The 115,343-nt window shown below is 37.1% G+C and carries 109 protein-coding genes, 1 tRNA gene and 2 pseudogenes (2 of these 112 only partly in view); 52 read left to right on the top strand and 60 right to left on the bottom strand.

Annotated features, from left to right (window positions below; genetic code table 11):
- The 7 genes from J4771_RS12650 to J4771_RS12620 all read right to left on the bottom strand — a co-directional run.
- On the bottom strand, positions 1-95 hold the start of the coding sequence (locus J4771_RS12650) for an aspartate aminotransferase family protein (RefSeq protein WP_224135350.1). 1,078 nt of this gene lie to the left of the window's left edge; the window shows 95 of its 1,173 coding nt (coding positions 1-95); it begins with the start codon at positions 93-95; its stop codon lies beyond the left edge, outside the window.
- Positions 96-820: 725 nt separating this feature from the next.
- Positions 821-2,557 (bottom strand): OstA-like protein, encoded by a 1,737-nt coding sequence (locus J4771_RS12645; protein WP_224135349.1) that lies wholly within the window; start codon positions 2,555-2,557, stop codon positions 821-823.
- Positions 2,557-3,030: a Fur family transcriptional regulator gene (locus J4771_RS12640; RefSeq protein ID WP_224135348.1), complete on the bottom strand. Its 474-nt coding sequence runs from the start codon at positions 3,028-3,030 to the stop codon at positions 2,557-2,559. Before J4771_RS12640 ends, J4771_RS12645 begins: the two co-directional genes overlap by 1 nt.
- Positions 3,031-3,153: 123 nt before the next feature.
- Positions 3,154-5,145, bottom strand: a complete 1,992-nt coding sequence (locus tag J4771_RS12635; protein ID WP_224135347.1) for a KUP/HAK/KT family potassium transporter — start codon at positions 5,143-5,145, stop codon at positions 3,154-3,156.
- Between the two features lie 111 nt (positions 5,146-5,256).
- Entirely contained in the window at positions 5,257-6,237 is a 981-nt protein-coding gene (locus J4771_RS12630) for a pyruvate dehydrogenase complex E1 component subunit beta (protein WP_224135346.1), read from the bottom strand.
- Between the two features lie 113 nt (positions 6,238-6,350).
- Positions 6,351-6,773, bottom strand: a complete 423-nt coding sequence (locus tag J4771_RS12625; protein WP_224135345.1) for a DUF2147 domain-containing protein — start codon at positions 6,771-6,773, stop codon at positions 6,351-6,353.
- A gap of 426 nt (positions 6,774-7,199) precedes the next feature.
- Complete coding sequence (locus J4771_RS12620; protein ID WP_224135344.1) at positions 7,200-9,122, bottom strand: LTA synthase family protein; 1,923 nt, start codon at positions 9,120-9,122, stop codon at positions 7,200-7,202.
- A 195-nt stretch (positions 9,123-9,317) separates the two neighbouring features.
- On the opposite strand from J4771_RS12620, the gene J4771_RS12615 reads away from it, so the two are divergent.
- The 4 genes from J4771_RS12615 to J4771_RS12600 all read left to right on the top strand — a co-directional run bounded on the left by J4771_RS12615 (position 9,318) and on the right by J4771_RS12600 (position 12,138).
- Positions 9,318-10,031 (top strand): CDP-alcohol phosphatidyltransferase family protein, encoded by a 714-nt coding sequence (locus J4771_RS12615; RefSeq protein WP_224137852.1) that lies wholly within the window; start codon positions 9,318-9,320, stop codon positions 10,029-10,031.
- Positions 10,032-10,079: 48 nt separating this feature from the next.
- On the top strand, positions 10,080-10,844 hold the full coding sequence (locus J4771_RS12610) for a 3'-5' exonuclease (RefSeq protein WP_224135343.1): 765 nt from the start codon (positions 10,080-10,082) through the stop codon (positions 10,842-10,844).
- Between the two features lie 100 nt (positions 10,845-10,944).
- On the top strand, positions 10,945-11,553 hold the full coding sequence (locus J4771_RS12605) for a fumarylacetoacetate hydrolase family protein (RefSeq protein WP_224135342.1): 609 nt from the start codon (positions 10,945-10,947) through the stop codon (positions 11,551-11,553).
- Positions 11,554-11,703: 150 nt separating this feature from the next.
- Positions 11,704-12,138 (top strand): universal stress protein, encoded by a 435-nt coding sequence (locus tag J4771_RS12600; RefSeq protein WP_224135341.1) that lies wholly within the window; start codon positions 11,704-11,706, stop codon positions 12,136-12,138.
- 114 nt (positions 12,139-12,252) lie between these two features.
- Here J4771_RS12600 and J4771_RS12595 read toward each other — a convergent pair whose 3' ends face one another.
- Positions 12,253-12,486, bottom strand: a complete 234-nt coding sequence (locus J4771_RS12595) for a hypothetical protein (RefSeq protein ID WP_224135340.1) — start codon at positions 12,484-12,486, stop codon at positions 12,253-12,255.
- A 42-nt stretch (positions 12,487-12,528) separates the two neighbouring features.
- On the opposite strand from J4771_RS12595, the gene J4771_RS12590 reads away from it, so the two are divergent.
- The 3 genes from J4771_RS12590 to J4771_RS12580 all read left to right on the top strand — a co-directional run bounded on the left by J4771_RS12590 (position 12,529) and on the right by J4771_RS12580 (position 14,791).
- Entirely contained in the window at positions 12,529-13,431 is a 903-nt protein-coding gene (locus tag J4771_RS12590) for a DUF6427 family protein (RefSeq protein ID WP_224135339.1), read from the top strand.
- 99 nt (positions 13,432-13,530) lie between these two features.
- Positions 13,531-14,115 carry a DUF3109 family protein gene (locus tag J4771_RS12585; protein WP_224135338.1) on the top strand — a complete coding sequence of 195 codons (585 nt, stop codon included), beginning with the start codon at positions 13,531-13,533 and terminating at the stop codon, positions 14,113-14,115.
- A gap of 28 nt (positions 14,116-14,143) precedes the next feature.
- The gene (locus J4771_RS12580; protein WP_224135337.1) at positions 14,144-14,791 is read left to right on the top strand and encodes an MgtC/SapB family protein; all 648 of its coding nucleotides are present in this window, start codon (positions 14,144-14,146) and stop codon (positions 14,789-14,791) included.
- 175 nt (positions 14,792-14,966) lie between these two features.
- Here the strand turns inward: J4771_RS12580 and J4771_RS12575 are convergent, their stop codons facing one another.
- From J4771_RS12575 to J4771_RS12560, 4 genes are all read right to left on the bottom strand, one after another.
- On the bottom strand, positions 14,967-16,301 hold the full coding sequence (locus tag J4771_RS12575) for a trigger factor (protein ID WP_224135336.1): 1,335 nt from the start codon (positions 16,299-16,301) through the stop codon (positions 14,967-14,969).
- 255 nt (positions 16,302-16,556) lie between these two features.
- On the bottom strand, positions 16,557-17,105 hold the full coding sequence (locus J4771_RS12570; RefSeq protein ID WP_224135335.1) for a hypothetical protein: 549 nt from the start codon (positions 17,103-17,105) through the stop codon (positions 16,557-16,559).
- Positions 17,106-17,210: 105 nt separating this feature from the next.
- Positions 17,211-19,595 carry a TonB-dependent receptor gene (locus J4771_RS12565; protein ID WP_224135334.1) on the bottom strand — a complete coding sequence of 795 codons (2,385 nt, stop codon included), beginning with the start codon at positions 19,593-19,595 and terminating at the stop codon, positions 17,211-17,213.
- Positions 19,596-19,686: 91 nt separating this feature from the next.
- A complete protein-coding gene (locus tag J4771_RS12560; RefSeq protein ID WP_224135333.1) occupies positions 19,687-20,043 on the bottom strand; it encodes a hypothetical protein in 357 nt (118 codons plus the stop codon).
- A gap of 404 nt (positions 20,044-20,447) precedes the next feature.
- Between J4771_RS12560 and pfkA the strand changes: the two genes are divergently transcribed.
- The 3 genes from pfkA (at position 20,448) to J4771_RS12545 (ending at position 24,179) form a co-directional block, all read left to right on the top strand.
- Positions 20,448-21,434, top strand: coding sequence for a 6-phosphofructokinase (pfkA, locus tag J4771_RS12555; protein ID WP_224135332.1), 987 nt, complete (start codon positions 20,448-20,450; stop codon positions 21,432-21,434).
- Positions 21,435-21,595: 161 nt separating this feature from the next.
- Entirely contained in the window at positions 21,596-22,600 is a 1,005-nt protein-coding gene (gap, locus tag J4771_RS12550) for a type I glyceraldehyde-3-phosphate dehydrogenase (RefSeq protein WP_224135331.1), read from the top strand.
- Positions 22,601-22,973: 373 nt separating this feature from the next.
- Positions 22,974-24,179 (top strand): oxygenase MpaB family protein, encoded by a 1,206-nt coding sequence (locus tag J4771_RS12545; protein WP_224135330.1) that lies wholly within the window; start codon positions 22,974-22,976, stop codon positions 24,177-24,179.
- A 49-nt stretch (positions 24,180-24,228) separates the two neighbouring features.
- Here J4771_RS12545 and J4771_RS12540 read toward each other — a convergent pair whose 3' ends face one another.
- Positions 24,229-27,090 carry an alpha-amylase family glycosyl hydrolase gene (locus tag J4771_RS12540; protein WP_317196350.1) on the bottom strand — a complete coding sequence of 954 codons (2,862 nt, stop codon included), beginning with the start codon at positions 27,088-27,090 and terminating at the stop codon, positions 24,229-24,231.
- Between the two features lie 145 nt (positions 27,091-27,235).
- The gene (locus J4771_RS12535) at positions 27,236-27,952 is read right to left on the bottom strand and encodes a DUF4230 domain-containing protein (protein ID WP_224135329.1); all 717 of its coding nucleotides are present in this window, start codon (positions 27,950-27,952) and stop codon (positions 27,236-27,238) included.
- A 154-nt stretch (positions 27,953-28,106) separates the two neighbouring features.
- On the opposite strand from J4771_RS12535, the gene aqpZ reads away from it, so the two are divergent.
- The gene (gene aqpZ, locus J4771_RS12530) at positions 28,107-28,835 is read left to right on the top strand and encodes an aquaporin Z (RefSeq protein WP_224135328.1); all 729 of its coding nucleotides are present in this window, start codon (positions 28,107-28,109) and stop codon (positions 28,833-28,835) included.
- Between the two features lie 45 nt (positions 28,836-28,880).
- On the opposite strand, the gene J4771_RS12525 is transcribed toward aqpZ, so the two are convergent.
- The 6 genes from J4771_RS12525 to aceB all read right to left on the bottom strand — a co-directional run bounded on the left by J4771_RS12525 (position 28,881) and on the right by aceB (position 35,194).
- The gene (locus J4771_RS12525; RefSeq protein ID WP_224135327.1) at positions 28,881-29,420 is read right to left on the bottom strand and encodes a hypothetical protein; all 540 of its coding nucleotides are present in this window, start codon (positions 29,418-29,420) and stop codon (positions 28,881-28,883) included.
- A gap of 12 nt (positions 29,421-29,432) precedes the next feature.
- On the bottom strand, positions 29,433-30,629 hold the full coding sequence (locus J4771_RS12520; RefSeq protein WP_449495030.1) for a LuxE/PaaK family acyltransferase: 1,197 nt from the start codon (positions 30,627-30,629) through the stop codon (positions 29,433-29,435).
- 50 nt (positions 30,630-30,679) lie between these two features.
- Positions 30,680-31,507, bottom strand: a complete 828-nt coding sequence (locus tag J4771_RS12515) for a UDP-2,3-diacylglucosamine diphosphatase (protein WP_224135326.1) — start codon at positions 31,505-31,507, stop codon at positions 30,680-30,682.
- A gap of 50 nt (positions 31,508-31,557) precedes the next feature.
- Entirely contained in the window at positions 31,558-32,001 is a 444-nt protein-coding gene (gene queD / locus J4771_RS12510) for a 6-carboxytetrahydropterin synthase QueD (protein WP_224135325.1), read from the bottom strand.
- 218 nt (positions 32,002-32,219) lie between these two features.
- A complete protein-coding gene (gene aceA, locus J4771_RS12505) occupies positions 32,220-33,506 on the bottom strand; it encodes an isocitrate lyase (protein ID WP_224135324.1) in 1,287 nt (428 codons plus the stop codon).
- A gap of 110 nt (positions 33,507-33,616) precedes the next feature.
- Positions 33,617-35,194 carry a malate synthase A gene (aceB, locus tag J4771_RS12500; RefSeq protein ID WP_224135323.1) on the bottom strand — a complete coding sequence of 526 codons (1,578 nt, stop codon included), beginning with the start codon at positions 35,192-35,194 and terminating at the stop codon, positions 33,617-33,619.
- A gap of 125 nt (positions 35,195-35,319) precedes the next feature.
- Between aceB and J4771_RS12495 the strand changes: the two genes are divergently transcribed.
- Positions 35,320-36,789 carry a helix-turn-helix domain-containing protein gene (locus J4771_RS12495; RefSeq protein WP_224135322.1) on the top strand — a complete coding sequence of 490 codons (1,470 nt, stop codon included), beginning with the start codon at positions 35,320-35,322 and terminating at the stop codon, positions 36,787-36,789.
- 80 nt (positions 36,790-36,869) lie between these two features.
- On the top strand, positions 36,870-37,487 hold the full coding sequence (locus J4771_RS12490) for a ComF family protein (RefSeq protein ID WP_262900175.1): 618 nt from the start codon (positions 36,870-36,872) through the stop codon (positions 37,485-37,487).
- Between the two features lie 61 nt (positions 37,488-37,548).
- Here the strand turns inward: J4771_RS12490 and upp are convergent, their stop codons facing one another.
- The 6 genes from upp to J4771_RS12460 form a co-directional block, all read right to left on the bottom strand.
- The gene (gene upp / locus J4771_RS12485) at positions 37,549-38,199 is read right to left on the bottom strand and encodes a uracil phosphoribosyltransferase (RefSeq protein ID WP_224135320.1); all 651 of its coding nucleotides are present in this window, start codon (positions 38,197-38,199) and stop codon (positions 37,549-37,551) included.
- Between the two features lie 108 nt (positions 38,200-38,307).
- Complete coding sequence (der, locus tag J4771_RS12480) at positions 38,308-39,615, bottom strand: ribosome biogenesis GTPase Der (RefSeq protein ID WP_224135319.1); 1,308 nt, start codon at positions 39,613-39,615, stop codon at positions 38,308-38,310.
- 196 nt (positions 39,616-39,811) lie between these two features.
- Entirely contained in the window at positions 39,812-41,119 is a 1,308-nt protein-coding gene (gene murA, locus J4771_RS12475) for a UDP-N-acetylglucosamine 1-carboxyvinyltransferase (protein WP_224135318.1), read from the bottom strand.
- A 2-nt stretch (positions 41,120-41,121) separates the two neighbouring features.
- A complete protein-coding gene (locus J4771_RS12470; protein WP_224135317.1) occupies positions 41,122-41,763 on the bottom strand; it encodes a DUF4290 domain-containing protein in 642 nt (213 codons plus the stop codon).
- Positions 41,764-41,923: 160 nt separating this feature from the next.
- The gene (locus tag J4771_RS12465; protein ID WP_224135316.1) at positions 41,924-42,331 is read right to left on the bottom strand and encodes a thiol-disulfide oxidoreductase DCC family protein; all 408 of its coding nucleotides are present in this window, start codon (positions 42,329-42,331) and stop codon (positions 41,924-41,926) included.
- Between the two features lie 99 nt (positions 42,332-42,430).
- Positions 42,431-42,913, bottom strand: a complete 483-nt coding sequence (locus tag J4771_RS12460; protein ID WP_224135315.1) for a heme-binding domain-containing protein — start codon at positions 42,911-42,913, stop codon at positions 42,431-42,433.
- A 319-nt stretch (positions 42,914-43,232) separates the two neighbouring features.
- Between J4771_RS12460 and J4771_RS12455 the strand changes: the two genes are divergently transcribed.
- Genes J4771_RS12455 through J4771_RS12445 form a run of 3 tightly spaced genes read left to right on the top strand, consistent with a single transcriptional unit; the run spans position 43,233 to position 44,441 of the window.
- Positions 43,233-43,871, top strand: coding sequence for a peroxiredoxin (locus tag J4771_RS12455; RefSeq protein ID WP_224135314.1), 639 nt, complete (start codon positions 43,233-43,235; stop codon positions 43,869-43,871).
- 10 nt (positions 43,872-43,881) lie between these two features.
- On the top strand, positions 43,882-44,190 hold the full coding sequence (locus J4771_RS12450; protein WP_224135313.1) for a thioredoxin family protein: 309 nt from the start codon (positions 43,882-43,884) through the stop codon (positions 44,188-44,190).
- Complete coding sequence (locus tag J4771_RS12445; protein WP_224135312.1) at positions 44,190-44,441, top strand: DUF6952 family protein; 252 nt, start codon at positions 44,190-44,192, stop codon at positions 44,439-44,441. Before J4771_RS12450 ends, J4771_RS12445 begins: the two co-directional genes overlap by 1 nt.
- 102 nt (positions 44,442-44,543) lie before the next feature.
- Here J4771_RS12445 and J4771_RS12440 read toward each other — a convergent pair whose 3' ends face one another.
- The 4 genes from J4771_RS12440 to uvrA all read right to left on the bottom strand — a co-directional run bounded on the left by J4771_RS12440 (position 44,544) and on the right by uvrA (position 49,171).
- Entirely contained in the window at positions 44,544-45,056 is a 513-nt protein-coding gene (locus tag J4771_RS12440; protein ID WP_224135311.1) for a hypothetical protein, read from the bottom strand.
- 84 nt (positions 45,057-45,140) lie between these two features.
- Complete coding sequence (locus tag J4771_RS12435; RefSeq protein WP_224135310.1) at positions 45,141-45,638, bottom strand: GNAT family N-acetyltransferase; 498 nt, start codon at positions 45,636-45,638, stop codon at positions 45,141-45,143.
- A gap of 22 nt (positions 45,639-45,660) precedes the next feature.
- Positions 45,661-46,326, bottom strand: coding sequence for a DUF1345 domain-containing protein (locus J4771_RS12430; RefSeq protein WP_224135309.1), 666 nt, complete (start codon positions 46,324-46,326; stop codon positions 45,661-45,663).
- 13 nt (positions 46,327-46,339) lie between these two features.
- Positions 46,340-49,171: an excinuclease ABC subunit UvrA gene (gene uvrA / locus J4771_RS12425; protein ID WP_224135308.1), complete on the bottom strand. Its 2,832-nt coding sequence runs from the start codon at positions 49,169-49,171 to the stop codon at positions 46,340-46,342.
- Between the two features lie 309 nt (positions 49,172-49,480).
- Here uvrA and J4771_RS12420 point away from each other — a divergent pair, with 309 nt between their 5' ends.
- The gene (locus J4771_RS12420; protein WP_224135307.1) at positions 49,481-51,157 is read left to right on the top strand and encodes a formate--tetrahydrofolate ligase; all 1,677 of its coding nucleotides are present in this window, start codon (positions 49,481-49,483) and stop codon (positions 51,155-51,157) included.
- A gap of 150 nt (positions 51,158-51,307) precedes the next feature.
- Complete coding sequence (locus J4771_RS12415; RefSeq protein WP_224134934.1) at positions 51,308-52,852, top strand: IS1182 family transposase; 1,545 nt, start codon at positions 51,308-51,310, stop codon at positions 52,850-52,852.
- A gap of 449 nt (positions 52,853-53,301) precedes the next feature.
- On the opposite strand, the gene J4771_RS12410 is transcribed toward J4771_RS12415, so the two are convergent.
- The 8 genes from J4771_RS12410 to J4771_RS12375 all read right to left on the bottom strand — a co-directional run bounded on the left by J4771_RS12410 (position 53,302) and on the right by J4771_RS12375 (position 59,779).
- Positions 53,302-53,375 (bottom strand) — tRNA-Ala (locus J4771_RS12410).
- Between the two features lie 235 nt (positions 53,376-53,610).
- Positions 53,611-54,399 (bottom strand): class I SAM-dependent methyltransferase, encoded by a 789-nt coding sequence (locus tag J4771_RS12405; RefSeq protein ID WP_224135306.1) that lies wholly within the window; start codon positions 54,397-54,399, stop codon positions 53,611-53,613.
- A gap of 45 nt (positions 54,400-54,444) precedes the next feature.
- Positions 54,445-55,158, bottom strand: a complete 714-nt coding sequence (locus tag J4771_RS12400) for a DUF1835 domain-containing protein (RefSeq protein ID WP_224135305.1) — start codon at positions 55,156-55,158, stop codon at positions 54,445-54,447.
- Positions 55,158-55,574: an EamA family transporter gene (locus J4771_RS12395; RefSeq protein WP_224135304.1), complete on the bottom strand. Its 417-nt coding sequence runs from the start codon at positions 55,572-55,574 to the stop codon at positions 55,158-55,160. Before J4771_RS12395 ends, J4771_RS12400 begins: the two co-directional genes overlap by 1 nt.
- Before the next feature lie 88 nt (positions 55,575-55,662).
- Positions 55,663-57,012 carry a histidine--tRNA ligase gene (gene hisS, locus J4771_RS12390; protein ID WP_224135303.1) on the bottom strand — a complete coding sequence of 450 codons (1,350 nt, stop codon included), beginning with the start codon at positions 57,010-57,012 and terminating at the stop codon, positions 55,663-55,665.
- 246 nt (positions 57,013-57,258) lie between these two features.
- On the bottom strand, positions 57,259-58,803 hold the full coding sequence (locus J4771_RS12385) for an IS1182 family transposase (RefSeq protein WP_224134934.1): 1,545 nt from the start codon (positions 58,801-58,803) through the stop codon (positions 57,259-57,261).
- 111 nt (positions 58,804-58,914) lie between these two features.
- Positions 58,915-59,364 (bottom strand): HRDC domain-containing protein, encoded by a 450-nt coding sequence (locus tag J4771_RS12380; protein ID WP_224135302.1) that lies wholly within the window; start codon positions 59,362-59,364, stop codon positions 58,915-58,917.
- Between the two features lie 85 nt (positions 59,365-59,449).
- Positions 59,450-59,779: a single-stranded DNA-binding protein gene (locus J4771_RS12375; RefSeq protein WP_224135301.1), complete on the bottom strand. Its 330-nt coding sequence runs from the start codon at positions 59,777-59,779 to the stop codon at positions 59,450-59,452.
- Between the two features lie 466 nt (positions 59,780-60,245).
- Between J4771_RS12375 and tyrS the strand changes: the two genes are divergently transcribed.
- Positions 60,246-61,541, top strand: coding sequence for a tyrosine--tRNA ligase (gene tyrS, locus J4771_RS12370; RefSeq protein ID WP_224135300.1), 1,296 nt, complete (start codon positions 60,246-60,248; stop codon positions 61,539-61,541).
- 266 nt (positions 61,542-61,807) lie between these two features.
- On the opposite strand, the gene J4771_RS12365 is transcribed toward tyrS, so the two are convergent.
- Positions 61,808-62,560: an acyl-CoA desaturase gene (locus J4771_RS12365; protein WP_224135299.1), complete on the bottom strand. Its 753-nt coding sequence runs from the start codon at positions 62,558-62,560 to the stop codon at positions 61,808-61,810.
- A gap of 706 nt (positions 62,561-63,266) precedes the next feature.
- On the opposite strand from J4771_RS12365, the gene J4771_RS12360 reads away from it, so the two are divergent.
- Positions 63,267-63,905: an alpha/beta hydrolase gene (locus J4771_RS12360; RefSeq protein ID WP_224135298.1), complete on the top strand. Its 639-nt coding sequence runs from the start codon at positions 63,267-63,269 to the stop codon at positions 63,903-63,905.
- 26 nt (positions 63,906-63,931) lie between these two features.
- The gene (locus tag J4771_RS12355) at positions 63,932-65,293 is read left to right on the top strand and encodes an alpha/beta hydrolase-fold protein (protein ID WP_224135297.1); all 1,362 of its coding nucleotides are present in this window, start codon (positions 63,932-63,934) and stop codon (positions 65,291-65,293) included.
- A 56-nt stretch (positions 65,294-65,349) separates the two neighbouring features.
- On the opposite strand, the gene J4771_RS12350 is transcribed toward J4771_RS12355, so the two are convergent.
- The 8 genes from J4771_RS12350 to J4771_RS12315 form a co-directional block, all read right to left on the bottom strand.
- Entirely contained in the window at positions 65,350-67,860 is a 2,511-nt protein-coding gene (locus J4771_RS12350) for a M1 family metallopeptidase (protein WP_224135296.1), read from the bottom strand.
- Positions 67,861-67,989: 129 nt separating this feature from the next.
- Positions 67,990-68,211: a hypothetical protein gene (locus J4771_RS12345; protein WP_224135295.1), complete on the bottom strand. Its 222-nt coding sequence runs from the start codon at positions 68,209-68,211 to the stop codon at positions 67,990-67,992.
- A gap of 176 nt (positions 68,212-68,387) precedes the next feature.
- Positions 68,388-69,182 (bottom strand): thymidylate synthase, encoded by a 795-nt coding sequence (locus J4771_RS12340; RefSeq protein WP_224135294.1) that lies wholly within the window; start codon positions 69,180-69,182, stop codon positions 68,388-68,390.
- 123 nt (positions 69,183-69,305) lie between these two features.
- Entirely contained in the window at positions 69,306-69,746 is a 441-nt protein-coding gene (locus J4771_RS12335; protein WP_224135293.1) for a GreA/GreB family elongation factor, read from the bottom strand.
- A gap of 172 nt (positions 69,747-69,918) precedes the next feature.
- Complete coding sequence (locus J4771_RS12330) at positions 69,919-71,271, bottom strand: alpha-amylase family glycosyl hydrolase (RefSeq protein WP_224135292.1); 1,353 nt, start codon at positions 71,269-71,271, stop codon at positions 69,919-69,921.
- 206 nt (positions 71,272-71,477) lie between these two features.
- On the bottom strand, positions 71,478-72,062 hold the full coding sequence (locus J4771_RS12325; protein WP_224135291.1) for a plasmid pRiA4b ORF-3 family protein: 585 nt from the start codon (positions 72,060-72,062) through the stop codon (positions 71,478-71,480).
- Positions 72,063-72,251: 189 nt separating this feature from the next.
- Positions 72,252-73,286 carry a sensor histidine kinase gene (locus J4771_RS12320; RefSeq protein WP_224135290.1) on the bottom strand — a complete coding sequence of 345 codons (1,035 nt, stop codon included), beginning with the start codon at positions 73,284-73,286 and terminating at the stop codon, positions 72,252-72,254.
- A gap of 35 nt (positions 73,287-73,321) precedes the next feature.
- A complete protein-coding gene (locus J4771_RS12315; RefSeq protein ID WP_224135289.1) occupies positions 73,322-73,999 on the bottom strand; it encodes a response regulator transcription factor in 678 nt (225 codons plus the stop codon).
- A 182-nt stretch (positions 74,000-74,181) separates the two neighbouring features.
- Between J4771_RS12315 and J4771_RS12310 the strand changes: the two genes are divergently transcribed.
- Both J4771_RS12310 and J4771_RS12305 read left to right on the top strand, forming a co-directional pair.
- Positions 74,182-76,974, top strand: coding sequence for a TonB-dependent receptor (locus tag J4771_RS12310; RefSeq protein WP_224135288.1), 2,793 nt, complete (start codon positions 74,182-74,184; stop codon positions 76,972-76,974).
- Positions 76,975-77,014: 40 nt separating this feature from the next.
- Complete coding sequence (locus J4771_RS12305) at positions 77,015-78,439, top strand: hypothetical protein (protein ID WP_224135287.1); 1,425 nt, start codon at positions 77,015-77,017, stop codon at positions 78,437-78,439.
- Between the two features lie 56 nt (positions 78,440-78,495).
- Here the strand turns inward: J4771_RS12305 and J4771_RS12300 are convergent, their stop codons facing one another.
- On the bottom strand, positions 78,496-79,713 hold the full coding sequence (locus J4771_RS12300) for a dicarboxylate/amino acid:cation symporter (protein WP_224135286.1): 1,218 nt from the start codon (positions 79,711-79,713) through the stop codon (positions 78,496-78,498).
- 125 nt (positions 79,714-79,838) lie between these two features.
- Between J4771_RS12300 and J4771_RS12295 the strand changes: the two genes are divergently transcribed.
- The 13 genes from J4771_RS12295 to J4771_RS12235 all read left to right on the top strand — a co-directional run bounded on the left by J4771_RS12295 (position 79,839) and on the right by J4771_RS12235 (position 89,510).
- A complete protein-coding gene (locus tag J4771_RS12295; RefSeq protein ID WP_224135285.1) occupies positions 79,839-80,780 on the top strand; it encodes a DnaJ C-terminal domain-containing protein in 942 nt (313 codons plus the stop codon).
- Positions 80,777-81,067 (top strand): chaperone modulator CbpM, encoded by a 291-nt coding sequence (locus tag J4771_RS12290; RefSeq protein ID WP_224135284.1) that lies wholly within the window; start codon positions 80,777-80,779, stop codon positions 81,065-81,067. The genes J4771_RS12295 and J4771_RS12290 overlap by 4 nt, the downstream gene beginning before the upstream one ends.
- 90 nt (positions 81,068-81,157) lie before the next feature.
- On the top strand, positions 81,158-81,511 hold the full coding sequence (locus J4771_RS12285; protein ID WP_394369789.1) for a T9SS type A sorting domain-containing protein: 354 nt from the start codon (positions 81,158-81,160) through the stop codon (positions 81,509-81,511).
- 211 nt (positions 81,512-81,722) lie between these two features.
- On the top strand, positions 81,723-82,004 hold the full coding sequence (locus J4771_RS12280; protein ID WP_224135282.1) for a PspC domain-containing protein: 282 nt from the start codon (positions 81,723-81,725) through the stop codon (positions 82,002-82,004).
- A 117-nt stretch (positions 82,005-82,121) separates the two neighbouring features.
- Positions 82,122-82,457, top strand: coding sequence for a PadR family transcriptional regulator (locus J4771_RS12275; RefSeq protein WP_224135281.1), 336 nt, complete (start codon positions 82,122-82,124; stop codon positions 82,455-82,457).
- A 5-nt stretch (positions 82,458-82,462) separates the two neighbouring features.
- Positions 82,463-84,124, top strand: coding sequence for a PspC domain-containing protein (locus J4771_RS12270; RefSeq protein WP_224135280.1), 1,662 nt, complete (start codon positions 82,463-82,465; stop codon positions 84,122-84,124).
- Positions 84,125-84,466: 342 nt separating this feature from the next.
- A complete protein-coding gene (locus J4771_RS12265) occupies positions 84,467-85,033 on the top strand; it encodes a 1-acyl-sn-glycerol-3-phosphate acyltransferase (RefSeq protein ID WP_224135279.1) in 567 nt (188 codons plus the stop codon).
- A 116-nt stretch (positions 85,034-85,149) separates the two neighbouring features.
- Complete coding sequence (locus tag J4771_RS12260; RefSeq protein ID WP_224135278.1) at positions 85,150-85,581, top strand: PaaI family thioesterase; 432 nt, start codon at positions 85,150-85,152, stop codon at positions 85,579-85,581.
- A 93-nt stretch (positions 85,582-85,674) separates the two neighbouring features.
- On the top strand, positions 85,675-86,634 hold the full coding sequence (locus J4771_RS12255; RefSeq protein ID WP_224135277.1) for a chorismate-binding protein: 960 nt from the start codon (positions 85,675-85,677) through the stop codon (positions 86,632-86,634).
- A gap of 178 nt (positions 86,635-86,812) precedes the next feature.
- A complete protein-coding gene (gene gloA2, locus J4771_RS12250; RefSeq protein WP_224135276.1) occupies positions 86,813-87,190 on the top strand; it encodes an SMU1112c/YaeR family gloxylase I-like metalloprotein in 378 nt (125 codons plus the stop codon).
- Positions 87,191-87,264: 74 nt separating this feature from the next.
- A complete protein-coding gene (locus J4771_RS12245; RefSeq protein ID WP_224135275.1) occupies positions 87,265-87,807 on the top strand; it encodes a DUF1543 domain-containing protein in 543 nt (180 codons plus the stop codon).
- 90 nt (positions 87,808-87,897) lie between these two features.
- A complete protein-coding gene (locus tag J4771_RS12240; protein ID WP_224137848.1) occupies positions 87,898-89,004 on the top strand; it encodes a 5-(carboxyamino)imidazole ribonucleotide synthase in 1,107 nt (368 codons plus the stop codon).
- 74 nt (positions 89,005-89,078) lie between these two features.
- Positions 89,079-89,510 carry a CBS domain-containing protein gene (locus J4771_RS12235; protein ID WP_224135274.1) on the top strand — a complete coding sequence of 144 codons (432 nt, stop codon included), beginning with the start codon at positions 89,079-89,081 and terminating at the stop codon, positions 89,508-89,510.
- A gap of 262 nt (positions 89,511-89,772) precedes the next feature.
- Here the strand turns inward: J4771_RS12235 and J4771_RS12230 are convergent, their stop codons facing one another.
- Positions 89,773-90,678, bottom strand: coding sequence for a DMT family transporter (locus tag J4771_RS12230; protein WP_224135273.1), 906 nt, complete (start codon positions 90,676-90,678; stop codon positions 89,773-89,775).
- Between the two features lie 136 nt (positions 90,679-90,814).
- Between J4771_RS12230 and purE the strand changes: the two genes are divergently transcribed.
- Entirely contained in the window at positions 90,815-91,321 is a 507-nt protein-coding gene (gene purE / locus J4771_RS12225) for a 5-(carboxyamino)imidazole ribonucleotide mutase (protein ID WP_224135272.1), read from the top strand.
- 64 nt (positions 91,322-91,385) lie between these two features.
- Here the strand turns inward: purE and J4771_RS12220 are convergent, their stop codons facing one another.
- The 4 genes from J4771_RS12220 to J4771_RS12205 all read right to left on the bottom strand — a co-directional run bounded on the left by J4771_RS12220 (position 91,386) and on the right by J4771_RS12205 (position 93,724).
- Entirely contained in the window at positions 91,386-91,670 is a 285-nt protein-coding gene (locus J4771_RS12220) for a barstar family protein (RefSeq protein WP_224135271.1), read from the bottom strand.
- 76 nt (positions 91,671-91,746) lie between these two features.
- Positions 91,747-92,274, bottom strand: coding sequence for a ribonuclease domain-containing protein (locus J4771_RS12215; RefSeq protein ID WP_224135270.1), 528 nt, complete (start codon positions 92,272-92,274; stop codon positions 91,747-91,749).
- Between the two features lie 74 nt (positions 92,275-92,348).
- Positions 92,349-93,140: an NAD(+) synthase gene (gene nadE, locus J4771_RS12210; protein ID WP_224135269.1), complete on the bottom strand. Its 792-nt coding sequence runs from the start codon at positions 93,138-93,140 to the stop codon at positions 92,349-92,351.
- 41 nt (positions 93,141-93,181) lie between these two features.
- Positions 93,182-93,724, bottom strand: a complete 543-nt coding sequence (locus J4771_RS12205) for a GNAT family N-acetyltransferase (RefSeq protein WP_224135268.1) — start codon at positions 93,722-93,724, stop codon at positions 93,182-93,184.
- A gap of 142 nt (positions 93,725-93,866) precedes the next feature.
- On the opposite strand from J4771_RS12205, the gene gldB reads away from it, so the two are divergent.
- The 4 genes from gldB (at position 93,867) to J4771_RS12185 (ending at position 97,073) form a co-directional block, all read left to right on the top strand.
- Positions 93,867-94,844: a gliding motility lipoprotein GldB gene (gene gldB / locus J4771_RS12200; protein WP_224135267.1), complete on the top strand. Its 978-nt coding sequence runs from the start codon at positions 93,867-93,869 to the stop codon at positions 94,842-94,844.
- 73 nt (positions 94,845-94,917) lie between these two features.
- Positions 94,918-95,244, top strand: coding sequence for a gliding motility protein GldC (gene gldC / locus J4771_RS12195; protein ID WP_224135266.1), 327 nt, complete (start codon positions 94,918-94,920; stop codon positions 95,242-95,244).
- An 81-nt stretch (positions 95,245-95,325) separates the two neighbouring features.
- Positions 95,326-96,465 carry a cystathionine gamma-synthase gene (locus J4771_RS12190; RefSeq protein ID WP_224135265.1) on the top strand — a complete coding sequence of 380 codons (1,140 nt, stop codon included), beginning with the start codon at positions 95,326-95,328 and terminating at the stop codon, positions 96,463-96,465.
- A 74-nt stretch (positions 96,466-96,539) separates the two neighbouring features.
- Positions 96,540-97,073, top strand: a complete 534-nt coding sequence (locus tag J4771_RS12185) for a DinB family protein (RefSeq protein ID WP_224135264.1) — start codon at positions 96,540-96,542, stop codon at positions 97,071-97,073.
- Here the strand turns inward: J4771_RS12185 and J4771_RS12180 are convergent.
- Positions 97,053-97,980 (bottom strand): annotated as a pseudogene (locus J4771_RS12180) (IS982 family transposase). The gene J4771_RS12185 and the pseudogene J4771_RS12180 overlap by 21 nt on opposite strands.
- Before the next feature lie 121 nt (positions 97,981-98,101).
- Between J4771_RS12180 and J4771_RS12175 the strand changes: the two are divergent.
- From J4771_RS12175 to J4771_RS12155, 5 genes are all read left to right on the top strand, one after another.
- The gene (locus J4771_RS12175; RefSeq protein WP_224135263.1) at positions 98,102-98,740 is read left to right on the top strand and encodes an HdeD family acid-resistance protein; all 639 of its coding nucleotides are present in this window, start codon (positions 98,102-98,104) and stop codon (positions 98,738-98,740) included.
- 198 nt (positions 98,741-98,938) lie between these two features.
- Positions 98,939-99,688, top strand: a complete 750-nt coding sequence (locus J4771_RS12170) for a (Fe-S)-binding protein (protein WP_076782926.1) — start codon at positions 98,939-98,941, stop codon at positions 99,686-99,688.
- Positions 99,689-99,700: 12 nt separating this feature from the next.
- Positions 99,701-101,086, top strand: a complete 1,386-nt coding sequence (locus J4771_RS12165) for a lactate utilization protein B (protein ID WP_224135262.1) — start codon at positions 99,701-99,703, stop codon at positions 101,084-101,086.
- Positions 101,079-101,672, top strand: a complete 594-nt coding sequence (locus J4771_RS12160; RefSeq protein ID WP_224135261.1) for a LutC/YkgG family protein — start codon at positions 101,079-101,081, stop codon at positions 101,670-101,672. The genes J4771_RS12165 and J4771_RS12160 overlap by 8 nt, the downstream gene beginning before the upstream one ends.
- Position 101,673: 1 nt before the next feature.
- Positions 101,674-102,249 carry a 5'-methylthioadenosine/S-adenosylhomocysteine nucleosidase family protein gene (locus tag J4771_RS12155; RefSeq protein WP_224135260.1) on the top strand — a complete coding sequence of 192 codons (576 nt, stop codon included), beginning with the start codon at positions 101,674-101,676 and terminating at the stop codon, positions 102,247-102,249.
- Between the two features lie 57 nt (positions 102,250-102,306).
- Here J4771_RS12155 and J4771_RS12150 read toward each other — a convergent pair.
- Positions 102,307-103,234: pseudogene (locus J4771_RS12150) on the bottom strand (IS982 family transposase).
- Between the two features lie 202 nt (positions 103,235-103,436).
- Here J4771_RS12150 and tnpA point away from each other — a divergent pair.
- Positions 103,437-103,883, top strand: coding sequence for an IS200/IS605 family transposase (tnpA, locus tag J4771_RS12145; RefSeq protein WP_224137846.1), 447 nt, complete (start codon positions 103,437-103,439; stop codon positions 103,881-103,883).
- A 56-nt stretch (positions 103,884-103,939) separates the two neighbouring features.
- Positions 103,940-104,488: an L-threonylcarbamoyladenylate synthase gene (locus tag J4771_RS12140; RefSeq protein WP_224135259.1), complete on the top strand. Its 549-nt coding sequence runs from the start codon at positions 103,940-103,942 to the stop codon at positions 104,486-104,488.
- 35 nt (positions 104,489-104,523) lie between these two features.
- Here J4771_RS12140 and J4771_RS12135 read toward each other — a convergent pair whose 3' ends face one another.
- Positions 104,524-104,985 (bottom strand): DUF1801 domain-containing protein, encoded by a 462-nt coding sequence (locus J4771_RS12135; RefSeq protein WP_224135258.1) that lies wholly within the window; start codon positions 104,983-104,985, stop codon positions 104,524-104,526.
- Between the two features lie 117 nt (positions 104,986-105,102).
- Between J4771_RS12135 and J4771_RS12130 the strand changes: the two genes are divergently transcribed.
- Positions 105,103-107,766 (top strand): S9 family peptidase, encoded by a 2,664-nt coding sequence (locus tag J4771_RS12130; RefSeq protein WP_224135257.1) that lies wholly within the window; start codon positions 105,103-105,105, stop codon positions 107,764-107,766.
- Positions 107,767-108,081: 315 nt separating this feature from the next.
- On the opposite strand, the gene J4771_RS12125 is transcribed toward J4771_RS12130, so the two are convergent.
- Positions 108,082-110,223 carry a S9 family peptidase gene (locus J4771_RS12125; RefSeq protein WP_224135256.1) on the bottom strand — a complete coding sequence of 714 codons (2,142 nt, stop codon included), beginning with the start codon at positions 110,221-110,223 and terminating at the stop codon, positions 108,082-108,084.
- A gap of 104 nt (positions 110,224-110,327) precedes the next feature.
- Positions 110,328-111,023, bottom strand: coding sequence for a phosphatase PAP2 family protein (locus J4771_RS12120; RefSeq protein ID WP_224135255.1), 696 nt, complete (start codon positions 111,021-111,023; stop codon positions 110,328-110,330).
- 214 nt (positions 111,024-111,237) lie between these two features.
- Between J4771_RS12120 and J4771_RS12115 the strand changes: the two genes are divergently transcribed.
- Positions 111,238-111,747, top strand: coding sequence for a YceI family protein (locus tag J4771_RS12115; protein ID WP_224135254.1), 510 nt, complete (start codon positions 111,238-111,240; stop codon positions 111,745-111,747).
- Between the two features lie 81 nt (positions 111,748-111,828).
- A complete protein-coding gene (gene ygiD, locus J4771_RS12110; RefSeq protein ID WP_224135253.1) occupies positions 111,829-112,656 on the top strand; it encodes a 4,5-DOPA-extradiol-dioxygenase in 828 nt (275 codons plus the stop codon).
- A 64-nt stretch (positions 112,657-112,720) separates the two neighbouring features.
- Here ygiD and J4771_RS12105 read toward each other — a convergent pair whose 3' ends face one another.
- The gene (locus J4771_RS12105; protein WP_224135252.1) at positions 112,721-113,341 is read right to left on the bottom strand and encodes a hypothetical protein; all 621 of its coding nucleotides are present in this window, start codon (positions 113,339-113,341) and stop codon (positions 112,721-112,723) included.
- 43 nt (positions 113,342-113,384) lie between these two features.
- Positions 113,385-115,013: an acyl-CoA carboxylase subunit beta gene (locus J4771_RS12100; RefSeq protein WP_224135251.1), complete on the bottom strand. Its 1,629-nt coding sequence runs from the start codon at positions 115,011-115,013 to the stop codon at positions 113,385-113,387.
- A gap of 163 nt (positions 115,014-115,176) precedes the next feature.
- On the opposite strand from J4771_RS12100, the gene J4771_RS12095 reads away from it, so the two are divergent.
- On the top strand, positions 115,177-115,343 hold the beginning of the coding sequence (locus J4771_RS12095; protein ID WP_224135250.1) for an NUDIX hydrolase. It continues 463 nt past the right edge of the window; 167 of the gene's 630 nt are visible here — the first part of the coding sequence; its start codon is at positions 115,177-115,179; its stop codon lies beyond the right edge, outside the window.

Here is a 115,343-nt window from a genome sequence, read left to right as displayed (position 1 = left end):
TTTCCGTAGATGTAGTTTCCTTCGGCTTTTTCTACTTCAAAACCTGCGGCGAACTGGGTGGTTTGTGCTTGATATTTAAAAAAATCGGAATTCATTTGTTTTTTAATGTAAATGGCTGCAGGGTGCAATTGGTGCAGGTTGCAGTTAGATTCGTTATGAATAAATGGTTAAATTTTTGGGGAACATTGTTTTATTTTTTTTATGTCGCCACTTCGTGGCTCTTAAAAAAATTCGTTCTATTTTACAAGGGGCTTCACCCTTTGCTGTTGATGTCGCCACTTTGTGCCTCTTAAAAAAACTCGTTCTATTTTACAAGGGGCTTCACCTTTTGCTGTTGCTGTCGCCACTTCGTGGCTTTTAAAAAAATTCGTCCTATTTACAAAGGGCTTCACCCTTTGCTGTTGATGTCGCCACTTCGTGGCTCTTAAAAAAATTCGTTCTACCTTACAAAGGGCTTCACCCTTTGCTGTTGATGTCGCCACTTCGTGGCTCTTAAAAAAATTCGTCCTATTTTACAAAGGGCTTCACCCTTTGCTGTTGATGTCGCCACTTCGTGGCTCTTAAAAAAATTCGTCCTATTTTACAAAGGGCTTCACCCTTTGCTGTTGATGTCGCCACTTCGTGGCTCTTAAAAAAACTCGTTCTATTTTACAAAGGGCTTCACCCTTTGCTGTTGATGTCGCCACTTCGTGGCTCCTTACAAATCAAAATTATTTTTATTTAAAATCCTTCGGATTTTGGACAATTGACTTCGTCGAACCACTTCGTTAAGTTTCACGACTTGTCCCTACAAACTCACAAGCTCACCCACTCACCAACACTACTTCCGCACTCGTTTCGGTTTCTTCGCTTCTTCTTTTGCTTTTGCATCGTCGATTGCTTTCTGTGCGGCGTTGAAAAGTTTGTCGTCGGATTCGTATTTTATTTCCTCATAATCGGGAGTTTCCAGAAAAATGTCTTGCCATTTTCGTAGTCGGTCTTTGGTGTTCCAATTGAAATCGGGGAAGAATCTTTTCTCGCGCGATATTTTACTCATGGGATAAATGTCGGTATTTGCACCAATGTTGCAGGAAATAATCTGAACTTTTCTATCTTCAAATTCAGCTTCAATGGTTCCGCAAGTGGACAGAGTAACACCGATTCTCTCCACTTCTTTGGTTTTCTCGTTTTGGTCGTCTGCATAAGTAATTGCTTGTGCATTTCCAATGACTTTGGCGAGTTTGATATCGTTTTGGTCGTAATAAACCGTCATCAGTTTTCCTTTCACCTGATTGAATTCATCTTTCATACTTAAAGAATCCGCTTTACTGATGGCGAAAGCATTTCCTATCACTTTTAAGGAATCGATGAACTCTTTTTCGGTATCGAAATAAGCTTCGATTTTATCTCCTGTAACCTGTTTCTCTCCGCTCCAAGCAATTGGTTTCCCGAAAAGGTGCATAATTCCGTCGGTTTCATTAAAACTTAAAGAATCAGCACGAACTTGAATGTTGGATTTAAACATTCTCGCTTTTCGATAGGCACGAAGGAAACTTTTTTTCTTTAAAGCGTCTTTGTCATCAATTTTCTGGTAAGCCAAAATTCGCTGCGCTGAAAAATACATGGAATCTTTTTCCAAAATTTTCACGGCATAAGGTTTTTCGGTCATCATGGCGGAATCTTTCTTCTCGTAGATTTCGCCGTAACCTCCTTTCATATACCGTCTTTCTTTCGGGTCTCGTAAAGTTACATTTCCTGTTGCTTTTCCAAAACCTGTGATTTGGTTGAAATACATATCATCACCTGTGAGAATTTTTCCATTGTAATGAATGCGGGAATTTTTCTTCAAATACACTTCTTTAGAATTCATGTTATAGGAACCTCTTTCCGTAAAAACGTAATTTGAAGGATTCTTTTTGTTCGTAATCGTAGTGGGACCGAAAAAATCTGCAGTGTTGGTATTTTGATTTTGTTTGATGTTGGTTCCTTCAACGGTGTATTCAGGATTGTTGATTTTCACATTTCCTGTAAAGTCGATCATTTTTGTGTTCAAATCATACGTTGCCGATTTGGTGTACATCGTGTTGGTTGCGTCGGAAATTGTTCCACCCGTGTTGAAATACGCTTTATTGGAAACTCTGTCGTAATACATTGTTTCCGTTTTGATGGTTTGTTTTGGATCGGTGAGAACCACATTTTTTCTTGCGATTCCTTTTTGAGTATTTCCGTCGTATTCCATTTCACCTGAAGTGATCACAGAACCGTCGGAATTTTGGAGTTTTACGTTTCCAATCGCTTTCACGAAATTTTGTTCCTGATAAAAAATTACCTCATCCGCAGATAGCAGAGAACCTTGATGCTCGAACTGCACATTTCCCGAGAAGTATGGATTCCCGTTATATTTATCAGGGGTTTTCTGAAAAAAATCGGAGTGAATTAAACGCACTTTTGCACCTTGCTGCGCATTTTGTGGCGCATTGAAATACGGATCTTTCACCAAAACATCTTTCGGCTGCGTATTAATTTGAGCAAAAATCTGAACAGTAGAGAACAGAAGTAAAATGAAAAATTTTTGCATTAATCTTTTTTGGTTCCGTAGAAGTAAAGTGAGTGCGAATCAATATTTACGCCAAAAGCAGCTTCAATCGCCTCCTTAATTCCCTGAATTCTAGGATCACAGAATTCGATGATTTCCTCAATTTCCTTGTCGGAATCTTTCTTGTAAATCACCAGATGGTCGTGCTGTTTGTCAAAATACGATTTTTCATAAGAAGAAGAAGTAAGTGTTTTTTCGCCAAATTGATGTTTTCTGATCAATCCAGCATCCAAGAATATTTCGATAGTGTTGTAAATAGTGGCTTTGGAAACGTGATACTTTTTCTGCATCATCAAAATATAGAGGTCATCCACGTTGAAGTGGTGTTCCATATTGTAAATTTCTTCAAGGATGGTGTATCTTTCGGGCGTATTCCGAAATCCTTTTTCCTGAAGATATTGCCTTAAAACTTCCTTTATGGTGGTAATATTGAGTTCTTTCTGTTTCGGATCCATTGCATTAAATATAGGCAAATTTATTGAAAAAAGTTGGAAGTTTGGTGATGGGTGTTGGATGCAGGAAACGAGAAACAATTTCAAACCATTTCAAACAAATTCAAACTATTTCGAATAAAATTTTTAGGAACGATAATGCTTAAAATCTACCTGCTGAATTTTTTTGGTCACAATTTTCTGATCCAGAAGCGGCGCAGATTCTACCACCACATTGTGCGGCGAAACTCCCCAAGCTTTGAAATCGTCACTTCCGATATACTTTACGAAATTATATATGTTGAGCGTGAGTTTTTCTTTCACCGTCAACAAAGTATCGTTAATGTAAGTATTGTCAATGATGACGTATTTTAAATCAGGCGGAACATTGTGCGCTCTCAAAGAAGGATGCGGACTTCTTGACGGAATCACATCTTCTTCCATCAAATCGCTTAAAACTTGGTCAAAATAATCGTTGATCCTGCGGTCAATTTTAAAACCTAAAAGGAAGTTTACACGGTAAATTGTTCCAGGCATAATTTCATCCACATTGTATTTAAAAGTGTATGGATCTTCCTGATTGACAATATTTAAGATGAAATAATGATCGGCTCTTTTCGGCTGTTTTCTTAAAATGGAATAGATAATTTTGGCTTCAATTTCATCTTCTCTCTTGGCGCGGCTCAGAAAAGCAAGATTGGTTGCATATTTTGGAATGGTTTCATCCAATTTCAGCTCTTTGATCACAGGAACATATTTATCAAGTTTAATGAATTTGATGAATTTAGCTTTAATCAATCTTCCGTTATACCAAGCATACATACAAACTGCGATAAATCCGCCGAGAACCATCGTTAACCAACCACCGTCGAAAAATTTAATCACATTGGCGTAGAAAAATCCAAGTTCAATGGAAAGGTAAACGATGATGAAGCCAACTGCAAAATATTTGTAGGCCTTCGTCCTGCGCAACCAAAAAAACAGCAAAATTGTCGTCATCAACATCGTAACGGTAATTGTTAAACCGTATGCAGCTTCCATTGCTTCAGATTTCTGAAAATAAATTACCACCATAAAACAAAGCGCCATTAAACCCCAATTAACTCTTGGAATGTACATTTGACCTTTGATTCCTGACGGATAATCAATCTGTTGATTTGGCCAAAAAGTAACAGACATCGCTTCAGAAAACATCGTGAAAGCTCCGGTAATTACTGATTGACTCGCAATGATTGCAGCTGCTGTTGCTAAAATTACGCCCGGTAAAACAGCCCATTCCGGTAAAATTCCAAATATTGGATTCACCCCTTCTGCAACTTTGTGATAGTTATCCAAAAGCCAAGCTCCTTGTCCTAAATAATTAAGAATCAGCATCACTTTTACAAAACCCCAACTTACTCGGATATTTTGTTTTCCGCAGTGACCAAGATCGGAATAAAGTGCTTCCGCCCCTGTTGTACAAAGGAAAACTGCACCCATGATTATAATTGCACTCGGCGAATGGGTAATCAAATTATAAGCGTAATAGGGATTAAATGCCTTTAAAATATCGATATGATCAAAAATATGCACCGATCCTGAAATTCCTAAAACCAAAAACCACGTCACCATCACAGGACCGAAAAATTTACCAATAGAAGCAGTCCCGAATTGCTGAACAAAAAATACAATGGCTAAAATCACGAGCGTTATTGCTACAACCGGCGTATTGGGACTAAAAATTTTCAACCCTTCAACAGCCGACATTACTGTTAACGAAGGCGTAATCACACTGTCCGCAACCAAAGTTGATGCACCAATAATCGCAATGACATAAAGCCATTTTTTCTTCAATCTTTTCACTAAAGAATAAAGTGAAAGAATTCCACCTTCACCTTTGTTATCTGCTTTTAAAGCAATGATAACATATTTTATGGTGGTCTGAAAAGTTAAAGTATAAATAATGCAGGACAGTGCGCCTTCAATATACTCGTCGAAAGGCATTGCAGATCCACCTTTAAAAGCGTTTACTATCGCTTTCATTACATAAAGCGGCGACGTTCCGATGTCTCCAAAAACAATCCCGAGTGAAACTAAAACTCCCATTGCGGTGAGTTTTTTGGTATCGAAATGATGACCGCCTTCTGTGATTTCTGCCATTACAGGTAAGATTTAATCGTGCAAATTTAAATTAAAAATCATTTCTGAAAATTTTATCAGAAGATTTTTTTGTCTTAAAACAAAAAAACTCCCTTTCGAGAGTTTTACAATTTATGCTTTGATGTAAAGTGCTTTTTTGATTTCCTCTTTCACTTTGTCCAATTTCGGGAACCATTCTGCGAAAAGTGCAGCGGAATACGGCGCAGGTGCATCCGGAGTTGTAATTCTCTTGATTGGCGCATCCAAATAATCGAATGCTTTTTGCTGAACCATATACGTAATTTCCGAAGCTACGCTTGCAAATGGCCAAGCTTCTTCTAAAATAACGAGTCTGTTGGTTTTCCTAACCGAAGCCAAAACCGTATCGTAATCCAAAGGACGAACTGTTCTTAAATCAATTACTTCTACAGAAATCCCTTCTTTTTCCAAATCTTGAGCTGCCTGAATTGCTAACTTCATGATTTTTCCGAAAGAAACCAAAGTCACGTCTTTTCCTTCTTTCTTGATGTCTGCTTTCCCGAGTGGGATGTAATATTCTTCTTCAGGAATTTCCATTTTGTCTCCATACATTTGCTCAGATTCCATAAAAATTACTGGATCGTTGTCTTGAATCGCTGATTTCAAAAGTCCTTTAGCGTCGTAAGGATTTGATGGAACCACCACTTTTAATCCCGGACAGTTGGCGTACCAAGATTCCAAAGCTTGTGAGTGAGTTGCTCCTAATTGTCCCGCAGAACCAGTCGGACCACGGAAAACGATTGGGCAGTTCCATTGACCACCGCTCATCTGACGGATTTTTGCCGCGTTGTTGATAATTTGGTCAATCCCCACCAAAGAAAAGTTGAACGTCATGAATTCCACAATCGGCCGGTTTCCGTTCATCGCCGAACCTACCGCAATTCCTGTAAAACCAAGTTCCGCAATCGGCGTGTCAATCACTCTTTTCGGACCGAATTCATCGAGCATTCCTTTTGAGGCTTTGTAGGCACCGTTATATTCTGCAACTTCTTCACCCATTAAATAAATTGACTCGTCTTTGCGCATTTCCTCGCTCATTGCCTGACAAATCACTTCACGAAAAGTATATTCCATATCCTTGAAAAATTAGAGTACAAAAGTAAAGATTTTTTTACAAATTTCTTAGCCAATGCCTCATAAAAAAAGCAACTCTTTCGAGTTGCTCTTTTCAAAGTTTATTCAGAAAATTATTTTACCGCATGCCAAGTTTGGGTTTTCCCAATAAATGAAAGACTCTTCAATGAACCTTTTACATTTAATTTATCTCCACTTCTGGTGATTTTGCAACCGTATTCTTTTCCACCTTTAGGATTAACGATGGTACCTCCGGAAAATTCATTCCCATTTTTAGAAAGTCCTCTAATAATTTCCAATCCAATTAAGGGTTTGTTTTTTCTATCATCAGAACAATCAACACAGGTATTGTGTTCAGGTTTAATAAGAAGTTGAACAATTTTACCATAATATTTACCGTCTGATTTTTTATAAATCTCTACGATTGATTTTGGTTTACCCGTTTCGTCGTCAATGGTCTTCCATTTTCCTTCGATTTGTGCATAAGAAAGTGTTGCGAAAAATAAGGCAACGAAAGCGAAAGCTATTTTTTTCATATCAAAAATTTTATTTTTTTTTGGGTGACATATAATCGCCTTGTGTCAAATCTTTTTGAAGATTTTGCTGGCGATTTCATTTTAAAATTACTTTAATTTTTAGGTTGGATAAAAGTAATTAAAAAAAGTTAAACAGCAAATTTTTTGCTATTCACATCATAACTTACAAAAGAGACACCGATAATTTTAGGAATTAAACAATGGTTTAGTTTTATTGTTGAATGATTTAAAAAATGGAGAATTAATAAGGAGACTTGCGAAATGAAATCTTTTTTTAGAACAAAAAAAGGAACTTTGGATTTACAGCAACTTCTCTTTGTTTCGCTGAAAAATAAGCGTTAGCGCCTTTGTATAGCTTAAAACCAACATTATTTTTAGAAAAAATCCTTGTTTATCCTTGCCATATATTATTACAGCTTAATTAGATTACTCCAACTTCCGGTTAATCACCCGATACATATAATCTTGATACCAAGCTTTACACCGCAGAATTCCTTTTTCAATTTCTTCATTTTTAACAGAATTAATGAGGTTTTTTTCCAAACCTTTATCATTGATATCATAGATTCCCGTCACATTTTTTCCATCAAATAGATAGATATAATTCCCAATCATGAACTGCTCGTTGATGGAATCCGAATTCACAATCATATAATTTTTATCCTCGGAAACCAAACTTCTGCCCCAACTTCTGATCCGTTTATTGTAACCCATCAAATCTGCCAAAGTGGGATAAATATCCATCTGTTGAGCAGGTTCGTTAATTTCTCCTTTTAAATTATACTTCGGATTTGGAGAATAGAAAAGAATCGGGACGGCAAATCGGTTGATTGCTTTCTCGTATTCAGGATAAGCAACTTGGTTGGTGTGATCCGCCACTAAAACGAAAATCGTATTGTTATACCACGGCATTTTTTTAGCGGTTTCAAAGAATTTCTTAATCGAATAATCGGTGTACTGAATCGGTGCGTGAATTTCTAAAGTTCCCTTTTTGAATTTTCCCTCGTATTTTTCAGGAACTTTAAACGGATGGTGTGAAGAAGCAGAAAACATCGTCGCCATAAACGGGGATTTCTTCTGATTCAGAGTTCTCGCAAAATATTGAAAAAACGGTTCGTCCCAAATTGCCCACATTCCATCGAAATCCGCATCGTTATTATATTCATCTTTTCCGTAATAATGTTTGAAACCCAAAATATTCCCAAACCCTTGAAATCCCATGGAACCATTGGGAGCGCCATGAAAAAATGAGGTATCATAACCCATTTCATTGGAAACCGAAACAATCGACTGGATTTTTTGATTGGAATAAGGCGAACTTGTAAACGCATCTTTCAAACTCGGAATTCCCGCCAAAACAGAACTCATTCCGTGAATGGACTGTCTTCCATTGGCAAAAGCATTGGTCGCAATCAAGCTCTGTGTCGCCAAACTGTCGAAAAATGGGGTGTAAGAAACAAAATTTTTAATTTCCGTATTTCTGTTAAAAGCTCCCGAATATTCTTTCGCAAAACTTTCAAGAATGAAAATCACAATATTGGGTTTTGGTTCTACGTTTTCTCTTTTATAAAGTTTGTAAGGATGAATATTTTCGTCAATAAACTTTTGTTCCACGAAATGAACTTCCTCAAAATTGTTGGTCCCAATGGTTCGAAAAAAGGAAAAAACACTGTTTAAAACAATATTTGCCTGCAACGGATTTTTCACAAATTTATTGGCATCCACCAAATTTATCGGTCGTGTTGAATGTTTGAAATCCCCTCGAATTCCGCCTACAACCAAAATAGCGGTGATGCATAAAGTGACGATGGATGAAACAAAATAAACCCATTCTCTTTTCGGTTTAAATTCTTCAACTTTCACTTTTTTGTAAAGGAAAACCCACAAAAACATCAAAAATCCAAACCAAAAAATAACGAAAGGATGTTCTAAAATTGAAGTAAAAAATATTCTTCCCAAATTGCTTTCGTGTTGTGCGACGTGCATCGCTGCACTGGTGAGTCGTGCTTGAGAGAACTTATAATACACAAAATCGCCAAAATTCATTCCGTATGCAATTCCGTTCATGATGAAGTACAACCAAAAAAGAAATTTCTGATAATAAGGTTTCGTGTTGATGATAACCGGAATCAAACTCAATAAAATAAACAGCGAATTGACATAAAAAATCGCAGTGGTGTCGAAAGCTGTTCCATGATAAGCCAAATTAAAATAATCGGAAACGGACTCGACTTTAATCAAATCCCTATTAAAAATCCAAAACAGAAAACGTGCAATCTGATAAAAAAAGAAAGCCAAAAACAACCTGTAAATCAGCGCAGTAATTTCCCGAAACCTCAATTCCTTCATCGAAAAATTTTCAAAAATAATTCTGCAAATTTACATTAAATTCACATTTAGATTACATTCGATTTTTTTGGTACAGATTGTTGAAGGTTGCAATGGGTACTAATTGGTTTTGAGTTTTTGTTTTTTACAATTCGTAAAAAAAGACTTCCTGCATCCAACAACCAACATCCATCCAAATTCACTACTTTTGCTTCCATGAATTTCATTAAAAACAATTTGGCGAACGCTTTTACCTTGGCGAATCTATTTTCGGGAAGTATTGGTGTAATTCATTTGATTACAGGAGATTACAAAGTCACAGCGATTTGCATCATTCTTTCATTAATTCTCGATTTTTTCGATGGATTTGTAGCGAGAGCGATGAAGTCGAATTCGCAATTGGGCGTTCAACTCGATTCGCTTGCAGATATGGTAAGTTTCGGATTACTTCCAGGAATCGTGATGTATAAAGCGTTGGAACCATTTGGAAATCAAATCTGGGGAATCGGAATTCCTTTTGAACTAAAATATTTGGGACTTTTTATCACGCTTTTTTCCTGTTTGAGATTGGCCATTTTCAATTTGGATGAAGAGCAGAAATATTATTTTAAAGGTTTGAATACGCCTTCAAACACGATTTTGGTTTTTGGATTGTTTTATGCTTTTTTGGAACAGGAAAGCTTCAAGTTTTTGTTTGAAAATCCTTTATTGTTAATTATTTTCACCACAATTTCTTCTTGGCTTTTAATTTCTCCCATAAAAATGATTGCCATGAAATTCAAATCCATGAAATTGGAAGACAATTACCCGAAATTGGCTTTACTAATCGGCGCCGTTTTACTATTAGTTATTTTCGGAATCACAGGAATTCCATTAGTAATAATTTATTATATTTTGATTTCTTTAATTTTTCAAAGAAGTTTAAATTAAAAACCAACTAAACCCTGCACCAATTGCAACCATTTGCACCTAGTTTTTATGAACATAAAATTACATAAACCACTCTGCATCTTCGATTTAGAAACCACAGGAACCAACGTCGCTAAAGATAGAATTGTTGAAATCTGCATCTTAAAAGTCAATCCCGATTCGTCCCGTGAAAGCAAAACTTGGCTGGTAAATCCTGAAATGTATATCCCAAAAGAATCAAGCGCCGTTCATGGAATTTATGATGAAGACGTTAAAGACGCTCCGAAATTCAAAGAAATTGCCCCAAAAATTATGGAAATGATTTCGGGAAGCGATTTGGGCGGATTCAATTCCAACCGTTTTGACGTGCCACTTTTGGCGGAAGAATTATTGAGAGCAGGAATTGATTTTGATTTGAGCAAATTCAAATTAGTCGATGCACAAACGATTTTCCATAAAATGGAACCGAGAAATTTGACTGCCGCCTACAACTTTTATTGCGGAAAATCTTTGGAAAATGCCCATTCTGCGGAAGCTGATGTTTTGGCGACTTTCGAGGTTTTGGATGCGCAAGTTGGTCATTATGAAGACCTTCCAAAAGATATTGCAGGTTTGAGCGAATTTTCATTTCACAATAAATTTGCTGATTTGGCAGGATTCATTGCATTTGACGAAGATGAAAAGGAAATTTTCACTTTCGGGAAATATAAAGGACAACGAGTGAAAGACGTTTTCCAAAAAGATTTGGGATATTTTGGATGGATTCAGAATGCTGATTTTCCGCTTTACACGAAGAAGGTTTTGACGGGAATTCAGTTGAAGTCCAAGTTCTAAATTGGTGCAAATGGTTGCATTTGGATTCAATAGTTAGGATAAATACCAATCATCATTCATCAATTATCATTCATCAATTATCATTTATCATTTATCAATCATGAAAATCATCTGTATCGGCAGAAATTATGCAGACCACGCCAAAGAATTAGGAAACGAAATTCCTGAAAATCCGGTCATCTTTATGAAACCCGACACTGCGGTTTTGAAAAAAGGTTCCGATTTCTATATTCCTGAATTTTCGAATGATGTTCATTACGAATTGGAAGTGGTGCTTAAAATTTCAAAAGGCGGAAAGTACATTCAGGAAGAAAATGCCGACAAATATTTTGAGGAAATTGGTTTGGGAATCGATTTCACTGCGAGAGATTTACAGTCTGAACTTAAAGAAAAAGGACTTCCGTGGGAATTGGCGAAAGGATTTGACGGTTCTGCTGTAATTTCTGAATTTTACAAAAAAGAAGATTTTGATTTAAAAAATTTGAATTTCACCTTACTTAAAAATAAAGAAGAAGTGCAAAACGGAAACACTTCGTTGATGATGTTTTCACCCGAAAAAATCATCGCTTTTGTTTCGCAGTACTTTACTTTGAGAGTGGGTGATTTAATTTTTACGGGAACCCCGAAAGGTGTTGGGAAGGTTTCTGAAAACGATATTTTAGAAGCTTATCTTGAAGAACAGAAAGTTTTGGATTTGAGGATTCAATAAACAAAACACCCCGTGTAAAAATTTATCAAATTTTTGTCACCCCTCTGAAAGAGCGGAATCCCTTTATTTCAAATTTATTTTATGATTTTTCTGCTGTCGATTTTTAATTTAGAAAAAATTCTGTAACTTTAAGGAACAAAATTAAAAGTCATGATTAACATTGTTTTACCCATCGATTTTTCAGATGCGACCGACAAACTTTTGGAAGGTGCATTGAAATTTGCGAAAGAAACCCGCGGAAAAATCTGCCTGATTCACGTTGCACCTGCAGATATTGGTTTTGCGATTGGCGATATGGGTTTCCAATATTTCCCGGAAGTGGAACAGAATGAAATTAAAGAAGAATTTTTGCGCTTGAATAATCTTCAACAAAAAGTAATTGCACACGACGTAGATTGCGAACACATGCTGAAACAAGGCGTTGCAGGAGATATTATTTTGGAATATGCCAAAGAAAAAAATGCAGGCTACATCGTGATGGGTTCACACGGAAGAAGCAATATGTATGATGTTTTCGTAGGAAGTTTAACCAAGGAACTTACGAGAAGGTCACCGATTCCGGTATTGGTGATTCCGATTCATTAGAAAAAAAATAGGATTGAAGGATTGCTTCGAACCTCGTTCTCGCAATGACGCAACAAAAATCCCTGAAAATAAAATTCCAGGGATTCTTTTATAATAAATATAAAGATCAATTATTTAGTTTTCTTTTTTCATGATTTTTGGATCGTAGTAAGGATGATGACCTTCTGTTGGCGAAAAATATTCCTTGTCTTTGTCACCACCTAAAGTTACTACCAAAACATAGCACCAATAGCAGAATAAAACAGTTGCAACGATGAATAAAATCCAGTTCACGAAATTTCCTGCAAAATCAAAAAATCCGAAAGACCATTTGAAAACACTGCTTAAGAATAGCCAAAAAGACGTCATTATTTTCCTTTTTTAAATTAACTTTGCACAAATTTATAAAAAATGTTTCGATTACTTTCAAAAGAAAGCAATATTTTTTCAGTTCCTGTTTACATTGGCGTGCTTCTTTTAATTGTAATTGGCTTTAACTTTTTGGATTACAGTAGGTTAGATGTAATTTCCGCCATCATTACTTTTGCGGGTGTTGCTTTGGGATATTTTTGTTTTAATGCGATTGCGCTGAATTATCAAACCCATCTTCCGCTTTTTCTGTATACCGCTTTTATTTTCGCATTTTATCCGGGAGATTTAGACATTGGAATTGCGGTCGCGCTTTTTACCAATTCCATTATTTTGTTGCTTTTAACCAATACCGAAATGTCGGTGCGGAAAAATTCTTATATTTTGGTGGGAGCAATTTTGGCGATTAATTTCATCTTTTTGCCTACAACTTGGCCGATGGCGATTTTCGTAGTTTTCCATATTATTGGGACTTCAGACAGAATAGGGCTGCATATTTTTAGGTTATTTTTTGGTGCGTTTCTCATTGCAATTTCCTACTTTGGAATTGTTTATTTCCTTGATTATAATTCTTGGAATCCTGCTTATTTTCCGTTCAGAAATTTTAAACCTTCGACGGATTTACAAAATCTTGCCTGGTTAATTCCTGTTGCTTTAATGTTGATTCATGCGGTAATGGATCACTTTAGAAATTTTAATAAGAAAAGTCCGACAAGCAAATTCAAGTATGCCTTTTTGTTGGTTTTTTCGATTGCACAATTAATTACGATTGTTTTATACATGGGAAAAAATTACGAGTATTTGCTTTTACTTGCGCTTCCTTCTTCGATTATTTTGAGTAGAATGCTGCGTTTTCTCCCAAAATATTGGATGAGGGAAGTCGGTTTGTGGACGATTATTCTGTGTTTGGTGATTTTTAAACTCACCAACTTTTTCTTTAATTGATAAGAGCCGATTGTTAATCATAATTAAAAAGAAATTTGATTTTTTGAATCGCCATTTCAAACAAAATCAAAAAATAAAAAACAACTTCAAATAATTTAAATGATTCAAATTGAAAATAAATTAATTTCTGAAGATATTTTTTCTGAAGAATTCGTGTGTAACCTCAGCAAATGCAAAGGTGCGTGTTGCGTTGCAGGTGAAGTTGGTGCGCCTTTGGAAAAATATGAAACCGAAATTCTCGATAAAATTTTTGACCAGGTAAAGCCTTATCTTCGTCCTGAAGGAGTGAAAGCTTTGGAAGAACAGGGAACTTGGACGGTCGATCCGATGGATGGCGATTTTGTAACTCCAATGGTGAATGGTGAAGAATGTGCGTATGTGATTTTTGACGAAAGAGGCATCACCAAATGTGGCATCGAAAAAGCGTATGAAGACGGCGCTGTAGATTGGCAAAAACCGATTTCCTGTCACCTTTATCCAATTCGGGTGAATGAATACTCTACCTTCACGGCATTGAATTATCATGAGTGGGATGTCTGCAAAGATGCGTGCATTCTGGGAAAGGAATTGAAAGTGCCTGTTTATAAATTTTTGAAAACTCCTTTAATCAGAAAATACGGTGAAGAATTCTACACCACTCTTTGTGAAGCTGCGGAAGAATGGAACAAAGAATTTAATTCTTAAAAAAAGCCTTACCTTTAAAAGAAAAAATTTGGAACATTTTGAACTTTTAGATGTTTACAAAGCCATCCTTTCCGCCATTGCAGGACTTATTTTAGGTTTTGAGCGGGAAATGAAGGACAAATCTGCGGGATTAAAAACCATTACCGTGATTTGTTTGGGTTCCACCTTGTTTTCAATCCTTTCTTACAAAGTTTCGGGAACAGGCGACCCAACAAGAATTGCTTCCTATATCGTGAGCGGAATTGGTTTTTTGGGAGCGGGTGTTATTTTCAAGCAGGGATTCAGTGTTCGTGGGTTAACGACGGCAGGAATTATTTGGATTGCAGCTGCGGTGGGAATGTCGATTGGTTTTGGCGAAGTTTATCTGGCGTTTACCTTTTTGGGTTCTGCACTTTTCGTGATTTACTCCGCAGAATATTTGTCGAAAAATTTCTTGCCCCAAAATCATAATAAGACTTTGAAACTCCATATTCAAGCAAAAAATTTTGTGGAAGAGAAAGATGCTATTCTTAATGATTTGAGGCAGATTGCAAAAGATGTTAATGAAGTTGGATTGCAAAAGGAAAAAGGAGAAATTCAGGTGATTCTCGACATGCACATAGATGCGAATAAAGTTACAAGACTTGAAAATTACCTCGCTGAAAATGAAAATATTGTGTTTTTCAGTTACCAATAATTAATAAAAGCCACAAGTCACATAGAAACTATGTACCTGTGTGGCTCAAAAAAATTCAAGAATTGCTCATATAAAAAAATCCGTTTCATTTCTGAAACGGATTTACTATTTTAAACACCCCATCTTCAACAGGTTGAAGACACGCCTCTGAAAGAGGGGAAATCGGTGCGATTACTTACTTTTTCAATTCTTCCAAGAACTCGTCGTGAGAGATTTTGGTTTCTTTTTTAGATGCTTTTTCAAGGATTACGTCTTTCAGTTTTGCCATAGCAACTTCAGATGAAATCTGACGAACTTGTTCTTGGTCTTTCAACATTTCAACCGCATATTTTTGGATTTCCTCATCGCTTAAATGATGGATTCCGTAGATTGCCAACTGATTTCTCACCAATTGTTCCGCCTGTCCAAGAACGTCTGAATATTCCAACTTGATTTCGTTGTCGTTCATCAATTTTCCTTCAAGGATTTGGTATTTCAACACGTTTTTCTCAGCTTCCAAAATTTCTTTTGCCTGTTCTTCAGAGGTGATGTTTTCGTTGCTGAACATCAACCATTTCGTCAAGAAAGTTTCAGGTAGTTTTACTTCTTCTTTCTCGTTGATTTGAGCCAAAATTTTGTTCACGAAATGTACATCCGCATTCTGTTGGAAATATTCATCCAGTTCAGATTTTACTTTAGATTTCAATTCGTCTTCAGATTTTACCGTTCCTTCACCGTACACTTTGTCGAACAAATCTTGATTTAATTCAGCCAAATCCAAACCGTAGAAATCTTTCACTTTCACCTCTAATTCGTCGTGGTGAAGATGCTCAACTTCCTCTTTGCTGAAACCTAATTCTTTCGCCAATTCTTCATTTTTTTTCAAATCAGCTTTAGTTACTTTCACGGTTCCATCCATCGCCAAATCTTTTACCAATTTGAAAGCTTCCTTTTTGTCGGCATTCACAACGGTTTGTTTTGGAGCGTGATGATGTTCACCTTCCGCATTTTCTTCAACGATTTGCGTCACTTCTAAAGCGATGTGAGAATCTTTCCCAATTTTATCCTGTGGAACCTGAGTTGCGAAACGCTTCTGCATGTTTTCGATGCTTTGTCCGATTTCTTTGTCAGATGCTTCTACTTTGTAGTGAGGCGCTTCATATTTTGACAAATCTACCGTGAAATTTGGTTCGTAACCTACTTCGAAAGCCACAGAAAGTTGCTCTGCATTGTGGTTGAAATCATCTACCGGTTGTGGAACAGGTTGACCAACCAATCTCAAATTATTTTCGTTGATATAATTGTTCAGCGCATCAGAAACCTGCTTGTTGATTTCCTCGAAAGCGATTCCTGCTTCATATTGCTTTCTCACCATGCTTAATGGCACTTTTCCTTTTCTGAAACCTGGAACCTGTGCGTTTTTCGCATAATTGATGAGCTGTTTTTCAACTTGGTCTTTGTAGTCTGATTTATCTAAAGTCACTGTAAGCAATGCACTTACATCATCATGTTTTGTCGCTGTAACGTTCATTATTGATTAAAATTTTAGGTTGCAAAAATAGGAATTTTTTTTGACTTATTTAAATGAAAATCAATGGCAATTTTTGCATAGATTGATTTTATTTGAAAAAGTAAATTAAGCCTAAAAATCAATCGGATTCCTCGCTTCGCTCGGAATGACAACATTCATCGCTATATTTTGGCGGGAATCGGCGCGGCGAAGCCGCGCCGATTCCCGCCTTGGTCTTTATTGGGAGGAAGTCATTCCGAACGAAGTGGAATCTATTTAATTCGAAATCCCAAAAATCGCCATTGCATCCGTCTCACCGCCGTTTGCAGTTCCGAAAGCGGTTCCATTCTGTTGTTCGCTGACTGAAACTGCATCGTGATTTACCGTCAAAACCAATTGTGGCGATGTAGAATTGATGGCTTTTACCACATTCCATTTGGTCATTAAACCGACTCTATTTCCGTCTGTTCTTGTGGAAGAAGCATCATCAATCCTTGTCAGATTAATTTGCGAACCTTGAAAATCGAAAATCAGGAAATGTTCATCTTTTGCGGCTTTGATGCTTTCGGTTTCGTCTTCATTTCCATTGAGGAAAATGGCGTTTACGGTGTAAGATTTTCCGTCCGTTAATTTGATGACAGGATTTGTAACGGAATTTATGGTGTAATTATAAGTTTGCGTAATTCCCGTTGCATCGTCTTTCACGTTCAGAATGATGTTTGAAATATCCTCTTGTGAAAGAACGTCCAAGTCTTCATCCGCTCTTGAACAGGAAAATGTTAGGATTAAGGTTAAGAAAAGTATGATGTATTTTAAATGTTTCATTTTATTAATTGTTTGAAATAGTTTGAATAGTTTGAAGTTGTTTGAAATGGTTACTTCCTGATGATTGAATTTTCATCTTCCAGCTTCCAACTTCCATCATCCAGCTTAAAAATTATATTTAATGTTCAGAATAAAATTCCTGCCCATTTCATAAGAGAAAAACCGCATTCTGTTCAAATAATCTTTATAGTTTTTGTTGAAAAGATTCGTCACATTCAAACCTGCGGAAAAACGTTTGCTGAAATCAATTCCCGTTTGAATTCCCCACAAAGAATAAGTTGGAGGCGGCGTTGACAAATCTAAAGTTTTCTCCACTTCTACCCCATTTTCGTAAATAGATATCGATGGATTATATTTCGGAAATCTGTTTTGATGTAAGAAAGTTTGATTTTCTACTTTAAAATAGAAGTTCTTCCATTCCGCTTTTGAAAACTCCAAAATGTTGGAAAAATTCGGCGGCAACATCAGAATTAATGGCTGATTGTTGGTTAAATCTTGTCCGTACACATAAGAGAATCTGCCTTTATAAATAAAGTTTTCGTTGATTTTCAAATTCGCGTCAAAATCCAATCCGTACATTTTTGCATCAATTTGCTCATAACTCCATACAGGAAAAACGCCACGAATCGTGTTTTGAATTCCCGTCGGAACTTCGGTGATGAAATTTTTAGTTAAAAATAAATACGGATTTACCGAAATCTGCAAACCTTGAAGAACGTCGAGTTTCGAATCGATATTCAAATTAAATTGATGACCGTCCTCATTTTTCATTCCCATATTTCCAACCTCGATTACGGCGGCAGAATGGTGAAGTCCGTCCGCAAAAAGTTCTGCAATATTGGGAGTTCGTCCCACCTTCGCATAATTGAATTTTATATCGAAATTATTAGATGGTTTAAGTTCCAAACCTGCATTGAAAGAAAGATTTTTGTAATTCAAAATCGGATTGGTGAAAACTCGGTTTCCTTCTGTGTTCACGTAAAACTGTGGGAAATTTTCGGCATACAGATTTTCCCAGGTGCTCAAATCGTACCATTTTTTTACTTCGTATTTGGTGACATCGAATCTTAAACCTGCTTCTGCATTTAGTCTCGGTGTCATTTTATATTTAAAAATGGAATAAATTCCACCCGAATATTTGTTATAATTCGGAACCAATCTTCTGGCTTGAGTTTCGGGAGTGGAATAATTATACTGATACATCAAATCGATTCCCGTTTCTAAATTCCAATATTGCCTTTCAATTAAATCATTGATATTGAACTGATTGGTAAATAATTCCAAATCCAAAGAAGGAAATTGCGACAATTCACCACGGCGCACATCAAACTCTTTTCTGTGGTTGTACTGAAAACTGTAATCCATCGAAATTTTTCCTAAATTTTCAAACCTTTTAAAAGCAGAAATTTTTGCAAGATGATGTTGAACGTCCTGTTTAGGATTATCAATCGAATAAGAAAAATCCCTTTGATAAATAGGAACATCCGTTGTTAAAGCCTTATAAAAATCCTCCAAATTTCCGATGTCCGAACCGCGATAAATCCCGATTTGCTGATTCGTCACGTTGTAATCGAAAGAAATTCCCCGCAAAAAAGAATTTTTCTGAACTGTGATATTAAAAGAATTGGCTTCAAGACCTGTGTTCATCAGATTGTAGTGAGGTGTTTTTAAATCTCCCAATTTCTTGAAACCGCCATTCGTTTTTACAGCCCAACCATTTTCCCAAGTTTTCAAAAGATGTAAATCGAATCCAATTCCACGACCATTTGAAATTCCCGACAAATTTGCCGAACCTTTTACAGTGTCTTTTTTTGGAAAAACTTCTGGTTCCATCACCACAACTCCACCGATTGCGTCGCTTCCGTATTTCAATGCAGATGCGCCTTTGATAACATCGATGTGTTCAAAATTATTAATGTCCACATTTGGAGCATGTTCCACTCCCCATTCCTGTTCCGCCATTTTCACGCCATTGTTGATGATGGGAACACGACTTCCGTAAAGTCCGTGAATAATAGGTTTTGCAATATTATTTCCCGTTTTTAATGCTCCAACTCCCGAAATATTCGATAAAATATTTCCCAAGTTTGCGGTGGAATTTCTTGCAATAGCTTCTTTATCCAATGTTTTCACAATCATGGAAGCATTGTTTTTATGCGTTCCGTGAATGGTAACGGTTTCAATATCCGCAATGTGATGTTCAAGATTTAGGGTGATTTCCAAATCCTTATTCACCTCTATTTTTTCTGTAAAAGTGTCGCAATTGGGATGATTTGCGGTTAAAGTGTAGGTTCCTTTATTAACATTATTAAAGGTAAAATTTCCGTTTTCGTCGGAAGTTGTGCTGTAGTTTCCAATTTTTATGGAGGTGTTGCTTAAGGGAACTTTGTCGTGAAAATCAATCACTTTTCCCTGAATACTAAATGTGTTTTGTGCGTTAAAAAAAGTCAGTCCGCAAAAGACCAAACAGATATGAATAATAAATTTCATTAAAATTAAATTTTTGAATGGATGGAATACGAAAATGCAAAGACTTCAAATTAAGTCTTTTGCGCTACAATTCGCTAAAAAATGTTTTTAATTAAATGAAATTTGCAGGCGGGCCGCGAAGTTGGAAATAGAAAAGCTGAAGCTTTGCAAACCGTTGCTGATAAGCAAAAATCTGTTTCTTGAATTCAGAAAAATGGTTAAAGTTGAAACTGAAATCCTGTGGAATCAAATATTTTCCCTCGTGAGAAATGTGGCACGAAAGACAGTCGGTAAACTCATGGATGGAATGTCCTTGTGAAAAAGTTTTTTCCGTTTTCTGAAAATGAAAATCCTTGAAAACTTCACCACTTCCGTGATTGTGAAAATTTTGTGAAAACAACACCACGAAAAGATAGACCCCTGTAAAAAGTGTCGCTAGAAATGTTCGTGTGGTTTTGTTTTTCAACATTTGGCGAAATTAAGAATTTTACTAACAATATGACCAATAATTTACCACTTAACTTGTCTCTCCTACGGAGCTCCCTAAAAACATCCCTCTGCTTAACTACAAACTTACGGCTTCTACGAAGCCAATAATAAGTTTCTGATCATTCGGAATTCTTACATTCATGACACCATTTACTGAAAATTTGACAAGCATGCTAAAATCAATAAGAAATAGTAATAAAATCTAACTCCGTGGAACGGGAAAGTTTGTAGGAGAATTTTGATTAGTGGGAGGAAGCTCCGTAGGAGTGACAAGTTAGAATGGATTGAAATCTGAAAATAAACATTGACAAAACAAAAATCTTCCCCTTTAAACATTTAATTATTTCACCTCTTTTTCGTAAATTTGTACTGAAATTTTTACACATGGAAGAAAGCGCAGTAAAGAAGATTGCAGTATTTACTTCAGGAGGCGACGCGCCGGGAATGAACGCTGCATTGAGAGCGGTAGTAAGAACTGCAAATCATTACAACATAGAATGTTACGGAATCCGTGAAGGTTATAACGGTTTAATTAATGACGACTTCATCAAAATGGGACCCCGTTCCGTAAAAAACATCATTACAGAAGGTGGAACGATTTTGAAATCGGCTCGTTCACTTGAATTTAAAACAAAAGAAGGCCGTCAAAAAGCTTACGACAACTTGGTAAAAAGAGGAATTGACGCATTGGTTTGCATCGGTGGAGACGGAACTTTTACAGGAGCGAAAATTTTTAACGAAGAATTCGGAATCAAAGTAATCGGTGTTCCGGGAACGATTGATAACGATATATTCGGAACAGATAATACCATTGGTTACGATACCGCTTTGAATACTGCGATGGAAGCCATTGATAAAATTCGTGATACTGCGACATCGCACAACCGTGTATTTTTCGTGGAAGTGATGGGACGTGACGCTGGATTTATCGCCTTAAACAGTGGAATTGCAACAGGTGCGATCGATATTTTAATTCCTGAACGAAAAGACAGTATTGATGAACTTTTTGCCACTTTCGAACGTGCAGAAAAGGCTGGGAAATCTTCAAGCATCGTGGTAGTTGCTGAAGGTGAAAAATTAGGAAGTATTTATGATATTGCAAAAGCTACAAAAGCAGGTTTCCCTGATTATGACATTCGTGTCGTGGTTTTGGGACACATTCAACGTGGTGGTTCGCCGAGTTGTGCGGACAGAGTTTTGGCGAGTCAGTTAGGATATGGCGCTGTTATCGGCTTGATGGAAGGAAAAAACAATGTTATGGCAGGAATGAAATCAAACAAATTGGTTTATACGCCATTTGAGGAAGCCATTAAAAAACACAATGAGATTGATCAAAATCTGCTGAAGATTTCAGAGATTTTGGCGATTTAGAATTGATGGATGATGGATGATGGAAGCTTTCAGATTCTCGTCATCAATCATGCTTTAACCAAAAAAACTTTTTTCTGAAGAATTTATTTATTAAAATGAATGAATAATTTTTAGAAAATAAAAAGAATAGTAATCCAAAAATTTAATTTAAAATAAAAATTATGTCAACAATCAAAGTAGGAATCAACGGATTCGGTAGAATTGGACGTCTTGTTTTCAGAGCAATGACTGAAAGAGAAAACATTGAAGTAGTAGGAATCAACGACCTCATCAATGCTGAATACATGGCGTATATGCTGAAATATGATTCTGTACACGGTGAATTCAAAGGGGAAGTTTCAACTGAAGGAAACGACCTTATCGTTAACGGAAAAAGAATCAGAGTTACCGCTGAAAAAGACCCAAATAATTTGAAGTGGAACGAGGTAGGTGCAGAATATATCGTAGAATCTACAGGTTTGTTCCTTTCTAAAGAAGCAGCAGAAGCCCACATCAACGCAGGTGCAAAAAAAGTAGTTCTTTCTGCTCCTTCAAAAGATGATACGCCAATGTTCGTAATGGGTGTAAACCACAAAGAATTGACCGACGATATTAAAATTTTCTCCAACGCTTCCTGTACAACCAACTGTCTTGCTCCTTTGGCAAAAGTAGTTCACGATAATTTTGGAATTGTGGAAGGTTTAATGACGACTGTTCATGCTACAACAGCAACACAAAAAACTGTTGATGGACCTTCAGTAAAAGATTGGAGAGGTGGTCGTTCTGCATTGAACAACATTATCCCATCTTCAACAGGTGCTGCAAAAGCGGTTGGGAAAGTAATCCCTTCTTTGAACGGAAAATTGACAGGAATGTCTTTCCGAGTTCCTACAGCAGACGTTTCTGTAGTTGACTTAACGGTGAGATTAGAAAAACCAACTTCTTACGAAGAAATTTGCCAAGCGATGAAAGCTGCTTCTGAAGGAGAATTGAAAGGAATCCTTGGTTACACTGAAGATGCCGTAGTTTCTCAAGATTTCGTGGGTGAAAAGAGAACTTCCGTGTTCGATAAGGATGCAGGAATTATGTTGTCGCCAAACTTCGTGAAATTGGTTTCTTGGTATGACAACGAAATGGGTTATTCTAATAAATTGACTGATTTGTTGGTACACTCTGCTTCTTTATAATTAGCAATAATCATTTAGCAATGAGTAATATAAACCTTCCGATTGGGAGGTTTTTTTATGGCAAATCCCTCTCCAACGCTTACTGAATGTTGGTGTAACCTTCCCGCATCTCGGGTCGGGCTATACGTTTCAATCTTTTTGGCGGCGGCTTCGCCGCCGCCAAAAAGGATTTCCACTACTATCCCTTTTGCAATAGAATTTGTAAAGGAGATTTCGGCGTAAAACTTGTTTCAATTTTATCAATATAACCGCAAAAAAAATTTTGAATATAGGATATTCAACAATCGGAGTTGGAAAAAGCCAGCAACATCCCTACACAAAAGCGGCAAGAATTGAAAACGGAAAACTTGTTTATCATTAAAAATCAACTAGAATGGTTGCAGAACCTACTTTTATTCAAAGTCAGCATTTCAAAAATTTTTGGGAAAAAGGAAACGGAAAACAGCTTTTAGATTGGGCGGAATACAGGGTTGATGTTGAAAAATTTAAAAAGTATGCCCATCTTTATTATGAAGTTGATGATTTAGGTGATGAAGTCGTAAAGGAAACCTATCTAAAACTTCCGTATCACGAAGCAAGTTCTTTGATTGAAAAATATTCCAGGTCAAAAATTTCTGGAGACGATAATGTTCCCGAAAGTGTGAAAAAACTTTTTCTACAAATGCAGGAAACTCCGGCTTGGTTTAATGAAGATTTAGCCAACATCGGTGCAAGATTCTGCATGAGAAGCGGCACAAATGCATTGATTATTTTACGCGATTTCACTTTGATGGGCGGTTACGATTTTGCCTACCTCAACAAACCTTTGATTTTTACGGGAGCTTTAAAAAAAGGCGCGGTAAAAAGATTAAAAGACACCCTTGAGTTTTGGGTAAACGTTACACGAGAAAACGCACTGAAAACCAATTCCGAAGCCTATCAATTGATTGTACGAACTCGCTTGATGCATTCTTACGCTCGAGTAAAAATCAAGGAAAAAACTGAAAATTGGGACTATAAAAATTGGGGAGAACCCATCAATTCTTGGGATATGATTGCGACTTATACCGGTTTTAGCTTGGTATTCATGCAGGGTTTGAAAAAATTAGGAGTAAAAATTTCAGAACAGGAAGAATTGGGAGTTTTTCATCTTTGGAAATACATTGGTTATCTTTTGGGAATTCCGCCCGAATTTTTACCCGAAAATAAACGGCAAGCCGTTGAACATTTGTATTTATGGAGTTCTACCCAGAATAAAGGTGATGAAGATTCCATCCATTTAGCAAAAGCGTTGCTTGATGAAAATCTTGAAAACACCATTTACAAATATCCGTTTCAAAGAAAATTGTTGCTGAATCTCCATCAAAGCATGAATTGGTTTTTAATCGATAAAGAAATTAATGAACGTTTGAGCATCCCGAAAGTTTCAGTTTCAGCAATCTTTCCAAAAATAGTCGTTCAAACCAACAAAATTTCGCAAAAAATTTTCGATTTAAATAATCCCGAGAAATATCAGAAATTAGTCGAATTAGGAAACAAACAGCAAATGCAGGTTTTACGGGATTATATCAAACACACTCCGAAAGATTTTCATTATTAAAAAACGGCCCGCAAATATGCGAGCCGTTTTAGATCTATTCAAAAGTTAATTACTTCACAACCATTTTTGTTACCGCAACACCTTTGTCGGATTTCAATTGAATTAAGTACATTCCTGATTTCAATCCGTTGATAGAAACCGCCTCATCGCCATTAGATTTTGCTGTTTTCACAGACTTCACCAATTTTCCTGAAAGGTCATAAATCGCTAAAGTTCCGTTGACTGCATTCGTGTATCTGATGTTTGCAGTTCCGTTGGTAACCGGATTTTGAGTGATCACTAAACTCACTGCATTCTTCACATTTCCGGTTTCGCTGGTTGCCAAAGCAGGTGCATTTCCAAAAATTCTGAATCCTCCTGCTTCAATGGTAATTGGGGCAGTTGTACTTGCAACAGGTACTGCAGAATTATCCATTAAATTTACCCAGTTTCCTGTGTACGGAAAGTCTGGAACAATGCTTTGTGATGAAGTGGTAAAGTTGGCCAAAATCACTACATTTTTCAAAGGTTCAGTACTTGCATCGTTCCAAATAAAAATTCTAGGCATTAAGTTTCCAGATTCAACGTTAAAAGTTTTGGTGTTAAATACCTGACTGGAGAGTCTTATCTCTAAAATTTTTGCCCAAGTGTCATAAACAGATTTTCTTGCCGCATCTGTGTCATAATTTAGTCCGAAAGCGGATGGTTTTGGATCAAGTTTACAATCTCCCGGAGTTGCATCATTATCAGTATTTACCGTTCCATTGGTACACATAAAAATACTCTTATCAAATCCTAGTTCCGCAAACTGCCAAATCATTTTCGGACCAGGAACCGTTAAAAACACGGCACCATAAGATTTTTGTCTTTGTAGTGCTTCTGCAAGAGTGTTCGCTCCCGGTGCACCAAAATTAATATTCTTGTACATGATTCGCTCTTCATCATGACTTTCGCCATAACTCATTGCTCTTCTTTCTGTGAAACCGTGGGCTGAATATTTTACTCTGTTGAAGTTACTGTTTGTAGCAAATCCCATCGTATTCTGATTGTAAGGATTGGTTTCTTTATCCCACATCATTACCCCTTTACCTTCAGCAATTTTGTAGTTTGCCCAAGCTGCTTCTTCAGAGTCTGTTCCTAAATGCTCAAAAATGACGTAAGAAGTTGGATCCCAACTCCATTGATAATCTGCATAACCTCTTAATATATTTACTCGGTCAATTTGAAAAGCGTTAGTACAAGTATCGTCACCTGCAGTACAAGCTTGCGTGAAACCTTTGGTTAAATCCCAACGGAAACCATCAACTTTATACTCCTTAATCCACTGCTCCAAAACACGGTTCACGTAATATTTTGTTTCCGCTTTTGAGTGGTTAAAGTCGTTAAATACGCTGTATGAATGTTTCGCAACCTGATTGAAAAAAGGATTATCTGCTGCAGGATCTCCGAAACCGTCACCATCTGGATCGATCATCCACATTCTTTCCAGTGGATTTCTTCCTGTCGCGTGATTCAATGCGATATCTAAGATAACTGCAATTCCATTTTGGTGACATAAGTCGATGAATTCCTTGAATTTTTCTGGAGTTCCGTATGCTTTATCCAACGCATAATGGAAAGCGGTGTTATAACCCCAAGAATTGTTTCCGTCAAATTCCATCACAGGCATTAACTCCACTGCATTGATTTTCAACGATTTTAAATACGAAATTTTATCAATCAATGACTGCCAAGTTTGCTGTGTGGTGAAATCTCTTACCAAAAGTTCATAAACAATCAGGTTTTCTTTAGCAGGTTTCGCGAAATTCGTCACCACCCATGGATAAGCAGGTTTTGCAGTTTGAATCACCGAAACTTCAAAACTTTGTCCTGTTGGATAAGCGGGAAGATTAGGATACACTACAGCATTCTGGTTGATGTATGGATCGTCGTAAGGAGATAAAACCAATGGAGAATAAGGATCTGCAACCTTAATTCCGTCCGCAGTTCGGTACTGGAAGGTATAAATCTGTTGTGGGGTTAAACCTGTAATTTCAATCCAGTAGAGATTGGTGTTTGAAGTATCTCTTTTCATGAGATAGTTTCCGTTCACCGCCCAGTTATTAAAACTTCCGATAACATGAACATACGCTTTTCCTGGAGCATATAACGCTAGACCAACTTTGGTTGGATCTGCAGGATCGTAATTAATTCCCTGTCTCATGTAGGCTGGAATTGGCGCAGAAGTTACCGGTAAAGATAAAGAAACGGTGAATGTTTTGGTAACCACAGTTCCATCTGCAGGATTCGTTGCCACCACATCAATTGTTGCATCCTGTGTTACAGTATAGGCATAATTAAGCGTTGTAGAAGGCGCAGAACTCGTATAAACTGGATTTCCGTTTGATTTCACCACATAATTTGCAGCCAAAGAAGCAGTCCCTGTAATGTTGATCACCGTTCCGGAATTCACTACATTGATACTTCCTGCAGGTGGATTTGTAAGGTTAAACTGAAATCTTCCCACATTGAGCGATCCGTCCTCGGATTGTACAGAACCGTTTACTGTTTTTACTAAAAATCCGATAGATTTAAGTGGATTGGCTCTATTTCCAAAGAAAGATTTTACAGTATTCATCGTAAACGTGTACGTTCCTGTTGAACCTGAGCTGGAAACATAAGTCAGTTTGTTTGCAGCATTTGAAGCCGCCCAGGTTCCATTTGTAGGACAGTCAGCTTGCGCACCGTTGATATCGGTTGACCAGGCCCACAAATAAAGTGCATGAGAACTTGCAACACCATAAGCAGTTTCGTTTACTGTAAAAGTTATGGTGATTGCCTCAGTTTCGTCAAAGGTTGGTGGATTTACCGTGAAAACGTTCGGCTGTTTTTGAGCCAAAGCGAAAAATGGTAATAATACAGCCAAGAATAGCGTGTAAAAATATTTCATCATATTTAAAATTTTAAGGGTGTAAAAATATAAAAAGTTATAATACAAACGGCATATTAATAACAATATTTCAACAGATTGTAAGCATCATTTAAGTATCGAAAATAATACACTCTAAAAACAACTATTTCTCAACAGGAGACATTATCTATAATCCTGAAAAGCCAATCTGACTTTTGCTTTCAGAGATTTTTGATGGATTCTCCAGAAAAAAGTTTTTCGTTTCAAGCAGCTCCGTTAGCAACATTCTCATTTGTTCTGCAGCCACTTCCGGAAGGTGCGATTTTTTCGCTGCTTCAATGACCTGTCTTTTTCCGTTCTGCTGAATCTTGGCCAAATCATCTTTACTAAACAGGTTAAAAAACTGTTCCTCGATATTGTAATATTTATAATCAGTTTCTGTTGAAAGAATTTCAGGAGCGGGAAAATTGAGGAGTTTTACTTTTCGGTTTTGCTCATCGACTTCCCATTTGAATTTTTCAAAATCATAACCTACCAAAACTTTCGCCTGAACGATCACCAACGCTTTCTTCTTTGAAGGAATAAAGTTGAAAAGCTTCGTACTTTCTTCGTAATTGTAAATCTCGTTAAAATGTCCTTCGGCAGAAACCACCTTGAAAACCTTCCTCATACTTTCTGCAATAGTGTGCGAACTCTCTTTAATTACAGGTGCTTCAGCTCTAAAATTTTTTGTTGCAAGAAATGCTATAATTCCTCCTAAAACCAAACCCAGCAACAGCATAATCAAAATCATCAAACCGCTGCTTCCCGCATTGGGCTTCATCAACTGCATAATTAGATAACCCAATCCAAGAAAGGTAATCACTGCAGCCGACCACAAAATAATTCTAAGATTTTTTGGCATTGTATTTTTTTACAAATTTAGCGAATAAACAAATTAATAATGAATTAAATAAAGCTTTATAGATTTTTTTCTTCACACCCAATTTTACCGAAGATATGAATGTTTAATTTAAAAAATACTTCTAAATTTGAATGAACTTTAAAATTAAACTATTATGTCAAAAAAATTAGCAGCTGAGTTCTTCGGCACGTTTTGGTTGGTTTTCGGTGGGTGTGGAAGTGCGATTTTCGCTTCACAAATCGCTCCGTCTGCAACCGGTGGTCAACTCGGAATCTTACTTTTAGGAGTTGCTTTAGCTTTCGGTCTTACTGTTCTTACCATGGCTTATGCAGTAGGACACATTTCTGGAGGTCATTTTAATCCTGCAGTTTCGTTCGGATTAATGGCAGGTGGTAGATTTTCTGGAAAAGAACTTCTACCGTATATTGTGGCACAGTGTATTGGTGCAATTGCTGCTGCAGGAGCTTTGTTTGTAATCAATGGTGGTTCTGGCGACGGTTCAGCGGGATCATTTGCCACAAATTTTTATGAATCAGCAGTTTACTTCGGAAAAAGCTACAGCGCAATGCAGGCTTTCCTTGCTGAATTTTTGTTAACGATGTTCTTTGTAATTGTTATTATGGGAACAACCGACAAATTTGCAAACGGAAAATTCGCGGGAATTGCAATCGGATTATGCTTAACATTAATTCACTTAATCTCTATCCCAATTACCAACACTTCAGTAAATCCTGCGAGATCTTTGTCTCAAGCAGTTTTTGTTGGCGGACAAGCTCTTTCCCAACTTTGGTTGTTCTGGGTTGCTCCAATTGCAGGTGCGGTTGTAGGCGGATTAATCTACAAAATGCTTTTGCAGAGAGGCGATACCGAAGTTTTAGCTTAAAAATTATCCCAATAAAGAGATAAACCGTTCAAGATTTTGAGCGGTTTATTTTTTTGAAAGAAACTGATTCGGCAAAATCAATTCCTCAAATTTCCCCTTTGCTTCAAGCTTTTTGAAATAATAATTTCTTGCCATCAACCTCAACATCAAATCCTTATCTACCAAATCCCAGAATTGTTGTTGATGAACCTGCGTAGGTTTTCTGCTTTCATAAAATTCGGTCTCCCAAGAATCTGGATTGTGGTAAAACTCGATGATTCCGCAATGTACGGGAATTTCGTCATGTGCAATCATTCCCATCGGCAATAGAAAACTAAATTGGTTGCAAAGATAATCGCCACAAGAAATCTTGTCGTGTTTCAAGAATTTTTGATTGGTTTTTTGGTTAAGATACTTCTTTTTAAAGTCGTTTTTAAAATCACTTTTAGAAAATTTAATCTCAATTTCGTGGCTGAAACCTTCTGAATTCACCAACAAAATATCCGCTTCCCAATCCGAATGGAAATGATTGGTCAACACCAAATCCTTCTCAAAATCTGAAAAATGGTGGATGAAATTGTAGGTAAGTTCTTCTATTTTTATCATTTTTGAAAAAATTTACGAAACCAACAAACTGCAACCACGAATATCCGAATGATCAATCCTTCCTAAGACTTGGAATCTTTTGTTTTGGATCGGAGTTTTGTCATGCTGAGGTTCGCGAAGCATCTTAACAGATTCATCTTCAAAACCAAATTTTTCCTTGTCATTCCGAGCATTTTCTAATTCTAAAAACAAATCATTATCGTCATTCCGAGCAAAGCGCGGAACCTCAAAATCGTTTTTGTCATTCTGAGCATTGCGAAGAATCTCAGGATTATTTATAATCCTGCCCAAATCCTGCGTCGCAATAAACGAACAGGAATGCCGATTCGCTAAATCAATTATATTAATAGCGCCATTTCTTCCATCTTCCAAATATGAGAAAGGATCTTCGGCATTTCTTATCAAAACCCGCATCCAGTTTGGAGTTTCATAAATATTTTCGCCTAAAGAATACGCTTGCGAAAGCAGTTCCGTCATGGAATATTCCGAAAAAATCCGTTCTGTCCCGAAACCTTTTTTAAAGATTTTCAAGAGTTCATCTTTGGTCATTTCCTCTTTTCTGCCCTTCATTCCACCGGTTTCGATAATGGTGAGCGCGTTTGAGAATTTGAGCGTTTGAGCGTTTGAATGAAGAAAATCCAAAAAATCGAGAAGTGCGAAAGAAACCCCGAAGAGAATGACTTTTTTATCATTCAGTTTATTTAAAAGTTCTAATAATTCTTTGTGGTTGTAAAGAAAATACCCGTTTTCAGGTTTACCTGATTTTTTCATCAGAAAATCAACCATATAAATTAGGGAAGAATGTGGATTTTCAGAATAATTTGGCAGTAAACCGATGAAAATAAAATCTTCCGGTTTTCCGATAAACTGCTCGAAACTTTTGTAGATGCTTTCTTCATACAAAGAAAAGTCGGCTATGAAATGCTTGGAACGAGTCTGAATCTGTGTAGTTCCCGAACTTTGAAAGAAATTTACTGGTTTGTCAGTCTGAGCGAAGTCGAAGACTTTGTCTAAAACCAAATGATTTTTAAATGTTTCGATCGGCAGAAATGGAATTTTTTCAACCTCATCAATTTCGTTTGTATTGATTTTTAAATAGTCACAAAACTTCCGGTAAACCTCAATATTTTGGTATTGATAGCGGAATGTTTCCAGACATTTTTGTTGGAAATCGGTTTCAGATTTTATGTGGAACATATCTTCAATCATAAGCAACCATTAAGGTATTATGGAAATTAGGAATGAATACTAATAATTACTTAATGGTCAAATTTCTTTAATTCAAACTCATTATGAAATACCCCATAAGTAAAGTAAGAAATCCAGTCACCAAGATTGATGTATTTCGCTTTTCCGCCCTCCAAATCGAGAACCATTGGTAAATGACGGTGACCGTAAATGAAATAATCGATTTTCTCGGTTTTCAGTTTTTCCTTGGAATAGATGATGAGAAATTCTTTGTCCTCGCCTAAAAACTCCTTGTCTTCCTCGCCGGAAATCATTTTGTTTTTGGTGGAAAAATAAATCGCCACCTTCATCGCAATATCAGGATGAAGCCATTTGAAAGCCCATTGCGCAACTGGATTGGTAAATAATTTTTTCATCCGCTTGTAACCTTTATCTCCCGGTCCAAGTCCGTCTCCGTGTGCGAGCAGAAAATTTTTCCCGTTGATTTCAAAATACTGTTTGTCAAAAAAAACTTTGCAGCCGATTTCTTCCTCGAAATAATTTTTCATCCACAAATCGTGGTTTCCCACGAACATATACAAATCAATTCCAGAATCTTTCAGTTCCGCCAATTTTCCTAAAACCCGGACATAGCCTTTCGGAATTACGTGGTTCCATTCGTGCCAAAAATCGAACAAGTCCCCCATCAGAAACAAAACCTGCGCATCATTTTTGATTTCATCCAGCCAATGAATGAATTTCTCCTCCCGCTTCTTGCTTTCAGCCGCAGTTGGCGCGCCGAAATGCTGGTCGGAACAGAAATAGATTTTATTATTTTCTTGAAGATGAATAATCCCCCTTTCCCCCAAAGCGGCAGCAATGTTAACTTCTGAGGAAAAATTTTGTTCTTCTGATACCATAATTTAATTTGAAAACTGCTTCAAAAATTCCCCTTTGGGGTTAGGGGATTTTAATTCTCTTCCGCAAACCATTCCCCATAAGAATTTTCGGTTTCATGCAATTTCAGATACGCTAATTGAACATGATTAGGCAATCGGCTTTTCACTTTTTCCGCTATTTCATAAAGCATATTTTCACAAGTTGGCTGAAATTTACAATAAATCACTTTATGTCCTTTTTGTTCCAAATCTTCGCCCAATTCTTTGTGCGGAGAAAGCGCATTTATCAAAACGGCGTGATCCCAAACTTCGATGATTTCTTCCTTTACAATTTTTTTGATGTCGCCAAAATCCACAACCATTCCGTTTTTTGGATTTTCCAAGTCATTGATGGGTTTTCCTTTCACCGTTACAAAAAGTTTATAGGAATGTCCGTGCATATTTTTGCATTTCCCGTCGTAATTGTAGAGAACGTGGGCTGTTTCGAAGGTGAAAATTTTGGTGATGCGTATCATGGTGCAAAGATAATGTTTTGGTTGGAAGTTGGAAGCGGGAAGTTGGAAGTGAAAAAATCCTCCCAAAAAAATTTGGAAGGACTTCACTTAACAATTAAAATTATGGAAATTAGATTTGAGACTTTGAGATTTGAGACACGAGACAAATCGCATTGAGCATTTAAAAAATTCTCCACTCTCAAATTTCCACTCTCAAATCTCTAAATCTCTTGTGTAAATCAATGAAACTGTTCCGCTTCCGTAGAACCAGCCAAAGCCGTTGTAGAAGCATTTCCGGAAGTGACCACCGTTTGAATTTGGTCGAAATAGGAAGTTCCCACAAAACTTTGGTGTTTCACCGCACGGAAACCTTCTTTCTGCAATGCAAATTCTCTTTCCTGAAGTTCGGAATATCCTGCCATTCCTCGTTTTTTGTAAGCCAACGCCAACTCAAACATCGAAGTATTCAACGCATGGAAACCAGCCAAAGTGATGAATTGGAATTTGTAACCCATTTTCGCCAACTCTTCGCGGAACGTTTCCATTTCTGCAACCGATAATTTCGCTGCCCAATTGAAACTTGGTGAACAGTTATACGCCAACATTTTTCCAGGGAATTTCGCATGAATTCCTTCTGCAAATTTTCTTGCGTAATCCAAATCAGGGTTTGAAGTTTCCATCCAAATTAAATCGGCGTACGGAGCGTAAGACAAACCTCTGTCGATTCCTTGTTCTACTCCATTTTTTACATAATAGAATCCTTCGGAAGTTCTTTCTCCCGTGATGAATTTGTGGTCTCTTTCGTCGATATCGGAAGTCAATAAATCGGCTGCATCCGCATCAGTTCTCGCAACCAAAACCGTAGGAACGCCGCAAACATCGGCTGCAAGACGCGCCGCAATTAGTTTGTTAATCGCTTCTTGTGTCGGAACCAAAACTTTTCCTCCTAAATGTCCACATTTTTTTGCGGAAGATAATTGGTCTTCAAAATGAACTCCGGCTGCACCTGCTTCAATCATTTGTTTCATCAGTTCGAAAGCGTTCAAATTTCCACCGAAACCCGCTTCTGCATCAGCTACGATTGGAACGAGATATTCTTTTCTGTTCACTTCGTCCACATTGTTTACGGTCTGGATTTGGTCGGCTCTCAACAACGCATTATTAATTTTTTTCACAACGGAAGGAACCGAATTTGCAGGATACAGACTTTGGTCGGGATACATTTCGCCGCTCAAATTCGCATCGGCTGCAACTTGCCATCCTGAAAGATAGATTGCTTCCAAACCGGCGTCCACTTCCTGAACCGCCTGATTTCCCGTCAATGCGCCCAAACCTGCCACGAAATCTTGATTATTCAGTTTTTTCCACAATTTCTCTGACATTAATTGGGCAATAGTGTAATCGAGTTTGTAGCTTCCCCGAAGTTTCAGCACTTCTTCTGCGGAATAAGGTCTTTTAATACCGTTCCATCTTGGGTTTTCTAACCATTCCTGTTCCAGTTTCTGGATTTGTTCTTGATTTTTCATATCTCAATTTTTTGTTTGATTTTGTTTGAATTTGTTTGATATAATTTGATATTGTTTGATGAAAATTCACTGCGAAGCAAATTCACGCAAAGCAATTCACCATTGACTTTTTACAGATATTTGTAAGCAGAAAGCGTCAAAAACTCCTCAAAATGGTCATTCATCACCAAGTCATCAAAAATCTCCGCCGCCAATTTGAATTTCCCATTGTTAAAGCGTTCCTCGCCAACATATTTTTTGATGTTTTCGAGTTCTTCATCTTGCCATTTCATTACCATTCCTGGAAGCAACGTTCTGCCGTCGTCCAATTTCGCTTCATTTTTCAGCCATTGCCAAACTTGGGTCCTCGAAATTTCTGCCGTTGCAGCGTCTTCCATTAAATTGTAAAGTGCGGCCGCTCCAACTCCCATCAACCAGGATTCGATGTAGAGAATTCCTACGTTGATGTTTTTTCGAACGCCTTTTTCGGTAATTGTTCCTTTTGGAATTTCGATTAAATCACTTTCAGAAACTTGATATTCCTCGAATTTTTTGTCGATTTGATTTTTCGTCGGCATGAATTCATCAAAAATTTCTTTCGCAACCGGAACCAATCCTGGATGCGCAACCCAAGTTCCGTCGTGTCCGTTTTTCACTTCCCGCTCCTTATCTGCACGTACTTTTGCGTAGGCGATTTTATTTTCTTCCTCGTTATTCTTTACTGGAATTTGCGCCGCCATTCCGCCCATTGCATGAACTCCTCTTTTGTGGCAAACCTGAATTACCCGTTTTGAATAGGCATTCATAAAAGGCGAAGTCATCGTTACCTGATCGCGATCAGGCACTACAAAACCCGAAATGTTTCTAAATTTTTTGATGTAGGAAAAAATATAATCCCATCTCCCGCAATTCAAACCTGAACTGTGTTCTTTTAATTCAAATAAAATTTCATCCAATTGAAAAGATGCGGTAATGGTTTCAATTAAAACAGTAGCTTTTATTGTTCCTTGCGGAATTCCAAGATAATTTTGGGCAAAAACGAAAACATCATTCCACCAACGGGCTTCTTTGTAATGTTCTAATTTTGGCAAATAAAAATAAGGTCCGCTTCCGTTTTCCAACAATTTTTTGGCGTTTCTGAAAAAATAAATTCCAAAATCTGTTAACGAACCAGAGGCTTTCTCTCCATTAATTTCAATATGTTTTTCATCCAAATGTAATCCTCTCGGACGAACCAATAAAACCGCTAATTTTTCACCTAGTTTGTAAGATTTTCCTTCTTCATTTACAAAATCAATTTTCCTGTTAATCGCATCGGAAAGATTAATTTGTCCTTCCAGACAATTTTCCCAAGTCGGCGAATTGGAATCCTCAAAATCCGCCATAAAAGTAGAAGCTCCGGAATTTAAAGCATTGATAATCATTTTTCGGTCAACGGGACCGGTAATTTCCACTCTTCTATCGAGCAAATCTTGTGGAAGCGGCGCACAAGTCCAGTTTCCGTTTCGGATTTCCAAAGTTTCTTCCGGAAATTTTGGTTTTTGACCTAAATCAAAATCGATTTGCTTTAGTTTTCTTTGGTCGAGAAGACGACGGCGTTTCACATTGAAATTCTCATGAAGCGCAGTAAGAAAATCCACTAATTCAGGGGAAAAAACATCTTCGTATTGATGCTCTGCTAAGATTTTGAATTGAGTTACTGTTTCCATTTTGACTAATATTTTGTGATTTGACGTGACAAATGTAAAAATAAATTTTCACATACAGCGAACGTTCGCTAAATATTTTCAAAAATAATTATGCGAACAATCGCAAAATTTCCTATTTTTGATTTATGAATGGAGAAAGCGACTATATCAAAACGGTTTTCGGACTGAAACTGAAACAGCAAAGACAAAAAAAAAATTGGTCTTTGCAGGATTTGGCGAACGAGACTGGCTTGTCCAAATCCTATTTAAATGAAATTGAAAACGGCAAAAAGTACCCAAAACACGACAAAATCATACAACTTTCAGAAAGTTTAAAATGCACCTATGATGAATTGGTTTCTACGAAATTGGATAAGAGTTTGACGCCATTTACGGAGATTTTGCAGTCTGACTTTTTCAAAGAAATTCCTCTAGATTTATTTGGGATTAACAAGAATAATTTAATCAGTATCATCAGTGACGCACCGAAAAAAGTGACGGCTTTCATCAATACTTTGATTGAAATTTCGCAGAATTACAATCTCGGAAAAGAGCGATTTTATTTCGCTGTTTTAAGGAGTTTTCAGGAACTTTATGATAATTATTTTCCAGAAATTGAAGAGAAAGCGAAACAATATTTTTATGAACACCAAATTTCGGCAAAACCAAATTCGGCAGATTTTGAAAAGATTCTCATCAATCAGTTTAATTATGAACTAAAGTCTTTAAGCCTCGACCAATACGGCGCATCGGGAAAATTGCGCTCGCTATTCATTCCAGAGAAAAATTTGCTTTTACTGAACGAACTTTTAGATGAAGACCAAAAAACTTTTATTCTCGCCAAAGAAATCGGTTTTAATATTTTGGAATTAAATCCGCGTCCGAACACCTATTCTTGGTTGGATTTCACGAGTTTCGAAAGCTTGTTGAACAACTATTACGCCTCCTATTTTGCGGGTTGCCTTTTAATTCCGAAAGAAAAATTGACGGAAGAGGTTTCCGATTTTTTCCAAAACCAAGATTGGAATCCAAAGAAATTTGAAAAACTCATCGAAGATTTCACGAACTCACCCGAAACTTTTTATTACCGTTTAACAAATATTCTTCCAGCCGATTTGGGAATCAAAGATTTGTTCTATTTATGTTTTACCAAAAAGAAAAATTCCGATAAAATACAGATTCTGAAAGAGCTGCACCTCAATCAACAACAAGCTCCACACGCCAATTCAACCAACGAACATTATTGCAGACGATGGATTGCCGTGAAAAATCTGGCGAATCTAAAGGAAAACGAAAAAGTAACCGATGCCCAAATTTCACATTATAAAGACAGCGGACTTTCCTATTTGGTGATCTCTACTTCGCAGAAAAATCCTTTTTCAGACGGCACAAACCGCAGTTATTGCCTCGGAATTTTGCTGAATTCAAACTCTTTAAAAAAGATCAAGTTTTCTAAAAGCGAATCCGTGAAAACGGTCAATGTGGGTGTGACTTGCGAAACGTGCAGCATTTCGGATTGCGAAGTTCGGAAAGCACCGCCAATTCGCCTGGAAAAGGAAATTTTTAACGAGGATATGAAACGGGCGATTGAGAAGATTAGGAAAGAGGTGATTTAGGTTAAGGTTGAAGAAAAAAATAGTAATTTTATAAAAATCAATAATCCGTGTTGCTCAATTTACTTTTCCCGAACCGATGTATGGAATGTGGAAAAATTATTTCTGCAGATGAATTGGTTTGCGAACTGTGTTTTGACCAAATCAATTTTACTCATCACGAATTTGGGAAAAACAACCTGTTGAAAGAAAGATGCAAATTACTTTTTCCGGTTGAAAACGCTTTTGCTTTGATGCAGTTTGAAAAGGAAAGTTTGAGCCGAAGAATTGTGCACTCCCTGAAATATGGAAACCGTGAAAAAGTGGGAAAAATATTGGCGAACTGGACTTCCGATAGAATTGACCTTACAAAAGACAAACCCGATTTAATCACCACTGTTCCACTCCATCCAAAAAAATTGAAAGAAAGAGGTTACAACCAGCTTCATCTTTTTGCAGACACTTTGCAGGAAAAATTTAAAGTTCCCTGCAACCATGAGCTATTAAAACGAAACAGCTATAAAAAAGCACAAGCGAAAAAAAGTAAAAAAGACAGAACAGGTACAGAAAACCTTTTTTGTCTAAAAGAGGAAATATCGAACGCACAAGTATTGATTATCGACGACGTTTTCACCACAGGAAACACCATGAGCTCCGTTGCGTGGGAAATTCTAAAAGCCGGAAATAACAAGGTGAGCGTTTTGGTAATGGCAATGGATTAAAGTCCGAAGTCGGGAGATTAAAAAATTCCTCCACTAACTTAACTCAAATTTATCTGAAAAACTATCGCTGTAATTTTTCACCGTAAGACAAATCTCCCGCATCACCTAAACCAGGAGTGATGTAACCTTTTGAAGTAAGTTTTTCATCTATTGCTCCGACCCAAATTTTCGCGTTGGGATAAGCGTTTTGAATGGTTTCAACTCCTTGTTTGGAAGCAATTGCGGCAACAATATGGAGTTGTGTGGGATTTCCGTGGTTTAATAAATCTTTGATAGCTTCTATTAAACTCGCGCCGGTTGCCAACATTGGATCAGCGACGATTAAAGGTCTTCCATCAATATTTGGGCAGGTTAAATAATCTTGCTTAATGGAGAAATAATCGTTCGCATCGTGTTTTCTGTATGCCGCGACAAATCCACAATCGGCTTTGTCTAAATAATTTAAAATTCCTTGGAACAAGGGAACTCCTGCTCTTAGAATAGTTGTGATTACAGGTTGGACTGCGATTTCTTTAACGGTAATTTTATCTAAAGGCGAAATGATCTCCACTTCTTTCTGTTCCAAACCTTTTGAAATTTCGAACGCGGCGATTTCCCCGATTCTTTCCATATTTCTGCGGAATTTCATGCGGTCGTTTTGCACCTCGGTATTTCTTAAATCATTGATCCAGGAATTGACAAGCGAAAAGTTTTCAGATAAAACGTTAACCATTATTTTAGATTTATTTTGATACAAAATTAAAGATAAATTTCGGCTAAAGCCAACAATATTTAAAATAATAAAGCGGGCTAAAGCCCGCTCCTATTGATTCGATAAATTCTATTTCTGTCTGAAATACACCTCAATCGGAACTCCCGTGAAACCAAATTCTTTGCGCAATTGGTTTTCTGTAAAGCGTTTGTAAGGCTCTTTCACGTATTGTGGTAGGTTGCAGAAAAATACAAATTGCGGACTTGGCGTTGGTAACTGAACACAATATTTTATTTTGATGTATTTTCCTTTCAAAGCAGGAGGAGGCGTATTTTCAAAAATGGGAAGCATCACTTCATTCAGTTTTGAAGTCTTGATTTTCTTTGCGCGGTTTTGGTAAACTTCCATCGCCACTTCAACTGCTTTCAGGATTCTTTGTTTCGTTAATGCTGAAATAAATAGAATTGGGATGTCTGTAAACTGACCTATTCTTTCTTTGATTTTAGCTTCAAAATCTCTCATCGTGTTGGTTTCTTTTTCCACCAAATCCCATTTGTTAACGAGGATTACGATTCCCTTTCTGTTCTTTTGAGCCAACCCAAAGATATTCATATCCTGCGATTCCCAACCTAAAGTTGCGTCAACCATGATAATCACGACATCGGAATATTCAATCGAACGAATGGAGCGCATTACCGAATAAAATTCCAAATCCTCGGAAACTTTTGCTTTGCGACGCATTCCAGCTGTATCTACTAACACAAATTCATGTCCGAACTTTTTATAAAGTGTTTCAATGGAGTCTCTGGTTGTTCCTGCAATATCGGTTACAATGTTTCTTTCGACATCGAGCAAAGCGTTTGTTAGGGTTGATTTTCCTACGTTGGGTCTTCCTGCGATGGTGATTTTTGGCAAACCTTCGAAAGGATCTTTATAATCGGTTGTCGGGAAATCTTTTACAATGTCGTCCAACAATTCCCCAGAACCAGAACCGGTTGCAGAAGACATGGTGTAATATTTTTCGATTCCTAATTGGTAGAATTCTGTTGCGGCGAGTTCTTCTTTTGCAGAATCTACTTTATTGACTACTGTGTAAACTGGTTTATTTGAACGTCGCAACAATTCAAAAATTTCTTGATCCGTGTCAGTTAAACCTTCTTCCACATTCAGCATGAAAATAATTGAAGTGGCTTCATCAACTGCCAACTGAACCTGTTTTGAGATTTCTTCCTGGAAAACATCTTCGGTATTTACTTCGTAACCACCAGTATCAATTACCGTGAACTCTACTCCATTCCAATCGGATTTACCGTAATGGCGGTCACGAGTAACTCCTGCGGTGGAATCTACGATGGCTTCCCTTCTTTCTAATAAACGGTTAAATAAGGTTGATTTTCCTACGTTGGGACGGCCAACAATGGCGACAATATTTGACATAAAATTTTGTTTCTTTTCGATTTTCTTTGATGGTTAATTTTAAAAAAATCGTTTGGTTAAGAATGGGTTACTTCAACTTTTGAAGCCCAAAAATTTTTGCAAAGATAAGGTTTTCAAGATAAAACGAATTGGAAGTTGCAATCACAAAAAAGTTCTGAAAATTTTTCAGAACCTTTATATTATTTTCATCTAACTATTAAATCCTTTCGATATCCGCTCCCAAAGCTTTTAATCTTCCGTCAATATTCTCATAACCACGGTCAATTTGCTCGATATTGTGGATAATGGATTTTCCTTGCGCTGAAAGTGCCGCAATAAGTAATGCGTTTCCTGCACGAATGTCGGGAGAAGTCATCGTAGTCCCACGCAACGGATATTCGTGATTTAAGCCAACCACTGTTGCACGGTGCGGATCACACAAAATAATTTGAGCACCCATATCGATGAGTTTATCAACGAAAAATAAACGGGATTCAAACATTTTTTGGTGCACAAGAACAGTTCCTTTCGCTTGAGTTGCCACTACCAAAATAATGGAAAGCAGATCCGGCGTAAATCCCGGCCATGGTGCGTCGGAAACAGTAAGAATAGAACCGTCTATAAATTTCTGAATTTTATAATGTTCCTGTGCAGGAATATAAATATCGTCGCCACTTTGCTCCAACTTAATTCCCAATTTTCGGAAAGTGTTTGGAATGACACCGAGTTGGTTCCAGTTCACATTTTTTATGGTCATTTCAGATTTTGTCATCGCAGCAAGTCCAATCCAAGAACCGATTTCAACCATATCGGGAAGCATGGTGTGTTCTGTTCCACGAAGATGATTCACCCCTTCAATCGTCAATAAATTGGAACCGATTCCGGAAATGTTTGCGCCCATTCTGTTGAGCATTTTGCAAAGCTGTTGCAGATAAGGTTCACACGCCGCGTTATAAACTCTCGTTTTTCCTTTCGCCAAAACTGCCGCCATAACAATGTTCGCCGTTCCGGTAACAGAAGCTTCTTCCAACAAAATAAATTTCCCGTGAAGTTCTTTTGCTTTTAAAGAATAGAAATATTCCTGTTCGTCATAATGAAATTCCGCACCTAGTTCTACCAAACCTTGAAAATGGGTATCCAATCTTCTTCTTCCAATTTTATCTCCACCCGGAGTCGGCATATACGCTTCACCAAATCTTGCCAACATTGGTCCCAAAAGCATTATCGAACCGCGAAGCTTGGCTCCGTCTTTTTTAAATTCCTTTGATTTTACATAATCGAAATTGATGTCATCAGCTTTGAAGGTATAATCACCGTGGCCATTTTTGGTAATTTTCACCCCGAAATCGCCGAGAATTTCAATCAGCCGGTTCACATCGTGGATGTCGGGAATATTTTTAATTCGTACTTCCTCGTCCGTTAAAAGTACCGCACATAAGATTTGAAGCGCCTCATTTTTAGCACCTTGTGGCGTAATTTCGCCGTGTAACTGTTTTCCTCCCCTTATTTGAAATGTTCCGCTCATCCTTATTTACGGTTTTTATTATTATGAAAATTACGTCTTTTGTTTTGGCTGTTTTGGTTGCCTTTCTGATTGTTTTTATTGCTTCTGTTGGTTGCGTAATAAATTTTGCTCTTGTCTAAAGAATCAATACTCGTTAAATCCAGTCGATCTTCCGAAAGGTCTTTCAAATGGCGAAAAATTACCTCGTCCTGAACGTGTTCTTTGTTATAAACATTGTAGGATTTCTTCATATTATTCGCAATAACCTGAATGAGGGCGTCTTTCTCATCTCCCGCTTCTAACTCAATCGCTTTCTCGATAAGCTGCAAAATACTTTTTCCGTAAAACTTAAATTCACCCTGAAGAATCGGATAATCCATTTTCTTTGGTTTCTCACGCATTTCTTCAATGGTTGGGAAAGCATAAGGCGAATCCACATCCAAATCGTAGCCCGAAAGAATGTACAGATGGTCCCAAAGTTTATGTTTATAGTTTTCTTCGTCGCGAAGCTGTGGATTTCTTTGTCCCATGAAATCTACGATGGCAACCGCCATTTCGTTGCGTTCTTCCTTGGTAGGAAGTTCTTTGCAGCGTTCCACGAGTTGCTGTATAATTCTGCCGTATTCAGGCAGGTGAAGTTGAGTCCTTTCGGTGTTGTATTCCATAGGTGCAAATATATAAATTTGGAACGAGGTTCGAGATACGAGTTATGAGTTGCGGGATTCGAGTTACGAGATTCGTGATTGAAGTTTGATGTTATTTGAAATTCCCTGAATTCGTTTGATGGCTGCAATATTGAATTTTACATCCACATCACAAAAAATATCATCCTAAAAACTTCTTCCTTTCCTCTTCGGTTGGAACAAAACATTTTTGCGAAGGAATTTTATCTCTGTTTTCAGCCACCTTATCGTAAACAAAATCGCTCAACATTCTTGGGAAAAAATTCATATTTCCGAAGATTCCGTTAAGTCCGCCCAAGATTCTTCCGATGGCAAAAACCGCCTGTGATTTTTCCAAATAGTAAGAATTTGGTTTCCAAAGATAAAGCGTACCGAATTTGTCGTTTTTTAGATTTCTTTCTTTTAGAAAACCTTGCCCAAATTCAGATTGCAGTGCTGCAAATAGGAATTGGTCTTTTTTGTCGTTGTCTAAAATCCATTTTACCCAACGGTTGCAAAAACCGCATTCGCCATCATAAAAAACGTAATATTTTGAAAGATCCATTAACATAGCAGAAAAATTGTTTCAAGTTTCAAGTCTAAAGTTTGATGTGGTTTGAAATTGTTTGATTTCGTTTGATAATGTTGGTATATTCAAAAACTCAATACTTTATTCCGCCCCTTTTTCCGTAGGAAGATTATTCAAGATTCTAATATCATTTGCCTGGAACTTAAAATATTTGATCAGTTCCTGTTTTTGAGCTTCAGAAAATTTCGCTTCAGAATGTGCTAAAATATATGAATCTAAAGGCATCTCTCCTTTTTCAATCATTTCAGCGGCTTCATCTAATTTATGCGCCTGTTTTTTGGGTTCAAGTGTTGCAAAAGTTGAGAAATTAAGTTCTTTTCTGCCTTCATCGATATGATCCTTCAAAAACCAAGCAATCGGTTGTACATTAGAATACCACGGATATTTTGATTCGTTACTGTGACAATCGTAACAACCATTTCGAATTAAAGTTGCTGTAGTTTCCGGGGTTTTTTTAATATTTAAAAAATCCATTTGCGGCGTTGGCGCAGGATTATTTTTATCAATCGGGAAAAACTGAATGAGTACAAAAGCTACAAACAGAATAACTAAAATCTTTTTCATATCTAGGTATTTATATTTTTAATGGTCTTATTGATTCTCCTACATCATCATTAGTACTTGGCTTTCAGAAATGATGGCGATTTTATAATTAAGGGATTTCACGAAGTGAATTTAGCAATTTTTTCTGAATTTTTAAGTGTTTTACTACAAAGAAAGGCGTTAAAGTTTTAAAACTTTTCTTGTGTGTTTAGGTCAAAACATCATTTTTTATTTTGATTATCGGATTCATTATTCTGATAGATATTATAAATAATTATTGCTTCTTTAATTGATAAAATCTTCATATCTTTGCACCGTCTAATTTTAAAATAATTATAACATGTCATTAGTAGGAAAAAAATTCCCAAACATCACAATCGACGCAATGTCTGAAATGGGAGACGATTTAAAAATCAACATCTTTGAGGAGGCAACAAAAAACCAACAAAAAGTGCTTTTGTTTTGGTATCCGAAAGATTTCACTTTTGTTTGTCCTACCGAATTGCACGCTTTCCAAGAGGCTTTACCCGAGTTTGAAAAAAGAAATACCAAAATCATCGGTGCTTCTTGCGACACCAACGAAGTTCACTTCGCTTGGTTAAATACAGCGAGAGACAACGGCGGAATTGAAGGCGTAACTTACCCAATCCTTGCAGACACTCACCGTCAATTGGCAAATATTTTAGGAATTGTTGACCAAGATTTCGAATTCGATGAAGAAGGAAATGAGTTCTTCACCGGTTCCAATGTAACGTACAGAGCAACTTATTTGGTTGACGAAACTGGAAAAATCTTTCACGAATCGGTAAACGATATGCCTTTAGGAAGAAATGTAAAAGAATATTTAAGATTGATCGACGCTTACACGCACGTTCAAAAACATGGTGAAGTTTGTCCTGCAAACTGGGAAGAAGGTAAAGATGCGATGAAGGCGGACAGAAAATCTACCGCAGAATATTTGGCGACACACCAAAACTAATTAAACAATTATGTACACAGAATTAGCAGAAGACAATTTGCAGCAAATCGTTGCAGACAATGAAAAAGTAGTGGTTCAATACGGCGCAACTTGGTGCGGAAACTGCAGAATTATGAAGCCGAAATTCAAAAAATTGGCTTCAGAAAATGAAGCGATTCCTTTCCTATATGTGGATGCCGAAAAATTACCTGAAAGCAGAAAACTAGCTAAAGTTGATAACTTACCAACTTTCGCCATCTTCAAAAACGGAGAATTGGTTGATCAGGTTCAAACGAACCAACAGGAAAGTTTAATTAACCTTTTTAAAGAATTGAATTAATGAAACTACCTATCATCAGACAGTTTTATCAAAATCAAACTCCCGAAAACCTTGAAAAAACTTTGGAAGTTTTGGAATCATTTTCAGAATTCCGAGGAACAACCGAAGAAGATTTGAATGTGGTGGGAGAACTAATCACCGATATTTGCGGAGCTTTAGAAGTTCACGCCAACGTAAAAAACGGAATGAGCGAAAAAGATGCTCTGAACGGATTTGCACAAAAAGTAATGGGAAGTATCGATAGAGTCTAACCTTTTTTGGAGCTAGGTTGCAATGGGTGCAAATTGGTACAAATGACTTCCAAATTATAAAATGAAAAAAGCGGGAAATTTTCCCGCTCTTTTTATTTATTGTTAGTCATCGTTTCCGTGACGTTTTCCGTTTTGATTTTTGAACTTTTTGTTTCCTTTGTTCTTATCGTCATCTGCAAACCTACGGTTGTTTTGATCGTAAATTACTTGACCATTTTTATAATAACGCTGTCTTTTTTTCACCTGTCCAGGTGCGTAATCTTTCGCACTACCGCCGTAGATTTTTTTCGCCTGCCCCGGAGGAAGATTTCTCGCGTTGTTGTTTGGATAATACACGGTATTGTTTCCACTTCTTCCTAAAATTCCCGGATTTCCGTAAACATCACCTGTTCTCACTACTCTACCATTTTGATAAACGTTTCCGTCTCGGTCTCTGTACACATCACCTCTACCGTAAACTGTTCCATCAGGTGCTCTGTAAACTCTGCCGTCATTAGGATAGTTGGTCGGGTAATTATTTGGATAATTATTTCCGTAAGGATCGTTCACTGCACCACAAGAAGCCATAGTAAAAGCTAAACCTGCAACTGCCGTTATTTTGAGTATTGTTTTCATTTCAATAAAATTTAAATATTTAACACGATGTTCCAATCTTGATGCCAAACTTTAAAATTTAAATTGAATAAGTTGCTTAAAACATTAAATTCCCACCACTGCACTGCGTCTTTCCAGCAAAATTACATCGCGCCAAACCCCATTCATTTGAGCAATTCTCTCCCTTGTTCCCACTTTTCGGAAACCTAAATACAAATGAACATTGATGCTCGCTTCATTTTCAGGAAAAATACCTGATTGTAAAGTCCAAAATTCATGTTCTTCAGAATCGAGGATTAGTTTTCTCAACAACATTTTTCCCAAACCTTTTCCCTGAAATTCATTTTTTAAATAAATGCTTACTTCGGCAACACCTTTAAAGCAATCACGGTTACTGATTGGCTGCAATGCCGCCCAACCAACGATATTTTCATTTTCGTCTTCCAAAACGAAGCGGCAGATTTTAAAGAATTTATTATCCCAAGCTTCCCAAGTAGGAACGTTTTGTTCGAAAGTGGCGTTTCCTCCGTCAATTCCTTCCTGAAAAATTTCGATTACTTTTTCACCGTCACTGGGCTGCATTTCTCGGATTTCGTAGTTCATTTTATTTAATGAAATTAATTAATTATTTACTTAAACCTGCCACCAAATTTATAGTTAAAGCTACCACGAAAGTATTCATAAAAAATGAAATTAAACTGTGAACCATGGTTAACTTACGCAATTTTTTCGAGGTTGTTTCCACATCAGAAACCTGAAAAGTACATCCAATACAAAATGAATAGTAAGCAAAGTCCAAATAATCAGGACTTTCATCATCGGGAAAGCTCAAACCTTCTGCCTGATTTTTTTTACCATTTTTATCTTTGTCATAATATTCATGAGCATAATGAAAAAGATATTGGGTATGAAGCGTAGTCCAAGCTAAAATCATCGCCAAAACGGTAATCGGAACATAAAATTTTTGGCTGCGAATTCCATCATCCTGAGTCGTAATTAGTACTGCAACCGCAACCATACTTGCGAATGAAGAAATCAATATGACTAAAAAAACAAAGAAAGCACTCCCATCATCTTCACGAGCTTTTTCTCTGATTCCCGAAACTTTTCTTTTAAAAACAATAACCCAATTTAAAAATAAAAATGTCGCTGAAAATGCAATCCAACCCGAAATGGCGGAGAAAATCACTTCCAAATCACTCAACTGAACCATAAAAAAAGTCAGGACACCCATTAATAAACTAATGAAGGCTCTGTGCCACGGTTTTGATTTTAGTATCGTGTGAATCATAATGTTTTCGTTTTTATTCCAATTCCCTCTTCAAAAACTTCGCCGTCAAAGACTTCTTATTCTTCGCAATTTCTTCCGGGGTTCCTTCTGCAATAATTTTTCCGCCGTGTTTTCCACCTTCTGGACCGATGTCGATAATGTGATCCGCTAATTTAATCACATCCAAATTATGTTCGATGATGATGAAAGAATTTCCTAAATCCACGAGTTTGTTAATCGCTTCCATCAACACTTTTACATCCTCAAAATGCAGCCCGGTTGTAGGTTCGTCCAAAATGTAGAGCGTGTTTCCGGTTTGTCTTTTGGAAAGTTCGGTTGCCAACTTGATGCGTTGTGCTTCTCCTCCACTCAAAGTCGTAGATTGCTGTCCCAAAGTGATGTAACCGAGACCAACATCCTGCAAAGTTTTCACTTTTGCGAAAATTTTTGGAATCGGCTGGAAAAAATCCGTTGCTTCATCAATCGTCATTTCCAAGACATCGGAAATGGATTTTCCTTTGTAGCGAACTTCCAATGTTTCACGGTTGAAACGTTTTCCGTTGCAGGTTTCGCAATGCACGTAAACATCCGGCAAAAAGTTCATCTCGATCACTTTCAAACCGCCACCTTGACACGTTTCGCATCTTCCGCCTTTTACGTTGAATGAAAATCTGCCCGCTTTGTAACCGCGAATTTTTGACTCGGGAAGTTCGGCGAAAAGATTTCGAATATCGGTAAACATTCCCGTATAAGTTGCTGGATTTGAGCGCGGCGTTCTTCCAATCGGAGTTTGGTCCACATCTACGATTTTGTCGATATTTTCAATTCCCTCAAATTTTTTATACGGAAGTGGTTCTTGAACGGCTCTGTAAAAGTGTTTGTTGAGAATCGGATATAAAGTTCCGTTAATCAAAGAGGATTTTCCGCTTCCTGAAATTCCTGTCACTACAACCAATTTCCCGAGTGGAACTTGAAGATTTACATTTTTTAGATTATTTCCTGTCGCACCTTTTAGAACTAAAGATTTTCCATTTCCTGTTCGTCTTTCTTTTGGAATTTCGATTTTCCGCTTTCCGGTCATGTAATCGGCAGTAATGGTGTCGGCTTTCAACAAATCTTTTGGTTTTCCCTGCCAAAGAACTTCACCACCGAATTTTCCTGCGCGTGGACCAATGTCCAAAACTTCGTCGGCTTCCAAAATCATGTCTTTATCATGTTCAACCACAATCACGGAATTGCCGATATCACGAAGATTTTTCAAGGAATTAATCAATCTTTCGTTGTCTCTTTGATGCAAACCAATCGAAGGTTCATCCAAAATATAAAGAACGTTCACGAGTTGCGAACCGATTTGCGTCGCCAAACGAATTCGCTGCGATTCACCGCCTGAAAGTGTTCTTGAGCTTCGGCTCAAACTCAAATAATCCAAACCAACATCCAACAAAAATTGAAGTCGGGTTTTGATCTCTTTCAAGATTTCGTGGGCGATGATTTTATTTTTTTCGCTGAATTGATCTTCCACTTTATTCAACCAATCTTTTAAATCAGCCAATGACAAAGCGTTGATTTCCGCAATATTTTTTCCGTCAATTTTAAAACTCAAACTCGAAGGTTGAAGTCGAGTTCCTTTACATTCGGGACAGGTTTCTTCGGTGGTGAAATGACGTTCCAACAAAATGGCTTCGTAGCTTTCTTTGTCCTCAATCATTTCCTCAATGGTTGGAACAAGACCGTCGAAATTCACCTTGATTTTCTTGGTAATTCCTGCGTGTTTCAGTTCTTTGGAAACTTCTTTGTGAGCTCCAAAATAAATTAAATCCAACGCTTCCTGCGGAATATCTTTGATTGGAGTTGACAAATCCTTATCGAAAACTTCCAAAATATTTTTAATCTGACCAAGAATCCACTTGTTGGATTTAATGTCTTCCAACGGCAACAAACCACACTGATTGATGGAAAGTTTGGGATTTTCAATGAAATAATCGGCATTCACTTTTTTGATGGTTCCCAAACCTTTGCAATGTGGGCAACTTCCTTTTGGGGAATTGAAGGAAAACGTGTTCGGTTCAGGCAAAGCGAGAGAATCGCCTGTTTCATCATCCATTAAATTTTTAGAAAAATAATGAATATCGGTTTCGCCTAATTTTTGCAAACCAATGGTTCCTTCTCCCATTTCCATAGCAGTTCGCAGGGATTTTTCCATGCGGTTTTCGGTGGCATTTTCTCCGATAATCCAACGGTCGATAACAATGTCGATGTCGTGAGTTTTATAGCGGTCGAGTTTTAAATCATACTCGATGTCCATCAATTCACCATCGATTCTTGCCTGTCCGTAACCTTTTTTCGCCATCTGTACGAAAAGTTCGTGGTAATGACCTTTTCGGGAACGAACAACAGGAGCGAGAAGCATTACTTTTTCACCTTTGTAATTTTCTTTGATGGTTTCAAGAATTTGTTCTTCGGTATAACTCACCAATTTTTTTCCTGAACTTAAAGAGTAAGCATCTGAAACTCTTGCAAAAAGCAGACGAAGAAAATCGTATAATTCAGTCACCGTTCCTACTGTCGAACGGGGATTTTTATTGGTGGTCTTTTGTTCAATCGCAATGACGGGAGAAAGTCCGTCGATTTTATCCACATCGGGACGCTCCAAACCACCGAGAAATTGTCTTGCATAAGCAGAGAAAGTTTCGATATAACGTCTTTGACCTTCGGCAAAAATAGTGTCAAAAGCGAGAGAAGATTTTCCACTTCCCGAAAGTCCCGTAATAACAACCAATTCGTTGCGTGGAATCTTTACGGAAATGTTTTTGAGATTGTGTTCACGAGCGCCGTAAACTTCGATATATTCTTTAGAATCTTTCATTTTTAGGGTCCGAAATTTTAAAAATTCGGAATTCTGCAAAAATACGGAATTTTTATGCCATATTCAATCTGTATTCATCTTATCGATAAGTTTTAAAATTCACGCAAAATGAATTTCAAGTTTGTAAATAAGTTTTGGCTAAAGCCAATTCGTATCTTTTATTATTGAACTGTTGATTTCCTCATCATAATTTTAGTTTGCAAAATTTTAAGAGCAATGATTTAATTTTCAGGGTGATTTTAAACAGCTTAAAATTTTGTTGAAATTCTCTGAATATGACTAAATTTGATAGATTTAAAATTTACATCTATGAGTTTCCCAACCGACCTTGAAATTGCAGAATCAGCAAACATCCAACACATTAAAAACATTGCAGAAAAAATAGGAATCCACAATGATGATTTGGAATATTTTGGAAAACACAAAGCCAAAATTCCTTTAAAATACATTGACGAAGAAAAAATCAAAAAGTCCAAACTTATTTTGGTAACCGCGATTAATCCAACTCCTGCAGGTGAGGGAAAAACTACAGTTTCTGTTGGCTTGAACGATGGTCTTAATAAAATTGGAAAAAAATCCATTGCCGTTTTACGCGAACCTTCGCTCGGTCCTGTTTTCGGGGTGAAAGGCGGTGCTGCAGGTGGTGGTTATGCGCAAGTGATTCCGATGGTGGATATTAATCTGCATTTCACGGGAGATTTTGCTGCCATTGAAAAAGCCAATAATCTTCTTTCTGCATTGATTGACAATAATTTACAGAACAAAAAATTCTCATTAAACCTCGACCCAAGAACCATCGTTTGGAAACGAGTGATGGATATGAATGACCGTTCGCTTCGTCATATTGTGGTTGGTTTAGGCGGCTCAAACAACGGAATTACCCGTGAAGAAGGTTTCAACATTACTCCTGCAAGTGAAGTGATGGCGATTCTTTGTTTAAGTCGGGATTTTGAGGATTTGAAAAACCGTTTGGGAAATATTTTCGTGGGTTTTACTTTTGACAAGAAACCGATTTTTGCAAGAGATTTAAAAGCAGAAAATGCGATGGCAATTTTGTTAAGAGATGCCATTAAGCCAAACCTTGTGCAAACTTTGGAAGGAAATCCTGCCATTCTTCACGGTGGACCTTTTGCCAATATTGCACAAGGAACAAACACGATTATTGCTACAAAAACAGGACTTTCATTGGCTGATTATGTCGTGACAGAAGCAGGTTTCGGCGCAGATTTGGGTGCGGAAAAATTCCTCCATATCAAATGTCATTACGGAAAAATAAAACCTGATGCGTATGTAATTGTTGCGACAATTCGTGCACTGCGTTATCACGGTGGTGCGAAAAAAGGTGAATATGAAAAACCCAATCTTCCTTTCGTGAAAAACGGAATTGAAAATTTAAAAAAGCATATTGAAAACGCCTTTAAATTTGGTCTGAAACCCATTGTCGCCATCAATCATTTTGCAACCGATTCTGAAGAGGAAATTGATTTTGTGAAATCCGAATGTGAGAAATTAGGAGTAAAAGCAATTCTCGCCGAAGAATTCTCAAAAGGCGGAGAAGGAATGACCGAATTGGCAAAAGAAGTGGTTTACTGTGCGGATTTTTGTGGAAATGATTTCAAACCGCTTTACAAAGTTGATGATTCTGTTGAATATAAAATAGAGACGATTGCCAAAGAAATTTACGGTGCAGAAAGTGTGGTTTTTTCCCAGAAAGCAAAAAATCAACTGAAAACGATTTATGATTTAGGTTTCGATAAAGTCCCGATTTGTATGGCGAAAACTCAAAAATCTTTAACCGATGATGAGACAAAAATTGGGCGACCTTCTAATTTTAAAATCACGGTTCGCGAATTTGAGTTTGCGGCAGGTGCAGGATTCATTATTCCAATTTTGGGCGATATGATGAGAATGCCCGGCTTACCGAATATTCCTGCTGCGGAAGGAATGGTGATCGACAAGGATGGGAAAATTTCGGGATTGAGTTGAAAAATTTTGGGTGTGTTGGTGAGTGGGTGTGTTGTGGAAAAATACCGAAAAAGAATATTAAAAAGAATCCGTCTCACAACTGAGGCGGATTTTTTTTGGTTATTATTTAGGATTTTTGTATATTTATCATTGATAATCAGATAGTTGTTTATGAATTTCAAGCATTATAACCAAAATCAGCTGGTGCTGTTTCCTTATAGTTTTGAGGAATTGATTCCCGAAAATCACCCTGTTCGGATTGTCAATGATATTTTGGAGAGAATTAATATAGATCCGCTTCTAAAAGCCTACAGCAGAGAAGGAAATCCCAGTTATCATCCCGGGATGATGCTCAAAGTGATGGTTTTTGCGTACATGAATAATATTTATTCCTCCCGGAAGATAGAAAAAGCGCTTCGGGAAAATATCAATTTTATGTGGCTTTCCAACATGAGCATTGTGGATCACAATACCGTGAACCGCTTCCGGAGCAATAAGCTGGAAGCGGCTTTCAAGGATATTTTCTCGCAAGTAGTTTTGCTTTTGGCAGATGAAGGCTTGGTGAGTTTGAAACAGGTTTTTGTGGATGGAACGAAAATCGAAGCACAGGCAAACCGCTACACTTTTGTTTGGGCAAATGCCATTAAAACCAATAAAGAAAAAATGCTCCGCCAATTGGAAGATCTTTGGAAATACGCTCAAAACGTGGCAAGAGAGGAAGACAAAGACCCTGAACCGCCTGAGTTTAAAGAAATCAGCAAAGAAAAGATCCAGCAAACCGTAGAAAATATCAATGCCAAATTGAAAGGCAGCGACCGCAAGACCGATTCCGACAAAAAAGCTAAAGCCAAGCTGAATTACATTAAAAATAATTTTGAGAAAAACCTCGATAAATACGAAGCTCAGGAAGCGATTTTAAAAGAAAGAAACTCTTACAGCAAGACGGATGAAGACGCCACTTTTATGAGAATGAAGGATGATCACATGCAGAACGGACAACTTAAACCCGCCTACAATGCACAAATTTCTACGGAGAATCAAATCATCGTCAATTATACCATTCATCAGCAGACCAATGACTTCAATACCCTAGAGCATCATCTTAAAAATTTTGAGAAACTCTATGGGGAAAAAAGATTGGCGGAATTAGAAGAACTCACTGCCGATGCAGGTTATGGGAGCGAGCAGAACTATGAATTGCTGGAACAGAACAATATTACACCTTATGTAAAATACAACACCTTCGACAAAGAGCAGGATGCCCATTATCAGGCGAAACACAAAACATTCAGCAAAGAAAATCTGCACTACAATCAGGAAAAAGATTATTACGTCTGTGCGATGGGTCAAAAGATGGAAAAAACACACGAAAGCACTCGGAAAACCAAGACCGGTTACCCTCAAAAACTCTCGCATTATCAGGCTAAAAACTGTGATGGATGCCCAATCAGAGGCGTTTGTCACAGTTCCAAAGAAAATCGCAGTGTAGAGCGAAACCATCATCTGGAACAGTACAAAGAGAAAATCAGGGAACTATTAAACAGCCAAGAAGGCATTAAAAAACGCAGACAACGCTCGGTTGAAGTAGAACCTGTGTTTGCACATCTGAAACATTGCAACAATTTTAAGCGGTTTACCCTGAAAGGTCTGAAAAAAGTAGAATTGGAGTTCGGATTGCACGCATTAGCACACAATTTAAGAAAGAAAGTTGCCTAAAGAAGACAACTTTTTCTTTTTCCAAAACATTGAAGATTGGAACTGCAATAAAAAATCCGCCTCAATTTTTATTGTGAGACAGATTCTTTTAGTTAAGTTCGTTCCTATTCTTTAGCTGTCATCTTTAAATTTTTACATTGATCTTTTTGCACTGGCCAGATTTCTGTCTTTACGGATCCTGTTTAACTGAATTCCCAAGTAACCTGCCAAAATTTTCACTTTTAATCGTTTCCCAAATTGTTGATCGCTTGAAATCAGTTGTTCATAAGAATTTCGTGAAAAATAACTTTGCAATAAAAAATCTTTTTTCAAAAGATTTCTACTATAATCAATTAATAGTTTATTCTGCCTCCTTTTTTATGAATAAAAATTAGGAAAGGTAGCAGGAATTAAGAGTGGTTTAAACGCAAAATAACCTCTGATAATCAGAGGTTAGTAAAATAAAGAAGTGGAGGATATCGGGATCGAACCGACCACCTTTTGACTGCCAGTCAAACGCTCTAGCCAAATGAGCTAATCCCCCGTAAAAAATTTGAAGTACGAAATTCGAAATTCGAATTAGGTTTGCAATAGTACAAAAAATTTGTTTCAAATTGCATGATTTTAATTGATTCTGCGAAAATTTTACTTTATAAATAAGTCGATTACCTCAATAAATTTCTTGAAAACAACTTTGTTAATATTTTTAAAGCAAAACAAGCAAAATTTAAAAACTTAAAATTTTTCTCAGTTAGAATTATCTTTTACACTTACAAAAACTATTTCCCGGCAACCACCGAAAAAACATGTGGAACCTTATTCCCAAATTGTGGTATTCTGTATTTTCCTTTCTCAAATTCCTCATTGTGGCGGAAACACGCATAAGGCGACCAGTCGTATTCCTCAAAATATTCTATTTTGAGGTTTTCTTTGATTAAATTATTCAGAACATCAGAAAGAGGATGATTCCACATGACGTAATCTTGCACAATGTTTGCGGATTGGTCTGCATAAGTTCCTTCGTAGGTTTCCATAATCGGTTTTTCATTGAAATAATTGTACTTCACAAAAGTAAAATCGTCATCAAACATCCAAATCACGGGATGAAATTCCACAAAAACAAATTTTCCGCCTGGTTTCAGGAAGCGTGAAATCACTTTTGCCCACTTTTCCAAATCGGGAAGCCAACCAATGGTTCCATAACTGCTGTAAACGATGTCAAATTTCTGATCCAGAACATTTGGCAAATCGTAAACATCCGAAACGATAAATTCGGTATCTGTTCCGCATTTTTGTGCTAAATTTTTTGCGGTTTCAATCGCTTTATCCGACAAATCAATTCCTGTAACTTTCGCGCCCATTCTTGAAAGCGAAATGGAATCCTGCCCAAAATGACATTGAAGATGGAGAATTTCGTTTCCTTTCACATCGCCCAAAAGTTCAAGCTCAATCGAGTTTAAAGAAGTTCTTCCATGTAGAAATTCCTCCACAAAATAGAAGTCGGATTTCAGATGCGGCTCTACTTTGGCGTTCCAGGAATTGCGGTTGATTTCGAGATAGTCTTGCATAGGTTGAGGTTAAGGTTAAGGTTAAGGTTAAGGTTAAGGTTAAGGCTAAGGTTGAGGAAAATACCTTTTGAACTGTAAATCGCCGAAACCGTAAATTCCATATTTTTCTGTAAATTTCTGAAATAATTTATTGACATCACTTTCTTGATTGGCAAGTTCTGAAATTTGTTTATCTAAATTTCCGTTGAATCGGTTTTCGTTTGCAATTGAAACGTCTTTCAGTTTTCTAAAAATTTCGGATTTTGATTTTGAAAATATTTTTAATTTCTGTAAGTCCCCTTTTGAAAAGGCTTTCCATAATTTTTGTCCTAATTCAAAATCGTTCGAATTGATTTTCTTTGATTCCGCGAAACATCTTTTCAAATCTTCAGCGTCGTGATTGCCAAAACCTTTCCATCTGTTTTTTTCATCATTAAAAGTGGGAAAAACCGCAAATAAGCTTTGATTTTCACATGAAAAATTAGAAAGCAAAAACCACAGATTTACCTGACAAAACAAATCGTCCTCAAACCAAAAGTAAACGTCGGCATTTTGGGGAATATTTTTAATTTTCTCAAACTCGTTCAAAACTTTTTCTAAATAGCCTTCCTTTGTTTCTCCAAAGCTTTCTTGAATAAATTTTGCTCGATATTCCAAAAAATTTGTTTCCGAAACTGGACCATCAATTAAACATTCACGCCAAATTATTTTCTCTCCGTCCAAATCATTTGGAAATCTTTGATGAAGACAATCGCCATTTAGAATGTGGAAAGTTTTCATTATTTCCAAATTAAAAATAAGGTTCCTGTAATAATCAATCCTGCTCCAAGTGCGGTTTTCCAGGTTAAAGTTTCGCCTAAAAAGATTACCGCAAAAATGATGGTTAAAGCCAAACTCAACTTATCTATTCCCGCCACTTTGGAAACTTCGCCCATTTGTAAAGCCTTGAAATAGAAAATCCAAGAAAGTCCGGTTGCAACTCCCGAAATTCCGAGAAAAAACCATGTTTTGTTGGAAAGTTCACCAATTCCCTTCATTTCCCCGCGCGAAAAGACAATGAGCCAAATCATCACCAAAACCACAACTGTTCGAATTGCAGTCGCCAAATTGGAGTTTACATTTTCCACACCGATCTTTGCAAAAATGGCAGTGAGTGCAGCGAAGAAGGCGGAAAGAAGTGCGTAAAGCCACCACATAGGAGTTTTGTTTGAAATGGTTTAAAGTTGTTTGATATCGTTTGAATTTTCGGTTTCAAGTTTCAGGTTTCAGGTTTGAAGAATAAAATTAGTTCAAAAATTCATTTATAGAAAGTGTTTTTTGTTCTCCGGATTCAAGATTTTTTATGGTGATTTTATTTTCTGAAATTTCCTGTTCACCAAAGAAAACTAAATTTGGAATTCCTTTTTTCTCTGCGTAAGTGAACTGCTTTTTCAATTTGGCTGATTCGGGATAAAGTTCGGCTGAAATTCCATTTTTGCGAAGCTGGAAGATTACTTTTAATGCTTCCAAAGATTCTCTTTCGCCATAATTCGCAAAAAGATATTTTACAGAATTTTCGATACTTTGGGGAAAAAGACCAAGTTCTTCCATGACCAAATAAATTCGGTCGAGCCCGAAAGAAATCCCGATTCCCGGAATATTTTTCACCCCGAAAACCTCGGTTAAGTTGTCGTATCTTCCACCACCACCAATGGAACCCATTGCAACCTCATCTGCTTTCACCTCGAAAATGGCACCGGTATAATAATCAAGTCCTCTCGCTAAAGTAATGTCGAACTTTAAATTTTCGAGAGAAATTCCCAAATCCAAACATTTATTGAAAACAAATTCCAATTCTTCAACTCCTTTGAAACCGAGGTCGTCTTCCACAAATTTTTCCTTTAATAAAAGGAGATTTTCCATGGAATCATCAGTCTGTTCGAAAAGAAACTCCAATTTATCGATGGATGTTTGACTGATATTTTTTTCAAGAAGTTCTTTAATAACTCCTTCTTTACCAATTTTATCCAACTTGTCTAAAGCGACGGTAAACTCAATTAAATGTTTTGAAATTCCTGCATATTCCGCAAGTCCGGAAAGAATTTTTCTATTATTCAAATGTAGCGTCACCGGAATTTTCAAATCTGAAAAAGATTGAAGATAAAGTTGAACCAGCTCCACTTCCTGCCATAAACTTTCGCTTCCAACTACATCGGCATCACATTGATAAAACTCTCTGAACCTGCCTTTCTGTGGACGATCCGCTCTCCAAACCGGCTGGATTTGGTAACGTTTGAAAGGAAAAGTCATGGTTCCGTGATTCATCGTGACATATCTCGCAAAAGGAACCGTCAAATCATAACGCAACGCTTTTTCCGAAATCTGCGAAATGAGTTTTTGTGAGTTTTTTGAGTTCCAATCTTCATCTTTTGTCTTGGAAGCGTAATCTCCAGAATTCAAAATTTTGAAAATCAAACGGTCACCTTCTTCACCATATTTTCCGGTTAGAGTTGAAAGGTTTTCAAAACTCGGGGTTTCCAAAGGTTGAAATCCGAAAAGTTCAAAATTATTTTGTAATGTATTGATAATGAATTTTCTTCGGAAAACTTCCTCGGAAGAAAAATCTCTTGTTCCTTTTGCTAAGCTTGGCTTCATTTTTTATGATTGATGAATAATAATTGACGATTGATAAAGCAATCTACATTTGCAAAAATAAGGAAATGATAATGATTTGACTGATTGTAGTTTCTGAAAAAATTTAATAAAAGATCTAATGCGAATTTTCGGCTAAAGCCAATGTATTCTTCATTAAAAAGAATCTGTCTCACAATAAAAATTGAGGCGGATTTTTTATTGCAGTTCCAATCTTCAATGTTTTGGAAAAAGAAAAAGTTGTCTTCTTTAGGCAACTTTCTTTCTTAAATTGTGTGCTAATGCGTGCAATCCGAACTCCAATTCTACTTTTTTCAGACCTTTCAGGGTAAACCGCTTAAAATTGTTGCAATGTTTCAGATGTGCAAACACAGGTTCTACTTCAACCGAGCGTTGTCTGCGTTTTTTAATGCCTTCTTGGCTGTTTAATAGTTCCCTGATTTTCTCTTTGTACTGTTCCAGATGATGGTTTCGCTCTACACTGCGATTTTCTTTGGAACTGTGACAAACGCCTCTGATTGGGCATCCATCACAGTTTTTAGCCTGATAATGCGAGAGTTTTTGAGGGTAACCGGTCTTGGTTTTCCGAGTGCTTTCGTGTGTTTTTTCCATCTTTTGACCCATCGCACAGACGTAATAATCTTTTTCCTGATTGTAGTGCAGATTTTCTTTGCTGAATGTTTTGTGTTTCGCCTGATAATGGGCATCCTGCTCTTTGTCGAAGGTGTTGTATTTTACATAAGGTGTAATATTGTTCTGTTCCAGCAATTCATAGTTCTGCTCGCTCCCATAACCTGCATCGGCAGTGAGTTCTTCTAATTCCGCCAATCTTTTTTCCCCATAGAGTTTCTCAAAATTTTTAAGATGATGCTCTAGGGTATTGAAGTCATTGGTCTGCTGATGAATGGTATAATTGACGATGATTTGATTCTCCGTAGAAATTTGTGCATTGTAGGCGGGTTTAAGTTGTCCGTTCTGCATGTGATCATCCTTCATTCTCATAAAAGTGGCGTCTTCATCCGTCTTGCTGTAAGAGTTTCTTTCTTTTAAAATCGCTTCCTGAGCTTCGTATTTATCGAGGTTTTTCTCAAAATTATTTTTAATGTAATTCAGCTTGGCTTTAGCTTTTTTGTCGGAATCGGTCTTGCGGTCGCTGCCTTTCAATTTGGCATTGATATTTTCTACGGTTTGCTGGATCTTTTCTTTGCTGATTTCTTTAAACTCAGGCGGTTCAGGGTCTTTGTCTTCCTCTCTTGCCACGTTTTGAGCGTATTTCCAAAGATCTTCCAATTGGCGGAGCATTTTTTCTTTATTGGTTTTAATGGCATTTGCCCAAACAAAAGTGTAGCGGTTTGCCTGTGCTTCGATTTTCGTTCCATCCACAAAAACCTGTTTCAAACTCACCAAGCCTTCATCTGCCAAAAGCAAAACTACTTGCGAGAAAATATCCTTGAAAGCCGCTTCCAGCTTATTGCTCCGGAAGCGGTTCACGGTATTGTGATCCACAATGCTCATGTTGGAAAGCCACATAAAATTGATATTTTCCCGAAGCGCTTTTTCTATCTTCCGGGAGGAATAAATATTATTCATGTACGCAAAAACCATCACTTTGAGCATCATCCCGGGATGATAACTGGGATTTCCTTCTCTGCTGTAGGCTTTTAGAAGCGGATCTATATTAATTCTCTCCAAAATATCATTGACAATCCGAACAGGGTGATTTTCGGGAATCAATTCCTCAAAACTATAAGGAAACAGCACCAGCTGATTTTGGTTATAATGCTTGAAATTCATAAACAACTATCTGATTATCAATGATAAATATACAAAAATCCTAAATAATAACCAAAAAAAATCCGCCTCAGTTGTGAGACGGATTCCTATTGATTACATCGCATTATTTTATCATACACGCTCTAAAATTTCGATGATTTCTTCGCCATAATTTTCGAGTTTGTGTCTGCCGAAACCTTTTATATCAAGCAATTCTTCTTTTTTTATCGGTTTGTATTTTGCGATGGATAATAATTCATTATTGGTTGCTATAAAATAAACTGGAAGATTTTGCTCTTTTGCTTTCTCGGTGCGCCAAAGTTTTAGCGAATCTAAAATTGCAATTTCATCCTTGCTTAATTCTGCATCTTTTCCGGCAGAATATTTTTGGGATTTTGCTTCGTTGACCGACATTTTCATTTCCTCGTAATAAAGAATAACGGACCAGTAACTTTCATCGTCCTTCACAAAAGCGGATTCGTATTTCAAAATATTATTTTCTCTCAAAAACTGGTCTAGAATTCTTTGGTCACTGTAGATATATTCTTCCGACAAACGGACTTTTATTAATTTTACTTTCATGATTGGTGGATTTTTATGGTGTTTGTTGTTGAATGATGGGAGACTGAGCCGAATTACAATTTGCAAATCGGCTCATTTCACCAAGTTATTTGCTTCCGACCATCACTAATTCTTCTACACGAATATCGGTGGTATATCTTTTTACTCCATCTTTATCGTCGTAAGTTCTATAGACGATTTTTCCCTCCACGGCGATTTCTTTACCTTTTTCTACATACTTTTCCATGATGTCGGCTAATTTTCCGTTGGCAACGAGATTGTGCCATTGCGTTTCTTCTACTTTTTCACCAAGCGCATTGGTATAGTAATCTGTGGTGGCTAAACTTACTTTCGCCAGTTTTCCGTTTTCGAATTTTACGATTTCGACTTCTTTTCCTGTTCTACCGATTAAGGTAACTTTGTTTCTTAGTGACATGACTTTAAATTTTTATTAATTATACTTTAGAATTGCGTCTCACTGTTTTTCCGCAAATCTCTGGTGCAAAGATTCACCGCTCACCAAAATTTAGTCGGTAAAGAAGTGTTTAATATCATTTGTAGTCGTTTGTATCGGATATAAATCTGATTATCAATATTTTAAAATTATTAAATTGTCCTGAAAAAAATTGGTTCTATTTATTGGAATTTTCGGCGGCGGCTTCGCCGCCGCCGAAAAGAGTGTTTTATTTACCCTTCTTTTTTGCCAAAAATTTCATGAAAAGCGACTCCCTGCGTGAGCGGTTGCAGCGGCATCCTTTTCTGTAGCGAAGCGGAAGAAAAGATATAGCGGAAAACGCGGTTTTTTTAGAATTGGAAAGTGCGTTGGCGAAAAACACGCCCAAAAACCTTAAAGAAATCTTGACGAATTCCCTATCTTTGCGACTTCAAAAAATTTACAGGAAATGAACCCTTTTATTGAAGAACTGAAATGGCGCGGACTTTTTGCCGACATGATGCCCGGAACAGACGAACAACTGAATAAGGAATTGACGACCGCTTATATCGGATTCGATCCAACTGCGGATTCGCTGCATATCGGGAGTTTGATTCAGATCAAAATTTTGGCTCATTTTCAGCAACACGGCCACAAACCGATTGCATTGGTTGGTGGTGCAACAGGAATGATTGGCGATCCTTCGGGAAAATCCAACGAGAGAAATCTTTTGGATGAGGCGACCTTAAATCATTATGTAGATTGCCTAAAAAACCAGCTTTCTAAATTTTTGAAATTTGATGGAGAGGGTGAAAATAAGGCTGAACTTGTAAACAATTACGACTGGATGAAGGAATTTTCTTTCCTTGATTTCATTCGCGATATAGGGAAAAACATCACGGTGAATTACATGATGGCGAAAGATTCCGTAAAGAAAAGATTTACAGGAGAAGGCGGTGCGGAAGGAATGAGTTTCACGGAATTTACCTACCAACTTTTGCAAGGTTACGATTTCCTGCATCTGTACCGTGAAAAAAATGTGAAACTTCAAATGGGCGGAACTGATCAATGGGGAAATATCACGACCGGAACTGAACTCATTCGCAGAAAAGCGCAAGGTGAAGCGTTTGCTTTAACTGTCCCACTTATCACGAAGTCAGATGGTTCCAAGTTTGGAAAGTCGGAAAGTGGTGAAAATTATTGGTTGGATCCAAAAAGAACTTCGCCTTACAAATTCTACCAATTTTGGGTAAACGCGACCGATGAAGATGCCGAAAGGTTCATAAAATTCTATACTTTTTTAGGCAAAGAGGAAATCGAAAACCTCATTTCTGAACATAAAACCGCACCACACGAAAGAAAACTTCAGAAAAAATTGGCGGAAGAAGTAACAGTTTGGGTTCACAACAGAGAAGAATTGGAAAAAGCCGTAAAAGCATCTGAAATACTTTTCGGAAGAAGCACCGCTGAAGATTTGGTGAATTTGGACGAGGCGACTTTTTTGGAAGTTTTCGAAGGTGTTCCACAAAAGGAACTTTCTAAAAACGAAGTTGTTGGTTCGAACGTTATCGACTTAATTTCAGAAAAATCAGGATTTTTAAAATCGAAAGGTGAAGCGAGAAGAGAACTTCAGCAAAACGCGATTTCCATTAATAAGGAAAAAGTTGACGACACTTTTGAAGTTGCCGACAAAGATTTGATCGACGGAAAATTCCTTCTCATCCAAAAAGGGAAAAAGAACTATTTCATCGTGAAAGCGTTGTGAGATGCGAGTTTCGAGGTTCGGGATTCGGAACTCTAGAGATTTTTCGCTTCGCCCGAAATGGCACTTGAATAAAATATTATAAATAAGGAAAAACCGCCGCCGCAGCTTCGCTGCGGCGGCGGTTTTTCCTCACGCAACAAGGCAAATGACTGTCATTTCGAGCGACGTGAGGAATCTAATCATTTCGAATTTTACTTAATGTCGAAACCAAGAAATAAAAAAAGCCAGGTTTAGAACTTGTCTTTTTTTGTTGTATGGATGTGGTTTTAAACTTCTCTTTTTACATTTGTAACAGGATTTAGTTTAATCAACTTTATTTTATCAAGCAAAACCATAATCAGGTAAGTTACATCTATTTCATGCCATCTTACGCCGCCAAAATTGGCTCTTCCGCCATATTTGTGGTGATTGTTGTGATAACCTTCTCCCATCATCAACCAATCGAAATGGAACAAGTTTTTTGAAGTATCTGAAACTTTGAAATTCACATAACCATAAATATGTCCGAACCAATTGATAATTACGCCGTGAATTGGCGCCATTAAATAAGCAACAGGAAGAAATAACCATTGCCACCACGCCGTAGCAAAAAAGTAGAAAAACGCGGTATAGGCAATTCCCCATCCAATTCTCGAACCCCAAGAACTAGCGAATTTGTCGAAACCTTCCCATTGCGGAACATTTTTGGTGAACTTTTCTTCAATCGCAACTTTCTGTTGGTTGATTTGCTGATAGATTTTTTTCGTGCGCCACATCATGGTGAAAAGATTGTGGTCATATTTCGGTGAATGCGGATCTTTCTCCGTGTCTGCATACGCATGATGCATTCTGTGCATTACTCCATATCCATAAGCGGAAAGATAGTTTGAACCTTGCGTAATCCAAGTTAAAACATAACATAATTTTTCACCAAATCTCGACATCTTATAAGTTTGATGCGCCGCATAACGGTGAAGAAAAAAAGTCTGAAAAAACAGTCCCGAATACCAAAGAACTGCAATGAAAATTATTACTGCCATTTTTACGATTTATTATTTCGTAAAGTTACGACGATTCGCGAAAAGAGAAAAGTTAATTAAACTCGATTTCTAATCTTTCAATCTTTATTTTGAATAAAAAAAAATATTCTTTCGACACAAATTGAGAAAAACGATAAAACGATTTTGATTGTAAAATGTATATTATGGTTTTAAATTCACAAAATTAAAACTTCAAGAAATTCCTTGATGAAACGAACATCTACATCATCGAAATCCGTGTTGGCTATTTTAGTAGAAATAGAATTAAAATAGAATTTAGAATTAATTTTACCTGTAGTTTTCAAAATATAAATAAAAACACTATTTATAATTACTTAAACTAATTTTTATATTTATTATGTAATCTGTTAATAATCAAATGTTAAAAACAAATACATATAAACTATAACTTTATATAAAAAATTTTTTGTATAAAATTGGAAAATATAGTTTAAAAAACACAAGACCATTTTAAAATTTTAAAAATCGCATTTAGAAATCCTCATTAGCAAAAGAAAAATCAATAGATTTAGTCGCTAAAAATTATCAATATAGCATTGCAAATATATCAGTAAAATAATAAATTATATACATATTTTTCAATCGAACATTTCTACAAGCCTGATAAAAATGGAATGTAATCAAGCAAGTTTTACGTCATAATCACCATGGTTTTTAAAGCTTCAAATTTCAGTATATTTGCCGCATGGATTTACAATATTTGGTTCGAGAACCACAAAATATCACCCCAAAAACTCCACTTTTAATTTTACTGCACGGTTACGGAAGCAACGAGGAAGACCTCTTTTCCTTCGTCCCTACTCTACCAGAAGATTGGTTGGTTGTGAGTTTTCGTGCACCATTTTCTACTCCTTACGGAGGTTATTCTTGGTATGATATTGATTTGATGAATGCCGAAAACCGAATTGACATTCCTCAAGCTAAACAATCTGAAAAAACAATTTTAGAAAGTATATTAATAATCACCAATCATTATGGACTAACCGATAACGAAACGCATCTTTGCGGTTTTTCGCAAGGTGGAATCTTAAGTTATGCTTTGGCTTTGCAGAATCCTGATTTATTCTCAAAGGTTGCCTGTATGAGCTGTTACCCTGAAGAAAAACTGTTGGAAAACATATCAAAAGATAAAAAGAAACTCGAAAAATTACGTTTTTTTATTTCCCACGGAACCGAAGATGCCGTAATTCCGTTGGATTGGGGAAGAAAAGCAGCCGATCTACTCTATGATTTAGGGTGCTATTTCACGTTCCGAGAATATATGAGCGGACACGGCGTGAACCAAAAAAACTATATGGACTTAATGGAATTCTTTAAACATTAATCCAAAATTAAATTAGTATTTAATTGATGAGAAAATATCTATTATTTTTTGTTCTGTCTTCAACATTCATCTTTTCGCAGGTTACGTTGAAAATCACGTCGATCCCAACAAATACACCAACTGCTGCAACGATTTATGTTGCGGGAAGTTTTAACGGATGGAACCCATCTTCAACGCCAATGGTTTCTGATGGAAATGGAAATTTTGTTTATACCGTTCCTGAAGGAAGCGGAATTGCGGAATATAAATTTACCCGCGGAAGTTGGAATACTGTAGAAGGAAACGCTACAGGAAATTATTTACCAAACCGCACTTTTACTTTTAGCGGAACCGCTCAAACATTGAATTTAACCATTCAGTCCTGGGAAGATTTGGGTGCCGGAAATGCAAGCACGGCTGCTTCAAATGTTCACATCATGAGCAATTCTTTCTTCATGCCTCAATTGAACAGAAACAGAAAAATATGGATTTATTTACCTCCTGACTATCAAACTTCTACCAAAACTTACCCAATAATTTATATGCAGGATGGGCAAAATTTATTCGATAATGCGACCTCTTTTTCTGGAGAGTGGCAAATTGATGAAACCTTAAACAACCTCTTTTCACAAGGTGATTACGGTGCAATTGTAGTGGGAATCGAAAACGGTGGTTCAAACAGAATTAACGAATATACACCGTGGAATAACCCGCAATACGGCGGTGGAGAAGGCGATCAATACATGCAGTTTATTGCAGAAACTTTGAAACCTTATGTAGATTCAAATTATAGAACCAAATCTGGCGCTGAATACAATGCATTGATTGGAAGTTCTTTGGGAGCATTGATTTCTAATTATGGCGCCGTGAAATACAGCGGCGTTTTTTCGAAAATCGGTTCTTTCAGTCCCGCTTACTGGATTGTGAGAGATCAGTTCAACAACTACATCCAAACTTCCACTGCAAATCTTTCGAATATGAGGATTTATTTCGTGGCAGGTTCCAATGAAAGCTCCACAATGGCGAGTGATATAGAAACTGTAAAAAACAATCTTCAAGCAAAAGGTTTAAAATCAACAAACACTTTGGTAAAACTAGATTCTTACGGACAGCACAACGAAAATTACTGGAAAGGTGAATTTGCTGCTGCCTACAAATGGATTTTTCAAAATAGCGCTTTGCAAGTTGATAATATTTCCAAAAAAAAAATCAGCGTCGTATTGGAAAAAGGAAATTTGCTCGTTAATGGCCTCGACAAAAATTTACCCGCAGAAATCCTTGATTATTCAGGAAGAACAGTAGAAGGTATCATTTTGAAAAACGGTTGGAATAAACTCAAACACGACTTGAAAAAAGGCAGTTACCTTCTAAAAACACCAAACGAATCCGTAAAATTCCTTTCAAGATAATAAATAAAAAATCGCAGCTTTGAACGGCTGCGATTTTTTTTATAATGATAGCTCGATTATTTATACGCTTCAATCGCCTTATTAATCGCATCAATCTGCTGATTAATGGTTGTACTTGATGGATTTGCCTTCAACACCTGCATTTTTTTGGCAAGCCCGTCTTTCAGGATTTGCACAATCATCATTTTTGCTTGCGGATTCTCGCCAATCTGTCCTTTTACCTGCGTTAAAACCTTGGTCACGTTTTGAGTAGCCTTCAGGTTATCGGAACTCATAATCCAATTAAAGCCGTCTTCCGCAGCTGCTCCCAAAGTTGGATTTTGGAATTTCAAAAACGGATAAAATGCTGCGGTTTGTGCAATTGCAGGCATTTGTTTTTCAATTTTATTTTTTACGATGATCGGTAAAAGTTCTGCAATTAAATCGTCACTTGCTCCTTCCAAATCAATTTTATCAGCCAAAGACGCCACTTTTGCAGGATCGATTGCTCCGATTGCAGCCAGTGAAGAAGCTTTCACAGAATTAGAAACCGCACCCATTCCCTTATCGAAAAGCGGAAGATATTTTTTGTCTTTGGTTTTCGCTAAAGCCGTAATTGCAGAGGATTGAACCAAAGTCTTCGGGTCGTTTGAAGCCATTTTCTCCACTTCAGCAAGTGCCAGTTTTTGTTGGTCAGGTTTTGACAAATCTAATCCGCTCAAGGCTTTCATTCTGATTCTGAAATTCTGGTCTTTTAAAGCTGCAACCAAAGTTTTCAATGAAGTTGCGTTTTTTGAAGCATTTTCGGAAGCATTTTCTACCGCTTTAAAACGGCTCAAAAATTCTTTCGAACCGGAATATTGCATGAAATATTGTTCAGGTGTTTTCTTTTCGGTAAACTCCGCCAATAAAGTTCCGTCTGCATTGATATTGATTAAATCGGGCGTTTTGGAAAGAGGAAACGTGAAGTTGTTCTTTTCTTTGGCAGAAACCCAAACATTTTGTCTCGTCGCTTTTCCGTTTTCAAAAACATCAATCGCCATTGGAAACTGAAAATTTTCCCCAATCTGAGTTTGATTGATTGTAACGGTAACTTGTTTTTTAACAGGCTCAAATGTAGAAGTATAGGAAATTTTCGGATGACCTTTTCCGTAATACCACTGATTAAAGAACCAATTCAAATCTTTACCCGAAATTTTTTCCAATGATAATCGTAGTTGTTGCGCTTCTCCGGTTCCGTATTCGTTGGTTTTTAGATAATCATTTAAACCTGAAAAAAAGGCGTCATCACCCAAATAATTTCGAAGCATGTGAAGAATAGAGCCGCCTTTGTTGTAAGAAACACCATCGAACATATCTTCTCTGGAATGATAGTTAAACCTCACCAAATCTTTGGAAACATTCGATGGATCGCGGAAATATCCTTCCGAAGCTTTCATTAAAGTATAATCGGCAAAATCTTTTCCGTATTTGTATTCGTTCCACAAATATTCCGAATAGTTCGCAAAAGATTCGTTCACCGTTAAATTCGACCAAGATTCCGCCGTTACCAAATCCCCGAACCAATGGTGAAAAAGTTCGTGGGAAATCACATCTTCCCATCGGTTTTCATCAATTAAATCGCCCGGTTTTTGTTGCGCTGCGTCGGAATGAAGTGTTGCAGTCGTGTTTTCCATCGCTCCCGAAACGTAATCTGCACCTGTAATTTGGGAATATTTTGACCAAGGATAATCGTAATTCAATCTTTTTGAGAAAAATTCAATCATTTCCGGCGTATTGCCAAAAATTTGTTTTGCATAAGGTTCATACTCCTTTTCCACATAATAATCTACGGGAATATTTCTCCATTTGTCTTTCACGATTGCGTATTCGCCAACTCCCATAAAAAATAAGTACGGTGCATGTTTTTTATCCATCACCCAATGATCGGTGCGGAGATTATTTCCCTCGTTTTTCGACTCTTTTAAAATTCCGTTGGATAAAGTCACATATTTATCAGGAACGGTCATGTAAATTTCCTGAGTGGTTTTCTGATTGGGTTTGTCGATGGTTGGAAACCAAGCCGAACTGGCTTCGGTTTCTCCCTGTGTCCAAATTTGGGTAGGTTTTCCTTCTTCTTTTCCTTGAGGATTAATGAAATAAAGTCCTTTCGCTTCGGATATTGCTGCACTTCCTTTCTGTGTCACTTCATTCGGACGTGCTGTATATTTGATGTAAACTGTGTAATCTTGATTTCTGTTGTAGGTTTTATCAAGATTAATTTTCAGCATATCGTCTTTGTAATCGTATTTCAACGGAGTTTTAGAACCACCTTTATCCAAAGAAACTTCGTGAATCAACATTGCTTTTGCATTCAAAACAAGTGAATCTGTGGGGTAAAAGTACGGCGATGCAGTCAACCATTCTTCACCGTTCATCTGTTCTTTTTGGTAATCGAAATTTACTTTGAGTTTGGTGTGTTTCAGTTCCGTCATTTTGGTGTGGGTAGCTCTGTACACTTCGGTTCTGCCGGAAGTTTCGGTTTGAGCAAATACATTTCCTGAAAAAAGAATTCCGAGGAGTGAAACTGAAATAAGGAGTTTTTTCATATTATTTTTAAAGATTTTTAAATTTGATTTCTACCACAATCTCTAACAAGAAATTATAAAGACTTTATTCATGAAGGCGAAAATTAATATTTCTAATATAGAAAATAATCAGATTTGAGAATATATAATTTACTTTTTATTTAAAAATGTTTCGAACAAGTCGTTAACGAAAGATTCGTAGTCGCCGCTTTTTAGCTGTTCTTTGCTTTTGTCGACCGCTTTTTTCAAATCGCTTTCCGAATTGGAATCGTCAATGATTTCAATGGATTTTACACCTTTAATAATCAATAAAAGTTCGGTTAACTTTTCGAAATTGGCGTTTTCTTCGAGATTGATTTTTAATGATTTCATTGGTGAATTGGTAGTGATTTTTGAGGGAAAGTTACATATACTTATTAGCTTTCAGCAATCAGCTTTCGGCTTATCAATAACAAATCAAAAAAGTACTTCAAATAAAATAATTTCCACCTTTTTATTTTTCTACCCTCATTTTGCTGAGAGATGATTGCCGCGAGCCGAAAACGACACTACACCGCAACCGGCGCCTTAATTCCCGGATAAGGTTCGTAATTTTCAAGCGTGAAATCTTCAAAATCGAAATCGAAAATATCTTTTATTTCAGGATTGAGTTTCATAGCTGGTAAAGCTTTCGGTGTTCTTGAAAGCTGTTTGTGAACCTGCTCGAAATGGTTGTTGTAAATATGTACATCGCCGAAAGTGTGCACATAATCGCCCACTTGCAAATTGCAAACTTGTGCAACCATCATCAAAAGCAATGCATAACTCGCAATATTGAAAGGAACTCCCAAGAAAACATCCGCACTTCTTTGGTAGAGCTGCAGCGACAATTTTCCATCCGCAACATAAAACTGAAACATCGCGTGACACGGCGCTAAAGCCATGTTTGGAATTTCAGCAACATTCCATGCGGAAACGATGAGTCGTCGGGAATCGGGATTTTTTTTGATTTGCTCGATCACTTCCGTAATTTGGTCGATGACTTTTCCGTCTGCGCCTTTCCAACTTCGCCATTGCGCGCCGTAAACGGGACCTAAATCGCCGTTTTCGTCTTTCCATTCGTCCCAAATGGAGACGCCGTTGTCATTCAAATATTTTACATTGGTGTCGCCTTTCAAAAACCACAACAATTCGTAAATAATCGATTTTAAATGAACCTTTTTAGTGGTTACCAAAGGAAAACCTTTCGACAAATCATAACGCAATTGATAACCGAAAACGCTTCTCGTTCCCGTTCCTGTGCGGTCTGTCTTGTCGGTTCCATTGTCTAAAATATGTTGGAGTAAATCGAGGTAGTTTTGCATGATTGATGAAAAATAATTGGTAAATGATGCTTACAAATTAAAGGAATTTTTATATGGTTTCCTAAACACAAAGTCACAAAGTTTTGCAGAATGATCACAAAGAAATTCTATCAACAAAAATAACTACCAAACATTTTTGATGGCTTGATTGACATTATTAATGCTAAAAATATCATTTTTTTTCAATCCATGCATCGCTTTTGCTAAAGGACTTTCAGCAGAAATAATAAAAATTTTTTCCTTTTCGAAAACGATTTCTCCTAAAGAAACCGCAATAAAAAATTTCCCTTTTTCGGTTTCGACCAAACTTCCCAAACCTACGGATTGATGCGGAACAGGATTGATGTTCTTCAAAATATTCATCGAGTTCGAAAACCCATTCAGTTGAATTTGAAGATTATTGATTTCCTGTTGCAGCATTTCCCTTCCCGTTTCGTATTTGTCGCCCATCGAAGATTTTGTGTCGTTGCTTGAAGCGCGGGTTTCTTCGATCAGTTTTTGAAGATTTTGGATTTTTTCGGTGAGGATGTTTTGAATGAAATTTAATATTTCCCGTTTATTCATTTTCAATAAGTTTTGGCTAAAGCCAATGAATGGAACGTTCAAAAAAACGGGCTAAAGCCCGTTCATTGATTTTAGTAAGTGCGATAAAATCTGCATTATATGCAAAATCTGCGTGAATAATTCCGCTCGCAGATTTTGCATATAATGCGGATTTAATTTTTAATGCAAATTTTTATTTTTCAAAAACCAAATAATCTCCCGCTTTCATCACAAATCCTTTGTCCTGAGAAAAATCACGTGAAGTTTTTTCAAAAACATTTTTGAAACTGCCGTTCAAATGTTCATCATTAAGTTTAAAAGTTACCGCTTCTTTCGACATGTTGAGCACCGTCAAAACCTCGTCTTTCCCATTTTTTCTGAGGTAAGCTAAAATTTTATCATCTGCAGAAGTTTTCAATAAATAAGTCGTTACTGCAGGATCACCGCCTCTCAAAGCTGAGTTGTTTGATTTTAAATTCAGCAACGTTTTATAGAAATCGTGAAGTTCATTTTTGCCTGTCCAAGGAATTGGGTCTTTCTCAAAAAATTCCAGTCGTTTTGTTTTTAATGGAAGTTCCTGACCGTTATAAATCAACGGAACACCGTTCCAAGTCACAGAAAACACGGCGAGAGGTTTTGCGAAAATTCCGTATTTTTCATATTCTGTTCCGTTCCAAGTATTTTCGTCGTGGTTCGAAGTGAACCAAGCTCTCATCGAATGGTCTCCAATCGCAGAATATCTCATCAAAATGTTTTTCAAGTCGGCTAAAGAAATTTTGCCTTCGTTGAAGTCTTTAGTTTTGTGCATCCAAGTCCAAATGTAACTTGCATCGAAAACTTTTCCGTATTCAGGATTGTCGAGTTCATCGAATTCTCCGAGCCAAAAAAGTGGTTTCAAGGTTTCCACTTTCGGTCTTGCCTCCTGCCAAAAATCGACTTCTACCCAACTCGCCAAATCGCAACGAAATCCGTCGATATTGGCTTCACGAACCCAAAATTTCATGGCTTCAATCATGGCGTTTCTCATGGCAGGATTTTTATAATCGAGTTCGATGATGTCGTCCATTCCTGATGCAATTTGGAAATCGTTTGTTTTCGGGTCTTTCAAGTAAAAATCAGGATTTGTTTTCGTCCAAACGTGATCCCATCCGGTGTGATTCGCCACCCAATCGATGATGACTTTGAAACCCATTTTGTGCGCCTCATTCACCAAATGCTTGAAATCTTCCATCGTACCAAATTCGGGATTAATGGCGGTGTAATCTTGTGCTGCGTACTGACTTCCCAAAGTTCCCTTCTTGTTTTTTTGAGCAATTGGAGTTATCGGCATAAACCACAATGTTTTCACGCCCATTTCTTTCAAACGCGGCATTTCTTTTTCAAAAGCGCGGAAAGTTGCTTCTTTCGTATATTGTCTTACATTGACTTCATAAATATTTGTGGTTCGTTTCCATTCGCTTGGTAAATCCATGGTTTTTGTAGTTTTTTGGGTGGTGCAGGACAGAATTCCCAGACCGATTATCGCTAAAAGAATAATTTTTTTCATTGTACTGATTTGTAGCAAATTTATTGATTTTTATTGGAATTAATAAGGAGAAATAAAGTAAAAAAAGACTTCTATAATCTACAGTTTTTAAATCACAAAAAGTCACAGCAAACAAAATCCCGAAAACTTCGGGATTCATGTATTTTTAATTGAATTTCTCGAACAGAATTTTGTCAACTTCCTGCATCCATCTTCCAAATTCCTACTTATTCGTCATCCAACTCGTCATCAAAGTTGTCATCTGCAAAGTCGTCTTCTTCCTCATCATAGTTTTCATCGTCTTCATCCTCGAAACTTCCTGAATTGAAATCTTCATCAAAATTTCCGAAATCATCATCCATAATTCCCATCGTAGAATTTTTTGCTGATTTTTTTCCGCCTGATTTACTTGGTGCTTTCAGCGGCATATTTCCGAAACGGAAAACGGTGATCGGATAATTCACCGCAGGCTTTTCATCCACAATTTCTACCAATTCGCAAAAGAATTCCCACAAATCCATGAAACCGTATTGGAAGTGGATTTTGTCGCCCACTTTTTCAAAAGCTTCGTTGAGGTAAACATCGCTCATAATTTCGCCATCGCCATCATCGCTCATATCTTCGAGTGGGACGCTCTTTACAACTACTCCATCTTCATCCAAAATATTGAACAAAGACAAATCTTCGCCCAAAAGCGAAAACGCACTCTTGATTCCCAAATGCAGATTCCAAAGATTTTGCTTGTCCTTGATTTCCACGTCTCTAAAAATATCGTCTTTGGTATCTAAAATGATGCGGATTTTATAAACCATTTTTACTTTAAAAATTTTTGCAGGTTAGTTTTTAGATTTACTTTTCGGTGCAAATATATAACAATTGCTATTTGACCAAAAAATTTTGAGGGGGTTTTTGTTAAAAAAGTTTTTACTAAATTTTGCCGAATAGCAACTGAAGTTTTAACGCAAATTTTTACTTGTCGTACCGTTATTTTTAACGTTAATTTAAAGTGCTTTTTCGAGCATGAAACTAAACTTGGTTCCTTCCAAATATACGCTTTCTACAGAAATGTTTTCTTTGTGAGCCTCCATAATGTGTTTCACAATCGCCAAACCGAGACCTGAACCGCCGTCGTTTCTGTTCCTGCTTGATTCTACACGGTAAAAACGTTCAAAAATTCTTGGCAATGCTTCGGGTTTTATACCCATTCCGTTGTCTTCAACTTCTACTAAAATTTTGTTTTTTATAACTGAAGTTTTCACGGTAATTTTTGCCAATTCGCGGTTTGCATAATGTATCGCATTGGAAATCAAATTAATTAAAACCTGCGAAATTTTCTGTTTGTCGGCATTGACAAAAATTTGCGGTGATGAACTTTGCAAAACTACTTTGGAATTTTTTTTCTGCGCCTCCAAATCGAGCAAGTCGATTATTTCTCTGATTAAATTATTGATGTCGAATTTGCTGATATTTAAGGTGATTTCGCCGCTTTCAAATTGGTTGATCATGTCGAGATCTTTCACAATATTCAAAAGTCTTTCCACCGATTTATCGATTCTTTCCAAATATTTGTCGCGAATGGCAATATTTTCAACACCTCCATCCATCAAAGTTTCTACATAGCCCTGAATCGAAAAAAGCGGTGTTTTCATCTCGTGGGAAACATTTCCGATGTATTCTTTTCGGTAGGTTTCCATTTCTTTCATCGTATCGATTTCGGTGGCGTTTTTTTGGCTCATTTCAGAAACTCTTGCGCCAAGTTCCTGAAAGTTTAGGCTTTGTTCATCTTCGTGAATAAGTTCTTCTGGAAGAATCGTCGAGATTTTCCTGATTTGTCTTTTTCCATAAAAGTTTAAAAGAAAATCGATGACAAAATAATTGATAACCAACATCAAAAAAGTGCTGATACCCAATGTCAAGAAAAATTGCCGTTCCGAATCGGAGAACTCGTGTTTTGCGGTATCAAAAATATAGACGAGCAAAAGCATGACCGCCGTTAACAATAGGGATGCAAAAAAAGTGAGACGTTGAAACTTCATATTAACGAACCCGATCGTTTTCAGGATTCACAAAGTTACACAACTAATTTGTAACCAATTCCTTTTAAAGTTTGAATGGATTGAATTCCCAATTTTTCGCGGAGTCTCCTAATATGTACGTCGATGGTTCTTTCACCAACGATGACCTCGTTTCCCCAAACTTTCTCTAAAATTTCTTCACGCTTGAAAACCTTGTCGGTATTGGAAGCCAATAAATAGAGCAGGTCGAATTCTTTTTTGGGAAGCAGAAATTGCAGTCCGCTTTTCGTAACACGGAAGTTGTCTTTATCAATCACCAAATCGCCGATCGCGATATTTTTAGAAGAATCTGAAACTTGGGAAGTGAGTTGAAGAAGCGCATTAACTTTAGAAATAAGGACTTTTGGTTTGATGATTTTCACGATATAGTCATTCGCACCCGCCTGAAAACCTGCAAGTTGCGAAAATTCCTCGCTTCGTGCCGAAAGAAATACGATTAAGGTTTTCTGAAGTTCTTTGATTTTGCGTAAATCCTGACAAGTTTCGATTCCGTCTTTTTCAGGCATCATTACGTCGAGAAGGATTAAATCAGGCAGAATTTGTTTGGCCTTTTCGATGCCTTCGTTGCCGTTGTTGGCGGTGAAAACTTCGTAGCCTTCTTTTTCAAGATTGTAGGAAAGGATTTCGAGAATATCCTGTTCATCATCAATTAAAAGAATTTTTTTTGCACTCATGTTTAATTTTTAACCCATCAAAGTTAGTCAAATTTAATATTGAAAATCTGCGGGAAACAAAACTTCATAATTTGTTAATATTTGAAATGGTTTATTAAAGATTAATTAAAAAACATTTAAGACTGCGGAAACATCTTTGTTGGGTAATCTCTATTTCTTTGCACTTGAAATAAATCTAAATAATGACAAGTACAATTCGCAAAGGCGTTCTGTTTTTTACCTTGTTTTCCGGTGGTTATCTGTTTTCGCAGAGCCATATTTTAGAGGGAAGGGTTTTGGACGAAACGGACAACTCGCCAATTCAGGGCGTTGTAATTAAAGTGAACGACAAAGAAGCAACGACCGACATTTCAGGGTATTATTCAATCCCTTTAGATGCAGGACAAAATTACACAATTCTCGTTACTTCTGCGGGATATGGTAGAAAGGAAATCGATGATGTACAAGTTCTTTCCACAGAAAACACACACTTGGATATTGTTTTGAAAAAAGCAGCAACCAAGGAAACCGATATCGAAGGAGTAGTAATCAAAACAAGCGCGAAAAAAGAAACCATCGCATCTACAATTGGTTTGCAAAAAAATGCGGGCGTTGTATCACAAGTAATTGGTGTTGAAGCGATTAAGAAAAGTCCGGATAAAAATACAGGTGAAGTTCTGAAAAGAGTTTCCGGAGTAAGTTTATTTGAAGGGAAATACATCGTAGTAAGAGGTTTATCCGATCGATATAATCAGGCAATGTTGAACGGAATTCAGCTTTCGAGTACAGAGCCGGATAGAAAAACTTTTTCATTCGACCTTTTTCCGGCAAACGTAATTGAAACTTTGGTTATCAATAAAACTTTCATCCCTGAATATACCGGAGAATGGGGAGGTGGATTGATTCAGGTGAATACGAAAGATATCCCGAACAACAAGTTTTTTAACGCTTCAATCGGAGTTGGTGGAAATACCATTACGATGGATCGCGAATTCTACACCAACAAAGGCGGAAAACTAGATTTCTTGGGAATTGATGACGGTTTCAGAAAACTTCCTAGTGGATTTCCGACCAAGAATCATTTCAGCATTTTGTCTGAACAAGAGAAAACAGATTTTGGAAGTCAATATGTGAAGAATTTTGGACATGGCGCAATTGGATATCCCGAAAATCAGAGTTTACAGTTAGATGGTGGATTTAACACCAAACTTTTCGGGAAGGATTTAGGGGTAATCGCGGTTTTAAATTATTCCAACAGCAAAAACAGAACGGAAACCAAAAACCGTTTTTTCACGATTAATGATGAAAAAGCAGATGTAAACTTCGATTATTTTACAGAAAAATACAGCAACAGCATTGTTTTAGGAGGTTTGTTGAATTTAGCTTTGAAGTTTAATAACAACAATAAAATTTCCCTTAAAAATATTATTACCAACAACGCCATCAATCACGTTTCGATGCGTACAGGAAGGGATTTTGAATTCGATCCTATCAACGGAACCAATATCAAAGCAAGAGAACTTGGCTTCAAGGAAACCATTTTCTATAACTCTACCTTGAACGGAACACACAAAATTGATGCTTTAGGTGGAATCAATTTCAATTGGTACGGAAGTTTCGGGATTTTGGATCAGTATATTCCACAACTTCAGAGGTTGCAGTATAATCAATACAAAGATATTGCAGGAAGTCCTTATTTGGCTTTGATTTCTAATGGTTTATCACAAAAATCAGGAAGTTTTTTCTACTCGACCTTAAATGATTATCTGTATAATGCAGGTGGAGATTTATCGAAAACTTTTGACCTTTTCGGGCAGAAACAAACGATTAAGGGAGGTTATTTATTCCAAGTAAAAGACAGGATTTATAATTCGAGACCATTCTCGGTTCGTTTGAATGGATTTGATCAGAGTTTGCTTTCACAATCTTTTGAAACTATATTTAATCCTTCAAATTTTGGGACTTCGGGGAACAAATTTACGTTCGACGAGATTGCAGGAAATCAGTACCGATACATTGCAAACACTATTTTGAATGCGGGTTATTTACAGTTCGACAACAATTTCGCATCTTGGTTAAGAGCAGTTTGGGGATTGCGAGTTGAGAATTTCGACCAACTTGTAGGAAGCACCAAAAAAAGCGACGACCGATTTGTTTATTCAAAAGTGACCGACTTTTTACCTGCATTGAATATGACTTTTAAGGTAAATGAAAAAGTAAATATTAGACTTGCAGGATCGCAAACGGTGGTTCGACCGGAATTCAGGGAAGTTTCACCACTTGCTTATTACGATTTCGATTTGGGAGCAACCGTAATCGGAAACAAAGATTTGCAGAGAACTAAAATCACCAACGCCGATATTCGTTGGGAATATTACCCGAAAGCAGGTGAAATTATTTCATTGGCAGGTTTCTACAAAAACTTCAAAAATCCTATCGAACTTTACTTCAACCAATCCGGGGCAGGAACAAGTAACACCTTTAATTACTTGAATGCCGATAAAGCCGATGCTTACGGAGCAGAATTGGAATTTAGAAAAAAATTGGATTTTGTAAGTGCACTTCAAAACTTCACTTTCGGTGGAAACATTGCCTTCATCAAAAACAAAGTGACCGATGAGCAAACCAAAACCGACCGACCAATGCAGGGACAATCTCCTTACACGCTGAACCTTTCATTACAGTATGATTCAGCGAAATCAGGATTTTCTTCCACAGTACTTTTCAATATGATTGGGCGTAGAATTTTATATGTAGGAAACGACCAAGTTCCGCCAATTTGGGAAGCGCCGCGACCTTTGCTCGACTACCAAATCGCAAAAAAAATATGGAAGAACAAAGGCGAACTTAAACTCAATATTTCCGACATCCTAAATCACCGCGCTATTTTTTATCATGACCTCAATAACGACAAAAAATATACAGAAACCGACGCAGTTGCCGTGGAAAGAAGAACGGGAACCAACATCAGTCTCACTTTGGGATATAACTTTTAACTAAAACCTAACTTTTTAATAATCTAAAATCTTATAAAAAATGAAACTAAAAAATGTTTTTTACATCGTAATGGCAGGAGTTTTAGCCACTACAACTTCATGTAGAAAAATTGAAGAAGACGGACAAACGATCATCAGTGGTGGAACTGGTACCGGAACAGGAACTACTGAAGACCTTATCCTTACAGGAAAAATTACTGCAAGCAGAACTTTGAAAGCTAACAACACTTATAAATTGAGAGGTTTGGTGTATGTAACCAATGGTGCAACTTTAACCATTGAACCAGGAACTAAAATTGTGGGTGAAGCCGATAAAAATGGAGCTTTAATCATCACAAGAGGTTCTAAAATCATGGCTGAAGGAACGGCAAACAACCCAATCATCTTTACTTCTGAAAAACCAAGCCCGAAACGTGGAGATTGGGCAGGAGTTGTACTTTTAGGAAAAGCGCCAACAAACTCTTCTTATAACGGACAAGCTGGAGTTGGTGAAATTGAAGGTGGAATTAATGATGCTGCAGGAAACGGACTTTACGGAGGAACTGATGCTGCAGACAACAGTGGAGTTTTGAAATATGTAAGAATTGAATATGCAGGTTACGCATTCTTACCAGACAAAGAAATCAACGGACTTACTTTCGGCGGTGTAGGAAACGGAACTGTAGTAGATTATGTACAAGTTTCTTATGCAAACGACGATAGCTTTGAATGGTTCGGCGGAACGGTAAACTGTTCACACCTAATCGCCTATAAAGGTTTGGATGATGATTTCGATACTGACAACGGTTATTCAGGGAAAATTCAGTTTGCAATTGGCGTAAGAGATCCATTAATTGCTGACGTTTCGGGTTCCAATGCCTTTGAATCTGATAACGATGCGAACGGCTCAACTTTAGCGCCGAAAACTTCAGCAATTTTCTCAAATGTTACGATTGTAGGACCAATTCAAAACTCTGCAACTACTACTAATGCGGGAAATATTAACTCATTATTTCAAAATGCGCTTCAGATCAGAAGAAACTCGTCAATTTCAGTATTCAATTCCGTATTTATCGGTTATCCTGTAGGATTATTTATTGATGCTACCAAAGGATCTGCAACAGACGCAAATATTGCAAGCGGAAAATTAGTTTTCCAAAACAACATCATTGTGGGATCAACTACTCCATTAAAATACGGAGCAGCTTCACCTACAACCGGATATGATCTTGCACAATTGACTGCTTGGTTTAATGCTAATGGAAATACGATTTTACCTTATTCTACAGACATTAAATTAACAGGAGCTTGGAATCCTGCAGGAACTACTCCAAACTATTCACCAGCTTCAGGATCACCTTTGTTGACAGGTGGAATCTTTACAAATCCTTTCCTTTCTTCTGGATTTACACCAGTAACTTACAGAGGTGCCGTAAAAGATGCAAACGACTTCTGGTATGCAGGTTGGACGAACTATAACTTGTAATTAGCTTTTCATTCATATCAAAAAAAACCATCGAGAAATCGGTGGTTTTTTCTATTTTAAGTCTGAATAAATTTCTCTCGCGAAATTTTCGTGACGAACATTGAAGCAACGGTATCGCCCGTTGAATTTAAAACTGTCGCTAAAGGATCGACCAACGTTCCGATAATCATCACCGCCGGAATTGCTTCCACCGGTAGTTGATACACAGAAATCATCAACATTTCACCGATATAGCCTCCATTCGGAATGCCACCCGCAACAATGCTGACAAAAATGGTGATTCCTAAAGCAAGAAGTAAATTTGAAGGTTCAAAGAAATCTTTTCCTATAATTAAAAAAGCCACATAAATTTTAATGATGGACGACATGGAAGAACCATTTTTATGCAGCGTACTTCCAATCGGGATTACAATGTTCGCGATCGAATCTGGAACGCCAATTTTTGCAGCCGCTTGAAGATTTGCAGGCATCGTAGCAAAACTGCTGCACGTGGAAATTGCGGTTAACGAGGGGTAAATGTTGTTTTTCCAAAATTTCTGCACCCCCGATTTTCCCATCGCAACAAAGGCATAAATGCTGAAAAAAACCAAAAAATAAACAGTTCCAGCAACATAGTATAAACCAAGAGGTTTTGCATAAAATCCAAAGAGTTGAGGACCAATCGTCGCCACTTGATAAGCGAAATATGCACCCAAACCAATCGGTGCCGCTTTCATCACCAAAAGCAAAAGCGCCTTCATCACCTCATAACCCGAGGAAAGAAATTTCTTGAAATTTTCTCCAGCAGCTCCCGCTTTCCTCACCGCTGTTCCTGTTAAGAAGGCAAAAATCAGTAACGCAAGCATGTTTTGTCTCGAAAAAAGTTGGGTAAATTCTCCCACGGTAAAGAAACTTACAATTCGGTCGCCCCAAGATTTTGTATCGGCGGGATTTTCCAAAATTTCTTTAGCATTCATTCCCGTAGCTTCTGTCGGGAAAAAATAAACTGCCGCAATCGTAAACAGCGCTGCAATAATGATGAATAGAAGAAAAGTAAAAATCATTGAAATTAAAATCCGACCGAATTTCCCTTGTTTCTCAACGGCTGAAATCGAGTTTGCCACCGCAAAAAAAACAAGCGGAACAACACTTACAAATAAAAGATTAAGAAAAATATCACCCAACGGTTTTAGGTAAACCACACTTCCTGGAAAGAAAATGCCAATAAAACTTCCTATAACGATGCCTGCTAAAAGTAGAATAATGCCGGAATAATTTTTCAGAATTTCTCTCATTGATGGTAATTTTCATCAAAGATAATTTATTTCAAAGATTTCGATTTTTAAACTTAAATTTTGGCTTTTATTTTATAAAAACTGAAAAATTTCGTAATTTTCAAGTCAGATTTTTAATAAGAATTATGGCGTATATAGATTATTACAAAATTTTAGGGGTTGAGAAAAACGCGACTCCCGACCAAATTAAAAAGGCCTACCGAAAACTCGCCAGAAAATATCATCCCGACGTAAATCCCGGCGACAAGGAAGCAGAATTAAAATTTAAGGAGCTAAACGAAGCCAACGAAGTGTTGGGCAATCCAGAAAACCGTGCGAAATATGACAAATACGGTGAACACTGGAAACACGGCGAAGAATACGAAAAGGCGCAACAACAGCAACGACAGTATCAGAAAAGCCAAAATTATGGCGGAAACTACGGTGGTTTTACAGGTGCTGATTTTGGTGGTGGCGGTGAAGATTTTTCAGATTTCTTCCAAAGTATGTTTGGCGGTGGTGGCGGAGCTGGAACAGGTTTCGGAAGAAGCTCGAGAGGAAGTGCTTCCGGAAAATTTAAAGGTCAGGATGTCGAAGCAGAATTGAATCTTTCGTTGCGCGACGCTGCGAAAACCCACCAACAAACCTTCGAAATCAATGGTAAAAAGGTGAGAATTACCATTCCTGCAGGAATTGCAGACGGACAGAAAATTAAACTGAAAGGTCACGGAAATCCTGGTTTCAACGGTGGTCCAAATGGTGATTTGTACATCACTTTCAATATTTTAGAGGATCATTATTTTAAAAGAAACGGCAACAACCTAAGCTCTAATGTGGAAATTGACTTGTACACCGCAGTTTTGGGAGGAGATGTTACAATACCCACTTTAGACGGAAATGTAAACCTTAAAGTAAAACCCGAAACTCAGAACGGAACCAAAGTGCGATTAAAAGGCAAAGGTTTTCCGGTTTATAAAAAGGAAGGTGAGTTCGGAGATTTGTTTGTGACTTATAGCGTGAAGATTCCGACTCATTTATCCGAGAAGGAAAAAGAACTTTTTCAGGAACTTAAAAACTTAAAGAAATGATCGAGAGAATATCAAGAGAAGAACTTGTAAAAATTTACAATATTGAACTCACCTTTTTTGATTCGCTGGAAGAATCAGGACTGGTAAAAACGGAAACTGAAAACGACGTAAAGTATTTGCTTTACGAAGAATTGCCCGCATTTGAAAGATTCACCAATTGGCATTATGATCTGGACGTCAATTTGCCGGGATTAGAGGTCATCAATCATCTTTTAAGCAAATTAGAAGAATTAAGAAGAGAAAACAGGAGACTTTCTTATCTCTCCTCACTTTATTCTGAAGAATAACAAGGTTCGATCTTTTAAACCAGAAATAAATTTTTCTTATCTCAAAAAACATCCGTCTTCTAGGCGGTTTTTTTGTTTTGACGAGTTTTTATCAACTGGAATAATAATGGCAACTTTAGCGATGCATGCGAAATTTTCTTCAACACCGCTCCATTTCTATATGGTTTCACTGCTCCTACAAATAATTTGAATGGTTCGATTGCAATTCCACCAAGTGCAGTACTCGATACGGATTTAAGGATGAGAATTTTCCAAGACATTCTAAAGATTTCTGATGTTAAAGGAGTAAAATCAATTACGATTTCTGACTTTTCAGGAAGACTGGTAAAATCAATGAAAGCTTCTACAGAACTTCATCTTGCTGATTTGAGAGCTGGACTTTACATCGTTACGCTCCACATGAATGACGGTACTGTGAAAGCAGTTAAAGCTATTAAAAAATAATTTTAGTAATTTTTCGCATTAACCACCTCAAATTTGAGGTGGTTTTTTTATGCTTTCATCTTTAATTATTATAAAAACTATTTTTACTGAAAATTTTTATTATTGATTATCAGTAACTTAAATAAAATTCAAAATATTTTTACTACTTTGTATTGCATAATACTAAAATTATTACATATCTTTGTATAAGAAATCTTAAAACCTATTACAGATGGACACTTATCAACAAAACCAAAACCAGTATTTTGCAGACTTCAAAGCAAAATTAACAAGAGATGCAGACAACAGAAGAATTGCCGGAGTTTGTTCCGGACTCGCTAGATATTATAAAATTGATGTTTCTATCATAAGAATTATCTGGTTCTCACTCGCTTTCTTTGGAATATTTTCGGCAGGAATCTCAACCACTTTTGTAGTTATCGCCTACCTTGTTTTATGGATGGTTCTGCCCAAAGCAAGCCGACAAATTGAGTATGAAGTAAGAAGAAAGTAAATTTTTTTTGAACCGCTACTTTGCATTGCATATTACTAAAAAAATAAATATATCTTTGCTCAGACCATTCAAGAAATGAATGACGAAATATTTAACACAACTAATAACGTATAAATAATGAACACAGAAAACACCAAAGCGCAGATGCGAAAAGGAATTCTGGAATTCTGTATTTTGAGTTTGATCGATAAAAAGGAAATGTACGTTTCCGACCTGATCGAAGAACTGAAAAAAGGAAAACTGGATGTAGTGGAAGGAACTCTTTATCCCCTTCTCACAAGATTGAAAAACGGCGAATTTCTTTCCTACCGATGGGAAGAATCCACAGGAGGACCGCCGAGAAAGTATTATCAGATTACCGATAAGGGAAAACTTTTTCTCGCGGAATTGCTCAACACTTGGAACGAACTCACTGATTCCGTAAACCAAATTACCCAAAAAACTATAAACTAAATAAAATGAACAAGACACTCTCAATAGGATTAGCCGGTTTCTCCTTCACCATCGAGGAACACGCATATATAAAGTTAAGTGATTATCTCGCAGCGCTCCGCAATTCCTTGGAGGCCAACGAAGCCGACGAAGTCATGCACGACATCGAAATCAGAATGGTCGAAATCTTCAAAGATTCTTTAGGAAAACGCGAAGTCATCAACGACGACGACGTAGAGAAAGTAATCGCTCAAATTGGTAAACCCGAAGTGATCGAAGAACAGGAAGAAGCTTATTTCTCCGAAAAAACTTCAACCAAGAAAAACCAAAGAACGTCAGGAGGTTTTCAGAGCCAAAAACAATTGTTCCGTGATCCTGAAAAACAAAAAATCGCAGGTGTTTGTGCAGGACTCGCTCATTATGTAGGAATGGATGTTGCAGCGATGCGCGCAATTTGGGTGGGTTTATTCTTGATTATGATGCCACTTCCAGGATCGCCAATGTTGATTGTTTTTCTTTATTTAATTCTTTGGTTAGTAATGCCAAAAGCGGAAACCGCCGCAGATTTTTTGAAAATGAAAGGAAAGCCAATTAATTTTGACAACATTAAAGAAGAATCCAACAAAATTGTACAGTTTGCTAACGAATCTACACAGAGATTTGGTGAAATCTACAACGAAAACAAACCCTACATCAACAAAGCGGGAAATGGTTTCTGGAATGTGATTCGATACATTTTGGGAGCACTTTTTGGAGCGATCGGTTTAGTATTGTTGTTTAGTTCTTTCGCAGTTTTCGGAGTTGCAGGAACGAGTAACATCAACTTTTTTGATAATCTCGGTTTTTACCTTCAGGACAGCAATCTCGGTTTTCTCGCGATTGCGGTGAGTTTCCTTACGATTTTTATTCCTGCATTGGTGTTCTGCTACATCGCGATGAAATTATTTTCGCCAAAAACAAAGCTCAATAACACAGGTTACGTCTTCGGTGGATTGGTTTTACTGTGGATGGGATTGATTGCTGCAACAGGATTTACGGCCATTAAATTCAAGTCAATGTACAGCGGAAACAATGATGAAACTGAAAATGTGGCCATCAATACGACTTCAGATTCGATCTTGGTTGATGTGAAAAAAGTAGCGATTCCTCAAAACTTCAAAGCGTATTGGGACGATGTTTATTCCGACAAGAAAACGATTTTCAAACAGGATTATCCGAGTGTTGACGTAAAAAGAATGGATGTGAAAGCACCTTATCTTGAAATCAAAAAATCTGCGGACGGCTATAATCTGCCTCTAAAAATGCAGATTCCTGTTGAAATCATAGACAATAAAATCATGCTTCCTAACTATTTCACTTATCCATACGATTACAGATTTCGTGATTATAGAGTTGATTATGAATTGGTTGTGCCAAAAAATATGAAAGTAATTGCTTTGAATGATGAACGTGGATTTTCTGTAAATGATGAAGAGATGGAAGAAAACGACCAAGATTCAACCTACGTTAATTCAGCGAGTAAATCAGTAGTAATTTCTGCAGGTTCCGATTCAGTTATTGTAAACGGTAAAAAGGTAAGTGAAGCCGAAGCCGATTTGATGATGAAAAAAATCGACAAAAAAGAGTTGAAAGACATCAACATCACCGTGAAAGACGGCAAAAAAGAAATCATCATTAAAACAAAATAATGAGAGTGGATAGGCAAAAGCGGATTTCTTTAGAAATAAAAATTTTCCGCTTTTCGCTTGTTCCTCAAGATTGAATTTTAAACAAAATTTAACACTCGAAAAAAAAATATTTAAAAATAATATCCTTAATTTCGTACTGTTAATTTTAAGCAACAACAATTATCCTTAAAAACCTCAAAATCATGGTACAGTTCGTTTTAGAGATCGCAATGAAAATCATCGATTTCGTAAGCAGTTTATTTTAGTTAGAATTTTAATTCAATATATTTGTAGAGTATAATCAATTCAGGTTGGTTATACTTTTTTATTAGAATCAATTCCTTAATTCTCCAGTTTTGCTTTATGAAAAAACTCATCGGTAAACTAATGCTCAAACTTCTCGGGTGGAAAATCGTGCTCGAAGGTGATGTGAACAACCTCAACCGTTGCATCCTCGTCGTGGCTCCACACACCGCAAACGAAGAATATCTTTTAGGAAATTTTGCCTATTGGGCTTTAGAAAAACCTTTGAAAATCATCATTAAAGATGCGCACACCAAAGCTTGGTATGGCGGAATTGTAAAAGCTTTAGGCGGAATCGGAATCGACCGTTCCCAAAAGAACGACTTGGTGAATTTCGTGGCGAATGAATTCAAAAAAGAAGATTTCAGCTTGGTTATTACTCCTGAAGGAACAAGAAGTTGGGTACCGAAATGGCGAAAAGGTTTTTACCACATGGCTTTAGCGGCGAAAGTTCCGATTGTTGTTGCAGCAGGAGATTTTAAAGACAAAATCATCTATCTCGGCAAAAAAATTTCCGTGGAAGAATTAGAAAACCGCTCTTTTGAGGACATCATGGAAGAATTGGAACAATATTACCAAAAAATCACCCCAAAAGTTCCCGCCAATTGGAACCCGAAAATTTATTAAGCGGGGTGTAGGATGATAGAAGCTGGAGGTCTTTTCACGCACAAAATTCCCCTCCTTTGAAGGGCTGTCTGCAACTTCTTTGCAGACGGGGTGGTTAAATATCAAAAAGAAGTAAAATGAACATACTAGAAAACAAAGAAAAAATCCTACACCAACTCAACAATTGGGGCGGTGAAAATCTCGCAAAAAATTTAGGAATAAATTTCACCGATCTTACGGAAGATTCCCTTTCTGCAACCATGCCCGTAACGCCAAAAGTTCATCAACCGTACGGAATTCTTCACGGCGGCGCAAGCTGCGTTCTGGCGGAAACTTTGGGTTCCTGTCTTTCCGTTTTGCATTTGGACACCAACAAAGTTGTTCCTGTGGGAACCAACATCAATTCCAATCATTTGAGAAGCAAAAAAGAAGGAATGGTCACCGGAACTGCACGATTCATCCGAAAAGGAAACACCATGCACGTCTCTGAAATTGAAATCCGAGACGAGAAAGGAAACCTCATCAATCACACCACGATGACAAACAATGTCATTCCGAAACCTGAGTAATTATTTTGTTGGTGAGTGGGGGTGTCGGTGAGTGGCTGAGATGTTTTTCCATCTTCTCCTTTTCAAATTTTCAAATTGTTTTCACACTAAATAATGCTTTATTTCCGATTTCCTTTTTCCGATTCTATTTTTACCGTGAATGAAAACTCCGATAAAAAATCGGTTTCATTTCTATCTTTTGATGAAACGGAGAGCATCGATTTTTACGGAAATATTGAAGAATTTTTCTTTAATGAAAATATTTTGTCCAATCAAATTTCCACCGAACTTCTTGAATTTAAAGAAGAAAATCAATTTGAATATGAAGCAAAACTTGGAAAGGTAATTGAATTCATCAAAGAAAATCAACTTTCAAAACTGGTTGTTTCAAGAAGAAAGGTATTCGACTTTGACGAAAAAAAAATCAATCTCTCCCAAACTTTTCTAAATCTTTGTAAATCTTATCCAAACGCATTCGTTTACTTTTTCATTAAAGACGGAAAATGTTGGATCGGTGCATTTTCTGAACTTTTGGGAAAATTTGACAAAAAGACCTCCGAATTTGAAACCATGAGTTTGGCGGGGACACTTCCTGTCAACGAAACATGGACCGCAAAAGAAATCGAGGAGCAAAAACCCGTCACTGATTTTATGAAGAATATTTTAAAAAATTATTCTTCTGAAGTTGAGCAATCCGAAACCTACGACCACATTTCGGGAAATATCAAACATCTTCGAACCGATTTTAAAGCAAAGATAATGTCAGAAGATTTGGAAAATCTAATTTCCGAGCTTCACCCAACTCCCGCTGTTTGCGGAATCCCGAAGGATTTGTGCAAAAGCGCCATTGAAAAATTTGAATCTCATCCGCGAAATTTTTATGCAGGTTATATCAAAGTCGAAACCGAAGAAAACGTTCAATATTTCGTAAATTTGCGTTGCGCCGAATTTTTTGAAAATGCTTGCTTGATTTATGTTGGAGGCGGAATTACCGCAGAAAGTTCGCCCGAAAAAGAATGGCGCGAAACAGAATTGAAATCCGAAGCCATCCTTAAAAATTTGGAATTCGAATAAATATTTAACTTAAAAATTTCACCTAATTAAAGGTGTAAGTTAAACCACATAGAAACATAGTTATACTGAAAAATTATAAAATTAAAGTTCAGTTAGGACGAAATTCTATTTGAACTGGAAAATAAATAAGCAACATCCTCATTTCTATGTGCCTATGTGGCTTTAAAAATCAATTTCAATGAAAATCCATCATATCGCCATCATCTGCTCTGAGTACGAAACCTCAAAAAAATTCTACACCGAAATTTTAGGGCTAAAAATCCTCCGTGAAGTTTACAGAAAAGAACGCGATTCATGGAAACTGGATTTGGGAATTGGGGATCATTATGTGATTGAACTTTTCTCTTTTCCTAATCCGCCAAAACGACCGTCACAACCTGAAAGTTGCGGTTTAAGGCATCTCGCTTTTTTGGTAGAAAATGTAGAAGAGAAAAGATACGAACTCATTGAAAAAGGTTTGGTTTGTGAAGAAATCCGAATCGATGAATTTACGGATAAGAAATTTTTCTTCACGCAGGATCCCGATCAATTGCCATTAGAATTTTATGAGAATTAAATAACTTTTATGAAGCAATTTTTTTCAATTCTGCGTAATCTGCGAGAAAAAATCAAATACGAAATTAAAAACAGATGAAACTATTTTACGTCATTATCGGCGCCACTCCGAAAGGAAGAAACATTGAACAGCACGATGTTTTCTTCGGGATTGCAGAAAAATTCGAAGATTTAATTCCCGAAATTAAAACATTTTGGAGTGAGGCAAAAATTCACATCGACTGTTATCAGGAAGTCCAATTTGCGGATGGTTACGAAATAAAAATTATTGAAAAAACCTCACAAATTTCTGAAAACAATTTGTTTTTCATCAATTTGGGCGGTTACAAACCTGGACATTTTGAGGAGTTTCACGAACAACATTTGATGGTTGGAAAATCCATGGGCGAAATTGTAAAAAGAGTGAAGCAAACCGAATTTTACAAAACAATGGGCTTTAAAAATGCAGAAAGTCACATCGATGACAAGTACGGCGTCGATATCGATGATATTTATAAAATTTCTGATTTACTTTCTAAGGAAGCCAAAAAAAAATATTCCATTATTTTAGAAAAAACAGATGTGGAAAATCAAGAAAATTTGATGAAAATTGGGTATTTAAAAATTGACAAAGTTTAAAAAAATAAAAAGATTCATGAAAAATGTTCGTCACAAAAAAAGTCAAACATGATCAAACAACTTCAAACCAAATCAAACCAAAATAAGAATATGAAAATCGGAATTCTCGGCGGCGGACAACTTGGAAGAATGCTTATTCAGGACGCATTAAAATATGATGACGAATGGTTCACACTCGACCCTTCGGAAGATGCACCTTGTTCCAAAATTTCAGATTTTACGCAGGGAAGTTTTGATGATTACGATACCGTTTTTGATTTCGGAAAAGGGAAAGATGTCGTTTCCATTGAGATTGAGCATGTTAACGTCGATGCGCTTTACGAACTTCGGGGATGTGGAATTAAAGTCATTCCCAGTCCGGAAATTATCCAGACGATTCAGCAAAAAATCTTACAGAAAGAGTTTTACAATAAACACGAAATTCCAAGTCCTGATTTTCAAATCATTCAACACAAATCTGAAGTTAATTTCCCTTTACCTTTTGTTCAAAAAATGAACACAGGCGGTTACGACGGAAAAGGAGTTCAAGTCATTAAAGGTGAGGAAGATTTAAAGCATTTATGGGATGTTCCCTCGGTTTTGGAAAATTTGGTGGATATTGAAAAAGAACTTTCCATCATTGTGGCAAAAAACGAAAGCGGCGAAACCAAAACCTTTCCCGTCACAGAAATGGTTGCAGATCCCAAACTGAACTTGCTCGATTTCAATATTTGTCCCGCAGAAATATCGGAAGATGTTCAAAAACAAATTGATATTATCGCGAAAAAATTCATCGACGCAGCAAATTCTCCCGGATTTTTCGCCATCGAATTATTTTTAGACCAAAACGGAAAAGTTTGGGTGAATGAAACTGCGCCCCGACTTCATAATTCTGGTCATCAAACACAGGAAGGAAACGCAAATTCCCAATTCGAGCAATTTTATCGGGTGTTGAAAAATCTTCCGCTTGCAGATACGGATTCTTTTGGATTTTCAGGAATGCTGAATTTGGTCGGCGAAGAAAATTTTCATGGAAAAGTAAAATATGAAGGTTTGGAAGAAGTCCTGAAATTGCCAAAAACCTACGTTCATCTCTACGGAAAAACCGAAACCAAACCCGGACGAAAAATGGGACACATCAATGTTTTGGCAGATTCCCGGGAAGAACTATTGGAGAAACTTATCCATATTAAATCTTTGGTGAAAGTTAAATCTTAACGAAACATTCTTAACCACGAAGATTTCCCCATCGATAATATTTTTGTTAACTTTAGGCAACAAAATATTTAATCATGGGAAATGTTGCTACAATTTTTGCGAGAAAAGGTGGTTTCAATCACTTGACCATTGGACCTGAACAGACTGTTTTAGAGGCACTTCAAATGATGGCCGACCACAATGTGGGCTCCATCGTAGTTCGCGATGCCGAAAATTACCTCGGAATTTTCACCGAGAGAAATTATTCCCGAAACGTGATTTTAAAAAACCGCCATTCTTCCGACACGAAAGTGAAAGACGTGATGTCGGTCGATCTTCCCAATCTTCAAATGCTCGACAAACTCGAACACTGTATGCAGTTGATGTCCGATCACAATGTGCAATATCTTCCCGTGGTGGACGAAGGTAAAATGGTGGGCGTGATTTCCATCAAGGATTTGATTCGCGAACAGGTGGTGGTACAGAAGGAATTGGTGAAGTATTTGAGGAATTATATTCAGGGATAATCATAAGAAAACTTAAAATATTTTTCTATCATAATGTAAATTAATTATGAAAAAATAGTTATTGGTGAAGTGACCTCAATTAAAAACTTAAATAATATTTCTGTTGAAAAGGTTATTGAGGATTATGGAAGCACCATTTATAATTAATTGAAACTGGTATTATCAAGAAATTATACCAAGATAAATTTGTGAAGAGCAATAAAGAAATGTTAAATTATCAAAATCACTATACTTTTACCCTATTAAAATAGAATTTTAAATCTCAATTTTTCCCAAACATTCCCTTCTTATAATTCGTAATAAAAACGCCAACAATAATCATCACCGTTGCAACGAGAAATGCGGTGGAAATTTCTTCATCCAAAATCAACCAACCAAGGAAAATCGCAATAATGGTATTGACATAAGAAAGCAGAGAAATCTGTGTCGGTGAAACTTTCTTTAAAGCATAATGAAATGCAAAATACGCCGCAACCGAACCGAAAACCGCCAAATAAACCGTTGCGAAAACACTTCTGAAAGTCCAGGTTTCCACATTGATTTCTTTTGAAAAAAGGAAACCGAAAATAATCTGAACAATTCCTGCAAACATAAACTGATAGAATAAATTCAGCGAAATATTCTCGTTTTGAAGATGAAGTTTTTTCGTAAAAATCGAACCAATTGCCCAACCTAAAATCGATGCGAAAGCACAGAAAATTCCGAAACGATAATCGGGATTCAGCAAATCATCCAATCCATCGTGGAAAATCAGGACGATTCCCAACATTCCCAAAAGAATTCCGACAAGCGCACGAGTTGAAAATTTCTGCAATCCGAAGAAAATACTTCCCACAAAAATAAAAAGTGGTGAAGTCGCAGAAAGCAAAGACGCCAAACTGCTCGAAACGTGTTCTTCCGCCAAAGTCATCATACCGTTCGCGACAATCAGCATCAAAACGGAAAAGATAATTTGGATTTTTAGTTTTTTCCAACCAATCCATTTTAATTCTTTGGAATAAATCAAAACGCCCAACAACAAAATCGCCGCGAGAAACTGCCGAATTCCTGCCACAAACCAAGGCGGAATACTTTCTACCGCAATTCGGATTCCCAAAAAAGTGGTTCCCCAAACAATGGCGACGGTGAGAAGTGCGAAGATGAGTTTGAAATCTTTAAGGAAATACACGGTGCAAAAATAGGGGTTTAAACATGAAAGAACGATTAATAAAATAAATTTGAGAAATTTCAGTAACTTTAAACCTGTAAAGATTGAGCATTATTTTTCAGCATCAATCACAATTATCAATCCTCATTAATAAAACATGGTCGGAATAATTATGGGCAGTCAAAGCGATTTGCCAATCATGCGACAAGCCGCGGACTTTTTGAAATCTTTGGAAATTCCTTATGAACTCACCGTGGTTTCTGCACACCGAACTCCAGAAAGAATGTTCGATTATGCAAAATCTGCTAGAAATCGTGGACTGAAAGTGATTATCGCAGGAGCAGGAGGAGCCGCTCATTTGCCGGGAATGGTGGCGAGTTGCACGACTTTACCCGTAATCGGAGTTCCGATTTTGTCCTCAAATTCGATTGACGGATGGGATTCTGTACTATCGATTCTGCAAATGCCATCGGGAATTCCTGTGGCGACCGTTGCGTTGAATGGAGCGACGAATGCGGGAATTTTGGCGGCGAAAATTTTGGGAACTTCAGAGTTGGAAATTGCCAAAAAATTAGATGCTTATCAAACTTCGTTGAAAGATAAAGTATTGGGAACGGTTGATGAAATCAAGAAAAATCATCCGAACGAATATGATATGAGGTGAGTTTGCTTCGCCGTGAATAGTGATTTCGACTTTGTCGGTGAATTCGCTTCTAGTGCGCAACAAATCATTCCTCGTCTTCATACTGCTCCAGATAATAGGAAAAAGTAAAATCTTCTACCTCATCGTGCGCATCTTCCAGAGTGGTAAGCAAATCCTCAAAAGTTTCCAGTTGTTCCACACTCATATTGACAAATTCCAAATGAAGCGGAAGTTCAACAAATCCTGTGACAGAATCATAAAGCGCATCCAAATTATCCCCAAAATAATCCGGCAACGGAAGCTTTTCTTTGAGTTGGTCGTAGAAATCTTCGTAATCCCCTATATCTGTAAAATCTATATAGACATTCATTTTATTTAAGTTCTTTTAATTTATTAATGATAAAATTCACCATTCACTGCGAAGCAAATTCACCATTCAAGTTTATTTATTGTTTTTGAAAACTTTTGTAGTGATCATGAGTTAGCCAAACCTCACCATTTTTTGTAAAGACGATGCGGTCCGCATTTCGGTGGCCGCAATTGTAATTCACGTCGGCTTCAAAATATTGTTCTCCTTTCGGCAAGGTTTTTTCGCGGTTTGAAAATTTGTCGCCTCCGATTGCTCTTCCCGGCAAAACATCGCAGAGATTTCCTTTTGATGCAATCCAGCCTTGATTCCTCGCTTCTGATTTTGTGAGGTAATAATCAGGAAGTTGCTTGTTGGCTCTTACGTAATCGATGACTTTTCTTTCTTCTGTTAGTTCATCGATATTTCCTGAAAAAGTTGAAGATTTTCCTGGATTTTCTCTACTAAAATCACTTTCACTATTTCTTTGATTTACGGTCGAATTTTGCGAAGTTTCAGTTTGATTTTTCTTTTCAATTTTATAGTTATTAAAAAGATACATCGCCAAAAAAGCCGACAATAAACCGATGATGAAGAAAAGGAAAAGTTTTAGATTTTGTTTGTTCATGTTGTAAAATTATATGTAAACCACCCCGTCAAAAATTTTCGCCACCCCTCCGAAGGAGCGGAATTTTTTCATCCTCAATTTCGCCATTCTTCCGGAATGTCGCAAACCGGGATGGGATTGATTTTGTGTTGCGCAGCTCTGTTCATTCTCTTGAAAATTTTGAAAACTTCCAAATCTCTTCCCGAATAATCTTCTTCTGTTTTTGTGCCCCACTCTTTCTGAATTTTTTCGAGTTCTGGATACGTTGCACCGATTTGTTGCTCGTCGGTTCTTTCCACATCCCAAAGTCCATCGGTTGGTATCGCGTTTTGAATCGATTCTACCAAATTTAAAGCTCTTGCCAATTCATAAACTTCTGTTTTGTATAAATCTGCGATTGGGGAAACATCTACTCCACCGTCGCCATATTTGGTGTAAAATCCAATTCCGAAATCTTCCACCTTATTTCCCGTTCCACAAACCAAAAGTGAATTGATTTGTCCGTAATAATAAAGCGTCAACATTCGCAAACGACTTCTTGTATTGGCAAATGCGAGTTTTTCGGAAGGAAATTCGTCATCTTTTACATCGAAAGTTTTGTATAATTCCTCAAAAGCGGGAGTCAAATTCACGCTCATCGCTTTTGCGTTTGGAAATCTTTTGGTGATGTCGTTCATGTGTTCCCAAGCTCGATTCACCTGATCTTCTTTTTGGCGAATCGGCATTTCGAGCATCAGCAAATCGAGTCCCGTCATTGCGCAAAGTGTAGAGACCACTCCAGAATCTACTCCACCCGAAACTCCGATGACGTAACCTTTCACGCCAGCTTTCGTGGCGTAATCTTTTAGCCACGAAACGATTTTATCTATTATTTTTTCTGTTTGCATAAAAATTCTTTAAATTGTTCAAAGTTCAAAAACAGTTCAAATTACCTTTGAAAATCTTCTTTTCTTAACTCATACCAAAAGCATTCTTCATGATCTAAAGGATCAATGAAAGTTCCTTTCTCTGTGAAACCCAGTTTTCGAAGAACGTGATTGGAACCATCATTATCAATCGTTGCAGAAGCATAAATCACCTCGACATCTAAAATATTGAAACCGTAATTCAAAGAAGCTCCCGCCGATTCTGATGCGTAACCTTTTCCCCAAGATTCGGGAAGAAAACGATAGCCTAATTCATAGACATTTTTGAAGCCGTTGATTTCTTCGGTCAAAAATTTCAAGCCGCTCCAACCAATTAATAGATTTGAGGATTTTTCTACAACCGCCCATCTTCCAATTCCGTTTTCGCGGTACTGTTTTCTAATTTTTTCAATAATTTCGCTGGATTCTTCAACTTTAGTTACAGTATTTCTTCCGAGAAACCTCATCACTTCGGGATTACCGTCGAGCAAAAACATTCTTTCAGCATCTTCGGGAACCAATTCCCTCAAAATAAGCCTTTCTGTTTCGACGAAGATTTTTGCCATTATTTTTCCTTATTTTTGCACCTCAAAATCTGATGTAAAAATAGAAATAAATTTTTCAACAAGGAGCGGCGAAGCCGCGAAATGTTGGTAGAAATTTTAACCCAAAAAAAGGAAGCGGCGAAGCCGCGATATGTTGGTTCAAATGAAAAAAATATTTTTTTTATGCTTTGTACTTTCCCTTCTTCTCTTACAAAATTGCAAGAAGGAAAACCAAAATCCATGGAAAATAGAAATTAAAAATCCTGCCCAAAAAGTGGAAATCACCGATATTTCTAAAGAATTATATGATTTGAATATTCCTTTAGAAAACTTTAAACAAAAATATCCGTGGTTTCAGGGAACGGTTTCTGATGAAGACTTTGCCATCAGAAGAGCCGACGAAAATGAGTCAAAAATCTACAAAGAAGCGATTTCAAAAATTGATGTCGCAAAACTCAACAAAGATTTAACTGATTTATTCTCTCACATTAAAAATTATTTCCCTGAATTTAAAGAACCAAAAGTTTTCCTTTATTCATCAGCTTTGCAAGGAGTAATGGAACCTGTTTTTTATCAACCTGAACAAAACATGCTTTTCATTGACGTAACAGGTTTTATGGGCGAAAACAATCCAAATTACAAAGGAATCGAACAATATTTTCAAACTTCGATGAATCCACAAAATATTGTTCCTAAAGTTTCTGAAATCTTTGCCGAATTTTTTGTTCCAAGAAATCTTGAACATCAAAAATTTATTGACGAATTAATTTATCAAGGAAAACTGATGACTTTGCAGGATGCTTTCCTCCCCGATTTTCCTGATTATCTGAAAATGAATTACACCCAAAAACAATACGATTGGGCAATCGCGAACGAAGCCAATATTTGGAATTTCTTTGTAGAAAACAATTTGGTTTTCAGTGACGATACGAGATTGGGCGAAAGATTTATCAAACCAGGACCATTCTCAAAATTCTACACCGAAATCGACAACGAATCTTCCCCACAAATCGGCATTTTCACGGGATGGCAAATCTGCAGGAAATTTTTTAACGAAAATCCAAAAACAAAACTCCAAGATTTCCTAAAAATGAACGCACAGGAAATTTTTAATCAAAGTAATTATAAACCTAAAAATTGATACGGGAAACGAGAAACGTATTATGAGGTAAAAAATCTCGCAACCCGAATCTCGTAACCCGCACCTCGAAAAAATGAGAAAAACCCAAATTACCATAGACGTCGAATTAGACGAAAACCACGTTCCAGAAATGATGACTTGGAATGCACAGGATGGCGGAATTGAAAAACAGGAAACCAAAGCAACCATGATTTCCGTATGGGATCATAAAGCAATGGAAGCTTTAAGAATAGACCTTTGGACCAAAGAAATGCCGGTTGACCAAATGAAAATGTTCATCCACCAAATTTTAATATCTTTGGGAAACACGTACGAACGTGCAACCGGTGAAGAAGATGTCGCAAAATGGATGGAGGAAATGGCGGAAGAATTTGCGAAGAAATCGGCGATTAGAATGTAACAATCTGAAAATATAACAATGTAACAATTTTGAACCCTCATTGGTAGATTGATACATTGGTAAATCGATAAATTAAGAGAAATGAACTTCAATACCAAAGTAATCCACGGTGGACAACACCACGAATCAGCGACAGGTTCTGTAAATGTGCCTGTATTTTTAACCTCAACTTTTGCACAAAAATCGCCGGGAATTCATTCCGGTTACGAATATTCGAGAGCGGCAAATCCAACAAGACAAGCTTTGGAAGACAGTTTGGCCTCCATTGAAAACGGAGCGAGAGGATTGGCTTTCGGTTCCGGTTTGGCTGCAATCGACTGTGTTTTAAAATTACTAAATCCGGGCGACGAAGTGATTGCTGTTGACGATTTATACGGCGGAACTTACAGAATGTTTGTGCGACTTTTCGAAAAATATCAGCTGAAATTCACTTTCGTTAATTTTGATGATGTTTCTAAAATTGCAGATTTAATTACCGATAAAACCAAATTAATTTGGCTTGAAACACCGACCAATCCTTTGATGAAATTGGTGGACATCAAAGCAGTAACCGATTTGGTGAAAGAAAAAGACATCTTGGTTGCTGTGGACAATACTTTTGCGTCGCCCTACATTCAAAGACCTTTGGATCTGGGAGCGGATATTGTGATGCATTCTGCGACAAAATATTTGGGAGGACATTCCGATGTGATTGCGGGTGCTTTGATTGCTAAAGATGCGGAACTCGGAGAAAAACTCCATTTCATCCAATTTGCGACCGGTGGAATTTTGGGTCCACACGATTCTTACCTGGTTTTGCGAGGAATTAAAACTTTGGCTTTAAGAATGCAAAGACATTCCGATAACGGTTTAGAAATCGCAAAATATTTGGAAAATCATCCTGCGGTCGAAAAAGTTTTTTATCCGGGATTGAAATCTCATCCACAACACGATTTAGCTTTAAAGCAAATGAAAGAAAGCGGCGGAATGGTTTCATTCACCTTTAAATCGGGCAAAAAAGAAGACGCCATCAAATTTTTGGAAAAGCTGAAAGTGTTCACTTTGGCAGAAAGTTTAGGCGGCGTGGAATCATTGGCGAATCATCCCGCATTGATGACGCACGCTTCAATTCCTGCTGAAAAACGTGCGGAATTGGGAATTACCGACGACTTAGTTCGTTTAAGCGTCGGAATCGAGGACAAAGATGATTTGATTGCCGATCTGGAAAGAGCTTTTGCGTAGAAATATTTTTTTCCACGAATGCACGAATTAATAAAAATAATATTCGTGAATTCGTGGCAGTTTTAGTGAAAGAAATGACAGAATTTCAAAAATACATTCAGCGTTATTTAGACTTAATTCCATCTGAAAACTGGTTGGAAGAAATGAAAATTTCCGGAAATAAAACTTTAGAAATTTATCAAAATCTTTCTGAAGAAAATTCCAATTTTGCCTACGCAGAAGGAAAATGGACTTTGAAAGAATTGCTGCAACACCTCATCGATGCGGAAAGAATTTTTGCTTATCGTGCATTAAGATTTGCAAGAAAAGACCAAACAGCGCTTGCAGGTTGGGATGAAGAAGAATATGCGAAACACTATTTTTCTTCTGAAAGAACCTTAAAAAGTTTGGTTGATGAATTTGAAAACGTTCGGAAATCTTCTGTCCTGTTTTTTGAAAATTTGAATCAAGAACAATTATCTTCAAAAGGAATTGCGAACGGAAACGAAATTTCGGTGGAAACGATTGGGAAATTGATAGTTGGGCACAATTTGCACCATTTGAATATTATTTCGGAAAGATATATATTGATACTACCTGTTGTGCATTTAGCACAAATTAATTTTTAACTTATTCAAACTTCTCTTGAAGACGAAAAAATTTAGATATTGAATCATGGTAAAAGAAGTTATTTTTGATACTATTCTTGTTGCCAAACCTTGAAAGGTTTTTGCGAGGTTAATATTTATTAAGAACTGTCCGCACAGTTGCGAAATATTGGTTTGTTCATGATTTAATTTTTTTTCAATGGTATTCACGATTGCTTCGCAGTTCAATCCTCTTTCTGATTTTTGATTTTGTCTTGCAAAAGTCCACAAAATTATGCTGGTTTTTACGCATTGGAACCGAAAGATTTATCTTGGAATAGTTGAATAAATCCAGTTGGAGTTCTTTGCTGATGTACCCTCTGTCGCCGATTAATAAACAGTTTTCAAAATTCTCCTTAATGTCGTGCAGATAGTTCACGTCGTGAACATTTGCAGGGGAAAAATCAAACGAGTGGAAGATTCCATTTTTGTCACAAACCGCATGAAGTTTATAGCCAAAATACCTAGATTTTTGTGCGGCACAATATCCATATGCAGGTTTGATCTCATCCGTGGAACAGATTGCAGAACGATTTGCCCGACTTATTTTACAGATTTCAATTGGCGTGGAATCCACAATAAAGACATCGGTGAAATCCGAAAACTTGCTGCTCAAGGTTTCTCTGATTTTTTCAATGTAGGGAAAAAGTTTTCTTTTCCTTCTATTGTAGACACTCCTTTCAATTCTTCCCTCCAAATCAGTCCCTGAAATGTATCTAAATAACTGTAGTTCAGAGTTAATAGACATATATTCTGCGGTGAGGTTGAGTGCCACAAGTTCCAAATCAGACATTTTTGGAAGCCTAATTTGCTTACTTGTAGTAATATATTTACAGGTGTTTGTCAATTCTTTTAAAATAATTTTGTAGTTTTGAATAAGATTGTTCATGTATTTAATGACTTGGTAATCAATTAAATATACGATTTTTTAATCAAATGGACAATCTTTTTTTTTTAATTCCTAAATGCACAACAGGTAATACTTAATCTAATTTCAAAAACATATTATTATGGGAACAACATTTTTTAAAACTATCAAAAACACAGTTAAGCATTGGTATTTACCTTTAATTGTAGGTATTTTACTGGTGATTATGGGATTGTATATGTTTAGCATTCCACAAGCCACTTACCTGTCTCTGGTACTGTTTTTCAGTGCGTCATTTTTGGTTTTCGGGATTATGGAACTTGTGTTTGCAATACAAAACAAGGATAATCTGGACAATTGGGGCTGGTATCTGGTAGGTGCTTTGCTAGATCTTTTTGTAGGGATTATATTATTTTTTCAGCCGCAGGTGGCATTTGTTGCTTTGCCCTATTTTGTTGGATTTTCATTAATGTTCCGTTCTGTACAGGGGATTGGTTTTGCCTTTGATCTCAAAAGCTATGGAGTTTTGCAGTGGGGGAATCTGGCGCTGATCAGTTTTCTTGGCCTTATCGCGTCTGTTATTCTAATCCTTAATCCTGTCTTAGCCGGTATTTCTCTGGTTGTTATAACAGCTGTGGCATTTATTTTTTCTGGTATCTCTGCAATAGTTCTTGCATTCAATCTCAAAAAACTGAAAAACTATCCGAACAAAATCAGCAAAGAGTTGAAAGACAAAATTGAATCACTTAAAAATGAATATCATAATGAACTTAATAAATAAAACTTTTTCATAGGCATATTTATATTTTTTTCAGAAGTCATGCACAGTTTCTTCTTCATGGGTGATTGGTTTCCAAATCATGCTAGGCAAATTATTTTTACTCAATATAAATAACCTCTCGTATAGGCTTTTTTCATCCTAAGCCTAATCAGGAAAAGAAGAAATAGTGCTAATTTAGAGTTCCTAGAAAATTTTGTAATGAAAGTAGCACTGTTTATCCCCTGTTATATAGACCTGATTTACCCAAAAGTTGGAATCGCAACACTTGAGCTTTTGGAGCGATTGGGCGTAGAGGTCACAGTACCTCTGCAGCAGACTTGTTGTGGACAGCCTATGGCCAATGAGGGCGATCAGAAACATTCTATAAGGACAGAAACTCAGTTTTGTGAAAATTTTAAGGATTTGAATTTTGATTATATCGTTGGGCCGGCAGGGAGTTGTGTCAAGCACGTCAAGCTCCATATGGATGCAATTCCGCAAACCGAAACTGTTACAGAAATCCGTCACAAAACCATAGAATTAGTAGAGTTTTTACACGATGTTCTCAAGATAGAAGAATTCCCTTGGGCAGATTTCCAGCATACGGTGGCTATCCATAATTCCTGCAGTTCTATCCGCGGCTTACACATTGCATCCCGTTTTGAGTGGCAGGAACCTTACTTTAATAAAACCGAAGATCTGTTAAAGAAGGTGTCAGGAGTTAAAGTAGAAACGATTGACAGGCCACAAGAATGCTGTGGCTTTGGCGGAACGTTCTGCGTTACCGATGAAGCCGTGAGTGCCAAGATGGGACAGGACAAAGTTGCTGATTACACAAGGCATAAAGTAGAATATGTAGTTTCCCCGGATATGTCTTGCCTGATGCATCAGGAAGGCATTGCCAAAAGAGAAAAATCAGACCTCAAATTTGTACATATTGCTCAGGTTTTGAATAACGGACCATTCTAAAAATCACAAACAATGGGAAAAGTAAACGTAGAAGATAACGCCCGCAAGTTCATCAAGCAGGATGATGTTCACGAGGCGCAACACGATAAAAATCTTTATAATACTATCATTAAACGTAGTAAAGTATCCTCTGAGATTCCGGAATGGGAAGAGCTTAGGAATCTGGCTTCGCAAATCAAAGAACATACGCTGACGCATTTGGATCACTACATTGAACAGTTTGCAACAAAAGCCGAGGAAAACGGTATCACTGTTCACTTTGCAAAAGATGCCGATGAACATAATGCTATTGTTTTTGATATTCTGAATTCCCACGGCGCAAAGCGCATCATCAAAAGCAAATCGATGCTGCAGGAAGAATGCGGGATGACACCTTTTCTTGAAGAACGAGGAATTGATGTCCTGGAGACCGATCTGGGTGAGCGAATCCAGCAACTATCAGACGAGCGCCCAAGTCATATTGTAATGCCTGCCATCCAAAAAACGACAGAAGATATTGCCAAACTATTTGCAGATAAAATTGGTACGGATCCCAACGATGATGATCCGCATTCTCTCGCAGAAGCAATGAGGAACAATGCCCGGCCCAAATTTTTGGTGGCAGATGCCGGGATGACAGGCGCCAATTTTGCCGTTGCCGAAACCGGTACTTTTGTAGTCTGTACTAATGAAGGTAATGCCGATCTTACTGCAAGCATTCCACCGCTTCATATTGCCAGTATTGGTATAGAAAAGATCCTGCCGAAGGTAGAAGATCTGGGTGTTTTTATCAGACTACTTTCCCGCAGTGCTTTAGGGACGCCGGCAACGCAGTATACTTCTCATTTTTCAGGCCCAAGAGAAGGATCTGAGATGCACATTGTACTCACAGATAATGGTAGGAGCAAACGATTGTCTATGGACAAGTTCTGGCATTCTCTCAAGTGTATCCGTTGTGGTGCCTGTATGAATACCTGCCCGGTGTACAGAAGGAGTGGCGGATTGTCTTATGGTGCTACTTATTCCGGCCCGATTGGGATTATTCTGGATCCTACTTTTGATGAAGACACCTATTCAGAATTACCTTTCCATTCATCGCTTTGCGGCTCGTGTACAGAGATTTGCCCCGTTCATATTAATATTTCGGACCAGATTATTGAGTGGCGAAAAGTGATGATGGAGAAAAAGAAAACACCTTTTGGCAGAAGGCTGGCATTTGCTGCTGCTGACCGAATGCTGGGCAGTGCAACTGCTTTTAAAATGATGGAAAAGACCACTTATAATATGCTGAATATTCTCCCAAAATCTCTATTGGAAAACAGCACGTTGGATCCTTGGGTAGAAGACCGTGAATTGCCTGACGTGAAAAAAGAAACCTTCAGAGACTGGTACAAAAAAAACCGAAAAAACAATGACTAAAGAAGAATTACTGAGTTCGGTAAGAACCAATCTTGCTAACCGCGAAAAAGTGGATTATCCCGCCATCCCGGATTATAAAAAGCCAGGAGCAGATCTTAAAGCGCTTTTTGAGATTAACGCCAAAATTGCCGCTGTCGATTTTTATGATGTCGCATCGGTAGAAGAAGCGCAGGAGATTATGCGAAAAAAGCTTCCTGATATTAAGGTCACCTGCTCTGCAACGCCAGAGTGGTCAGGGAATAAAGATATACACGTGCAAAAGCCTGCGGATCTTAATGATGTGGATTTGGGTGTTTTCCGTGCAGAGTTTGGTGTGGCAGAGATGGGAATGGTCTGGGTTACCGAAAAATCTCTGGTTACCAATTCATTAGGTTATTTGTCTCAGCATCTGGCTGTTTTGCTGGATCCGGAAGATTTGACCGAAAATATGCATACCGCCTACAAAAGAGTAGATTTTCCACACTCGCATTATGGCTGTTTTGTGATGGGGCCATCTGCAACTGCAGACATCAGCGCCGTTTTGGTACATGGTGCACAGGGCGCACGGACATTGACTTTGTTCTTTCTGAAAAAACCTATGCCCTAAAATGACAATTAACGGAAAGCTTTACAACAAAATCCTTTTGGTTTTTGCCCTTGAATCAGAAGCCGGAAAAGAATTTGATAGTTTTAATAAATTGTTTGTTGGTGTAGGAAAAATTAAAGCGACTTATCATCTATCAAAAGCCATTCAAAAATCTAAGCCAGATCTCATAATCAATTTGGGAACCGCAGGAAGTACAGTTTTTGACAGAGGAAGTATTGTTAACTGCAACCGTTTTATCCAGCGGGATATGGATGTAAGAGCATTGGGTTTTAAGAAATTTGAGACGCCATTTTCTGATGAACCAATTCTTTTGGAATATGGAATTAAAACAAGCCATCTCCCGAACGGGATCTGCGGTTCCGGCGACCAATTCGAAATGGAGCATATCAATCCTGAATATAATGTCATCGATATGGAAGCTTTTGCGTTGGCGAAAGTCGCTGAGCAGGAAAAAATCGATTTTCTGTGCCTCAAATATATCTCTGACGGTGCCGATGGCAGTGCTGCTGATGATTGGACTCAGGAAGTGAAAAAAGCGTCGAAGGCATTAAGTAAAGCATTGCAGGGTTTAACATAAAAACCAGCCAATTCGGCTGGTTTTTATATCATTTTATATAAAAAACCTGTTGTGCATTTAGCACAAATTAATTTTTAACTTATTTAAACTTCTCTTGAAGACGAAAAAATTTAGATATTGAATCATGGTAAAAGAAGTTATTTTTGATACTATTCTTGTTGCCAAACCTTGAAAGGTTTTTGCGAGGTTAATATTTATTAAGAACTGTCCGCACAGTTGCGAAATATTGGTTTGTTCATGATTTAATTTTTTTTCAATGGTATTCACGATTGCTTCGCAGTTCAATCCTCTTTCTGATTTTTGATTTTGTCTTGCAAAAGTCCACAAAATTATGCTGGTTTTTACGCATTGGAACCGAAAGATTTATCTTGGAATAGTTGAATAAATCCAGTTGGAGTTCTTTGCTGATGTACCCTCTGTCGCCGATTAATAAACAGTTTTCAAAATTCTCCTTAATGTCGTGCAGATAGTTCACGTCGTGAACATTTGCAGGGGAAAAATCAAACGAGTGGAAGATTCCATTTTTGTCACAAACCGCATGAAGTTTATAGCCAAAATACCTAGATTTTTGTGCGGCACAATATCCATATGCAGGTTTGATCTCATCCGTGGAACAGATTGCAGAACGATTTGCCCGACTTATTTTACAGATTTCAATTGGCGTGGAATCCACAATAAAGACATCGGTGAAATCCGAAAACTTGCTGCTCAAGGTTTCTCTGATTTTTTCAATGTAGGGAAAAAGTTTTCTTTTCCTTTTATTGTAGACACTCCTTTCAATTCTTCCCTCCAAATCATACCCTGAAATGTATCTAAATAACTGTAGTTCAGAGTTAATAGACATATATTCTGCGGTGAGGTTGAGTGCCACAAGTTCCAAATCAGACATTTTTGGAAGCCTAATTTGCTTACTTGTAGTAATATATTTACAGGTGTTTGTCAATTCTTTTAAAATAATTTTGTAGTTTTGAATAAGATTGTTCATGTATTTAATGACTTGGTAATCAATTAAATATACGATTTTTTAATCAAATGGACAATCTTTTTTTTTTAATTCCTAAATGCACAACAGGTTGATACTTTAATTCTAAACAAATCAATAGGAACGGGCTTTAGCCCGTTTTTTTAATTTGAAAGTTCAATTTGGCTTTAGCCAAAATTTAGAAATTTGTATTTTTGGATATAATATGTCGTTTATTAAAGTTTACATTCATCTCGTTTTCTCTACTCACAACAGAAAACCATTCCTTAATTCTAAAGATTTAAGAGTAAAGATGTGGAAACATATCAAGCAAAATTCTGAAGAAAAAGAAATTTTTATCGATATGGTAAATGGTTTTTCAGACCATTGTCATTGTCTGATTTCATTGGGCTCTAATCAAACAATTGAAAAAGTTGCTCAACTAATAAAAGGAGAAAGTTCACATTGGATTAATAAAAATGATTTGATTTCTGAAAAATTTTCTTGGCAGGATGAGTATTTAGCGGTTTCCGTTTCTGAATCTCATATTGATAGGGTTAGGAATTATATTAAAAATCAAGAAGAGTATCATAGGATAAAGTCATTCACGGAAGAATACGAGCAATTTATAAAACATTATGGTTTTGAAGTTTTTAAAATAAATTTTGGCTAAAGCCAATGGAATTTGGCAATTTTTAAACGGGCTAAAGCCCGCTCCTATTGAATATTATGGAACAAATCATCCAAACCTTAAAATCCGGCGGAACCATTCTTTATCCAACCGACACCATTTGGGGAATCGGCTGCGATGCGACAAACATCGACGCCATAGAAAAAATATTTGAAATCAAAAAACGGGAAAAAACCAAATCCATGATTATTTTGGTGGAATCCGAAAAGCGTTTGCAAGATTTGGTGGATGTTCCCGAAATGGCGTGGGAAATTATGGACTTGTCCGAAAAACCAGTCACCATCATTTACGACCATCCGAAAAATTTACCCAAAGAACTTCTCGCAGAAGATGGAAGCATCGGAATTCGTTTGGTAAAAAATGATTTTCTAAAAAAACTCATTTCAAAACTCAATAAACCTTTGGTTTCCACTTCCGCGAATTTTAGTGGAGAAAAATCACCGATGAAATTTTTAGATATTTCTCATGAAATTGTGGATGCGGTGGATTTTGTGGTGGAAGAAAATCAGGATAAAGTTTCGGAATATTCAGGCTCATCGATTATCCGTGTTTGGAGCGATGGAAGAATTAAAGTGATTCGGGAATAGTTTATTTAAGGTTAAGGTTGAGGTCAAAAAAAATCCTATTTCTCCCTGTTCAGCATTTTCTCATAAATCGAAATCCAATCTTTTGGCGACATTTTCTTGCACAATTCCGCAATTAAATCAAAAGGAATTTCATCAGGTTTCTTGAAACGTATACACGATTTTCCCATATCCAATTTTCGATTGGAATGTTTAGGATATTCTTCCACAAACCAATTCAATAGTTCATCATTCGCATAAATTCCCATGTGATACAGCGCAATGAAATTTTTCTGTGAAGCCAAATTGATAAACGGAAGCGGCGTTCCAGGTGAACAATGATAACCTGCAGGAAAAGTTTCAAGCGGCACACTCCATCCAATCATTCCGTAGCTTAAATTGGTTTGAAAACCTTTCGGTAAGTTTTCTGAAATGGTTTCAACTAATTTTTGGAACGCGATTTTTCTTTCATCAGGGACGTTTGACAGATATTCTTCAACTGAATTGGTGGGAATTTGCATATATTTTTTTTACAAAAGTAAGGTTTTTACTAAAAATTAATTAAAGTATTAATCCGTTATGTGAAAAATTACTAATTTTATATTCCAATTATAACAAAAACACTAAAACCAAAAACCATGAAAAAGAAAATCTTTTTATTGGCGATTTCATGCCTTCTATCGGTGCAAGTTGCTGCACAAAAAAAATCAAATTCCAACGAAATTCCGCTCATTGATCGAAGCATATTTTTCGACAATCCTGAAATTTCTGGTGGCCAACTCAGTCCCGACGGAAAATTCATCTCGTTTATGAAAGCTTATAACGGCACCATGAACATTTGGGTGAAAAAATTTGACGAACCCTTTACTAAAGCAAAACGCCTCACCAATTTGGAAAGACCTTCTGCAGGATATTTTTGGACACAGGACGGAAAATACATCTTGTATTCTAAAGACAAAGGCGGAAACGAAAATTACAATATTTTTGCGGTTTCTCCTTCTGATCCTGCAGATTCAAAAACAGGAATTCCTGAAAGTAGAAATTTAACTCCTTTCGAAAAAGCAAGAGCTGCAATTTACATGGTGAGCAAAAAAGATCCGAACATCATGATGATCGGACTTAACAACCGTGATGAAAAATGGCACGACCTCTACAAACTCGAAGTGAATTCAGGAAAACTGACCAAATTGAACGAAAATACCGACAGAATTAGTAGCTGGACTTTTGATTGGGACGAAAAACCACGACTTGCATTCAGAAATGCAGAAGATGGCTCAAAAGAGTTCCTGTCCGTTTCCGATGATGGAAAATTCAACAAAATTTATTCTGTAAACGCTTTAGAAACTGCGTATCCATTTGCTTTTAATAAAGATAACTCCAAAGTTTATGTTGCAACGAATAAAGGTGCAGAAACTGATTTGATAAAATTGGTACTGATGGATCCAAAAACAGGCGCAACAAGCGATGTGGAACAAGATCCTTTGAAAAAAGTGGATTTAGACGATGTTGTTTTCAGTGATTTAACAAGAGAACTTCAATACACTTTATATACTGGTGAGAAAGAACGTCGTTATTTCAAAGATAAAAAATATGAAGCAGATTATAATTTGTTGAAAACAAAATTTTCAGGTGCAGAAATTTGGATTAATAGCCAAACAAAAGACGAACGAAAATGGCTTTTTACGGTTTATGGGGATACCAAAGCTCCAATTGCCTACTTCTTCGACAGAGATTCCAAAAAAATTATTGAACAGTACACTCCTCGTCCGAAATTAAACCAGTATGAACAGTATTTAAGTGAAATGACGCCAATTACTTACAAAAGTAGTGACGGACTTGAAATTCCGGCGTATTTAACCTTACCAAAAAATGTTGCCGCTAAAAATTTGCCGCTTCTTGTTTTTCCACATGGCGGACCTTGGTCACGAAGTGTTTGGGGTTTTAATTCTTACGCACAGTTATTTGCCAACCGTGGATTTGCAGTTTTAGACCCGAATTTCCGAGGAAGTACCGGTTATGGGAAAAAATTTCTGGATGCTGGAAATCTACAATGGGGAAAACTGATGCAGGATGATATTACTTGGGGAGTGAAATATTTGGTAGATCAGGGAATTGTGGATCCTAAAAAAGTAACCATCATGGGTGGAAGTTATGGGGGTTATGCAACTTTGGCGGGACTTACCTTTACGCCGGATGTTTATGCAGCGGGAGTAGATATTGTGGGACCAAGCAACCTTTTCACCTTACTTTCGTCAATTCCACCTTATTGGGAAGCAATTCGTAAAACTTTTGATTTGAGGATGGGCGATGGAAATACCGAAGCTGGAAAGAAAATTTTAAGAGATGCAAGTCCGCTATTTTCTGCCGACAAAATAAAAGCACCTTTAATGATTATACAAGGCGCAAATGATCCTCGTGTAAACAAAGCAGAAAGCGACCAAATCGTAATCGCACTTCGAGATTTGAAACGTGATGTGCAATATATTTTAGCCAATGATGAAGGTCACGGTTTTAGAAAACCTGTAAACAACATGGCGATGATTGCCGCTGCTGAAAAATTTCTTGCAAAATATGCCGGAACACGTTATCAGGAAGATATGCCGGAAGATGTGGCAAAACGTTTGAAAGAATTGACTATTGATATCAATTCCGTAAAATTGGCAGAAAAAATTGATGCAAAAGTTCCGTCAACTTTACCAGAATTAGCGGGAGCTTTCACGGAAGGCGTTTACAATTATGTCGTCAACTTTGCAATGGGAGGACAAAACATGAAAATGGACATGACCAGAACCATAAAAAAAGATGGTAATAACTGGACAGTTTCCGATGTGGCAAAAAGCGTGATGGGAGAAATGTCGGACGTTGCAATTTTTAATGACAAACTGGATTTTGTGAAAAGAACTGTTGTTCAAGGACCTGCAAATATTACTTTTACCAAAGCGGGTAACGAAATGAAAATTAACGCGATGGGAAAAGAACTTGCCTCAAAAATTGACGGAGCATACATTAGCGAAGGAGCCGGCGCAGATTTAATTATGGCAAGAATGCCTTTGAAAGAAGGTTACACAACAAGTTTTTATAGTGCGGATGGAACCTCCTTGAAAACCAAAAAATGGATTTTAAAAGTAGAAGGAAAAGAAAAAATAAATGGCGTCGAAAACTGGAAAATCACAGAAACGAATGCAGATGACCCGAAAGAAATCAACACCATTTGGATTGATCCAACAAAAAAAATGGCCTCAAAAGTAATGGCGGTGATACCTTCAATGAACAACGCCGTGATGACCGCCGAACTGAAATAAAGCAACCAGCAACTACAAAAAATTCCGGAGCTAAAATCCGGAATTTTTTTATGATTATGTTATTCCTTTTATTTTGGAAAGTCAATCGAAAATGTTTTTGGGAAATATTTTATAAAATGGAGATTCCTTGCTTTGCTCGGAATGACTTGTATCTTTGGGTTTTTTGGGGAAATTTGCGGCGGCTTCGCCGCCGCAAATTTCCCCATCTTAATTAAAGTTTTGAACGGTCATTCCGAGCAAAGCGAGGAATCTTTAGAAAGAACATCAATCTTCCATCTTCCAACACCCATCTTCCAACACCCAACTTCCAGCTCCCTACTTCTTCAAATATTCATCAAAATAATCCGTTACTTTCTGCATCAAATGAACTCGGTCTTTCCCTAAAACATTGTGTTCGTGACCTGGATAGACGAAATAATCCAATTGAACGCCGTTATCAACCGCCGCTTTCAAAAACTTGATGGAATGTTGCCAAACTACCACATTATCCTGCGCTCCGTGAATCATCAGTAAATGTCCTTTTAAGTTTTGAACTTTATCCAAAAGATTTGCCTGTTTGTAACCTTCGGGATTGTTTTGTGGGGAATCCATGTATCGTTCGGTGTACATAATTTCATACATATTCCAATCGATAACGGGACCGCCTGCAACGCCAACTTTGAAAACTTCAGGATGTTTCAGCATAAAACTTGTGGTCATAAAGCCACCAAAACTCCAACCATGAATTCCCATTTTATCGGCATTTACGTAAGGAAGTGATTTCAAATACGCAACTCCTTTCAGTTGGTCTTTCATTTCTGTTTCGCCTAAATGACGGAAAACTGCCTGTTCAAATTTTTGTCCACGATTCGAGGAACCCCTTCCATCCATCGTGAAAACAATGTAACCACGTTGCGCCATATATTCGTACCAAAGATTTCCCGATGCAGGAAAACTGTTCGTAATCAACTGTAAATGAGGACCATTATACAAATAAACGATGACAGGATATTTTTTGCTCGCATCAAAATCTGTTGGCAAAATCAATTTACCATAAAGTGGAGTTCCATCATCTGCGCTTAACGTAACGTTCTTGATTTCAGGTCTTTGATAATTTTTTAAGGTATTTTCGGACGTGATTAAATTTTTCGATTTTAAAGTATTCGTGTTGATAACATTAACAATTCTTGGACTATTTGCGTTGGAATAACTGTCATACAGATGATTTCCGTCTTTGCTCAAAATTCCTGTGTGCATTCCTGCTTGATCGGTCAGTTTTTCGGTTTTAAAAGTATTCCAATTGACTTTGTAAAGGTGTCTTTCTAAAGGAGTTTCCTGCGTTGAAGTATAGAAAATTTCCTTCTTTTTTTCATTAAAACCGAGCAGTTCGGTAACCAACCAATTTCCTTTCGTGATTTGAGCAATCAAACCTTTGTCGATATTATAATGGAATAAATGATTGAAACCACTTCTTTCACTTTGCCAAATAAAATCGGTGGTAGAATTTGGGAAGAAAGTTAGCGGATGTTGTGGTTCCACATATTTATCGGATTTTTCTTCAAAAATAGTTTTAACGAAATTTCCGCTCGCCGCATCGTATTGATTCATTTGCAAATCGTTTTGGTCACGGTTTAAAACCCCTATAAAAATGGACTTTGAATCAGGATTCCAAGTGATTACGGTGAGATATTGCTCCGCGTCGCCTTCTGTTTTTACGAAAGTAGTTTTGTTGGTTTTAATGTCATAAATTCCCAAAGTCACATGATGCGATTTAGAACCCGCCATTGGATATTTGATATTTTTATTAACAGCAGGAACCACGCTCCAATCGATGATTGGGTAATCATTCACCATGGTTTGGTCCATTCTGTAGAACGCAATTTTGGAATTGTCGGGCGAAATAAAAATCCCCTTTGAAATCCCAAATTCCTGTTGATGAACCGATTTTCCATTGACGATATTTTCGTCTTGATCATCGGTGATTGCCACGACTTTTCCGTTTTTGTTTAAATACAAATTATTTTTAACGGTGTAAACGAAACCGCTGTTGTCACTTAATAATTCTGTGTTTTCAGCATTTTCATCCAAAGAATTCCAATCGGTTACTTTCCACTCTTTTCCGCTTCTTTGAACCCAAAAATATTTTGAACCTTGAGTGAAATAACCTTTATCTTTATTAATGAAATTTATTCTTGGAAAGCTTTTCAACTTTCTATCAGCTGCTAAATTTTTATTTAGCTGAAACAAAGAAACCAAAGTATCCTGTTTCATACTTTGAACTTCCGTCACTAAATAGCCATTTTTTACGCCTTGATAAAAGGATTTGTTGTCGTCGCTCCATGAAAATTGCGAAATATTTTTCACAGCGAGATTGCTTCGAAGTCCGTTCACCGCTTCAGCAATCGTATATTTTTGGTTCTGTGCCAATAGAAAACTTCCTGTAATGAGGAATAGCAAAGAAAATTTTGAAAATTTCATCTCGAAAATTTTAGGTTGCTAAATTTAAGAAATAAAATTGATTTTGTTAAAGAATGTTAATAGCAGGTTGTTGTGTGTGGGATGACGGATGCTTGAAGGTGGTTTTAATAGATAACCCCTGCAAATACATCCTTCTCCGATTTCGGTTGATTCCATTTGTATTGATGCGTCCAATACGCCACTTTCATGGAAAGAATTCCCAAACCTGCACCAAAAAGCACATCGGAAAGATAATGTTTGTTGTTCCCCATTCTCATCAAACCCACTCCTGTCGCAACTCCGTACGCTGCGTAAGGAACCCACTTGTGATTTTCGCCGTATTCAATTGCGAGAATTGTCGCACCTGCAAAAGCATTCGCGGTGTGACCTGAAGGAAACGAATAGGCAGTTCCATCTGGGCGGGTTTTCTTCAACGTTTTTTTCAGCAAATAAACCATTCCGAGATTCATGACCTGTCCTTTTATCATCATTGCGGTTCGGTTTTTCCAATCGGTTCTTGGCGTCATTCCCATCCACTCCAATCCGTAAAGTGCGACAAAAGGTGCAAACTGCGCATAGTCATCTAAATGATTGCTGAATCCAAAAAGGTGTTCGTTTCTCTCCTCGACGATTTCATTTTTTAGAGACTCTCGTCCGTTGGAATCGAAAATAATTCCCGAAGCCATTAAACCAACAGGAACATAAAGTTTTTTGTATTGGCGGTCGAAACGTTTGTTTTCAATTTTCAGGCTGTCATTTTTCTGTGCGAAATTAAACATCATTAGATTGAAAATCAAAATCAAGGAAAACCATTTTTTCATCGTCGAAATTTTCAGCAAAACTAATTAAAAGTTTCTTCATCATCTAGTAAAAATCAATTTGTGGTAATCTCATTAAAATATCAACAACATCAATATTTCCTATTTTTAAAAAGAGCTTTCGGAGCCTCCCTCTTTAATTACCATACATCAATGTCGTTCAATTTTAATCCATCTATCTTTGCATTCATAATTTAACCAACAAAAAATATTGATTATGGCAACAAAATGGAATTTGGACCCGACTCACAGTGAAATTACTTTCAAAGTAAAACACATGATGATTTCTAACGTTAAAGGTGAATTTAGAAACTTCAGCGCAGAAATTGAAGCAGAAGACGACACTTTCAAAAATGCAAAGGTAAACGCAACCATTCAAACAGACTCAATCGACACCAACAATGCAGATAGAGACGCACATTTGAAAGGTGAAGATTTCTTCAACGCAGCAAAAAACCCAACCATCACTTTCTCATCTGATTCTTTGAATGACGATATTACAGGAAATTTAACCATCAACGGAATTACAAAACCCGTGAAATTGGACGTAGATTTCGGTGGAATCAATGTGGATCCATGGGGAAACACAAAAGCAGGTTTCTCTTTCGAAGGAAAAATCAACAGAAAAGATTTCGGATTAAATTGGAACGCAGCTTTGGAAACAGGCGGAGTTTTAGTTTCCGACGAAGTGAAAATTGCAGGTGAATTGCAGTTTGTAAAAGCGTAAAAAGATAGAAGTTTGATGTCCGAAGTCCGAAGAAAAGTATGGAAATCTTCGGACTTCAGAATTCGGTCTTAAAACTTAATTATGAACTTAAACGAATTTTCCAACATTTCCGACGGTTTTAAGACGACCGAAAAAATGCCCGTTCTTTTTCTCGGACACGGTTCGCCGATGAATGCGGTTGAGGAAAATATTTTCGTGCAGGGATTTAGAAATATTTCTAAAGAAATTCCCAAACCGAACGCAATCATCTGTATCTCTGCGCATTGGTTGACTGACGGAACTTTTGTCACCGCCATGGAAAATCCGAAAACCATTCACGATTTTTATGGCTTTCCGCCAGAACTTTTCGAGGTGCAATATCCTGCAAAAGGAAGTCCTGATTTGGCAAAAGAAACGCAGGAAATTTTGGCTCCCAATTTTGTAGAAGAAGACCACAATTGGGGACTCGATCACGGTGCGTGGTCGGTTTTGAAACATCTTTATCCGAATGCAGATATTCCTGTGATTCAATTGAGTATCGATTACCGAAAACCGCCGCAATACCATTTTGACTTGGCGAAAAAACTTCAGAAATTAAGAGAAAAAGGAATTTTAATTATCGGAAGCGGAAACATCATACACAATTTAAGAATGGTAGATTTCCGAAATATCGACAATATTGGTTACGGTTTCGACTGGGCGATTGAGGCCCGTGAAAAAACCAACAACATGATTCTCGACGGAGATTTTCAAAGCTTGATCGATTATCAAAAACAAGGAACCGCTTTGCAATATGCAGTTCCAACTCCTGATCATTATTTGCCGTTGATTTATTCTTTAGGACTAAAGGAAAAAACAGAAAAGGTTTCTTTATTTAATGATGAATTGATCGGTGGAAGTTTGAGTATGACGAGCTTGAGGATTGGTTGAGGTTGAGTATAAAAAAGATTCGGAAATTTCCGAATCTTTTTATGATTAGTATGGTTGTCAAAGTTTAATAAAACTTCCAAAAATTCGCTTCGTACGTTTTTGTGAAATTGCGGATGCAACGTGCAGAAGTAATCTTTACCGTTGCGGTTTTAATGCCATTGTCTTTTGCAAAACTAAATTGTGGAGTCTTTTCTTTGGAGGTTTTCTGATCGCCGTTTTCATAGGTAACCGTCCAGTCGTATTTGTAGTTGTTTTCTTTTCCGTCCGGTAAAAAGGCGACAATTCCATCAGAAGTCTTCGCCTCCTTATAATCGGTGAAATCAATGTCGCAGTTTGAAGATGTGGAAACTGCCGTTTTATTTGTATCGATTATTGCACCATCCACAACGTCAATATTTTTGCTGCACTGAACCACTCCTTGTGGAGAAAGCATCACCAAAGACAAAACGGTTCTTCCGCCTGAAGTTCCTTTTAATTTTACAGCATTTTGTTTTACATCGCCCTGTAATTCACTGTTTCCGCCAATGTTCACCCAAAGATGGCAATCTTTGCATTGCGCAATATCGTTTTCCACGGTATAAGTTTCGGCATCAGAAACTTTCATGGTGGGATTTCCTATGATCACACATTGAGAAAATGATGAAGTATAAATCATCAAAGTCATAAATAAAATTAGTTTTTTCATAGTTTAAGTTTTTAGTTTAACAAATTTGAATCTTAATCTTGAATTATACCTGAATCACCCCCAAATTAAATTTCTCCGTAATCGGTGCGTGATTTGCCGCTTCAATCCCCATGGAAATCCATTTTCTGGTATCGACTGGATTGATGATGGCATCGGTCCACAATCTTGCTGCAGCGTAAACCGGTTCGGTTTGTTTTTGATATCGTTTTGAAATGGTGTCTAAAATTTCCTGATGTTCTTCCTCCGAAATTTCTTTCCCCTGTTTTTTTAAGGTAGATTCCTGAATTTGTGCCAAAACTTTTGCAGCCTGACTTCCGCCCATCACTGCCAATTCCGACCAAGGCCAAGCTACGATTAATCTCGGATCATAAGCTTTTCCGCACATCGCGTAATTTCCTGCGCCATAAGAATTTCCTGTAATCACCGTAAATTTGGGAACCACTGAATTGGAAACTGCGTTCACCATTTTTGCTCCATCCTTAATAATCCCGCCGTGTTCTGATTTTGAACCTACCATAAATCCTGTTACATCTTGAAGGAAAACCAGAGGAATTTTTCTCTGGTTACAATTCGCAATAAAACGGGTCGCCTTATCCGCAGAATCGGAATAAATTACGCCACCAAACTGCATTTCACCTTTTCCGCTTTTCACTAATTTTCTTTGATTGGCAACAATTCCTACACTCCAACCGTCGATTCTTGCGGTTGCACAAATGATGGTTTTACCGTAATCCGGTTTGTATTCTTCATATTCGGAATTATCTACAAGACATTTTATAATATCAAAAGTATCGTATTGATCAGCTCTTGAAACCGGCATGTAACCGAAAATATTTTCAATCTTTTCTTTCGGTGGAAAACCTTCAGTTCGGTCAAATCCCGCTTTTTCATAATCACCGATGGATTTCATGATGTTCTTTATTCTATCCAAAGCATCTTTATCATCTTTCGCTTTGTAATCGGTAACTCCGGAAATTTCGCAGTGTGTTGTTGCACCGCCCAACGTTTCATTGTCGATATTTTCACCAATCGCCGCTTTTACCAAATAACTTCCCGCCAAAAAAATGGAACCTGTTTTGTCTACAATCATGGCTTCATCGCTCATAATCGGCAAATAAGCGCCACCTGCAACACAACTTCCCATCACCGCAGAAATTTGGATGATTCCCATGGAACTCATCTTCGCGTTATTCCTGAAAATTCTTCCGAAATGTTCTTTATCAGGAAAAATTTCATCCTGCATCGGAAGATAAACTCCGGCTGAATCTACCAAATAAATAATCGGCAATTTGTTTTCAATGGAAATTTCCTGCGCCCGAAGATTTTTCTTCGCCGTGATCGGAAACCAAGCTCCTGCTTTTACAGAGGCATCATTTGCAACTACCAAACATTGTTTTCCGGAAACATAACCCATCATAACTACAACACCCGCACTCGGACAACCGCCGTGTTCTTTATACATTTCGTAACCTGCAAAGGCGCCGATTTCAATGGATTCTGAATTTTTGTCGAGAAGATATTCGATTCTTTCGCGAGCGGTCATTTTTCCCTCATCGCGCTGTTTTTGTAAACGCTTTTCACCACCACCTTTTTTGATTTCCGTGAGCAGTCTATTGATTTCCGCAAGTTTGAGTTTATTTTGATCTTCTCTTTTATTAAATTCCAAATCCATCCGTAAAAAATTTGCCTAAAGATAAAACATTTTGTGTAATTACACGGTAGATAAAGGATTTGCCAAAATAAGGAGTAAGATTAGGAAACAGGAGATTGTTTTTTCAAAAAACTTTAACATCTCCTTAAAACACTTTCAATATTGATTTTCTTAACTTCGCAGTATGGAAATTTTCGGTAGAGATTTGTTGAAAAAAATTCAGAATGCTGAACTTCACGGTGAACATGCACACGCTATTTATTCGCCGCCGTATCGTCCGCTTTTTTCCTATGAGGAAATTCTGACTAGAAATCCAAAATTTGCCGCCGTGAACATTCTTCTTTATTTAAA

Source organism: Candidatus Kaistella beijingensis (assembly GCF_020084865.1).
In the GTDB taxonomy this organism is placed as follows: Bacteria; Bacteroidota; Bacteroidia; order Flavobacteriales; family Weeksellaceae; genus Kaistella; species Kaistella beijingensis.
Note: the sequence above shows the minus strand (reverse complement) of the source record. Positions and strands in the feature narration are given on the sequence as shown.

Bases quoted from the DNA above. Each gene is read 5' to 3' on its own strand.
- J4771_RS12560 (WP_224135333.1), bottom strand. From the start codon at position 20,043: ATGTTGAAAAACAAAACCACACGAACATTTCTAGCGACACTTTTTACA.
- J4771_RS12395 (WP_224135304.1), bottom strand. From the start codon at position 55,574: ATGTGGTGGCTTTACGCACTTCTTTCCGCCTTCTTCGCTGCACTCACT.
- J4771_RS12175 (WP_224135263.1), top strand. From the start codon at position 98,102: ATGGGAACAACATTTTTTAAAACTATCAAAAACACAGTTAAGCATTGG.
- J4771_RS12440 (WP_224135311.1), bottom strand. From the start codon at position 45,056: ATGAAAACAATACTCAAAATAACGGCAGTTGCAGGTTTAGCTTTTACT.
- J4771_RS12255 (WP_224135277.1), top strand. From the start codon at position 85,675: ATGCTTTATTTCCGATTTCCTTTTTCCGATTCTATTTTTACCGTGAAT.
- J4771_RS12140 (WP_224135259.1), top strand. From the start codon at position 103,940: ATGGAACAAATCATCCAAACCTTAAAATCCGGCGGAACCATTCTTTAT.
- J4771_RS12535 (WP_224135329.1), bottom strand. From the start codon at position 27,952: ATGCCAAAAAATCTTAGAATTATTTTGTGGTCGGCTGCAGTGATTACC.
- J4771_RS12350 (WP_224135296.1), bottom strand. From the start codon at position 67,860: ATGAAAAAACTCCTTATTTCAGTTTCACTCCTCGGAATTCTTTTTTCA.
- J4771_RS12240 (WP_224137848.1), top strand. From the start codon at position 87,898: ATGAAAATCGGAATTCTCGGCGGCGGACAACTTGGAAGAATGCTTATT.
- J4771_RS12635 (WP_224135347.1), bottom strand. From the start codon at position 5,145: ATGGCAGAAATCACAGAAGGCGGTCATCATTTCGATACCAAAAAACTC.
- J4771_RS12260 (WP_224135278.1), top strand. From the start codon at position 85,150: ATGAACATACTAGAAAACAAAGAAAAAATCCTACACCAACTCAACAAT.
- queD (WP_224135325.1), bottom strand. From the start codon at position 32,001: ATGATACGCATCACCAAAATTTTCACCTTCGAAACAGCCCACGTTCTC.
- J4771_RS12270 (WP_224135280.1), top strand. From the start codon at position 82,463: ATGAACAAGACACTCTCAATAGGATTAGCCGGTTTCTCCTTCACCATC.
- J4771_RS12600 (WP_224135341.1), top strand. From the start codon at position 11,704: ATGATTAACATTGTTTTACCCATCGATTTTTCAGATGCGACCGACAAA.
- gloA2 (WP_224135276.1), top strand. From the start codon at position 86,813: ATGAAAATCCATCATATCGCCATCATCTGCTCTGAGTACGAAACCTCA.
- J4771_RS12295 (WP_224135285.1), top strand. From the start codon at position 79,839: ATGGCGTATATAGATTATTACAAAATTTTAGGGGTTGAGAAAAACGCG.
- J4771_RS12610 (WP_224135343.1), top strand. From the start codon at position 10,080: ATGAACATAAAATTACATAAACCACTCTGCATCTTCGATTTAGAAACC.
- J4771_RS12520 (WP_449495030.1), bottom strand. From the start codon at position 30,629: ATGATTGAAGATATGTTCCACATAAAATCTGAAACCGATTTCCAACAA.
- J4771_RS12420 (WP_224135307.1), top strand. From the start codon at position 49,481: ATGAGTTTCCCAACCGACCTTGAAATTGCAGAATCAGCAAACATCCAA.
- J4771_RS12340 (WP_224135294.1), bottom strand. From the start codon at position 69,182: ATGCAAAACTACCTCGATTTACTCCAACATATTTTAGACAATGGAACC.
- J4771_RS12115 (WP_224135254.1), top strand. From the start codon at position 111,238: ATGGCAACAAAATGGAATTTGGACCCGACTCACAGTGAAATTACTTTC.
- J4771_RS12565 (WP_224135334.1), bottom strand. From the start codon at position 19,595: ATGAAATTTATTATTCATATCTGTTTGGTCTTTTGCGGACTGACTTTT.
- J4771_RS12470 (WP_224135317.1), bottom strand. From the start codon at position 41,763: ATGGAATACAACACCGAAAGGACTCAACTTCACCTGCCTGAATACGGC.
- J4771_RS12205 (WP_224135268.1), bottom strand. From the start codon at position 93,724: ATGGCAAAAATCTTCGTCGAAACAGAAAGGCTTATTTTGAGGGAATTG.
- J4771_RS12575 (WP_224135336.1), bottom strand. From the start codon at position 16,301: ATGAACGTTACAGCGACAAAACATGATGATGTAAGTGCATTGCTTACA.
- J4771_RS12100 (WP_224135251.1), bottom strand. From the start codon at position 115,013: ATGGATTTGGAATTTAATAAAAGAGAAGATCAAAATAAACTCAAACTT.
- J4771_RS12315 (WP_224135289.1), bottom strand. From the start codon at position 73,999: ATGAGTGCAAAAAAAATTCTTTTAATTGATGATGAACAGGATATTCTC.
- J4771_RS12455 (WP_224135314.1), top strand. From the start codon at position 43,233: ATGTCATTAGTAGGAAAAAAATTCCCAAACATCACAATCGACGCAATG.
- J4771_RS12320 (WP_224135290.1), bottom strand. From the start codon at position 73,286: ATGAAGTTTCAACGTCTCACTTTTTTTGCATCCCTATTGTTAACGGCG.
- J4771_RS12190 (WP_224135265.1), top strand. From the start codon at position 95,326: ATGAACTTCAATACCAAAGTAATCCACGGTGGACAACACCACGAATCA.
- J4771_RS12135 (WP_224135258.1), bottom strand. From the start codon at position 104,985: ATGCAAATTCCCACCAATTCAGTTGAAGAATATCTGTCAAACGTCCCT.
- hisS (WP_224135303.1), bottom strand. From the start codon at position 57,012: ATGAAGCCAAGCTTAGCAAAAGGAACAAGAGATTTTTCTTCCGAGGAA.
- J4771_RS12515 (WP_224135326.1), bottom strand. From the start codon at position 31,507: ATGGTATCAGAAGAACAAAATTTTTCCTCAGAAGTTAACATTGCTGCC.
- J4771_RS12460 (WP_224135315.1), bottom strand. From the start codon at position 42,913: ATGAAAAAGATTTTAGTTATTCTGTTTGTAGCTTTTGTACTCATTCAG.
- J4771_RS12355 (WP_224135297.1), top strand. From the start codon at position 63,932: ATGAGAAAATATCTATTATTTTTTGTTCTGTCTTCAACATTCATCTTT.
- gldC (WP_224135266.1), top strand. From the start codon at position 94,918: ATGAGAAAAACCCAAATTACCATAGACGTCGAATTAGACGAAAACCAC.
- murA (WP_224135318.1), bottom strand. From the start codon at position 41,119: ATGAGCGGAACATTTCAAATAAGGGGAGGAAAACAGTTACACGGCGAA.
- J4771_RS12310 (WP_224135288.1), top strand. From the start codon at position 74,182: ATGACAAGTACAATTCGCAAAGGCGTTCTGTTTTTTACCTTGTTTTCC.
- J4771_RS12345 (WP_224135295.1), bottom strand. From the start codon at position 68,211: ATGAAATCATTAAAAATCAATCTCGAAGAAAACGCCAATTTCGAAAAG.
- aceA (WP_224135324.1), bottom strand. From the start codon at position 33,506: ATGAAAAATCAAGAACAAATCCAGAAACTGGAACAGGAATGGTTAGAA.
- J4771_RS12360 (WP_224135298.1), top strand. From the start codon at position 63,267: ATGGATTTACAATATTTGGTTCGAGAACCACAAAATATCACCCCAAAA.
- J4771_RS12385 (WP_224134934.1), bottom strand. From the start codon at position 58,803: ATGAATTTCAAGCATTATAACCAAAATCAGCTGGTGCTGTTTCCTTAT.
- J4771_RS12545 (WP_224135330.1), top strand. From the start codon at position 22,974: ATGGTTGCAGAACCTACTTTTATTCAAAGTCAGCATTTCAAAAATTTT.
- J4771_RS12185 (WP_224135264.1), top strand. From the start codon at position 96,540: ATGACAGAATTTCAAAAATACATTCAGCGTTATTTAGACTTAATTCCA.
- J4771_RS12220 (WP_224135271.1), bottom strand. From the start codon at position 91,670: ATGAATGTCTATATAGATTTTACAGATATAGGGGATTACGAAGATTTC.
- J4771_RS12570 (WP_224135335.1), bottom strand. From the start codon at position 17,105: ATGAAACATTTAAAATACATCATACTTTTCTTAACCTTAATCCTAACA.
- J4771_RS12645 (WP_224135349.1), bottom strand. From the start codon at position 2,557: ATGCAAAAATTTTTCATTTTACTTCTGTTCTCTACTGTTCAGATTTTT.
- J4771_RS12430 (WP_224135309.1), bottom strand. From the start codon at position 46,326: ATGATTCACACGATACTAAAATCAAAACCGTGGCACAGAGCCTTCATT.
- gldB (WP_224135267.1), top strand. From the start codon at position 93,867: ATGAAAAAAATATTTTTTTTATGCTTTGTACTTTCCCTTCTTCTCTTA.
- J4771_RS12105 (WP_224135252.1), bottom strand. From the start codon at position 113,341: ATGAAAAAACTAATTTTATTTATGACTTTGATGATTTATACTTCATCA.
- J4771_RS12125 (WP_224135256.1), bottom strand. From the start codon at position 110,223: ATGAAATTTTCAAAATTTTCTTTGCTATTCCTCATTACAGGAAGTTTT.
- J4771_RS12305 (WP_224135287.1), top strand. From the start codon at position 77,015: ATGAAACTAAAAAATGTTTTTTACATCGTAATGGCAGGAGTTTTAGCC.
- tnpA (WP_224137846.1), top strand. From the start codon at position 103,437: ATGTCGTTTATTAAAGTTTACATTCATCTCGTTTTCTCTACTCACAAC.
- J4771_RS12445 (WP_224135312.1), top strand. From the start codon at position 44,190: ATGAAACTACCTATCATCAGACAGTTTTATCAAAATCAAACTCCCGAA.
- J4771_RS12290 (WP_224135284.1), top strand. From the start codon at position 80,777: ATGATCGAGAGAATATCAAGAGAAGAACTTGTAAAAATTTACAATATT.
- J4771_RS12170 (WP_076782926.1), top strand. From the start codon at position 98,939: ATGAAAGTAGCACTGTTTATCCCCTGTTATATAGACCTGATTTACCCA.
- J4771_RS12325 (WP_224135291.1), bottom strand. From the start codon at position 72,062: ATGGTTTATAAAATCCGCATCATTTTAGATACCAAAGACGATATTTTT.
- upp (WP_224135320.1), bottom strand. From the start codon at position 38,199: ATGGTTAACGTTTTATCTGAAAACTTTTCGCTTGTCAATTCCTGGATC.
- J4771_RS12605 (WP_224135342.1), top strand. From the start codon at position 10,945: ATGAAAATCATCTGTATCGGCAGAAATTATGCAGACCACGCCAAAGAA.
- J4771_RS12330 (WP_224135292.1), bottom strand. From the start codon at position 71,271: ATGAAAAAAATTATTCTTTTAGCGATAATCGGTCTGGGAATTCTGTCC.
- J4771_RS12120 (WP_224135255.1), bottom strand. From the start codon at position 111,023: ATGAAAAAATGGTTTTCCTTGATTTTGATTTTCAATCTAATGATGTTT.
- J4771_RS12540 (WP_317196350.1), bottom strand. From the start codon at position 27,090: ATGATGAAATATTTTTACACGCTATTCTTGGCTGTATTATTACCATTT.
- nadE (WP_224135269.1), bottom strand. From the start codon at position 93,140: ATGCAAACAGAAAAAATAATAGATAAAATCGTTTCGTGGCTAAAAGAT.
- pfkA (WP_224135332.1), top strand. From the start codon at position 20,448: ATGGAAGAAAGCGCAGTAAAGAAGATTGCAGTATTTACTTCAGGAGGC.
- J4771_RS12615 (WP_224137852.1), top strand. From the start codon at position 9,318: ATGAATTTCATTAAAAACAATTTGGCGAACGCTTTTACCTTGGCGAAT.
- J4771_RS12590 (WP_224135339.1), top strand. From the start codon at position 12,529: ATGTTTCGATTACTTTCAAAAGAAAGCAATATTTTTTCAGTTCCTGTT.
- J4771_RS12300 (WP_224135286.1), bottom strand. From the start codon at position 79,713: ATGAGAGAAATTCTGAAAAATTATTCCGGCATTATTCTACTTTTAGCA.
- J4771_RS12215 (WP_224135270.1), bottom strand. From the start codon at position 92,274: ATGAACAAACAAAATCTAAAACTTTTCCTTTTCTTCATCATCGGTTTA.
- J4771_RS12405 (WP_224135306.1), bottom strand. From the start codon at position 54,399: ATGCAAGACTATCTCGAAATCAACCGCAATTCCTGGAACGCCAAAGTA.
- purE (WP_224135272.1), top strand. From the start codon at position 90,815: ATGGTCGGAATAATTATGGGCAGTCAAAGCGATTTGCCAATCATGCGA.
- J4771_RS12625 (WP_224135345.1), bottom strand. From the start codon at position 6,773: ATGAAAAAAATAGCTTTCGCTTTCGTTGCCTTATTTTTCGCAACACTT.
- J4771_RS12630 (WP_224135346.1), bottom strand. From the start codon at position 6,237: ATGGAATATACTTTTCGTGAAGTGATTTGTCAGGCAATGAGCGAGGAA.
- J4771_RS12495 (WP_224135322.1), top strand. From the start codon at position 35,320: ATGAATGGAGAAAGCGACTATATCAAAACGGTTTTCGGACTGAAACTG.
- aqpZ (WP_224135328.1), top strand. From the start codon at position 28,107: ATGTCAAAAAAATTAGCAGCTGAGTTCTTCGGCACGTTTTGGTTGGTT.
- J4771_RS12160 (WP_224135261.1), top strand. From the start codon at position 101,079: ATGACTAAAGAAGAATTACTGAGTTCGGTAAGAACCAATCTTGCTAAC.
- J4771_RS12435 (WP_224135310.1), bottom strand. From the start codon at position 45,638: ATGAACTACGAAATCCGAGAAATGCAGCCCAGTGACGGTGAAAAAGTA.
- J4771_RS12380 (WP_224135302.1), bottom strand. From the start codon at position 59,364: ATGAAAGTAAAATTAATAAAAGTCCGTTTGTCGGAAGAATATATCTAC.
- J4771_RS12165 (WP_224135262.1), top strand. From the start codon at position 99,701: ATGGGAAAAGTAAACGTAGAAGATAACGCCCGCAAGTTCATCAAGCAG.
- J4771_RS12640 (WP_224135348.1), bottom strand. From the start codon at position 3,030: ATGGATCCGAAACAGAAAGAACTCAATATTACCACCATAAAGGAAGTT.
- J4771_RS12335 (WP_224135293.1), bottom strand. From the start codon at position 69,746: ATGAATAAACGGGAAATATTAAATTTCATTCAAAACATCCTCACCGAA.
- J4771_RS12275 (WP_224135281.1), top strand. From the start codon at position 82,122: ATGAACACAGAAAACACCAAAGCGCAGATGCGAAAAGGAATTCTGGAA.
- der (WP_224135319.1), bottom strand. From the start codon at position 39,615: ATGTCAAATATTGTCGCCATTGTTGGCCGTCCCAACGTAGGAAAATCA.
- J4771_RS12620 (WP_224135344.1), bottom strand. From the start codon at position 9,122: ATGAAGGAATTGAGGTTTCGGGAAATTACTGCGCTGATTTACAGGTTG.
- gap (WP_224135331.1), top strand. From the start codon at position 21,596: ATGTCAACAATCAAAGTAGGAATCAACGGATTCGGTAGAATTGGACGT.
- J4771_RS12465 (WP_224135316.1), bottom strand. From the start codon at position 42,331: ATGTTAATGGATCTTTCAAAATATTACGTTTTTTATGATGGCGAATGC.
- J4771_RS12490 (WP_262900175.1), top strand. From the start codon at position 36,870: ATGGAATGTGGAAAAATTATTTCTGCAGATGAATTGGTTTGCGAACTG.
- J4771_RS12245 (WP_224135275.1), top strand. From the start codon at position 87,265: ATGAAACTATTTTACGTCATTATCGGCGCCACTCCGAAAGGAAGAAAC.
- J4771_RS12415 (WP_224134934.1), top strand. From the start codon at position 51,308: ATGAATTTCAAGCATTATAACCAAAATCAGCTGGTGCTGTTTCCTTAT.
- J4771_RS12450 (WP_224135313.1), top strand. From the start codon at position 43,882: ATGTACACAGAATTAGCAGAAGACAATTTGCAGCAAATCGTTGCAGAC.
- J4771_RS12585 (WP_224135338.1), top strand. From the start codon at position 13,531: ATGATTCAAATTGAAAATAAATTAATTTCTGAAGATATTTTTTCTGAA.
- J4771_RS12375 (WP_224135301.1), bottom strand. From the start codon at position 59,779: ATGTCACTAAGAAACAAAGTTACCTTAATCGGTAGAACAGGAAAAGAA.
- J4771_RS12400 (WP_224135305.1), bottom strand. From the start codon at position 55,158: ATGAAAACTTTCCACATTCTAAATGGCGATTGTCTTCATCAAAGATTT.
- tyrS (WP_224135300.1), top strand. From the start codon at position 60,246: ATGAACCCTTTTATTGAAGAACTGAAATGGCGCGGACTTTTTGCCGAC.
- uvrA (WP_224135308.1), bottom strand. From the start codon at position 49,171: ATGAAAGATTCTAAAGAATATATCGAAGTTTACGGCGCTCGTGAACAC.
- J4771_RS12595 (WP_224135340.1), bottom strand. From the start codon at position 12,486: ATGACGTCTTTTTGGCTATTCTTAAGCAGTGTTTTCAAATGGTCTTTC.
- J4771_RS12155 (WP_224135260.1), top strand. From the start codon at position 101,674: ATGACAATTAACGGAAAGCTTTACAACAAAATCCTTTTGGTTTTTGCC.
- J4771_RS12365 (WP_224135299.1), bottom strand. From the start codon at position 62,560: ATGGCAGTAATAATTTTCATTGCAGTTCTTTGGTATTCGGGACTGTTT.
- J4771_RS12280 (WP_224135282.1), top strand. From the start codon at position 81,723: ATGGACACTTATCAACAAAACCAAAACCAGTATTTTGCAGACTTCAAA.
- ygiD (WP_224135253.1), top strand. From the start codon at position 111,829: ATGAACTTAAACGAATTTTCCAACATTTCCGACGGTTTTAAGACGACC.
- aceB (WP_224135323.1), bottom strand. From the start codon at position 35,194: ATGGAAACAGTAACTCAATTCAAAATCTTAGCAGAGCATCAATACGAA.
- J4771_RS12130 (WP_224135257.1), top strand. From the start codon at position 105,103: ATGAAAAAGAAAATCTTTTTATTGGCGATTTCATGCCTTCTATCGGTG.
- J4771_RS12235 (WP_224135274.1), top strand. From the start codon at position 89,079: ATGGGAAATGTTGCTACAATTTTTGCGAGAAAAGGTGGTTTCAATCAC.
- J4771_RS12525 (WP_224135327.1), bottom strand. From the start codon at position 29,420: ATGATAAAAATAGAAGAACTTACCTACAATTTCATCCACCATTTTTCA.
- J4771_RS12265 (WP_224135279.1), top strand. From the start codon at position 84,467: ATGAAAAAACTCATCGGTAAACTAATGCTCAAACTTCTCGGGTGGAAA.